At 59.1% G+C, this 98,345-nt stretch carries 90 protein-coding genes and 4 pseudogenes (1 of these 94 only partly in view); 53 read left to right on the top strand and 41 right to left on the bottom strand.

From position 1 onward, the window contains the following. Positions 1 to 73 precede the first annotated feature (73 nt). From M5B96_RS09935 to M5B96_RS09920, 4 genes are all read right to left on the bottom strand, one after another. Complete coding sequence (locus M5B96_RS09935; protein ID WP_248796495.1) at positions 74 to 1,276, bottom strand: CaiB/BaiF CoA transferase family protein; 1,203 nt, start codon at positions 1,274 to 1,276, stop codon at positions 74 to 76. 75 nt (positions 1,277 to 1,351) lie between these two features. Beyond that, positions 1,352 to 2,515: an acyl-CoA dehydrogenase family protein gene (locus tag M5B96_RS09930; protein WP_248796494.1), complete on the bottom strand. Its 1,164-nt coding sequence runs from the start codon at positions 2,513 to 2,515 to the stop codon at positions 1,352 to 1,354. Between the two features lie 66 nt (positions 2,516 to 2,581). Next, positions 2,582 to 3,178: a thiamine pyrophosphate-dependent enzyme gene (locus M5B96_RS09925; RefSeq protein ID WP_248796493.1), complete on the bottom strand. Its 597-nt coding sequence runs from the start codon at positions 3,176 to 3,178 to the stop codon at positions 2,582 to 2,584. Further along, positions 3,166 to 3,705: a thiamine pyrophosphate-binding protein gene (locus M5B96_RS09920; protein ID WP_177104764.1), complete on the bottom strand. Its 540-nt coding sequence runs from the start codon at positions 3,703 to 3,705 to the stop codon at positions 3,166 to 3,168. The genes M5B96_RS09925 and M5B96_RS09920 overlap by 13 nt, the downstream gene beginning before the upstream one ends. Before the next feature lie 565 nt (positions 3,706 to 4,270). Here M5B96_RS09920 and M5B96_RS09915 point away from each other — a divergent pair. Further along, positions 4,271 to 5,575: a dicarboxylate/amino acid:cation symporter gene (locus tag M5B96_RS09915; protein WP_248796492.1), complete on the top strand. Its 1,305-nt coding sequence runs from the start codon at positions 4,271 to 4,273 to the stop codon at positions 5,573 to 5,575. 212 nt (positions 5,576 to 5,787) lie between these two features. Here M5B96_RS09915 and M5B96_RS09910 read toward each other — a convergent pair whose 3' ends face one another. The 7 genes from M5B96_RS09910 to M5B96_RS09880 form a co-directional block, all read right to left on the bottom strand. Further along, complete coding sequence (locus tag M5B96_RS09910) at positions 5,788 to 6,450, bottom strand: RraA family protein (RefSeq protein WP_103495580.1); 663 nt, start codon at positions 6,448 to 6,450, stop codon at positions 5,788 to 5,790. 80 nt (positions 6,451 to 6,530) lie between these two features. Then, positions 6,531 to 7,877, bottom strand: a complete 1,347-nt coding sequence (locus M5B96_RS09905; RefSeq protein ID WP_248796491.1) for an MFS transporter — start codon at positions 7,875 to 7,877, stop codon at positions 6,531 to 6,533. 248 nt (positions 7,878 to 8,125) lie between these two features. Continuing rightward, entirely contained in the window at positions 8,126 to 9,022 is an 897-nt protein-coding gene (locus tag M5B96_RS09900) for a LysR family transcriptional regulator (protein ID WP_248796490.1), read from the bottom strand. Between the two features lie 110 nt (positions 9,023 to 9,132). Further along, entirely contained in the window at positions 9,133 to 10,347 is a 1,215-nt protein-coding gene (locus tag M5B96_RS09895; protein ID WP_248796489.1) for a pyridoxal phosphate-dependent aminotransferase, read from the bottom strand. Beyond that, on the bottom strand, positions 10,344 to 10,988 hold the full coding sequence (locus M5B96_RS09890) for an RraA family protein (protein WP_248796488.1): 645 nt from the start codon (positions 10,986 to 10,988) through the stop codon (positions 10,344 to 10,346). The genes M5B96_RS09895 and M5B96_RS09890 overlap by 4 nt, the downstream gene beginning before the upstream one ends. Further along, complete coding sequence (locus M5B96_RS09885) at positions 10,988 to 11,650, bottom strand: RraA family protein (protein ID WP_248796487.1); 663 nt, start codon at positions 11,648 to 11,650, stop codon at positions 10,988 to 10,990. The genes M5B96_RS09890 and M5B96_RS09885 overlap by 1 nt, the downstream gene beginning before the upstream one ends. Then, entirely contained in the window at positions 11,647 to 12,315 is a 669-nt protein-coding gene (locus M5B96_RS09880; protein WP_248796486.1) for an RraA family protein, read from the bottom strand. Before M5B96_RS09880 ends, M5B96_RS09885 begins: the two co-directional genes overlap by 4 nt. A gap of 105 nt (positions 12,316 to 12,420) precedes the next feature. Between M5B96_RS09880 and M5B96_RS09875 the strand changes: the two genes are divergently transcribed. Beyond that, a complete protein-coding gene (locus M5B96_RS09875; RefSeq protein ID WP_248796485.1) occupies positions 12,421 to 13,314 on the top strand; it encodes a LysR family transcriptional regulator in 894 nt (297 codons plus the stop codon). 157 nt (positions 13,315 to 13,471) lie between these two features. Then, positions 13,472 to 14,290, top strand: a complete 819-nt coding sequence (locus M5B96_RS09870) for an alpha/beta fold hydrolase (RefSeq protein WP_248796484.1) — start codon at positions 13,472 to 13,474, stop codon at positions 14,288 to 14,290. A gap of 35 nt (positions 14,291 to 14,325) precedes the next feature. Here M5B96_RS09870 and M5B96_RS09865 read toward each other — a convergent pair whose 3' ends face one another. After that, complete coding sequence (locus M5B96_RS09865; protein WP_248796483.1) at positions 14,326 to 15,702, bottom strand: MFS family transporter; 1,377 nt, start codon at positions 15,700 to 15,702, stop codon at positions 14,326 to 14,328. Positions 15,703 to 16,218: 516 nt separating this feature from the next. On the opposite strand from M5B96_RS09865, the gene M5B96_RS09860 reads away from it, so the two are divergent. From M5B96_RS09860 to M5B96_RS09845, 4 genes are all read left to right on the top strand, one after another. Continuing rightward, positions 16,219 to 17,142, top strand: a complete 924-nt coding sequence (locus M5B96_RS09860) for a LysR substrate-binding domain-containing protein (protein WP_248796482.1) — start codon at positions 16,219 to 16,221, stop codon at positions 17,140 to 17,142. 86 nt (positions 17,143 to 17,228) lie between these two features. Continuing rightward, positions 17,229 to 17,948 (top strand): alpha/beta fold hydrolase, encoded by a 720-nt coding sequence (locus tag M5B96_RS09855; protein ID WP_248796481.1) that lies wholly within the window; start codon positions 17,229 to 17,231, stop codon positions 17,946 to 17,948. 498 nt (positions 17,949 to 18,446) lie between these two features. Beyond that, a complete protein-coding gene (locus tag M5B96_RS09850; protein ID WP_248796480.1) occupies positions 18,447 to 18,650 on the top strand; it encodes a 4-oxalocrotonate tautomerase in 204 nt (67 codons plus the stop codon). 76 nt (positions 18,651 to 18,726) lie between these two features. Beyond that, positions 18,727 to 20,037, top strand: a complete 1,311-nt coding sequence (locus M5B96_RS09845) for an NAD(P)/FAD-dependent oxidoreductase (protein ID WP_248796479.1) — start codon at positions 18,727 to 18,729, stop codon at positions 20,035 to 20,037. A 12-nt stretch (positions 20,038 to 20,049) separates the two neighbouring features. On the opposite strand, the gene M5B96_RS09840 is transcribed toward M5B96_RS09845, so the two are convergent. Continuing rightward, positions 20,050 to 20,715 (bottom strand): GntR family transcriptional regulator, encoded by a 666-nt coding sequence (locus M5B96_RS09840; protein WP_248796478.1) that lies wholly within the window; start codon positions 20,713 to 20,715, stop codon positions 20,050 to 20,052. A 193-nt stretch (positions 20,716 to 20,908) separates the two neighbouring features. Here M5B96_RS09840 and proC point away from each other — a divergent pair, with 193 nt between their 5' ends. From proC to M5B96_RS09820, 4 genes are all read left to right on the top strand, one after another. Next, positions 20,909 to 21,700 carry a pyrroline-5-carboxylate reductase gene (gene proC, locus M5B96_RS09835; RefSeq protein ID WP_248796477.1) on the top strand — a complete coding sequence of 264 codons (792 nt, stop codon included), beginning with the start codon at positions 20,909 to 20,911 and terminating at the stop codon, positions 21,698 to 21,700. A gap of 117 nt (positions 21,701 to 21,817) precedes the next feature. Further along, positions 21,818 to 23,137 carry a cation:dicarboxylate symporter family transporter gene (locus M5B96_RS09830; protein WP_248796476.1) on the top strand — a complete coding sequence of 440 codons (1,320 nt, stop codon included), beginning with the start codon at positions 21,818 to 21,820 and terminating at the stop codon, positions 23,135 to 23,137. A gap of 80 nt (positions 23,138 to 23,217) precedes the next feature. Continuing rightward, on the top strand, positions 23,218 to 24,066 hold the full coding sequence (locus M5B96_RS09825) for a VOC family protein (protein WP_248796475.1): 849 nt from the start codon (positions 23,218 to 23,220) through the stop codon (positions 24,064 to 24,066). A gap of 263 nt (positions 24,067 to 24,329) precedes the next feature. Then, entirely contained in the window at positions 24,330 to 25,535 is a 1,206-nt protein-coding gene (locus M5B96_RS09820) for a pectate lyase (RefSeq protein ID WP_248796474.1), read from the top strand. A gap of 43 nt (positions 25,536 to 25,578) precedes the next feature. Here the strand turns inward: M5B96_RS09820 and M5B96_RS09815 are convergent, their stop codons facing one another. Further along, positions 25,579 to 26,481: a LysR family transcriptional regulator gene (locus M5B96_RS09815; RefSeq protein WP_248796473.1), complete on the bottom strand. Its 903-nt coding sequence runs from the start codon at positions 26,479 to 26,481 to the stop codon at positions 25,579 to 25,581. A gap of 117 nt (positions 26,482 to 26,598) precedes the next feature. On the opposite strand from M5B96_RS09815, the gene M5B96_RS09810 reads away from it, so the two are divergent. The 6 genes from M5B96_RS09810 (at position 26,599) to M5B96_RS09785 (ending at position 32,079) form a co-directional block, all read left to right on the top strand. Beyond that, positions 26,599 to 27,789, top strand: coding sequence for a CaiB/BaiF CoA transferase family protein (locus M5B96_RS09810; protein WP_248796472.1), 1,191 nt, complete (start codon positions 26,599 to 26,601; stop codon positions 27,787 to 27,789). Positions 27,790 to 27,803: 14 nt separating this feature from the next. Continuing rightward, entirely contained in the window at positions 27,804 to 28,772 is a 969-nt protein-coding gene (locus tag M5B96_RS09805) for a hydroxymethylglutaryl-CoA lyase (RefSeq protein WP_248796471.1), read from the top strand. Then, positions 28,769 to 29,164 (top strand): VOC family protein, encoded by a 396-nt coding sequence (locus M5B96_RS09800; RefSeq protein WP_248796470.1) that lies wholly within the window; start codon positions 28,769 to 28,771, stop codon positions 29,162 to 29,164. The genes M5B96_RS09805 and M5B96_RS09800 overlap by 4 nt, the downstream gene beginning before the upstream one ends. Next, positions 29,161 to 30,102 carry a D-2-hydroxyacid dehydrogenase gene (locus M5B96_RS09795; protein WP_248796469.1) on the top strand — a complete coding sequence of 314 codons (942 nt, stop codon included), beginning with the start codon at positions 29,161 to 29,163 and terminating at the stop codon, positions 30,100 to 30,102. The genes M5B96_RS09800 and M5B96_RS09795 overlap by 4 nt, the downstream gene beginning before the upstream one ends. Before the next feature lie 166 nt (positions 30,103 to 30,268). After that, the gene (locus tag M5B96_RS09790; RefSeq protein ID WP_248796505.1) at positions 30,269 to 30,652 is read left to right on the top strand and encodes a VOC family protein; all 384 of its coding nucleotides are present in this window, start codon (positions 30,269 to 30,271) and stop codon (positions 30,650 to 30,652) included. A 95-nt stretch (positions 30,653 to 30,747) separates the two neighbouring features. Further along, positions 30,748 to 32,079: a dicarboxylate/amino acid:cation symporter gene (locus M5B96_RS09785; protein WP_248796468.1), complete on the top strand. Its 1,332-nt coding sequence runs from the start codon at positions 30,748 to 30,750 to the stop codon at positions 32,077 to 32,079. A gap of 126 nt (positions 32,080 to 32,205) precedes the next feature. On the opposite strand, the gene M5B96_RS09780 is transcribed toward M5B96_RS09785, so the two are convergent. Then, positions 32,206 to 33,129: a LysR family transcriptional regulator gene (locus M5B96_RS09780; RefSeq protein WP_248796467.1), complete on the bottom strand. Its 924-nt coding sequence runs from the start codon at positions 33,127 to 33,129 to the stop codon at positions 32,206 to 32,208. Between the two features lie 169 nt (positions 33,130 to 33,298). On the opposite strand from M5B96_RS09780, the gene M5B96_RS09775 reads away from it, so the two are divergent. The 3 genes from M5B96_RS09775 (at position 33,299) to M5B96_RS09765 (ending at position 37,512) form a co-directional block, all read left to right on the top strand. After that, positions 33,299 to 34,486: an MFS transporter gene (locus M5B96_RS09775; RefSeq protein ID WP_248796466.1), complete on the top strand. Its 1,188-nt coding sequence runs from the start codon at positions 33,299 to 33,301 to the stop codon at positions 34,484 to 34,486. Positions 34,487 to 34,555: 69 nt separating this feature from the next. Then, positions 34,556 to 36,016, top strand: coding sequence for an aldehyde dehydrogenase (locus M5B96_RS09770; RefSeq protein WP_248796465.1), 1,461 nt, complete (start codon positions 34,556 to 34,558; stop codon positions 36,014 to 36,016). 11 nt (positions 36,017 to 36,027) lie between these two features. Continuing rightward, positions 36,028 to 37,512 carry a carotenoid oxygenase family protein gene (locus M5B96_RS09765; RefSeq protein WP_248796464.1) on the top strand — a complete coding sequence of 495 codons (1,485 nt, stop codon included), beginning with the start codon at positions 36,028 to 36,030 and terminating at the stop codon, positions 37,510 to 37,512. Positions 37,513 to 37,604: 92 nt separating this feature from the next. On the opposite strand, the gene M5B96_RS09760 is transcribed toward M5B96_RS09765, so the two are convergent. The 6 genes from M5B96_RS09760 to M5B96_RS09735 all read right to left on the bottom strand — a co-directional run bounded on the left by M5B96_RS09760 (position 37,605) and on the right by M5B96_RS09735 (position 43,443). Further along, positions 37,605 to 39,143 carry a bifunctional 3-(3-hydroxy-phenyl)propionate/3-hydroxycinnamic acid hydroxylase gene (locus M5B96_RS09760; protein ID WP_248796463.1) on the bottom strand — a complete coding sequence of 513 codons (1,539 nt, stop codon included), beginning with the start codon at positions 39,141 to 39,143 and terminating at the stop codon, positions 37,605 to 37,607. Positions 39,144 to 39,145: 2 nt separating this feature from the next. Further along, positions 39,146 to 39,949 (bottom strand): fumarylacetoacetate hydrolase family protein, encoded by an 804-nt coding sequence (locus tag M5B96_RS09755; protein WP_248796462.1) that lies wholly within the window; start codon positions 39,947 to 39,949, stop codon positions 39,146 to 39,148. A 78-nt stretch (positions 39,950 to 40,027) separates the two neighbouring features. Next, the gene (locus tag M5B96_RS09750; protein WP_248796461.1) at positions 40,028 to 40,924 is read right to left on the bottom strand and encodes a VOC family protein; all 897 of its coding nucleotides are present in this window, start codon (positions 40,922 to 40,924) and stop codon (positions 40,028 to 40,030) included. A gap of 16 nt (positions 40,925 to 40,940) precedes the next feature. After that, positions 40,941 to 41,984 (bottom strand): amidohydrolase family protein, encoded by a 1,044-nt coding sequence (locus M5B96_RS09745; RefSeq protein WP_248796460.1) that lies wholly within the window; start codon positions 41,982 to 41,984, stop codon positions 40,941 to 40,943. Next, entirely contained in the window at positions 41,981 to 42,406 is a 426-nt protein-coding gene (locus M5B96_RS09740; protein ID WP_248796459.1) for a GlcG/HbpS family heme-binding protein, read from the bottom strand. Before M5B96_RS09740 ends, M5B96_RS09745 begins: the two co-directional genes overlap by 4 nt. A gap of 113 nt (positions 42,407 to 42,519) precedes the next feature. Continuing rightward, positions 42,520 to 43,443, bottom strand: coding sequence for a LysR family transcriptional regulator (locus tag M5B96_RS09735; RefSeq protein WP_248796458.1), 924 nt, complete (start codon positions 43,441 to 43,443; stop codon positions 42,520 to 42,522). Positions 43,444 to 43,607: 164 nt separating this feature from the next. Between M5B96_RS09735 and M5B96_RS09730 the strand changes: the two genes are divergently transcribed. From M5B96_RS09730 to M5B96_RS09690, 9 genes and pseudogenes are all read left to right on the top strand, one after another. After that, positions 43,608 to 45,008: an outer membrane beta-barrel protein gene (locus tag M5B96_RS09730; protein WP_318654831.1), complete on the top strand. Its 1,401-nt coding sequence runs from the start codon at positions 43,608 to 43,610 to the stop codon at positions 45,006 to 45,008. A gap of 164 nt (positions 45,009 to 45,172) precedes the next feature. After that, a complete protein-coding gene (locus tag M5B96_RS09725) occupies positions 45,173 to 45,838 on the top strand; it encodes a glutathione S-transferase family protein (RefSeq protein WP_248796457.1) in 666 nt (221 codons plus the stop codon). A gap of 263 nt (positions 45,839 to 46,101) precedes the next feature. Then, positions 46,102 to 46,875 (top strand): GntR family transcriptional regulator, encoded by a 774-nt coding sequence (locus M5B96_RS09720; RefSeq protein ID WP_248796456.1) that lies wholly within the window; start codon positions 46,102 to 46,104, stop codon positions 46,873 to 46,875. A 157-nt stretch (positions 46,876 to 47,032) separates the two neighbouring features. Further along, entirely contained in the window at positions 47,033 to 48,244 is a 1,212-nt protein-coding gene (locus tag M5B96_RS09715; protein WP_248796455.1) for a CaiB/BaiF CoA transferase family protein, read from the top strand. A gap of 13 nt (positions 48,245 to 48,257) precedes the next feature. After that, a complete protein-coding gene (locus tag M5B96_RS09710; protein ID WP_248796454.1) occupies positions 48,258 to 49,040 on the top strand; it encodes an enoyl-CoA hydratase/isomerase family protein in 783 nt (260 codons plus the stop codon). Between the two features lie 29 nt (positions 49,041 to 49,069). Next, positions 49,070 to 50,293, top strand: a complete 1,224-nt coding sequence (locus tag M5B96_RS09705) for a CoA transferase (protein ID WP_248796453.1) — start codon at positions 49,070 to 49,072, stop codon at positions 50,291 to 50,293. A 105-nt stretch (positions 50,294 to 50,398) separates the two neighbouring features. Further along, a complete protein-coding gene (locus M5B96_RS09700; RefSeq protein WP_248796452.1) occupies positions 50,399 to 51,670 on the top strand; it encodes an MFS transporter in 1,272 nt (423 codons plus the stop codon). Positions 51,671 to 51,749: 79 nt separating this feature from the next. Next, positions 51,750 to 51,866: pseudogene (locus tag M5B96_RS09695) on the top strand (CoA ester lyase); the annotation flags it as partial. A 222-nt stretch (positions 51,867 to 52,088) separates the two neighbouring features. After that, positions 52,089 to 52,259: pseudogene (locus M5B96_RS09690) on the top strand (LysR substrate-binding domain-containing protein); the annotation flags it as partial. A gap of 258 nt (positions 52,260 to 52,517) precedes the next feature. Here the strand turns inward: M5B96_RS09690 and M5B96_RS09685 are convergent. From M5B96_RS09685 to M5B96_RS09675, 3 genes and pseudogenes are all read right to left on the bottom strand, one after another. Further along, a pseudogene (locus M5B96_RS09685) lies at positions 52,518 to 53,345 on the bottom strand (NAD(P)-dependent oxidoreductase); the annotation flags it as partial. 30 nt (positions 53,346 to 53,375) lie between these two features. Beyond that, positions 53,376 to 54,743: an MFS transporter gene (locus tag M5B96_RS09680; RefSeq protein WP_248796451.1), complete on the bottom strand. Its 1,368-nt coding sequence runs from the start codon at positions 54,741 to 54,743 to the stop codon at positions 53,376 to 53,378. 186 nt (positions 54,744 to 54,929) lie between these two features. Beyond that, complete coding sequence (locus tag M5B96_RS09675) at positions 54,930 to 56,084, bottom strand: alpha-hydroxy acid oxidase (RefSeq protein ID WP_248796450.1); 1,155 nt, start codon at positions 56,082 to 56,084, stop codon at positions 54,930 to 54,932. A gap of 301 nt (positions 56,085 to 56,385) precedes the next feature. On the opposite strand from M5B96_RS09675, the gene M5B96_RS09670 reads away from it, so the two are divergent. The 3 genes from M5B96_RS09670 to M5B96_RS09660 all read left to right on the top strand — a co-directional run bounded on the left by M5B96_RS09670 (position 56,386) and on the right by M5B96_RS09660 (position 59,666). Beyond that, positions 56,386 to 57,048, top strand: a complete 663-nt coding sequence (locus tag M5B96_RS09670) for an RraA family protein (protein ID WP_248796449.1) — start codon at positions 56,386 to 56,388, stop codon at positions 57,046 to 57,048. A gap of 7 nt (positions 57,049 to 57,055) precedes the next feature. Beyond that, positions 57,056 to 58,264 carry a pyridoxal phosphate-dependent aminotransferase gene (locus M5B96_RS09665; RefSeq protein ID WP_248796448.1) on the top strand — a complete coding sequence of 403 codons (1,209 nt, stop codon included), beginning with the start codon at positions 57,056 to 57,058 and terminating at the stop codon, positions 58,262 to 58,264. Between the two features lie 91 nt (positions 58,265 to 58,355). Then, entirely contained in the window at positions 58,356 to 59,666 is a 1,311-nt protein-coding gene (locus tag M5B96_RS09660; protein WP_248796447.1) for a cation:dicarboxylate symporter family transporter, read from the top strand. Positions 59,667 to 59,748: 82 nt separating this feature from the next. On the opposite strand, the pseudogene M5B96_RS09655 reads toward M5B96_RS09660, so the two are convergent. Then, positions 59,749 to 59,850 (bottom strand): annotated as a pseudogene (locus M5B96_RS09655) (DUF159 family protein); the annotation flags it as partial. A gap of 471 nt (positions 59,851 to 60,321) precedes the next feature. Here M5B96_RS09655 and M5B96_RS09650 point away from each other — a divergent pair. Continuing rightward, positions 60,322 to 60,837, top strand: a complete 516-nt coding sequence (locus M5B96_RS09650) for a hypothetical protein (protein ID WP_248796446.1) — start codon at positions 60,322 to 60,324, stop codon at positions 60,835 to 60,837. A 634-nt stretch (positions 60,838 to 61,471) separates the two neighbouring features. Here M5B96_RS09650 and M5B96_RS09640 read toward each other — a convergent pair. The 4 genes from M5B96_RS09640 to M5B96_RS09625 form a co-directional block, all read right to left on the bottom strand. Further along, positions 61,472 to 61,834, bottom strand: coding sequence for an ArsR/SmtB family transcription factor (locus tag M5B96_RS09640; RefSeq protein ID WP_248796445.1), 363 nt, complete (start codon positions 61,832 to 61,834; stop codon positions 61,472 to 61,474). A gap of 52 nt (positions 61,835 to 61,886) precedes the next feature. Beyond that, positions 61,887 to 63,011, bottom strand: coding sequence for an alkene reductase (locus M5B96_RS09635; RefSeq protein ID WP_248796444.1), 1,125 nt, complete (start codon positions 63,009 to 63,011; stop codon positions 61,887 to 61,889). A gap of 91 nt (positions 63,012 to 63,102) precedes the next feature. After that, entirely contained in the window at positions 63,103 to 64,182 is a 1,080-nt protein-coding gene (locus tag M5B96_RS09630; RefSeq protein WP_248796443.1) for an alkene reductase, read from the bottom strand. Positions 64,183 to 64,252: 70 nt separating this feature from the next. Beyond that, a complete protein-coding gene (locus tag M5B96_RS09625; protein ID WP_248796442.1) occupies positions 64,253 to 65,092 on the bottom strand; it encodes a pirin family protein in 840 nt (279 codons plus the stop codon). A gap of 177 nt (positions 65,093 to 65,269) precedes the next feature. Here M5B96_RS09625 and M5B96_RS09620 point away from each other — a divergent pair, with 177 nt between their 5' ends. Further along, complete coding sequence (locus tag M5B96_RS09620) at positions 65,270 to 66,181, top strand: LysR family transcriptional regulator (RefSeq protein ID WP_248796441.1); 912 nt, start codon at positions 65,270 to 65,272, stop codon at positions 66,179 to 66,181. 148 nt (positions 66,182 to 66,329) lie between these two features. On the opposite strand, the gene M5B96_RS09615 is transcribed toward M5B96_RS09620, so the two are convergent. The 4 genes from M5B96_RS09615 to M5B96_RS09600 are packed head-to-tail and all read right to left on the bottom strand — an operon-like array spanning position 66,330 to position 68,904. Beyond that, a complete protein-coding gene (locus tag M5B96_RS09615; protein ID WP_248796440.1) occupies positions 66,330 to 66,731 on the bottom strand; it encodes a DoxX family protein in 402 nt (133 codons plus the stop codon). A 17-nt stretch (positions 66,732 to 66,748) separates the two neighbouring features. Beyond that, positions 66,749 to 67,420 carry an alpha/beta hydrolase gene (locus M5B96_RS09610; RefSeq protein ID WP_248796439.1) on the bottom strand — a complete coding sequence of 224 codons (672 nt, stop codon included), beginning with the start codon at positions 67,418 to 67,420 and terminating at the stop codon, positions 66,749 to 66,751. Further along, the gene (locus M5B96_RS09605) at positions 67,413 to 68,255 is read right to left on the bottom strand and encodes a DODA-type extradiol aromatic ring-opening family dioxygenase (RefSeq protein ID WP_248796438.1); all 843 of its coding nucleotides are present in this window, start codon (positions 68,253 to 68,255) and stop codon (positions 67,413 to 67,415) included. Before M5B96_RS09605 ends, M5B96_RS09610 begins: the two co-directional genes overlap by 8 nt. A gap of 19 nt (positions 68,256 to 68,274) precedes the next feature. Continuing rightward, a complete protein-coding gene (locus M5B96_RS09600) occupies positions 68,275 to 68,904 on the bottom strand; it encodes an NADPH-dependent F420 reductase (RefSeq protein ID WP_248796437.1) in 630 nt (209 codons plus the stop codon). Between the two features lie 109 nt (positions 68,905 to 69,013). On the opposite strand from M5B96_RS09600, the gene M5B96_RS09595 reads away from it, so the two are divergent. Continuing rightward, entirely contained in the window at positions 69,014 to 69,913 is a 900-nt protein-coding gene (locus M5B96_RS09595; protein ID WP_248796436.1) for a LysR family transcriptional regulator, read from the top strand. 215 nt (positions 69,914 to 70,128) lie between these two features. Here the strand turns inward: M5B96_RS09595 and pobA are convergent, their stop codons facing one another. Beyond that, positions 70,129 to 71,313 (bottom strand): 4-hydroxybenzoate 3-monooxygenase, encoded by a 1,185-nt coding sequence (pobA, locus tag M5B96_RS09585; protein WP_248796435.1) that lies wholly within the window; start codon positions 71,311 to 71,313, stop codon positions 70,129 to 70,131. Between the two features lie 154 nt (positions 71,314 to 71,467). Here pobA and M5B96_RS09580 point away from each other — a divergent pair, with 154 nt between their 5' ends. From M5B96_RS09580 to pcaC, 7 genes are all read left to right on the top strand, one after another. Continuing rightward, positions 71,468 to 72,337, top strand: a complete 870-nt coding sequence (locus M5B96_RS09580) for a helix-turn-helix domain-containing protein (RefSeq protein ID WP_248796434.1) — start codon at positions 71,468 to 71,470, stop codon at positions 72,335 to 72,337. Between the two features lie 32 nt (positions 72,338 to 72,369). After that, positions 72,370 to 73,299 (top strand): pca operon transcription factor PcaQ, encoded by a 930-nt coding sequence (pcaQ, locus tag M5B96_RS09575; protein WP_248796433.1) that lies wholly within the window; start codon positions 72,370 to 72,372, stop codon positions 73,297 to 73,299. A 116-nt stretch (positions 73,300 to 73,415) separates the two neighbouring features. Next, a complete protein-coding gene (gene pcaH / locus M5B96_RS09570) occupies positions 73,416 to 74,135 on the top strand; it encodes a protocatechuate 3,4-dioxygenase subunit beta (RefSeq protein ID WP_248796432.1) in 720 nt (239 codons plus the stop codon). A gap of 12 nt (positions 74,136 to 74,147) precedes the next feature. Continuing rightward, the gene (pcaG, locus tag M5B96_RS09565) at positions 74,148 to 74,750 is read left to right on the top strand and encodes a protocatechuate 3,4-dioxygenase subunit alpha (RefSeq protein ID WP_248796431.1); all 603 of its coding nucleotides are present in this window, start codon (positions 74,148 to 74,150) and stop codon (positions 74,748 to 74,750) included. 78 nt (positions 74,751 to 74,828) lie between these two features. Next, positions 74,829 to 76,178 (top strand): MFS transporter, encoded by a 1,350-nt coding sequence (locus tag M5B96_RS09560; RefSeq protein WP_248796430.1) that lies wholly within the window; start codon positions 74,829 to 74,831, stop codon positions 76,176 to 76,178. Between the two features lie 39 nt (positions 76,179 to 76,217). Beyond that, on the top strand, positions 76,218 to 77,579 hold the full coding sequence (locus M5B96_RS09555) for a 3-carboxy-cis,cis-muconate cycloisomerase (protein ID WP_263859502.1): 1,362 nt from the start codon (positions 76,218 to 76,220) through the stop codon (positions 77,577 to 77,579). A gap of 14 nt (positions 77,580 to 77,593) precedes the next feature. Further along, positions 77,594 to 77,980 carry a 4-carboxymuconolactone decarboxylase gene (gene pcaC, locus M5B96_RS09550; protein WP_248796429.1) on the top strand — a complete coding sequence of 129 codons (387 nt, stop codon included), beginning with the start codon at positions 77,594 to 77,596 and terminating at the stop codon, positions 77,978 to 77,980. A gap of 69 nt (positions 77,981 to 78,049) precedes the next feature. Here pcaC and M5B96_RS09545 read toward each other — a convergent pair whose 3' ends face one another. After that, positions 78,050 to 78,538, bottom strand: a complete 489-nt coding sequence (locus M5B96_RS09545; RefSeq protein WP_248796428.1) for a MarR family winged helix-turn-helix transcriptional regulator — start codon at positions 78,536 to 78,538, stop codon at positions 78,050 to 78,052. Positions 78,539 to 78,751: 213 nt separating this feature from the next. Here M5B96_RS09545 and M5B96_RS09540 point away from each other — a divergent pair, with 213 nt between their 5' ends. From M5B96_RS09540 to M5B96_RS09495, 10 genes are all read left to right on the top strand, one after another. Further along, complete coding sequence (locus tag M5B96_RS09540; RefSeq protein ID WP_248796427.1) at positions 78,752 to 79,582, top strand: p-hydroxycinnamoyl CoA hydratase/lyase; 831 nt, start codon at positions 78,752 to 78,754, stop codon at positions 79,580 to 79,582. Positions 79,583 to 79,811: 229 nt separating this feature from the next. Beyond that, on the top strand, positions 79,812 to 81,668 hold the full coding sequence (locus tag M5B96_RS09535) for a feruloyl-CoA synthase (protein ID WP_248796502.1): 1,857 nt from the start codon (positions 79,812 to 79,814) through the stop codon (positions 81,666 to 81,668). After that, entirely contained in the window at positions 81,665 to 82,906 is a 1,242-nt protein-coding gene (locus M5B96_RS09530; protein ID WP_248796426.1) for a thiolase family protein, read from the top strand. Before M5B96_RS09535 ends, M5B96_RS09530 begins: the two co-directional genes overlap by 4 nt. 111 nt (positions 82,907 to 83,017) lie before the next feature. Further along, the gene (locus tag M5B96_RS09525) at positions 83,018 to 83,728 is read left to right on the top strand and encodes a GntR family transcriptional regulator (RefSeq protein ID WP_248796425.1); all 711 of its coding nucleotides are present in this window, start codon (positions 83,018 to 83,020) and stop codon (positions 83,726 to 83,728) included. Between the two features lie 164 nt (positions 83,729 to 83,892). Beyond that, positions 83,893 to 84,912, top strand: a complete 1,020-nt coding sequence (locus tag M5B96_RS09520) for a LacI family DNA-binding transcriptional regulator (RefSeq protein ID WP_248796424.1) — start codon at positions 83,893 to 83,895, stop codon at positions 84,910 to 84,912. After that, positions 84,896 to 85,900 (top strand): ABC transporter substrate-binding protein, encoded by a 1,005-nt coding sequence (locus M5B96_RS09515; RefSeq protein ID WP_248796423.1) that lies wholly within the window; start codon positions 84,896 to 84,898, stop codon positions 85,898 to 85,900. Before M5B96_RS09520 ends, M5B96_RS09515 begins: the two co-directional genes overlap by 17 nt. After that, positions 85,901 to 86,770 (top strand): ABC transporter permease, encoded by an 870-nt coding sequence (locus tag M5B96_RS09510; protein WP_412548596.1) that lies wholly within the window; start codon positions 85,901 to 85,903, stop codon positions 86,768 to 86,770. Then, positions 86,767 to 87,561: an ABC transporter permease gene (locus tag M5B96_RS09505; protein ID WP_248796422.1), complete on the top strand. Its 795-nt coding sequence runs from the start codon at positions 86,767 to 86,769 to the stop codon at positions 87,559 to 87,561. Before M5B96_RS09510 ends, M5B96_RS09505 begins: the two co-directional genes overlap by 4 nt. Then, positions 87,558 to 88,583 carry an ABC transporter ATP-binding protein gene (locus M5B96_RS09500; RefSeq protein ID WP_248796421.1) on the top strand — a complete coding sequence of 342 codons (1,026 nt, stop codon included), beginning with the start codon at positions 87,558 to 87,560 and terminating at the stop codon, positions 88,581 to 88,583. The genes M5B96_RS09505 and M5B96_RS09500 overlap by 4 nt, the downstream gene beginning before the upstream one ends. 31 nt (positions 88,584 to 88,614) lie before the next feature. Then, on the top strand, positions 88,615 to 89,445 hold the full coding sequence (locus tag M5B96_RS09495; protein WP_248796420.1) for a phosphodiesterase: 831 nt from the start codon (positions 88,615 to 88,617) through the stop codon (positions 89,443 to 89,445). Between the two features lie 26 nt (positions 89,446 to 89,471). Here the strand turns inward: M5B96_RS09495 and M5B96_RS09490 are convergent, their stop codons facing one another. From M5B96_RS09490 to M5B96_RS09465, 6 genes are all read right to left on the bottom strand, one after another. Continuing rightward, positions 89,472 to 90,482 carry a nucleoside hydrolase gene (locus M5B96_RS09490; RefSeq protein WP_248796419.1) on the bottom strand — a complete coding sequence of 337 codons (1,011 nt, stop codon included), beginning with the start codon at positions 90,480 to 90,482 and terminating at the stop codon, positions 89,472 to 89,474. Between the two features lie 12 nt (positions 90,483 to 90,494). After that, positions 90,495 to 91,523, bottom strand: coding sequence for a LacI family DNA-binding transcriptional regulator (locus M5B96_RS09485; RefSeq protein ID WP_263859501.1), 1,029 nt, complete (start codon positions 91,521 to 91,523; stop codon positions 90,495 to 90,497). 247 nt (positions 91,524 to 91,770) lie between these two features. Continuing rightward, positions 91,771 to 93,102: an OprD family outer membrane porin gene (locus M5B96_RS09480; RefSeq protein WP_248796417.1), complete on the bottom strand. Its 1,332-nt coding sequence runs from the start codon at positions 93,100 to 93,102 to the stop codon at positions 91,771 to 91,773. 231 nt (positions 93,103 to 93,333) lie between these two features. Beyond that, on the bottom strand, positions 93,334 to 94,728 hold the full coding sequence (locus tag M5B96_RS09475) for an MFS transporter (protein WP_248796416.1): 1,395 nt from the start codon (positions 94,726 to 94,728) through the stop codon (positions 93,334 to 93,336). Positions 94,729 to 95,051: 323 nt separating this feature from the next. Next, positions 95,052 to 96,002 carry a PDR/VanB family oxidoreductase gene (locus M5B96_RS09470; RefSeq protein WP_248796415.1) on the bottom strand — a complete coding sequence of 317 codons (951 nt, stop codon included), beginning with the start codon at positions 96,000 to 96,002 and terminating at the stop codon, positions 95,052 to 95,054. After that, positions 95,999 to 97,042: an aromatic ring-hydroxylating oxygenase subunit alpha gene (locus tag M5B96_RS09465; protein ID WP_248796414.1), complete on the bottom strand. Its 1,044-nt coding sequence runs from the start codon at positions 97,040 to 97,042 to the stop codon at positions 95,999 to 96,001. The genes M5B96_RS09470 and M5B96_RS09465 overlap by 4 nt, the downstream gene beginning before the upstream one ends. A 243-nt stretch (positions 97,043 to 97,285) precedes the next feature. Between M5B96_RS09465 and M5B96_RS09460 the strand changes: the two genes are divergently transcribed. Continuing rightward, positions 97,286 to 98,345: the 5' portion of a serine hydrolase domain-containing protein gene (locus M5B96_RS09460; protein ID WP_248796413.1), read on the top strand. The gene runs 203 nt beyond the window's last position; 1,060 of the gene's 1,263 nt are visible here — the first part of the coding sequence; its start codon is at positions 97,286 to 97,288; the stop codon falls past the right edge of the window.

The raw sequence follows: 98,345 nt of genomic DNA, 5'->3' as shown, positions 1-98,345 counted from the left end.
CAGGATCTTCATTGGGCAGGGTTCTCTCGAAATCTTTGATCGTTGCGGTCAGACTGCTTGTTATCAGCACGTGCTAAATCGCCCCGGCGACGCGCATTTGTTTGATTTGCTCCGTTCCCAGCCCCAGTTCTCTGAGCACCTGCTCGGTGTGCTGGCCAAGACCCGGAACAGCATCCATCCGGGGTTCGAACGCATTGTTGCTGCCAGGTGGAATCAGGCTGGGAATGGGACCGGCAGAGGTTTCAACTTCTCGCCAGCGTCCTCGAGCCTGAAGTTGTGGATGATTCCAGACACCTTGCATGTCGTTCACTCGCGCGTTGGCGATTTGAGCGCGGTCCAGGCGATCGATCACTGCATCGAAGCTGAGGGTAGAGAACGATTTAATGATCAGTTCGCGTAGCGCGTTACGGTTTTCGACACGCTTGAAGTTGGCGGAGAAACGCTCGTCCTTGGCCAGTTCGGGTTGAAGCAGCACCTTCTCGCAGAACAGCTGCCATTCACGCTCGTTTTGCAGTCCCAGCATCACGGTGGTGCCATCACCGATCGGGAACGGGCCATAGGGGTAAATGGTGGCGTGCGCAGCGCCAGCGCGCGGTGGTGGCGGTGCGCCGTTATAGGCGTAATACATCGGGTAGTTCATCCACTCGACCAGGCTTTCCAGCATGGACACATCGAGGTGGCTGCCTTCGCCGGTACGTTCACGCAACAGCAGGGCAGAAAGAATACCGGTGTAGGCGTACATGCCTGCCGCGATGTCGGCGATCGAGCATCCGGCCTTGGCCATTGCTTCATCGCCTGGACCGCCGGTGACCGAGAGGAATCCGCCTTCGCTCTGGATCAACAGGTCATAGGCTTTTTTCTTTTCATAGGGACCACCGACGCCATAGCCTGAAATGTCACAGACAATCAGACGCGGAAAACGCTTATGCAAGGCCTCAAAGGACAACCCCATTCTTGCAGCCGCGCCGGGCGCCAGGTTCTGCACCAGGACGTCGGCGCCGGCCAGTAAGCGGTCCAACACCTCGCTGGCAGAGTCCTGCTTCAGGTCCAGAGTCAGGCTCTCTTTCGAGCGATTGGTCCAGACGAAGTGCGAGGCCAGGCCGTTGACGCGCTGGTCGTAGCCCCTGGCGAAATCGCCTGTGCCTGGGCGCTCGACCTTGATCACGCGCGCACCGAGATCGGCCAGTTGTCGGGTGCAGAAGGGGGCGGCAATAGCATGCTCAAGGCTGACGACGGTGATGCCATCGAGCGGACGCGGACCTTTGGGTTGGCTCATGAATGTTATCTCTCTGGTCATGGCTCCCCAGCGGCGCCTGCCTGGGCTGACGCGCCGGGTTGTTGCGCCGATCACTTAGAAGGAGCGCGGCAGTTCGAGCAGGTGCTCGGCCACGTAGGACAGGATCAGGTTGGTGGAGATCGGCGCCACCTGGTACAGGCGGGTCTCGCGGAACTTGCGCTCGACGTCGTATTCACAGGCGAAACCAAAACCGCCATGGGTCTGCAGGCAGGCATTGGCCGCCTCCCAGGACGCCTTGGCCGCCAGGTACTTGGCCATATTGGCGCTGGCCCCGGCGTTCTGCCCGCTGTCGTACTCCTCGCAGGCGCGCCAGCGCATCAGGTCGGCGGCCTCGATCTCGATATGGGCTTCGGCAATCGGGAACTGCACGCCCTGGTTCTGCCCGATGGGGCGGCCGAACACCACCCGGTCGCGGGCATAGGCACTGGCCTTTTCGATAAACCAGCGACCGTCGCCGATGCACTCGGCGGCGATCAGCGTGCGTTCGGCATTCAGGCCGTCGAGGATGTAGCGAAAGCCCTTGCCCTCTTCGCCGATCAGGCTGTCGGCGGGGATTTCCAAGTTGTCGAAGAACAGCTCGTTGGTCTCGTGGTTGACCATATTGGCGATGGGCTGCACCGTCAGGCCGTTGCCGATCGCCTCGCGCAGGTCGACCAGGAAAATCGACATGCCTTCGGATTTCTTCTGCACCTCGGCCAGCGGCGTGGTCCGGGCCAGCAGGATCATCAGGTCGGAATGCTGGACCCGCGAGATCCAGACCTTCTGCCCATTGATCACGTACTTGTCGCCGTGCCTGATCGCGGTGGTCTTGATCTTGGTGGTGTCGGTGCCGGTGGTGGGTTCGGTGACACCCATCGATTGCAGGCGCAACTCGCCACTGGCCAGCTTGGGCAGGTAGAAGCTTTTCTGCGCCTCGCTGCCGTGGCGCAGCAGGGTAAACATGTTGTACATCTGGCCGTGCACCGTGCCGGAGTTGCCGCCGCAGCGGTTCACTTCTTCAAGGATCACCGAGGCTTCGGCCAAGCCCAAGCCGGAGCCGCCGTACTCTTCGGGAATCATTGCCGACAGCCAGCCGGCGTCGGTCAGGGCTTTGACGAAAGCCTCGGGAAAACCCTTCTCTTCATCTATCTTGCGCCAGTAGGCGGCATCGAATTCAGCGCACAAGGCGCGCACGCCTTCGCGAATGGCATTGAGTTCTTCAGAGTTGCGGTCAGTCATTATTATTCTCCTCAACGCGTCACGCACGGCATTGGCCCTGCGTGAGCGGGTTCGGGCATGGAGCAATCAGATCGGGTTGAAACCCAGCGCGGCACGAAAGCGATTTTTGACGTAGTGACCATCACGCGGCGGCAGCACCCGTGGCGGGTTTTCCGCCTTGATCTTGATCGCCGCGAGCTTGACGCCATCGCGCGTTGCGAAGCGCTCGCGCAGGTTATGTACACCTTCCATGTCGCGGACTTCGTCGGTCCAGCTGAAGCCGCAGGTCTTCGCGACTTGATCGAGCTTGATACCGAAGCCGGCATGGCTGACCTGCATGCCGGTTTCACCGAAGTGGCCGTTGTCGAGCACGGCGATGGTCAGGTTGGCGGGCTTTTGTAGCGCAACGGTGGCCAGGGCGCCAAAGCCCATCAGCAGTTCACCATCACCGGTGACCACGACCACCGACTTGTCCGGCTGGGCGTTGGCCAGGCCCAGGCCGACAGTGATCGCGCTGCCCATGGCGGCCCAGAGGTAGTAATTCAGGTCGTGGTCACCGGCGGCCATGACGTCATAGGACGCTGACCCCAGGCCGGTCACGACCAGCACGTCTTTGCGGTCGGCCAGCAGAGCCTTGACCACTTCGCGACGGCACAGGGTGTGGTTTGCGCTTACTTGACCCATTTCTTTTCTCCAATCAGGCGCTGACCGAGCAGCAGGGCACAGGAAGAGTCACCGTTGAATGCCATGGTCGCCGCGCCGTGCAGCAGTGGGGCGACGTCTTTCGGATCATCAGCACGCCAGGTCATGACCTTCATCAGGTTCAGGGAGGCCTCGGTGGCCTGACCCATGGGGTTTTGCCAAGCGTTGAATTCGGCCCAGTCGCCGCGCATGGTGACCACCATCAGCAGCGGGAAGCCGGCGCAGACCTGAAGCGCCAGGGTGTTGATACAGTTGCCGACACCGCTGGATTGCATCAGCAGCGCACCCCGTTCGCCGCCGAGCCAGGCACCGGCGAGGTAGCCGATCCCTTCTTCTTCGGTGGTCAGGACCACGGCTTTGATGTCCGGGTCGGCATACGACATACGGATAGCGGCCGAGTGACCGGCATCCGGTACGAAGACCACATGTTTGACGTCGTGGGCCTTGAGTACGCGGAATACGTCCTCCTGCCAATCCGTCCCTACGGTTTGTTCAGCTTCTGTTGACATGCCAGTCTCCCAAGCGGTGCTGCTTTTGTGTTTTCACACATTCTGGGAGGGATGGAAGGCAGCGACGACTACCGTTTTTGTCTTTGAGATATGCCCATTTTCTATAGCTCGGCTGTGGAGTCGCTGGGTATTGGGAAATTGCGATAGCCATGCGTTATTGGAAGGATAAAACCTGATTGCTGTGGACTGAGGACCAGGTTCAAGGCTTTAGTGTACGGCGATACAATTTAGGCATATCAGCTAGAGCGTGATCCGCTCTTATTAGGAAGGCAGGACTAGGGTAGTTTTCGGCTACGTCGCAACAGCACTTGGCCGACGCCACTACAACAATAAGATCCGAGGGTTACACCTATGTATAACAGCCTCTTGCAGTTGGCTTGCTCCGTCCTGTCCTCTGTCCATGATCTGTTTCACCCGCATCCACCCTCGGTCTGCCGGTACCGGCATTTCGCACTTGCCTTGTTCATTCCTTAGTTCGTCGGTTACACACCGTCCTTTGATGGCTGTTGCCTGATCAAGGGATGTTGTTCCCGGCTATTTCCAGAAATACAACAACAGGTGCTCTATGAAAAACAGGCTACCGGCTGCGGCAGGCATTTTGATCGCCATGCTGCTGGGGATCTTTATCGGCTATATGATTTTCCTCAACTTCCCGGACAAGGCGATGGCCACCAAGGTGGCCGGTTACATCTCGATCGTCTCGGATATCTTCCTGCGTCTTATCAAAATGCTCATCGGCCCGCTGGTCTTCTCGACTCTGGTGGTGGGCATCGCGCATATGGGCGATGCCAGTGCTGTCGGCCGGGTATTCGGCAAAGCGCTGGGCTGGTTCGTCACGGCTTCATTGCTTTCATTGTCGGTGGGGCTGGTCATGGCCAACCTGCTGCAGCCCGGGCACAACCTGGGGTTGCCATTGCCAGATGTGAGCAGCGTGACCAACCTGCAAACCTCGGTGTTCACCCTCAAGGATTTCGCCACGCACCTGGTGCCCAGATCTTTCGCGGAGGCTATGGCCACCAACGAAATTCTGCAGATCGTGGTGTTCTCGATTTTTTTTGGTGTCGCCTTGGCCTCCCTGGGCAAAAAGGCCGAGCGACTGGTGAATGTCATTGAGGATCTGTCCCATGCGATGTTGAAGGTCACCGGTTATGTGATGAAGCTTGCACCGCTGGCGGTGATGGCGGCCATGGCCGCGAGCGTTGCGGTCAACGGGCTCTACATTCTGGTGAAGTTCGCGGTCTTCATGCGCGACTTCTATTTCGGGCTGATCGTGCTCTGGGCGATGCTGGTGTTTGCCGGCTGGATGTTTCTGGGGCGGCGTGTATTCAAATTGGTGGTGCTGATCAGAGAGGCTTTCCTTCTGTCTTTCGCCACGGCCAGTTCCGAGTCGGCTTACCCGAAGCTTCTCCACGCGCTGGATCGTTTTGGGGTCAAACGCAGGATCTCGAGTTTCGTCATGCCCATGGGCTATTCCTTCAACTTGGATGGCTCGATGATGTACTGCACATTCGCGGTATTGTTCATCGCCCAGGCGTATGGCATCGAGATGTCCATCGGTACCCAGATCAGCATGCTGTTGACGCTGATGCTCACCTCCAAAGGCATGGCTGGCGTGCCGCGTGCTTCGCTGGTGGTTATCGCCGCTACCCTGACCCAGTTCGATATTCCCGAAGCGGGTCTGCTACTGATTCTGGGGGTCGACACCTTCCTCGATATGGGCCGGTCGGCGACCAATGCCGTGGGCAACTCCATTGCAACGGCGGTGGTGGCCAAGTGGGAAGGGCAGTTGGTGAGCGAGGATGAGGCCGAACGCGCCGGTGCTGTGCTGGGGGCGTCGGATCGGGTCGGGGAGAAACCGCTGACGGTCTGATCCGTTCGGGGCACGGGTGCAGGATAAGAGGGTGAGCATTCACAAACGTGGTGGCTCACCCTTTTCGTTTATCCGAGGGAAGGTAGGTGACCACGCCAGCGGGTTATTGGTAAAGACGCAGGAGATGCACCTGCAGATATAAAAAAACCCTCACATTGCGCTGTCGTGGGCAGGCACAGTGAGGGCAAAAGGGAAAGCGGTGCAGGTGACGCTCAGGACTTGCGTTGCAGGGTGTGGTAGCCCAGTGCCGATCTGGCTTCCCTGAGGGATTTTCCTTCAGTGAGCAAGGCCCGGATGTTGGCTTCCACGGCTTCGATCGCGCGGGCAGACGCAGCCACTTCACGGGCGCGATCCCGGGGCACGATGACCACGCCGTTGGCATCCGCGACCACGATGTCCCTGGCGCAGACGCGGGCTTGGCCGATGGAAACCGGCTGATTGACCGACTCGACTTCGACCCGATCCTTGCCGGTGCGCATGAACCGGCCTTTGCTGAACAACGGGTAGCCATCACCCAGAGCCTTGCTGACATCCCGGCAGACACCATCGATCACGGTCGCGGCAATCCGTTTACTCCCGGCATATTGGGTCATGATGTCACCCCAGACGGTGCAGTCGGTGCGTCCGTCGTTGTCGATAACCACCACATCGCCTTCCGCCACGTCGTCGATGAAGTCGCCGACCGTGCCGGGTGGGCAGCTGGCGGTGACGTAGCGCACGGTGAAAGCCGGGCCAACGACCACTTGGCGGTAGTTATCCAGGGGCATCACGCCCAGGCACTGGCCAGGCAGACCCAGTTTGTCCAGGGCATCGGACACTCCAGGCGTATCCAGACCTTCAAACAGTGCAACCAATTCTCTGTCTTGGGGGGACATGTGTAACTCCTCGCAGTGATGACAGCATCGTTCATGAACAAGCCGCTCAAACGAGCGGCCCGGTTTTATTCAAGGGGGCTTCAGCCAGGGGAACTTGATCTCGCCCGTGGCTCGGAAATGGTCAGCAAGAGGACGAAACTGATAAATGATCCGATCGCCAGCCAGGCAAAGACATAGTTCCAGCCATAGTTGTCCAGCAGCAGTCCGGTAATGAAGGGCGTGGCCGCGGCGCCCAATTGACCGATCATGTTCACGATGGCGTTGGAGATGGGGAACGTTTTTTTGGTGGTCAGTCCCATCGGGTAGACCATGTAGGAAGAGAAGCCCAGGCTGAGGACGACACCGGTCAGCATCAACAATAACCCGTAGGGCAAAGGTTCGGCGGGTGAGCTGATCAGCAGGTACATCATCAGCGATGTGCCCAGTGCCGACAGCAACATGCCGGGTTTTCGCCGCCCACCGAGCAGCCGATCCGAGCAGAAGCCGCCGATCAGGTTCCCGAGTACCGCACCCACCCATGGCGCCGCCGATACCAACCCCATGTTCATGATCGAGAATTGTTTGACGGTCATCAGGTAAGTTGGAATCCAGGCCAGCAATACACTGGAGACGCCCAGTTGAAAGCAGTAGCTGGTGGCGCAGCCCCAGATGTTCCAGGAGGCGAACACCTGCTTGTTGGTTTCCAGGGGGGCTTCATGACGAGCCCGTATGAGACGATCCAGTCTATCCAACCATGCCGGGGTCTTCTGGGGGCTGGTTTGCTGGGCCGTCTGGGTACTGTCGGTTTCTTCGGTAATGTAGTTGAGCTCGGCTTCGTTGACGAACCGGCTGCGGGAAGGGTGATTGGTGACCATGAAATACCAGACCACCGCGAGGACGATGCCGGGTACGGCGAAAAAGTAGAAGATTTCTCGCCAGCCCCAGACCGAAATAATCACGGCACAGAGTGGCGGTACGATCACGGGACCGAACTTGACGGCGGACAGGAATATCCCCGAAGCCGTACCTTTTTCTCGCGGGGGAAACCAATTGTTGATAGTCGTGGTCATGCTGATCGGCAGCGGACCTTCAGCGACACCAAGGCCCAGGCGATACAGTTTAAGGGCAAACAGCGAGCTGGCCGTACCCACCAGGCCAGTCAGCAATGAGGTCAGTACCATGGCGCCTGGCAGGATCCTGCTGACCCCGAAACGGCCGAAGGCAAAGCCAGAAGGGATCTGTGCCAAGGCATAAGCCAGTAGAAACATGCTGACCAAGCCGCCAGCCTCAGCATTGCTCATGTCGAACTCTTTGCGAATAAACGGCAGAGCGACACCGAGGTTGGCCCTGTCGGCGGCAGCGATGGTGTAAATCAGAAAGATCAGGGCCGCAACCACCCAGCGGTAATTGCTGCGCACAACAGGTTTCATGACTTCGGGCAGGGACATGGGTAGACCTTATTTTTCTATCAGTGTTGTCCGGCCAAAGTAATGATTGTGAATCTGCAAAAAAAGCGACAAATACTCCTTCCAATAAATCACTTTTGTTGATGGAAGCACGCTGTTGAATGCGCGCTTTATAGAATGCACAGATAAAAACTGGGCTGACGACCCGTCGAGATGACGTGGTGAGGCGCACGGGGAAGATCACCCTGTCGTGCCAAAGTATCGTTGTTCTTTTTACCTCTGGCGCCGAGCTACAGCACCATGTGGCTGAAGTCACAGCACTGCGCCGCCAGTCGCGCCACTTCGACGCTCAGGCCTTGCAGGCGATCGGCACGGTGCACGGCGATGTAGTGGATGGGAGGCAACGCCGGCTCGGTTTCGATGATCTGCAGCCGGCCCTGCGCCACTAGTGGCGAGAGGCATTGGCGGGGCAGGTAGCTGATACCGATGCCGGACAGGGTCAGACCCAGTTGAGCGATCAGGTAGTTGCTTTTGATCGTACGATTGACACGGACGTCGTTCTGGGCGAGCCAGCGTTCATAGATCAAGCCTGTACCAGAGCCGCCTCCCTGAGTCAGTACGGTGTATGAGGAAATGGCCTGCATGTTCATGACCTCATTACCCTGGTGTAATGACGGCGCGCACATCCAGGCGTTCTCTACCGAACTCAGCGGAGTACTGACGAAACGAGCATCGGCAAAAATGTCGGGCACGATGATCAGGTCGAGTTGATCGCTCTCCAGTTTCGTCACCAGTTCAGTGCTGAGCTCGATCGAGGGTTCCAGTACCACTTTGGGATAAGCGCTGCGTATACCCTCGACCAGTGCGGGCAGCCACGTCATGGCAGTCAGTTCGGTGACGCCGATACGAAAGCGCCTGACCAGTACCTCCTTGGAGCTGACGCGTTCAAGCAGGTAATCACGTTGGCGCAGAATCTCCGAGGCCTGTTCGAACAGCTCGGTGCCTTTTTCCGTCAAGCGTGCGCTGCGTTTGGAACGATCAAAAATGGGCATGTCAAAGGCCTCTTCCAGCTCCTGGATACGCTTGGAGATGGCGGACTGGGACATGTTCAGTTTCATGGCTGCGGATTCAAAGCTCCCCAGTTCTACAATCCAGTAGATTGCTTCCAGTTGTTTGAACGTGATCATTGCTCAGGCTCGATTGAAAAAAAGTGATCCATTATTGATGAAATGCATCGATTCCGCCTGATCAAAAAACGAAACCCGGCGATGGCCGGGTTCGTTCAAACACACTGGGGTCAGTGTAAAGCGTTACAAAACCTGCGGATGGCTTCACAAGCCTGGCGCAAGGAGGCGTCATCCAGGGCGTATGCAATGCGAATGTATGGGCCAAGGCCAAAGGCGCTGCCATGCACCACGGCGACATTCGCTTCGTCGAGGAGAGCATGGGCCACATCCTCATCTGTGAGCAGTACTCGTCCCCCCGGCGAGGTACGGCCGATCAGCCCGGCGCAGGAGGCGAACGCGTAAAACGCCCCGGCTGGACTGATGCATTCAAGACCTGGTGTGTCGTTCAGCAGCGCCACCATCAAATCGCGGCGCCCCTGGAAAGCGGAGCGGCTTTCGCGGATGAAATCCTTGGGACCTTCCAGCGCGGCCAGTGCGGCCTGCTGTGAGATCGAGCTGGCGCCTGAGGTTTGTTGACCTTGCAGCTTTTCCATGGCCTCCAGCAGCCAACGTGGTCCCGTGGCAAAGCCGATGCGCCAGCCGGTCATGGCATAGGCTTTGGAGACGCCGTTCATGGTCAGGGTTCGTGGTGCCAATCGTGGTTCAACCTGGGCCAAGGTATGGAATGGCTGATCATCGAAGATCAGGTGTTCATAAATGTCATCGGCCAGAATCAATACGTGAGGGTGGGCCAACAGCACCTCTGCCAATGCCTGGAGTTCCTCCCGGCTGTACACCGCGCCAGTCGGGTTGGAGGGCGAATTGAGGATCAGCCAGCGGGTCTGCGGAGTGATCGCGGCGTGCAGTGCCGAGGCGCTCAACTTGAAACCGGTATCGGCATCACAGGTGACGATTCTGGCTTCACCACCGCACAGTTGAACCATTTCCGGGTAACTGACCCAGTAGGGCGCTGGCACGATGACCTGGTCGCCCTCGTTCAGGGTCGCGGCCAGGGCGTTGTAGATCACCTGTTTGCCGCCGTTGCAGACCAGCGTGTCCTGCCAACTGACGTCCAGGCCGTTCTCGCGGCGGAACTTTGCCGCCACTGCTTCGCGCAATGAACGGACACCGGCAACCTGAGTGTAACGGGTGTGACCGTGTTCGATGGCGGCAATGGCTGCCTCACGTACGTGCTTTGGGGTATCGAAGTCAGGTTCGCCGGCGCACAGGGAAATGATTTTCGCCCCTTGCGCCCGTCGCTCCGCCACGCGATCCATGATGCGATAGGTCGCCGAAGGTTGTGCACTGGCCAGGCGTTGGTTCAGGCGGTGAATGTCGGCACTCATGCGCGGGTTCTCCATTCGGTCAGGTTCATCAGCTCAAGAGTTGAGCGACCCTCGGTCAATGCTTGCATCATCTGGGCTTCCTTGTTCGCTCGTGCTTGGCCTTCGGCCAGGGTGCGTGCCGCATCCGCCTTGGGAATGATGATCACACCGTCATCGTCGGCCACCACCAGATCGCCCAGAGCCACAAAAGCCCCGTTGAAATGGAAGGGCCGGCCCACTGAAGGCGCGCTGGTTTTGACAGTGCCTTTTACCGATATACCGCGGGCAAATACCGGGAACTGGCGTTTCTTCAACGCAGCGATATCGCGTACCCCGCCGTCGATAACCAGGCCGACTACGCCGGCCGCTTCAGCCGCAACGGTGAGCACTTCGCCCCAATAACCGGCGATAAAGCCACCCGTCCCCACAACCAGCACACTGCCTCGAGGCACGCGCTCCATGGCCAGATGCAGGGACAGATTGTCGCCCGGAGAGCACTCCAGAGGGTAGGCGGGGGCCGCGATGAAGGCTCCATCCCAGATCGGACGGATGGCACTGTCAACCGCACAGGGTAGATGGGAGGCCTCATACAGAGTCGAGCTGCCAAGCGCTTTAGCTCGTTCATGATAATCAGAGGGGAAGGGAAGAATGGACGAAGTCATCAGGCTTTCCTCTGCAACATGTGGTAGCCCAGGGTTGTCCGGGCTTCTTTAAGGGTTTTGCCTTGGGCGATCAGGGCGCGAATATCCGCTTCAATGGCTTCGATCTGGCGGGCACAGGCCGCCACTTCGGCCGCTCGTTCACGCGGCACGATGACCACGCCATTGGCGTCGGCCACCACGATGTCACGGGCGCAGACTCGGGCGCTGCCGATGGACACCGGCTGGTTGACTGACTGCACCTGTACGCGGTCCTTGCCGGTGCGCATGAAACGGCCCTTGCTGAAGATCGGATAGCCATCGCCCAGGGCCTTGTTCACGTCCCGGCAAACCCCGTCGATCACCGTGCCAGCAATCCGGCGTGTACCGGCGTACTGGGTCATGATGTCGCCCCAGACCGTGCAGTCGGTACGGCCACTGTTGTCGATGACCACCACGTCGCCGGGCGCCACGTCTTCAATGAAGTCGCCCACGGTGCCGGGTGGCACGCTCGCCGAGACGTACTGCACGGTGAATGCCGGGCCGACGATCACTTGGCGGTAATTGTCCAGTGGGGCGATCCCGAGGCATTGACCGGGCAGCCCGAGCTTGTCCATGGCATCGGAGACGCCCGGGGTGTCCAGGCCTTCAAACAAGGCGACTAGGGCTTGATCTTCAATATTCATCGAGCGTGCTCCACATGGATGGCTTCGAACTGGGTGTCATGCATCACTTCGGCCACCGAGCGACCGCTGCGCACCGCTTCGACCATGCCGTCCTGACGGCGGGCAATACGTTCTCCGAGGTCGAGTACTTTTTCAATTTCGGCCTGGGGCACGAACACCGTGCCGCAGGTATCGGCGATCACATAGTCGTCTTCACTGACGTCGACGCCAGCCACGTTGATCGTCACTGCCGCGTCGATTTGCACCACCCGATTGCGCGCGCTGATCATCGTCACACCTCGGCCGTAGACCGGGTAACCAATCGCCTCGCTGCCGTCGATATCGCGACTGAAACCGTCGATCACCGTGCCGCGCACCTGCTTGGCGGACGCGGCATTGGCCAGGATATCGCCCCAGCAGGAAATGCCTTCGGTACCGCCGGAGATCACCAGCACACGATCATTGCTGACAATCCGTTCAACCACCGGCGTGATCAGGTGCACAGTAGGGACGTTGTCAGACTTTGGGCCCAGCAGCACGGTACTGGCCCGGCCGATGATTTTCGGGCAGTTCCACAGCGGGCGTAGCCCCACCGTGGCGCCGGGCAGGCCGAGGAAGTCGAGCGCATCGGACACGGTGTTGGTGTCCAGCGCCGCCAAGCGTTCGAGCAAACTCTTGTGGGGCATGGGGGAGTCCCTGTGATGACGGAGGTGCCCAGTTTCGATGAGATAATTTAATAGGTATATTACTAATCACAGAAGATTTACATACGCTAAACCTATGGATTACCCATGATTAATTTTCGTCTGATTCGTCATCTCTGGCTGTTCCTGGCGGTTGCCGAAGAGCAGAATTTTGGTCGTGCTGCCAAGCGTCTGGGCATGTCTCAGCCACCGCTGAGCGAGCAGATTCAGGTGCTGGAACAGGCGCTCAAGGTCACGCTCTTCGAACGTTCGCGGCGCGGCGCGAAATTGACCCAGGTCGGGGCCGCGATCCTGCCGGCGGTACGCAAGTTCGCCGAACAGTTGGAGCGTCTGGAACTGGCCGTGGAGGAGGCAGTGGCGGGGCAGTCGGGCGTGTTGACCATTGGGGCGATCTCGACGGCCATGTTTGACGTGTTGCCAGGTTTGATTGAGCAACTGAAGAGCGAGTACCCGCACCTCACCGTGTCCGTGCGGGAAATCGACAGCGTTGAAGCCGTTCCGGCGCTGGAGGCCGGGGATATCGACCTGGCCTTTGCCCGTCTGGATGGTGATCTGGGGGCTTCGGTCAAGTCGCTGCCTTTGACGGAGGATCGTCTGGTGGTGGCGCTACCCAGTGATCACCCTTTGGTCTCGCGTAAGCGAATCAATCTATCGAACCTGGCTACCGAACCCTTGGTGATGTTCTCTCGAAAGGTCAGTCCGGTGTATTTCGACAGCTTGATTGCCACTTGCCGGGCCAGCGGTTTTTCCCCGCGCGTACTGCATGAAGTGCGTTCTGTCGCTTCGCAGATTGCCTTTGTCAGCTGTGGGCAAGGTATCGCGCTGGTACCGGCTTCGCTGAAGAAACTGGCCCCCGACAATGTGGTGTTTCGAGCGCTCAGCCAGAAGCTCAATGTCGTGACCACTGCGATGGCCTGGAATGCGGACCGACTCAATCCGCTGGTGGAGGAGGTCGTTGCCCGGTTCCAGGCCAAGGCGTGAGTTGACCAAAGGGAGTACGAGCATCAGTTGATAGGTTTGGCGTATGGAAGCCTTCCCGAATTAAGAATTTACAGCGGACTCGATTGCCTTGAAATTGCCTGTCTTGTTGCCGGCGAGCCCGGTTCGGCGCGTTTTTTTCGTTCAAGGAGTCAATAACGTGCTTTCATCAGAACCGTTCACTCACGTGCAGCTCCCCCTGGCGGTCGAGGGTGTCCAACTGAACGTCGCCGCCATTCACCGTGAGGGGGCCTTGGCACCCATTGTATTTCTGCATGGTTTTGGCTCGACCAAGGAGGACTACGCCGACATCGTGCAGCAGGCCGCATTTGCTGGTCATCCCTTTGTCGCTTATGACGCGCCGGGGTGTGGCGAGAGCCAGTGCAGCGACCTGTCGAGGATCTCCATTCCCTTTCTGTTGCAGACGGCATTGCAGGTGCTTGAGCATTTCGGCATCGAACGCTTCCATCTGGTCGGTCACTCCATGGGCGGGCTCACCGCGCTGATGTTGGCCCATCAGTTCCCCGGGCGAGTACTCAGCTTCGTCGATATCGAGGGCAATATTGCCCCGGAAGACTGCTTTCTCAGCCGACAGATCGTCGATTATCCGGCGGATGATCCCGAGGTGTTTTTCGCCGCGTTCATCGAGCGTGCCCGGCATGCGCCGGCTTATGCCAGTGCACTTTACTCGGCAAGCTTGCGGCACAAGGTTCGGGTCGGTGCGGTGCGCGGGATTTTCCAGTCGATGGTTGATCTTTCCGATAACGCCGACCTGATGGGCAAGTTCCTCGGACTGAAATGCCCGCGCATGTTCATGTACGGTGAGCAGAACGCTTCACTGTCCTATCTTTCGCACATTCAGGCCGAAGGCGTGCGGTTGGCACCCATCGCGCAGTGTGGACACTTCCCCATGTATTCCAACCCGATCGCGATGTGGCAGCAGATCGCTGATTTCCAGGCGGATAGCCTGGCCAGGTAAGCCCGATTTTCCTGACGGCTCCCTTTCAAGTCTCTTCAGGCTCTTGTCGCGTGCAGCCTCAAACAACCTTTGAGCCCTGCACGCTCTTCAATTTCACCTGAACCGCTGATGTACCCATAGCGCGACAGATTCGGCATCAACATCGAGGCGATGAAGGTAATGGTCACGATTGCCGCGACGTAGATGAAGAAGTACTCCTCTATACCCTGTGATCGAAGCGACAAGGCAACGTATTCGGCAGTGCCGCCGAACGCCGCGTTACCGACGGCGTAGGGAAAGCCCACACCCAATGCACGTACCGCCGGGGGGAAGAGCTCGGCTTTGACGATCCCGGCAATGGGTGTGTAGAACGACGCAATGGCCAAGCCAGCAAAGACCAGTAGGAACGCCGTAAATGGGCTACTCACCGACTGCAGCGAATAGAGCAACGGAATCACCAATAGCATGGCCAGCCCGGAAAACATCAGCATATGAGCCTTGATCCCGATGCGGTCGGCCAATAGGCCGAACAGCGGCTGGCAGAGCATGAAGCAGACCAGGGCGGCTGTCATGATGAAACTGACCGTTTCCGGGCTGAGCCCGGCGGAGATCACCAGGAACTTCTGCATGTAGGTGGTGAAGGTGTAGAAGTACAGCGAACCGCCGATGGTGAACGCTAGCACCAGCGCGACGGCCCGTTTGTGTTTGAACATACCGCGCAAGGAGCCGGCATCTTTGCGGGCCATGTCTTTTTTGCTGGCGGTTTCATGCATCGAGCGTCGCAGATACACCACGACGATTGAACTCAGGGCGCCGACGAAGAACGGAATCCGCCAGCCCCATGTATGCAATTGCTCGGCATTGAGGGTCTGCTGGAGGATGACCACGGTCATCAAGGCCAACAGTTGACCTGCGATGATGGTGAGGTACTGGAAGGAGCCATAGAAGCAGCGCCGGCCGGGTGTCGCGATTTCGCTGATGTAGGTGGCGCCGGTGCCGTATTCTGCGCCGACCGACAAACCCTGAATCAACCTGGCGACCACGAGCAGGATCGGCGCTGCGACCCCGATGGTGTCGTAGGTCGGCATGATGGCAATCAACAGTGAGCCGGCGCACATCATGAACACCGAGATGATCATCGAGGCCTTGCGGCCGCGGGTGTCGGCGAGCCAGCCGAAAATCCAGCCGCCGAGTGGACGCATAAAAAAACCAACAGCAAAAACACCGGCGGTTGCCAGTAGTTGGCTGGTGGTGTCCCCTTTGGGGAAAAACGAAGCGGCAAAGTAGATGGCGGTATAGGCGTAGATGAAAAAGTCGTACCACTCCACCAGATTGCCTGAGCAGGCACCGATGATTGCCTTTATGCGGCTTGGGGTATCCACGGGGCCGGGCCGGGCCGCGTGGTTTTTTGAGCCTGTGATTGATGTCGACATGATGTTCACCCTTTCTTCAAGGCAAGACGATACGAGGCGCACGCTGATGCGTGTCCGACGTGACTGACTCGATGGATTGATCGGCTTAACGAGGAGGCGTGAGTCCGCTCTCTGTCCGGCTTTCTGAAGAGAGGGGGGAGGGAGGATGTACGAGAGAGGCAAACGGCCCGTGGCCCAGAAAACTCGAATAAGCCAGGTCAGAACAAACGGTGGAAATCATGGCGCGAGCCCTCGAATCTTATTCTTGTAGTGAGTCGAACGCTCTTCGGCGCTGACGTTGATTGCACGCTACCGCAGAGTGAGAAGGGCAATAAGCCGTCAAGCAGGCCTAACTGATATACCCAAATTCTATAGCTTGGCGTGCAGCCTTGGCAGGTAGGGGCATACAGCCTGTTCGAAGGCCGCCAAGCCCCGCAGCGCGTGGTGTGCAGGGCACTCCAAGGCTTGTAAATACGGATACACTGATTATCACTTTCGGCGCATTTCGCGCCGAACTCGATTCTGACTGGCCCGGTAATGGATGTTGTTCAACTCAAAACCTTGATTCATGTGGCCGAGCTGGGCAGTCTCAGCAAAGCTTCGGACCGTCTTCATATCGCGCAACCGGCACTCAGCCGGCAAATCAGAATGTTGGAGAAAGAGCTCGGCGCCTACCTGTTCGAGCGACACGGACGCGGGATGGAAATTACCGATGTAGGCCGCGAAGTGCTGGCTCACGCGACTCGCATCATGGAGGAAATGGAGTCTATCCGGAGTTCGGTCGTCGGTGGCAGGTCGTCTTTTCGCGGAACGGTTGTCATCGGCACAACGCCGACGGTTGCCCAGATTGTCACTGTGCCGCTGGTGCGCAAGATCCGAGAGGCGCATCCCAATCTTGCCGTCAGGTTTTCCTCGGCCTTCAGTGGCTACTTGCTCGATTGGGTTCAGCGCGGTGAATTGGAACTGGCCATTTCCTACGACCCTCAACCGCTGCATACGCTTCGAATCGTGCCAGTGATGATGGAGAATCTGCTGCTGGTCGGCCCCGCCAGTGCCAACTTGCGCATCGATACGCCGGTGTCCTTCGAGTCTTTGGCCGAGCAGCAGTTGATATTGCCCAGTGCTCGACATGGCCTTCGCGTGATCATGGATAACTGTGCGCGGGAAGTCGGGATCAAGCTCAAGACCAGTGTTGAGGCTGACTCGTTTGGCGCGATGATCGATCTGGTTCACCATGGCTTCGGTTTGACGGCCTTGCCTCTGGCGTCGATCTATTCACAGGTCGAAGCCGGCGAGCTGTGCGCGGCACCGTTAGTGGATCCCGTGCCCATGCGCAAACTGGTTCAGGTTTTCCCGGCGGACAGGCGCGTCAGTCCCGCGGCTAAATTTGTTGGCGATGCCTTTATCGAAATTGCCGCTGATCTGGTCGATCGAAAAATCTGGGCGGGATACATGCTTTGAGTCATTGGCTGATGTGTCTGCCCTGTGCGCCGGCCCCCTGCAATGACTGACCCTCTTTGACCAACACCTTTTGAGGTAGCTCCCCGTTGGCTTTCAACAATACGCCACTCGTACTCATTCCCGGATTGCTATGTGATGAGCGTCTATGGGCGCATCAAAAGGCTGCACTGGAACACGCCAGGCCCATCTGCATTCCCGATGTCTCTCTCGATGCCAGTATTGCGCAGATGGCGGAGCGAGTACTGGATGAGGCTCCTCCGTGTTTTGCGCTGGCGGCCTTGTCCATGGGCGGTTATGTGGCCATGGAAATCATGCGCCGGGCGCCTGAGCGGGTGATGAGGCTGGCCCTGATAGATACCATGGTGCGGCCGGACGATGAAACCCGAGCCAAGGCGCGGCGTGGCCTGCTGAGTCTTGCCGAACTTGGTCGGTTCAAGGGGGTGACGCCACAACTTCTGCCCAAACTCATGCATCCACGTTGTATCGGTACCGCTGTTGCGGACACCGTCCAGGCGATGGCAAACGCGATAGGCAAGGACGGTTTCGTTCGGCAGCAACAGGCAATTATCGACCGCGCGGACTACCGGCCTGTGCTGGAAACGATTGCAGTACCTACCTTGATCGTGGTGGGGGAAAACGACGAGATCACGCCGCCGGCAGAGTCCGAAGAGATTCATCGAGGTATACAGCGCTCACGTCTGATACTGCTACCTGAGTGCGGGCATCTGCCGCCTCTGGAGCATCCGCAGTTGACGACACAACTGCTGAGTCGATGGCTTGATGCTGAACTGCTCATCGGATGCTGATGTTTGCTGTTTCGGCGTTGGAAGCTGGCATCGTCACTGTTTACGCAGGTCAGGCCTTTTTTACATGGCTCTTGGCGCTTTCGATGATGTCCATGAAAAAAGTGATCCACGCATGCGCCAGGCGCGGCTCACTCACCTCGACCCCGCGCCATTGCGTGTGCTGAGTAGGCTGCGGATAAGCACGGAATGTTGTTCCAGCGCAGATTCCTGGATTTCATTCGGCACCCTGGTTGCCAAAAAGGACAATATCGCGCGCATTTGACGAAGTGCAACCCGGGTAGCCCTTGGGTTGTGATAATTAGCCCGTGAAAATAGTATACGATTGCTAAATTTAGGATACGCTTGCTATGATCGATGCAACCGCAGGGTTACCCCGGCGATTTTTGAGTGGTCAGGTATGCCCTTAAAGATGCTGAACAGAAAAGCGCGTGCCGATAAAGCGGTATACGAAAAACACAATTCAAATACTTCAGTCTTGTGCTGAACGAGGAGATCGCAATGCCCACCGTTCGCGTTGAACTAAGCCCGGGTCGCACCCATGAGCAGAAGCGAGAATACGTCGAGCGGGTTACCCGCCTGACCGCTGAGGTACTGAATTGTCCCGTTGAAAGTATTGACGTCATGTTCGTGGAAATTCCTTCTTACGATTGGGCGCGCGCAGGCAAGTTTTTCGGTCAGCCTCCGGCCGACGTGGCTGAGTAACGTAAGTCGGTTAGGTCGCAGGAAGGTTTCCGCTAGCACAGGACCTCCTGATCCTGAAAATGCTGAGGTTTGAGTCATGAGTAGTCGTCACCATGCTGCTTTATTGGGTGAGCCCCTCGAGATGCCGTCGTCGCTATGGTCTGCTACCGCGATAGACGGGCCAACATTGAAGTCGCTGGATCGCAGCGAAACAGCTGATGTAATCATTGTGGGTGCCGGATTCACCGGCCTTTGCGCGGCGATTCGTCTGGCAGAGGCGGGCCTTACTTGCATCGTGTTCGATGCAGCCGAGCCGGGCTGGGGGGCCTCCGGTCGGAACAATGGGCAGGTCATCGCGGGGCTGAAGCAGGATCCCGACGTTATCGAGCGGATTTATCCTGGTGAGCAAGGACGCAAGCTGGTGCAGTTCGGCAGCGAAGCACCTGCTCAGGTGTGGAACCTGATCAAACAGTACAAAATTAACTGTGCTGCCAACCAGCATGGATGGATTCAGCCTGCCTACACTGGGGTGGGGTTCGCTGCGGTCAGGTCGCGTTATGAAGCGTGGCGGGGTCGAGGCGTGGACACTCGTCTGCTCGAAGGCTTCGGGCTTCATCAATTGCTTGGCACCACCAAATACAGTTTGGGCTGGTTCGACCCCCGCGGAGGATCCGTCCAGCCATTGAGTTACGCACGCGGCCTGGCGAAAGTCGCGGTTGATCTTGGGGTCCGAATTTTCGCACCGTCAAAGGTCGAGGCCTTGACCAAGAAGGGCAACAGCTGGGTTGCGTCGTGCGGGCAGTTCCGCGTACAGGCGCGACACGTACTGGTCGCAACCGGGGCCTACGCTGAAAAGCTGGTTCCCAAGCTCCGAACCTCTTTCGTTCCGGTACGCACCGCTCAGGTCGCCACGCGTCCACTGGCTGACTCGATGCGTAAAGTCATTCTGCCTCAAGGGCATGTCGCCTCAGACACTCGGCAATTGCTGACCTCCTTCCGGCTGTCCCCGGATGGTCGATTGGTCATGGGCGGTTCGGGGGCTACAGCTGGCCTGGATCATTCGGCCATCGTTCCTTACCTGCACAAGGCGGGGCAGGAGCTTTTCGGTCACATTGGGCGCCTGGAGTGGGATTTCCACTGGAGCGGTTTCTTCGCGGTGACGACCGATCACCTACCGCACGTTCATGAGCCCGAACCTAATCTTCATATCTCCGTCGGTTGTAACGGGCGGGGTATCGCGGTCTCCACGTCTCTGGGTATCCAGTTGGCGAACCGGATTCTTGGGATGGCTGCTACCGAATTGTCGGTGCCCGTGTCGTCCATAGGCACAGTCAATTTCCATATGTTTCGAGGTCTTGGCGTCAAGGCGGCAACGCTCTACAAGCGGTTGCAAGATCGAGTGGGTTAGCGATTGGCGGGCTCAGGCTACCGTCTCACGCATCGCGTGTCGAAAGTAGCCCTGAACCTCTCTTTGAGTCTGTTCTATGTGCTTGCGCAACAAGGCGACGGCTGCAGAGCTATCACCTTGCTCGCAAGCATCGAGGATGTGGATATGTTCCTGATGAGAGCGCGCATGGCCGGCAACGCCGGAAACGCGAAGGCGCAACATGCGACCCATGTGGTCCTGGACGGAACGGATCATGGCAACGAGGCGTGGGCGATTGGCCGGGGCGTAGAGGCACGCGTGAAATCTCATGTTCAGGTCGCTCCAATCCTCCTGGGTCATCGCCTGATCATACGCGGCCAACAACTGACGAGCCTTGGCAAGGTCAGAGGAGGCCATGTTCGGGACCGCAAGCTCCAGTGCCCGACACTCAAGGGCCAGGCGCATGTCCAACATCTCGATGTAATCCCCGACGGTCAAGGTCGCGACAGTAGCGCCTGCGTTCGGTGTGAGTATCACCAATCCTTCGGATTCAAGTCGGCTGAGGGCCTCGCGGACTGGAATTTTGGATACCCCGATCACATTGGCGATTTCGTCCTGGCGGATAGGAGCGCCTTCCGCCAGGACGCCTGCAGTGATCCTTCTCTTGATCTCGTCGTAGGCTTTTTGCGCGGCGGTAATGGCTTTTTTCGTGTCAGGCATGACTTCACACATCTCAGTCGAACGCCAGTTGGGGCGTCATTTTTTGCATATCCATAAAAGTATACCAAATCACGAATTCTAATAAAATTTTGAGTTTGTCAGATTGCACTGCGTTCAGCAGTCCATTCGACAGGAAACACCATGCCAGCCTGATGTCCATGGGCTGAGAAGAAATAAGTTTGGGGGGAAAATAATGAATGCGTTGTTCTTGGGTTACGGAAAGATGGGAAGTGCCCTGGGAGAGTCCTGGTACGCCGGTGGCCTAGTCGAGCGTCTGGTGGCGGTTGACCCCGGCCTTCCACGAGGTATGTCGGCAGAGGTTGTCGGTAGCGCCGCTGACCTTGTTGATGAGGCATTTGATGTCATCGTCCTTGCCGTAAAACCGGCCGTGGCGCGCCAGGCCATTGCTTCCTTGCCCACCAGGGCATTGTCCCGTGCCGTATTGATTTCAGTCATGGCGGGCGTTAGCTGCGCGCAACTGTGTGATGCAGCGGGCAAGGATGTGCCGGTTGTGCGCGCGATGCCCAATACGCCTGTCATGGTTAATCAGGGGTGCACCGGCTTGTACAGCGTTACCTTGAACGATGCGGCGAAGCGTAGACAAGTCAAGAGCTTGTTCGACGCCGTTGGCGTTGCTGTATGGCTAGAGCGCGAAGGGCTACTGGATGCGGTGACTGCTATCAGTGGCAGCGGCCCTGCTTACTACCATCTGTTCAGCGAAGCCCTCTGTAACGCAGGCATTGAACTGGGCCTTCCAGCTGAGTTGGCCCGGGTCCTCGCCGCTCACACTGCCCGTGGTGCTGCCGAGTTGCAGTGCAAGTCCGACGTGAGCTTCGTGGCGCTCCGCGAGGCGGTCACCTCTGCCAACGGCACCACCGCTGCAGCGATCGCCCAATTTGAAGCGCAGGATCAGCTACGACGACTTGTCAACGCAGCGGCTCAGGCAGCTCACGACCGGTCGATCGAACTGTCCCGGCAGGGTTGAAGCAGAAGAGCACCTAGGTCGCCAGTTACGAATGGACGGCGCTGATCACAACAAAAAACGGACAACATCAATTCCCGACTGCCCTGACTTTCCTGACGTGGTACATAGGAGCTAACAATGAGAATGACGCAAGATACGGTTCGCTTGCCGAACCAACAAACGGCCGCTCAGCCCGGGAGCGCGCCGTTCTACTCGAATATGGCGTTCCAGATGTTCGCGGCACTGATTGCCGGTGCTCTGCTCGGAGTTTTTGATCCCGGTTTCGCTGTTGAACTGAGTCCGCTGTCGGCGGCGTTCATGAAGATGATCAAGTCCCTCGTGGGACTGGTGATCTTTCTCACCATCGTTAATGGCATTGCCAATATCGGTAAAGGGTCTAATGTTGGCAGGCTGGGCCTGCGCGCATTGATCTACTTCGAAGTCCTGACGACCTTGGCAATGCTCATGGGGTTGATAGTGTCCAAGCTGTTGACTCCTGGCGCCGGGATGAATATTGACTATCACACGCTGAATACGGGCGCCATCGTATCGTTCATTTCAACAGCAGAGCATCGGACAACCGTGGGCTGGTTATTGTCGATCATTCCCGACACCTTTGTTTCAGCTTTCACCAGCGGGAACTTGCTCCCGGTATTGCTCATGGCGGTGATGTTCGGGGTTGCCTTGCTCCGCATGGGGCCGCGCTCTGCTGACGTCGTAGACCTGATGGAAAAGATCTCGGAGGCTGTCTTCGGGATGGTGGGCATGGTGATGAAGTTCGCGCCGTTGGCCGTATTCGGGGCCATCGGGTACACCATCGGCAATTATGGGCTTGGCTCGATGGTACCGCTGGCCAAGTTTCTCTTGCTGTTCTACCTGTGCTGTGTGGCCTTCATCATTCTGGTACTGGGGACGGTATGCCTGTACTCCCGGATCAGTCTCTGGCTTCTCGTCAAATATCTGCGGGTTGAAATACTACTGGCATTCGGGACTGCCTCATCCGAGGCAGTGCTCCCGAACATCATGAAAAAATTGGTGGACGCGGGGGTCAAGAAGCACGTCGTTGGTTTTGTAATTCCCGCCGGCTTTTCATTCAACCTCGACGGATCATCAATGTACTTTGTCATGGCGATCATGTTCATTGCTCAAGCGTGCAACATACCGCTGACGCTGACTCAAGAGCTCTCCATGATCTTGATCTTCATGGTCACCTCCAAGGGCATCGCGGGTGTCGCGGGAGCGGGTTTTGTCACCCTGGCCGCCACGTTGCAAATGTTTCCCGAAATACCACTGGCCGGTATTGTCCTTTTGCTGGGCATTGATCGCTTCATGGATGCCATGCGCACCGTGACGAATATTGTGGGTAACGCCGTGGCAACTCTGACGCTGGCCAGGATGGACGGCGCTCTGGATTACAGCGTACTCAATAATGCGTTGGGCATCTCGAAAAAAAATTGATCAAACGGTCATGAGTTTTCAACGTCGGCGATGTGGAGTCCAATCGCCTCATTCACTTGATAAATCAGAAAGGCAAGACGATGACTGCAAAAGTCGGACGTGTAGATCACCCGGTAGTCGCGGTATACGACCTCAAGGCCACTCGCGCTCAATACCAGAAACTCGGCTTCGTCGTACCCCCCAGCGGCAAGCACCAGGAGTGGGGCACAGAGAACCTTTGCATCATGTTCGCTGGTGACTACCTCGAGATCCGGGGTATAGGCGATCCCAACAAATTCCTTGCTGGCGTGGATAAGTTTCTTGAAAAGGGCCAGGGTCTCTATAGCGTTGCGTTCAATGCCAAGTCGGCTGATGAAAGTTATAAAATGGGCATTGAGTCCGGAATTGGCATCGAGCCCCCAAAGCACCTCAACCGTAAGCTCGTCCTGGAGGACAAGGTGCTCGACCTGCATTTTCGGACTGTGATGCTTGACCATAGCCTTTATCCAGGCCTGACTCACGCAAACCTGTGCGAGCACCTCACCGCAGACACCCTGCGCCAACCAGGTTGGCTGGACCATCCAAATGGTGTGATTTCATTCGGACGCCTGGTGGGTGTCGTCAGCGACTTCGATGGCGCTGAATCGGCCTACAACAAGCTGCTGGGAGCTGAAAGCGTTCGCCGTGAAGCCGGTCGCATCTGGCTCAACTTTGGCGAGGGGGCAGATATTGAGCTGATCACCCCGGCCGAGGCCTTGCAGCGTGGAGATGATCATCCGGTCCGTGGTGACGCCTACCTTGCGTCCGCCACGCTGATGGTCAAGGACATCGCTACCACTGCCCAGGTGTTCTATGCGAACAATATCCGCTTCAGGGCCGAAGTAGATGGTTCTCTGCGTGTCGATCCGCAAGAGGCTTGTGGTGCGCATCTGTACTTCAAGCAAGCTTAATCCTGCTTGACCTCGGCCACGGGCGGCCGGTCCGCCTGGGGCTTTTTTATACGGCGCTTTGGCGCCGTTTCCTGCGTGACCCATTGGTAATGCGCGGGATAATTCTGGTGGACATGTATTTAAAAGTAAGCTGGCATAAGGCCCTGTGAATGCACACATTTTTTCCATATTGACTTCATTTTGACAGATTAATGTCATGATTTTAATCAGTTGATTAGTCAAGATTGGCGTATGCACCTCTTTCAATGCAAGGAACAAGATCCATGCCGGTGACCAGGTATATTCTGTCTTTTTTTATATTATTCAGTTATTTGCCCGCTTATGCAGAGAACACCCCGCAGGGATTTGGAGCGGGGACCATCGGTGGAGCAGGTGGGGCTGTGGTGCGGGTCCATAACCGTAATGAGTTGCAGCATGCGCTGTGCCAGACTTACGGTCCCGGCGGTTTTTGTTCTGACGCCACGCCCCGTATTGTCGAGGTGGACGGTACATTCGATTACACAGGGACCGAGGGACGAGACGCCAAACCGGGATGTCTTTATGGCGATGCCTGTCCAGCTTCCTCGCCATATAAATCAGAAATGCTGGCTTTACTGAATTCCGACGACAAACATTGCGACGGCAAACCCATCATTCAGGTGGCCTTCGACAATGCCCCTAACAATCCGCTGAAGGTTGGCTCCAACAAGACTGTGATTGGCATTGGTGCTTCCGCAACGCTGAAAGGCAAGGGGCTGGCCCTCAAGGGCGTCAGGAATGTCATCATCCGCAATCTGACCTTCAGCGATATCAATCAGGGGGTCATCTTCGCGGGTGATGCGTTAACGCTGGATGATGTAGATCATGTCTGGATTGACCATAACCATTTCAAGAACATCGGGCGTCAGATGATCGTCGGCGGGTTCAAGCCCACCCTGCATGTCAGCATTTCCTGGAACGATTTCGATGGCGAAAATCTGTACTCTCACAACTGCAGTGGCAAGCATTATTGGAACCTGCTGATGGCAGCGAAGGCACAAAGCATCACGATGTCCTATAACTGGTTTCACCATTTCTCGGGGCGCGCGCCAAAAATCGGTGGCGACGATGTGGTCGTCCATATGGTGAACAACTATTTTGAAGATGGTTCTTGGCATGCTCTGGATGCGGTCGATCCGGCCCGAGTGCTGGTCGAGGGCAATGACTTTGAAAATGTCGTCCTACCCATTACCCGGACCGATCATCCCGGCCATATTTTTGGCATGCAAGGCGACTTGGATGTGTCCTCCCAGGCTAAATGTCACGCGGTTCTCGGACGGTCATGCCTGGGTAATATCGCCAATCCACCCCCCAAGGTGAACGGTTTTAACACCGACAGCAGTGTGCTTGACGCTTTCGCCAAAATCCCTGGACCCCAGATCGAATCCCCTATTCCTGCCCAGGACGTTCCTGCGATGGTCAAGGCTGGGGCAGGTACGGGGCATATATGATCAGGCATATCATAGGTGATGACACAGGGGGCTTGCGCCAGTGTCAGTCACGTATGCTACTCAGATAATCGAACAGCTTGGCCGCTTCCGGGGCCAGTTGTGCCGGATCCTTGACCCCGACGAACAAGGTGCGCTGGGCCCAGTCATCGCTCAGATCGACAGCAATCAAGCGGGTGCCGAGCAATTCGGCACGTACGGATGGCAACGGCAAGATCCCGATCCCCAAACCGGCTTCGATCATGCGACAGATACCGTCGAAGCTGCTGACCTGAATACGCACCTTGAGGACTTTGCCTGCATTCACGGCGGCATCGGTGATTCGGCGCAGCAACGAGCTGCCTTGGTTGAGCGCCACATAATCGAAATCGAGCGTATCCGTGAAGGACACGCTGCGCTCTTTGGCCAGCTCATGGCCGACCGGCACCAGTAGCACGAGTCGGTCATTACGATAGGGCAGTTTGTACAAACCCTCAGCCGGTACGTTATCGGCAAAAATGCCGATATCGGCACGCCCGTTTTCCACGGCTTGGATGATCGGTTCACTGAGGGCTTCTTCCAGCCCGATGCGTACGTGCGGGTTGGCCTGCAGGAAATGCGCGAGGTCATCGGGCAGGAACTGGACCACGGCGGAGGTGTTGGCGCACAAGCGCACATGCCCGCGCACGCCAACCGCGTAATCACTGGCGTCTGACGCCATGCGGTTCACCCCTTCAAGAATCGTGCGGGCGTGCTCCGCTATTCCTTGGCCCGCGGCCGTCAGTTCGAGTCCCCTCGGCAGGCGCACGAACAACGGACACTGGGTCGTGCGCTCCAGCTCAGCCAGACGCTTGCTGGCCGCCGAAACCGTCATGTTGGCCTTGTCGGCGGCACGGGTCAGGTTTCCCGTCTCGGCGGCGAAAATCAGCAGGCGCAATGACAGCAGGTCGAAATGCAGGGGATTGATCATCAAAAGGGTCCGAGGTTTTCCAGTTTGGAAAGGGTAGTGGCGAAATATGAAATTTTCATCTGCCCGATTTGTGTCGATTATCCATATCACAAGTACTCGACAAGAACGGTAAACGTCATGGGATTACCTCTGCAAGGTGTCAAGGTCGTGGAGCTCGGTCAACTGATTGCCGGGCCCTTTGCGGCGAAAATGCTCGGTGAGTTTGGCGCCGATGTGATCAAGATCGAGCCGCCGGTCAGCGGCGACCCGTTGCGCAAATGGCGCTTGCTACACGATGGCACCTCCGTCTGGTGGGCCGCGCAGTCGCGCAACAAACGCTCGCTGACCCTGGATTTGCGTCAGGCCGAGGCGCAACAGGTGGTGCGCCAGTTGGTGGCTGATGCCGATGTGCTGATCGAGAATTTCCGCCCGGGCACCCTGGAAAGCTGGGGCCTGGGCTGGGACACGCTGCATGCGCTGAACCCGAAACTCATCATGCTGCGGGTCTCCGGCTACGGTCAGACCGGACCCTATCGTGATCGTCCCGGATTCGGCGTGATCGGCGAAGCCATGGGTGGCCTGCGGCATCTCTCCGGTGAGCCCGGGCGCACGCCGGTCAGGGTCGGCGTTTCCATTGGCGACTCGTTGTCGGCCCTGCACGGGGTGATCGGGATACTCCTCGCCCTGCGTCATCGCGAGCAGAACAGCGGGGAAGGGCAGCAGATCGACGTGGCGCTGTACGAGTCGGTGTTCAACATGATGGAAAGCCTGTTGCCCGAATACTCGGTGTTCAACACCGTGCGTGAGCCCGCCGGCAGCAGTTTGCCGGGGATCGCCCCGACCAATGCCTATCGCTGCCGCGACGGCGGTTTTGCCCTGATCGCCGGCAATGGCGACAGCATCTATCAACGCCTGATGGAAGTAATCGGTCGCCGTGATCTGGGGGCTGATCCCGATCTCGCGCAGAACGACGGCCGCGTGTTGCAGGTCGAGCGCATCGATGCCGCAATCTCGCAATGGACCGCGCGACTCGGCCTCGACGAAGTCCTGTCGATCCTGACCGAGGCACGTATCCCCGCCGGCAAGATCTACAACGCCGCCGACATCGCCCAGGACCCGCATTACCGGGCGCGCGACATGCTGCTCGACAGCCAGTTGGACGACGGCACACCCGTAACCTTGCCTGGCATCGTGCCCAAGCTGGGCACCACGCCCGGTCGCGTGATGCGCTCGGCACCGACCCTGGGCCAGCACACCGCCGAGATTCTCGGCGAGCTGGGTATCGACCCCGCGCAGCAGGCCGACTGGCGCCAACGCGGCATCATCTGAACCCGAGGAATTTTATGAAACGTCTTTTCCTACAGGAAGTCGCCACCCGTGACGGCTTCCAGAACGAAGCACGGTTTATCGAAACCGCCGACAAGATCGCCCTGATCGATGCCCTCAGCCAGTGTGGCTTCGCCAAGATCGAGGTCACCTCGTTCACCTCGCCCAAGGCCATTACCGCGCTGCGGGATGCCGAGGCGGTGATGCACGGCATCCGCCGCAATCCGGCGGTGGAATACACCGTGCTGGTGCCCAACGTGCGCGGTGCCGAGCGGGCCCTGGCGTGCAATATCGATGAAGCCAACCTGGTGATGTCGGTCAGTGAACCGCACAACCGCTCCAACCTGCGCATGAGTCGCGAGCAGTCGTTTGCCCAGCTCAGCGAAGTGTTTCGGGTCATAGGCCAGGGGCCGGTGGCGACCAATGTGTCGTTGTCGACAGTGTTCGGCTGTCCGATGCAGGGCGATGTGCCGGTGGGGGAGGTCCTGCACTGGGTCGAGCGCTTTGCCGAACTGGGCGCCCGTGGCGTGACCCTGTGCGACACCACCGGCATGGCCTACCCGAGCCAGGTCGAGGCGCTCTCCAGGGCGGTGCGTGAGCGTTTTCCGGCGCTGCAACTGACCCTGCATTTCCACAACACCCGGGGTATGGCCCTGGCCAATGCCCTGGCGGCCATTGACGCAGGTATCGATCGCTTCGACGCGTCCCTTGGCGGGCTGGGCGGTTGCCCCTACGCGCCGGGGGCCAGTGGCAATGTCTGCACCGAAGACTTGCTGCACATGCTGCAGTTGATGGGCTTCGACACCGGGGTCGACCTGGACCGCGTGCTGGCGGCTGCCGCACGGTTGCCGGGGCTGGTCGGCCACGAGATTCCCAGCCAGATCCTCAAGGCCGGCAAACGCCTGGACCTGCATCCGATACCCGCCCATGTCGCCAACCTGGAAAAACAGGTGCCGTCGACCCGAACCCAGGAGCTGCAACCATGATCGACCATCTTGACCATCTGGTGCTGACCACCATCGACCCGGTGGCCGCCGAGGATTTCTATGTTCGGGTCATGGGCATGCAGGTGCAGACCTTCGCTGGCGGGCGCAAGGCGTTCGCCTTCGGCCAGCAGAAAATCAATCTGCACGTGCGCGGCCACGAGTTCGAACCCAAGGCGCACCTGCCGGTGCCAGGGGCGCTGGACCTGTGTTTTATCGCCTCGGTCCCCCTGGACCAGGTGATTGCCCATCTGGCCCGTGTCGATTGGCCGATTATTGAAGGCCCGGTGTTGCGCACCGGAGCCACGGGGCCGATCCGTTCGGTGTATGTGCGTGACCCGGACCTGAACCTGATCGAGATTTCCGAGCTCGTGCAGCCGGAGCGTGCAGTATGAGGGTGGTGTTTCTCGACAGTGCTAGCCTGCCCGTGGGCATTGCACGTCCAGCTTGGGTGACGGACTGGCAGGACCGTTCCGACACAGCGCCCGATCAGGTGGTGGAAGCCGCCCGTGCTGCCGATGCCGTGATCACCAACAAGGTACGCATCGGTCGGGCCGAATTGGAGCAACTGCCGAACCTGAAATTCATCTGCGTCGCCGCCACCGGTTACGACTGCATCGACCTGGCGGCCTGCCGTGATTTCGCCGTGGTGGTGTGCAATGTCCCGGCCTACTCGGCGCAAAGCGTCGCCGAGTCGGTGATCGCGTCGATCTTCGCCTTGCGCCGGCAGCTGTTCGCCTACCAGGCCGCCGCCGTGCGCGATTGGCCGGATTCGCGGCACTTCTGCGTCCACCGCTCGCCGATCCGGGATGTGCAGGGCAGTGTGCTGGGTATCGTCGGCAAAGGTGGCATCGGCCAGGCCACGGCACGTCTGGCCAGTGCCCTGGGCATGCAGTTGCTCTATGCCGAACACCGTGGTGTGGTCCCGGTTCGCAAGGGATATCAGGCGTTTGAAACGGTGCTGGCGCAAAGCGACGTGATCTCGCTGCACTGCCCACTGACCGAGCACACCCGCCACCTGATCGGTGCCGCAGAGCTGGCGCGGATGAAACCCGGCGCGGTGCTGATCAATACCGCCCGCGGGCCGTTGGTGGATGAAGCGGCGGTGCTCGCCGCCCTCGACAGCGGCCGTCTTGGCGGTGCCGCCCTCGATGTGTTGGGCCAGGAACCACCGGCGGCCGACCAGCCCTTGCTCACCAGCTGCCACGCCAACCTGATCGTCACGCCCCATGTCGCCTGGGCCAGCCAGAGCAGCCTGCAACGGCTGGCCGACGGCATCCTCGGCAACCTGCATGGCTACTACTCGGGGAATCTGATCAACCTCGTCTCGTAACGGCTTCACCACCCAACAACAAGGTCCACTCATGAAAACAATAACAATCACACCGGTCCGTCAGCTTGTCTCGTTATTCATTGCCGCACTGTCCCTGGGTGTACTGTTGCAGGTGACACCCGCCGCGGCGGCGGCCAGCGTGCCGCCAGGCACCCCGGTGGCGGGGATGGTTGATCACGTCGACCATATCGTCCTGACCGCCACTGACCCGCAAGCAACCATTCATTTCTACACCGAGGTGATGGGCATGCATCTGGAGCAGTTCGGTGAGGGCCGGGTGGCCTTCACGTTCGGCAACCAGAAAATCAACATGCACGTGCGCGGTCATGAAGTCGAACCCAAGGCCCACCTGCCGGTGCCGGGCTCCCTGGATCTGTGCTTTATCGCCAGCGTGCCACTGAATGAGGTCATCGCCCACCTCAAAGCAGTGAACTGGCCTCTGGTCGAAGGCCCGGTGATCCGAACCGGTGCCAGAGGGCCGATTCGTTCGGTGTACCTGCGTGATCCCGATCTCAACCTGATCGAGATTTCCGAGTACATCCAGAAATAATCATCCCCGAAACAATCTTTCCCTGGTGGCTGGTCGCGTATCGGTATGGCGATCAGACGCCAGGGGAAATGCATCACGCCTGCGAGGAAGCCGTCATGACAACAACAATTACACCCTCGATTGCCGAAAAACCACCGAGCCAATCACGACTGCGCCGTGTGTTCCGCCATCTGTATGTGCAGGTGTTGCTCGCAATCCTGCTGGGCATCGCCTTCGGTCATTTCTACCCCAGCCTGGGCGAAGAAATGAAACCGCTGGGCGACACGTTCATCAAGCTGATCAAGATGCTGATTGCGCCGATTATCTTCTGCACCGTGGTCAGCGGCATTGCCAGTATGCAGAGTCTCAAACGCATTGGCCGGGTCGGCTTTAAGTCGTTACTGTATTTTGAGGTGCTGACCACCCTGGCATTGGTGGTCGGACTGATCGGCGTGAATTTGATGCATCCCGGTGCGGGTATGCATATCAACCCGGCGAGCCTGGATGTCCATGCGGTCGATAGCTACAGCAAGTTGGCTCATGAACAGAGCGTGGTGGGCTTTCTCACCCATATTGTGCCGAGCACTGTACTGGGGGCGTTTGCCGAGGGTGATATCCTCCAGGTACTGTTCATTTCAATCCTGTTTGCCTTTGCCTTGCAGATGCTTGGCGCTGCCGGCAAGCCGCTGCTGAACCTGATCGACCTGGTGGCCCAGGCGTTTTTCCGCATGGTCAGGATCGTCATGTATGTCTCGCCGCTGGGCGCCTTTGGCGGCATGGCCTTCACCATCGGCAAGTACGGTGTGGGCTCCCTGGGCGCCTATGGCAACTTGCTGATTTGCTACTACGTGACAGCGCTGTTTTTTGTGTTCGTGATTCTCAACCTGGTCGCGCGGTTGGCGGGTTTCAGCTTGTGGCAGTTTCTCAAGTACATCCGCGATGAGCTGTTTCTCGTGCTGGGCACCTCGTCTTCGGAGTCGGCCTTGCCGCGCTTGATGGGCAAACTGGAGCGCCTGGGCTGCGAGAAGTCGGTGGTCGGGCTGGTGGTGCCGTCGGGGTACTGCTTCAACCTCGATGGCAGTTGCATCAACATGACGGTGCTGGCGATTTTCATTGCCCAGGCGCTGGATATCCACCTGGACCTGTGGCACCAGATCACCTTGTTGTTCATTCTGCTGTTGACCTCCAAAGGCGCGGCCAGTGTCACTGGTGGTGCGTTCATCACCCTGGCGGCCACCCTCGGTAGCCTGGATGTGATCCCGGCGGCCGGACTGGTGCTTGTACTGGGGGTCTATCGATTCATTTCCGAGGGCGGGGCGCTGATCAATGTGATCGGCAACGGTGTGGCCACGCTGTTCATTGCCAAGTGGGAAGGGGTGCTGGACGAGGAGAAGCTGGCGGCCGAGTTGCACAAGGGCAGTGCCCGTGAGCGAGAGGCACAGCCCTGAAAGAGTTGTCGCAAGACGGCCCCAAGACCACTCAGTCCACGAAAGCTGGGTGGTTTTGGGTTTCTTTCTAGGTGTGGTATCCCAGGTTGCTGTCGCTGTGGGTCTCTTTCGTTGTTTAATCCTTATTTACATAGTAATGGGGTTTAGTTGCGAAGCGCATTCCAACAGCATTTGGCGCAACCAACGGTGTGCGGGGTCATCATCCAAGTGTTTGGGCCACGCCAGCGTTTCTACCAAGGGCGGCATATCAAACGGTACCTCGACCAGGCGCAGGGGCAGCAGCTGCGCAAAGTATGTGGCCAGACGCCGGTGCAGGGTGGCGATGCGCTTGGTGCCGATAACGAGCGAGGGCAGGGTGGTAAAATTGTCCACGCTGGATTCGACGCGTCGCTGCACCCCATAACGGGGTAAGAACCATTCCTCGAAAGCCACGCTTCGGCTGTCGCCGATCTTGACCGAAGCGTGGCCCATCTGCAGGTATTGATCAAAGGTCATTGAGGCGCCGACTTCCTCGTTGTGCGTCCAGACTATGCACGCGTGTGTATCGATAAATAGCGCGACTTTAGGGTGTGTCAGTCCATCGGTGTATTGGTTGGGCATGATCATCAGGTCGACGTCATCTCGTTCGAACAGTTCCACCCCGTCACGCGGAGGGTGGCGGATATCCAACGCGACGCCGGGTGCCTCTTGCGCCAATCTCACAACCAAGTCGGGCAGCAGCACAGTCGTCACGTAATCGGAGGCGTAGAGGGAAAAGCGCCGTTGCACGGTGGCGGGGTCAAAGTCCGGTTTTATCGAAATCGCTGCCTTGGCCCTCGACAACGTTTCGCGTACCGGGCCGATCAAGCTCAGACCCATAGGTGTAGGTAACAGCTGGCGACCGACCGGGGTGAGTAGCTCATCGCCAAAATACTCCCGCAACCGGGCCAGTGCCGCACTGGCAGCGGACTGCCCGATGTGCAATCGCTCGCTGGCGCGGGTCACGTTGCGCTCTTCAAGCAACACATCCAGAGCGAGCAGGAGGTTCAGGTCAAAGCCATTCAAACGCATGGTGTGGATCTCGTTGTTATATGAATGAAATCGATGGCGCGCATTGATCGAACTTGTTTTTCAGGCACTCAGGCCGACCTTATCGTACACGTGAGCCTTCTGGCCCGTGAGGATCAGGAGGAAGTCCAACAATAAAAAGTGCTTGAGCACGCTGGCCGGAGATACGTCCATGAACACTCCAGATACCGTCGGTGGTCGGGCCGTCCTGACCTTGGCACACGTTGCCGGAATGGTTGACATGGTGGCGTTGCCACTGTGGATCGGAGCCCTGATGCAGTACTACCAATTTAGCGCACCTCAGGCCGGAGGAACCGTTTCACTGTTTCTGCTGGCAGTGGTGCTGGTCAGCGGTGCGCTGGCACCGCACTTCAGTCGTTTGCCCCATCGTCTGTTGGCTGCCGCAGGCTTTGCCGTTGCCGCGTGTGCATTTTTCCTGGCCTATGACCAACAAGGTACCTCAGAGCACTGGGGCGTCCTGATCGCGCTGCATGGCTTGGCAGGAGTCGGTATTGGCTGCGCCTTGTCGGTGACCCATGGGGCGATCGGGCGCAACGGTAACCCGCATCGCCTGTTTGCCATGGTGAGCATGGCGTTGGGGCTTTCTGCGGTGTTGTTTCTTAGTTTGATGCCGATGTTCATTGCCCGTTTGGGGGCACCGGTCCTGTTTCTCGCTTTCGCACTATTGATGACTTTGGCGGCAGTGGTAGCGGCGTTGTTTTTCCCTTCGATTGAAGTTCGATTGGCGTCCACTCAGTCGGCTACGGGCAAGGTGCGTCTGCCTCGCCCGACGTGGCCGATCATCGGCGTGGTGATCTGCCTGACGATGAATCAGTCGATGGTGTTTGGTTTTCTCGAGCGCCTGGGGCATTCGCGTGGTTTCAGCAGTGGGGAGGTCAATGGCGTCCTCATCTGCCTGGGCCTCGTCAACTTGTTGCCCGGACTGCTCGCGGCGTTATTGCAGAAGCGCTGGTCGGCTATCTGGGTCGGCATAGTGGGCCCGGTCATACAAGCCATTCTCGCTCTGGTCATGGTGCAAACCCCACAGTTTGGCCCCTATGCCTTGGCAGCAAGCCTGTATGTCGCCGTCGTGATCTTCACCCATACCTTTCTCTTCGGCCTGCTGACTCGGCTGGATCCCTCGGGGGCCGCAGCCTCCGCGACACCGGCGATGACCATGATCGGTTCATGCATCGGTCCTCTTCTGGGCGGATTGGTTGTGGCCAGCATCGGTTACCAGGGATTGGGCTGGGCAGCCTGCCTGATTGCACTGGTGGCTGTGCTGTTGATGCGTCTGGTCCAGCGCCGCGAGCAGGCGTGTGTCAGCCCCCGACGTACTGTGGCTCATGAAGCTGCCTGAAACAGCGATCACCTCTAGCCGGTGATATCCGCACACCTTGTTCCCCCTTCTCGAACGATGGCGAATGCTATGAAAGATATCTGCATGATAATCGGCGGACAGTCGGTCCGCGCCCACCCTGATGAATGCTTCGAGCGGCTCGACCCGTTGAGTGGCGAGGTGGCCAGCCGTGCTCCGGCCGCGAGTGTGCAAGACGCGCGTGACGCGGTGGACGCTGGTGCTGCCGCGTTCCCGGCCTGGGCCGCCATGGGGCCAAGCGCACGTCGGACACTGTTGCTGGCGGGTGCCCGCGAACTGGCGGCACGCTGCGATGAGTTCACCGACTTGATGGCCCGGGAAACCGGTGCTTCGAGACTCTGGGCTGAGTTCAATGTTCACCTGGCCGAGAACATGTTAATTGAAGCGGCTTCGCTCACTACTCAAATTGGTGGTGAAGTGATTCCTTCTGATCAAGCGGGCAGTCTGTCACTGGCGCTGCGTGTGCCGGCTGGGGTAGTACTGGCGATTGCTCCCTGGAATGCGCCTGTCATTCTCGGCGTGCGTTCCCTGGCGATTGCCCTGGCCTGCGGAAATACCGTGGTAATGAAGGCCTCGGAGCTTTGCCCGGCTACTCACGGGTTGATCGTCGAGGCACTGAACTGTGCCGGCTTGCCCGCCGGTGTACTCAATTTCATCACCAATGCCCCCCAGGATGCCGAAGCTGTGGTCGAGGCGATGATTGCCCACCCGGCAGTGCGCCGCATTAACTTCACCGGCTCGACCCGAGTGGGCAAGCTGATTGCCGAGACCTGCGCGCGTTATCTCAAACCCTCTGTTCTGGAACTGGGGGGCAAGGCACCGTTGCTGGTGCTCGATGATGCCAATATCGATGCGGCGGTGGACGCGGCGTGTTTTGGCGCATTTATGAATTCAGGTCAAATCTGCATGTCCACCGAGCGGCTGGTGGTCGACCGGCAGGTGGCTGACGAGTTCGTTGCCAAACTGGCGTACAAGACCAGTCGACTGCCCAAAGGTGATCCGCGCATTCACGCCGATAGACCCACGGTGTTGGGCGCAGTCGTCGACAGGGCGACCTTGGCGCGTTGCAATGCCCTGATCGCCGATGCCCTGGCCCAGGGCGCAACCCTGGTCTGTGGCGGGGTTGGCGACTCGTTGATTATGCAGGCCACGTTGCTGGATCACGTGACTGAGCGCATGCGACTTTACAGCGAAGAGAGTTTCGGTCCGGTCAAGGGCATTGTCCGGGTGGCGGGCGTGGAGGCGGCCATCGCTTGCGCCAATGACAACCCCTATGGCCTTTCGGCGGCGGTGTTCGGCAACGATGTCGCCCGTGCTCTCGGAGTGGCCAAGCGTATTGACACAGGTATTTGCCACATCAATGGCCCCACCGTACATGACGAGGCGCAGATGCCTTTTGGCGGAGTGAAAGGTTCCGGCTGGGGTCGCTTTGGCGGCAAGGCGGGCATCGATGCGTTCACCGAGTTGCGCTGGATGACCATTCAAACAACACCCCGTGAGTATCCCTTCTGAAGGACCTTCCCATGAGTTCAAAAAGCGTTGCTATTGGCTTGCAGTTTCCTGATCAATTGCTGTATCGCGGCTACTCGGCACCTGCCCGAATCGAGGCCGATGTGCATGACCTCGAGGTCATTGGCACGCTGCCCGCGGAGCTCAATGGTGCCTATTTCCGTAACAGCGCCGACCCTACTTACCCCGCGCTGTTGGGCGCCGATATTTTTCTCAACGGCGACGGTATGGTCCACAGCATCCGTTTCGAAAATGGTCACGCCGATCTGAAGACCCGTTATGTGCGCACTGAAAAATTCGAGTTGGAGCGTAAGGCGCGTCGTGCGCTGTTTGGGGCCTATCGCAACCCGTTCACCGATTTACCCGAGGTGTCGGGCAAGGACAACAATACAGCCAATACGTCGGTGATGTGGCATCACGGCAAGTTGTACGCACTCAAAGAGTCTGGTCGCCCTTATGAGCTGGATCCGCTTACTCTGGAAACCTTGGGTGAGCGTGATTTCAACGGAGCACTGAAAAGCAAGACCTTCACCGCCCATCCAAAATACGATCCACTGACCGGTGAATGCATAGCCTTTGGTTACAACACCGAAGGCGTGGCCAGCGATGAGATCGAGATCTACACCATCACTGCTGAGGGTGAGTTGACTCGCACCGAACGCTTCAAAGCGCCTTACTGTTCGATGGTGCACGACGTGCTGGTGTCACGGAATTTCATTGCGTTCGTTATCTGCCCGATGGTTTGCGACTGGGAGCGTGTCAAGCGTAGGGAACCTTACTGGCACTGGGATTCAAAGAAACTGACCCATGTGGCGGTGATTCCGCGTGAGCAAGGTGTCAGCGGTATTCGCTGGTTCACCTGCCCTCATGTGGCGATGCAGACGCACAGCTTCAATGCCTGGGAGGAGTCGACGGAGCAAGGTCTACGGTTGCACCTTGACCACTTCGTCACGGCATCGGGTTGGTTGAGCCAGTTTCCGGATATCCATGATGCTCAAGCCGTCGAAAAGCCGCCGTTTGGTGAGCGTTGGTCTTTCGACCTCGACCAGTCGGGCGATCGTTTTGAAGTGCGGCGCCTGATCGACCATATCGGCGAAATGCCGGCTGTCGATCGCCGCTTCGCCATGTCCAGAACCCGGCACTTTTGGTTCGGCACCAATAACCCCTCTCTGGGGCCGATGTTGGAGTGGGGTCCAAAGGGGCCTCCGTTTACCTGCATCGGCCATTACGACGAACACACCGATACCCTGAGTTTTTGGTACGCTGGCCCGGATTCCGCACCCGAAGAACCGTATTTCGTGCCCCGTAGTCAGGACGCTGAAGAGGGCGATGGCTGGTTGCTGACCATGGTTGGTCGCCGTGCACAAAATCGTACTGATCTGGTCATTCTCGATGCTCGCTGTATCGAGCAGGGGCCAGTGGCGGTGGTCAAGATCCCGTGCCGGTTACATGAAGGCTTTCATGGTACGTGGGTGAGTGCGCAGGCTTTGGGCTGGTAAACCAGGGTTGCGAACAGCGAGGAACGTTGCCAATTCTGATACCTAGACAAAAAACTCCCGCCATGAGCGGGAGTTTGTTTTTCCAGCACCGATCACAGACGCAGTGCAGTGCGCCATTGCGAAAGTAAATCGTGCAGTTCGCTGTCAGTTTCAGCGGTACCAAACACATAGTGGTCGGGGCGTACTAGCACCGCGTGGCACTGGTAGTGTTCCATCCATTGGGTCAATACACCTTCGGCATCGGTACATTGATCAGCGTCGGGTTTCACCAGGGTCAGGCCGGCGAGTTCGACTGGGTTCTGGAGCCGCGCGTCCATGACCAATCGCCAGCCATAACCATAAAGCTCATCCATCAGTGAGGTGTCCCGCAGGTTTTGGCCATGCAAGCGTGGCTGTACGAACAGGCAACCCCTTGCCTCGCTGGTGTGGGTCGACAGCAGGCCGCTGCGCAGCGGCGGCAGGATGTCCTGACGCGGAGTGTCCTTGACCACGCCGTCGCATTCGGCCAACAGTTGCAGGTCTCGGGCCATTGCTTTGGCTGTGTCACGCTCGCAGATGGTTGCGCCGATCTGCTTCAAGCGGCCGGTCAACTCGCTGACGTGTGCTTTACGCTCAATGCCATAGCTATCGAGCAGCATTTCTGCGGCCTCACCCTGCACGTCACCGTTGTGTACGGCGATCAACTTCCAGGCCAGATTGCTGGCGTCCCGGATACCCTGGCACATTCCCTGGCCGAGAAACGGCGGTTGCATGTGCGCAGCATCTCCGGCAAGAAATACGCAGCCCTGACGCCAGTCTTCTGCTACCAATGCATGGAAGCGATAACTCGCTTGCCGCCACAGGGTGCCATCTTCCGGCGACAACCAACGTGACAGCAGCGACCAGGTACCAGCCTCGGTGGCGACTTGGGCGGGGTCCTCGCCGGGCTTGAGCGAAATCTCCCAGCGCCGGTGATTGCCAGGGCCTATGACGAGTGTGCAAGGTCGCTCAGGCTCGCAATACTGGACACTGACATCAGGTAACTTGGCCAGACCGCGCTCGTTGACCTTTACGTCCACCACCAGCCAGGGTTCGTCAAAGTCCAAGTCCTGAAGATCAATACCCAAGAGTCCCCGGGTGGTGCTGCCTCCACCATCGCAGGCAATTACCCACCTTGCCTCGATGACCTGTTCTTCGCCTTGGTCCGAAAGCGTCGCGAGGGATGCGCCCTGCGCATCGGCGATTAAATCCTGTACGTCATATCCGAAGGCCGTAGTGACGGTTTTCAACTGAGCCAGGCGTTCGCGCAGCACTTGCTCGACCGGTGGCTGAGTGAAGACCATCGAGGGGGTGTAGCCCATCGGATAGGGTGGCGCAATCATGGTCATGCGGCGAATAAGCTCGCCATTTACCCCATAGAACTCTGAAGGGGTGAAAGGCTCGCAGTAGGGAAGAATTGCCTGGGCTGTTCCCAGTTGTTGAAAGATCCGCATGATTTCGTGGTCCAGGGCTATGGCCCTTGGAATTTCGTACACCTCATGCCGTCGTTCGATCACATGCACGCGTAATCCAGCCATGCCCAATAGGATGGCGGCGACTACCCCAGTGGGGCCGAGTCCGACAATAGCAACGTCGCAACTGATTTCGTTCATTGTCACGCGCCCTCGGCAACGATTGGGTTGCGCAACGTGCCAATGCCCTCGATTTCCACTTCGACTACATCGCCGGCTTTCATCCAGAGTTGCGGCGAACGTGCCTGGCCGACTCCAGCAGGTGTCCCCATGACAATCGTGTCACCGGGTTCCAGGGTCATGCAGGCGGACAGCAGCACCAGTGTTTCACTGACGCTGAAAATCATGTCGCGGGTGTTGGCATCCTGCATCACTTTTCCGTTAAGGCGGGTACGCAGGCGTAGGTTTTCAGCGCCCGTTGGCAGCTCGTCGGCCGTTACCAGCACGGGGCCGAACGCCCCCGTGGCGTCGAAGTTCTTGCCAATCGTCCATTGCGGCGTGCGTTTCTGGAAATCACGCACGGACATGTCGTTGAACACACTATAGCCCGCGACATAGGCTAGTGCCTGCTGCGCGGTGACGTGGCGTGGCACGGTACGGCCTATGATCACAGCCAACTCGCCTTCAAAATCGAATTTTTCCGACACCCTGGGTGCCAGGCCCGCTGCTTCGTGGGCGATCAACGAGCTTTTACCGCGGAAGAAAAACCATGGGTAATCGGGTTTGTCGCGGCCACTTTCCGCGGCGTGATCGTAGTAGTTCAAGCCCAGGCAGATGGTTTTGCCAGGCTCCGGGATCAGCGGTGCCAGGGTCTGCTCAGACAGAGGTAGGCGCTTGGCATCACTGGCCAGTGCAGCGTGGCTTGCGCTGATCAGATCGACACCCGCCGTCAGCGCAGCGCGAAGGTCGGCGGGAATATGAGGTTGGGCTGCGTTCAGGTCGATCATGTTGTCGCCGTCGATGAGCCCGAGACGAGGTACGCCTTGTTGGAAGAATGTAGTGAATTTCATGGCGGGTTTTCCTGTTCAGGAGGGTATGAAAAATACGTTGCGTTGAGCCGCTTTCAGTGCCTCGCCGGGTGGCGCGGACAGGCCCCACTGATCCATACGGCCGGGGGGCCAGGTCCAATCTGCCGGGCTTCCGACCACGTAGTGGCTGTCGATCTGTTCGACTTCGGCGGTGTACTCAATGACTTCGCCAAAGGGACCTACGAAGTAGTTGAAGGTGTTGTTGCCCGGTCCGTGACGGCCTGGCCCCCAGGCGATCTCGAAGCCGGCGTCGCGCAGGCGTCCGCCGCCGCGCATCACGGCGTCGACGTCTTCCATCAAGAAGGCGATATGGTTCAGTGCGTCGTTGTCAGTGTCGCCCAGTGCCAGGGAATGGTGGTCGCGATTGCAGTTCATGAACGCCATCATTCGCGTGCGATCAGTGAGGCTGAAACCGAGGGCCCTTTCAAGAAACTGTTGGGCAGAGGGAACGTCATGGCAATTGAGCACTGCGTGGGCCAATCGAATCGGGCGGTCCGGATGAGGTGTGACTTCATCGTGCAGGCTGTCGCCATGCACGACTTCGAACAATCGCCCGTGGGGGTCGCGAACGACCAGGCTGGCACCGCCCGCCGGACTGTCGCTCGATCCGATGGGTTGCAACACCTGGCCACCTGCTGTGGGCACAGCGTCGGCGATGGCTTGCAACGCCTCTGGGTGGCGAGCACGCAGGGTCACTGCACGAATAGCAAGCCGATCACTGCGGTGCAGGGCCAACAGATGATGGTCGCTGCCGCTGCCGCGCAAGTAGACTGTGTCGCTGTCGCGTGAGGCGACACTCAGGTGCCACACGTCGGTATAGAAGTGCTCGGCGCGCGCCAGGTCGGGCACGTTGAGTGCGACACTGCGTAAGCTTTCGATCCAGGGAGATGTCATGTCCATTTCCTCGATATCAGGGGGAGGGGGTCAGGCCGAGAAAACGCTCGGCGTTGCGGTGCAGCAGCGCAGCACAGGTCGTGCCGTCGAAACCGGCGGCAAACAGTTGAACCACGGGCTCGGGTTCACGGAAGTTGAACGGGTAGTCAGTACCCAGCAGCACCTGCCCAGCGCCCACAGTGGCGACCAGGTGACGCAAGGTGGCTGGGTCGAACACTAAACTGTCGAAGAACAACCGCTGCGCCTGTTCGCGGGGCGAGATCGGTATGTGTTCGTGCAATGCAGGGAATACCGACCAACCTTTTTCCAGGCGCGGCAGCAGGCTTGCCAGCGTGCCGCCACCGTGACTAAAGGCCAGGCGTAGATTTGGGCAGCGCAGCAGCAGGCCACTGGTCAGCACCGAGGCAGCTGCCAAACCGACGTCGCTGGGGTAGGCCAGGACTTGCTGCAAGGGCGGCGGGCCACTCAAGCGATCCAGGGCAGCGGGCTTGTAGGCATGCACAAAAACCGCGGCACCTAGTGCTTCGCAGGCCTGGAAGAAGGGCAGGAGTTGCAGGTCTCCCAGTGGCCGGCCACAGACATTGCTGCCGATTTCAATGCCGGCGAAACCCAAGGTGTGGACGTTGTAGTGCAGCTCGTCGATGGCGGCCTCGATATCCTGCAGCGGCACGGCACCCAGACCGATCAAGGCACCATTGGATTGGGCGATGCAATCAGCCATTTGTTCGTTGACATGGCGCAACAGGCGGCGCGCCGGCTTCAGCTCCATGGGGTAGGAGAGCAACTCCGGCATCGGCGAAATCGCCTGTCGTGCCAGCCCCATGGCCGATAGATCGGCAACCCGTAGTAGGGGGTTCCAGCACTTTTCAGACACGGTTCGGTAGTGCTTTCCATCCACCAGGACATGACATTGGCACACGCCGCCGGAACTCAGGACATGCTCGGCAGAAGGCCACCCAGAGGGAGGGATGTGGGTGGAGCAGGTCGGGAAAGAGGAGGGAACGTAGTGCGCGTGGATGTCGATACCCAGGGCATTTGATGCGTTCGCACCCGCTCTCATGTGTATTGCAGCCGAGCGATCTGTACGGCTGCGATGCAGATCGCTTCATCGGCGTCGCCGGTATCGCCTGATGCGCCGATGGCGCCGAGTGCCGCACCGGCGGCGTCGATAATCAGCACGGCTCCGGTCTGTGGAATGAAGCGCCCATTCGAGGTGCTGCTCAATGCGTTGAAAAATGCCGGGTGATGTTGGGCTCGTTCGAGCAATGTGCGGCTTGATGCGCCCATTGCAACGCTGGCCCAGGCTTTGCCTATAGCAATGTCCTGGCGAAACATGCTGGCGCCATCCTCACGTTGGAAGGCGATAAGGTGGCCTGCGGTATCCAGTACGGCCACAGCCATCGGGCGCAGATTCTGCCCCCGGGCTTGGGCGAGGGCGGTGTCGATCAGATGATTGGCGTGAGCGAGAGTCAAGAATGTCATGGCAGGCTGTCCTGGTTTGAGAGACAGGTCCAGCCTAGGGCGCAGCAAGGTGGGTCGCCATAGCATCGGGTGGATTCACACTATCCATGGCGTGGATAGTGTGAGGTGCGCGGTCAGCGGGTAGGGCGGGTCAGCACGCAGAACTGAGCGTGAATCAGACCGCGCAACCAGACGTTGGCGGCGTCCTTGTGTACGCGTTCGTGCCAGTATTGCCGAATGGTCACGCCGGGGGGGCTCACTGGCAGCTCCAGCAGAAGCACGTCGGCGTAGCGGGCGAACAGTTGGGCAATGTCGGTCGGCACCGTGGCCAGAAGGTTGGTGCTTTCCAGTACGGGCAACAGGCTCATGAAGTGCGATAGCTCAAGCCGCACATGGCGCCGCAGACCCTGCTCCCGCATGAATCGATCGAAGAAATGCTCACGTCCGTCCGGTCGAACCACAGCGTGATCGGCGTCAAGGTAGGCCGGCAGTGACAGGCGTGTGCCATTGGCCAGCGGATGTCGGGCTCGCATCACGCAGACATGGGCGTTGTCGAACAGCTTTTGTTGAAAGTAATGCGCTCGGTCCAAGTCTGGGAAGTAGCCGACGGCCAGCTCTGCCTCACCTGATTCCAACAGCTCTGCGGTGGCGGCTCGAGCGCGCGACATGACTCTTAAAGTGGTGCCGGGTGCCTCGAGCGTCAGGGCACGTAGCAGCGGCGGGACAAAGCGCACTTCACCGATATCGGGGGTCAGGATGCTGAACGCCCGCGTGCTTAGGGCCGGCTCGAACTGGGCAGGCTGAAGCAGCTCCAGGCGCACGGTCTGCAGCACGCTTTCGATGGCCGGGGCCAACGCGATTGCGCGGGGAGTGGGTTTCATTTCGGTGCCGCTACGCACAAACAGCGGATCGTTGAATTGCACACGCAATCTGGCCAGTGCGGCGCTCATGGCCGGCTGGCTGAGGCCGACGCGGTCGGCGGCGCGGCTGACGCTACGGTACTCAAGCATGGCGCCAAAAACCGTAAGCAGGTTCATGTCCAACGATCGTGTATCCATGGATAGCCTCTTGAACAGTTGAGCGGTTTTGTCGTCACAACGGACATGAGCATAACAGTGACCGTGCCCGACACGCGTGTCGAGCAGGCATCGATGGTGTCAATGCCTCGTACCACTAAAATTCATTTTTGCCCACCTGACTCAGTTGCCTATCGTGGCCCGCGATGAACGCTGCACTCAACAATAATAAAATCGATCAGGTGCTCATGATGAAAAACGGCCGCGTGCTTCTGGCTGCTCCGCTGGTGATGTCGATGTTCTCGCCCTTTGTTTATGCCGAGCCTTTAGACGGGCGTGGCGAAGGTGATTTGTCCCGATTTCTGTTTGGCAATGCGTTGCAGCAATACGGTATCGACGCCTCTGTATTGCTGGATGTGGGCTACGGACGTAACAATCGCTCGACCCATGAAGAGCGTAAATACGGTAACAGCAATGCGCCGATTCCCGGACAGGATGATGAAGGATTCGAGTTTCAGTCAGTGAACCTGTTCGTCGACAAACAACTGAATTCCAACATTCTTCCACGTGTGACACCCCTACCCGGGCCGGTTCCCCAGGACGTCTCGTTCGGCTTCAGTGTCGGGGTGATCTATGGGCGTAATGCGCAGTTTCCGCGAACCTTCGGCTGGGACGCGCACTGGAAGATCAACGAACCAGGTGCGTCAGATATAGAGTCGTCGATACGCCACCGGCAAAACTACCTGGCGGTGCAGAATCTATTTGCCACAGCCTACTTACCGTATGGACCGGGCATCACCTTGTGGGCGGGCATTTTCGGGCCGGCGATGGGTTATGAAATCGGGCCGAACCTGCGCGATGGGCGCAACAACTTCTCCACCAGGACCTATGCCTTTATTTCCGAGCCCAATACCTTGTCGGGCGTCATGGCTGGTACCCGGCTGTACTCCGGGGAGGCCGGTTTGCTAGGGGCCGAACTGGGGCTGGTGAGTGGCTGGAACAACTTGCGTGACAACAACGATACGCCGTCGGTCACCGGTGCTCTGCGCTGGCGGACGTCGGACATGCAGACCTGGGTCGACTACGAATTCATTGTCGGCAATGAACAGAACAAGTCCTTCGCCGATGTTCAGGCTCCCACCGCGCTGGTGGTTTCTCCTCGTGGGCAGCTCAAGCAACAGCATTCGATCAACGGCTGGCACGCATTCAATGCGCAGTGGTCGATGGGCGCCGAAGCGGTGTATGGCCGTCAGGACGGTGATGGTCGTCCGGACACGGTGGACATCATCACCGGCCCAGGGTTTTCGGGGGCTGAGTGGTGGGGCGTCAATGCCAACCTGACCTACCAATATCGCAAAAACCTTAGTTTTTCCGGGCGTATTGAGCACTTCGACGACAAGCAGGGCTTCATTCTTTATCCACTATCCGCCGCGCGAGGGGCTATCAACTCAGTGACCACCGGCGTGCGCTATGACGTTACCCGCAACCTGTCTCTGCGCCCGGAGATTCGCTACGACTGGCAATCGGACTCGAACGACAAGGCGTTCGGTAACGGCCGCAATCAATCGCAACTGACCGGTGTGGTTGAAGCACTGGTGTATTTCTAAATCGTCGGGTTGCAGGCCTGGGGATAGGCTCTGTCAATCGCTCAGTGGTCTTGATCCCGTCACTGCATCCCCGCTAGCGAAACGGTTAATGGCCAGGTGGCTTGACTGTAAAAAAGGCTCTCGTTTTATCACCCCATTTAGCGAAACCAATCAGGAGACTATGTATGGCCATCACACTCTATGGCGATCTCAACTCGCGCGCGCATCGTGTTGCATGGATGTTGAAGGAGTTGCAGTTACCCTTCAAACATGTGCCCACTGGCTTCCAGGACGGCAGCACTCATCAACCGGAATTTCTGCAAATCAACCCCAATGCGCGAGTGCCGGCGCTCATAGATGGTGATCTCGTTCTCTTCGAGTCACTTGCCATCAATTTGTACCTGGCTCGATGCTACGGAGGTGGAACGCTTGGGCCTGACGGTATGGTGGAGGAGGCGCAGGCTACACAATGGAGTCTGTGGGTGGCGAATGAGGTCGAGAAGACGCTGCTATTCGCTGCCGCCAATTGCTTTCTGTTTGCACCCGATCAGCGTAATCCTGATGAGGCGCAGATGGCGCTGAGGAAACTGGAGCGCCCCTTTGCTGTTCTCGAATCGCGACTGCGCGGCCAGCGCTGGCTGCTAGGGTCCCGCTTCACGGTTGCCGATCTGAACGTCTGTGCCGTGATGACTTTGCTTCCACTGGCGGGCATTGACGTGTCCAACTGGCCCGCCATGCAGGATTGGTTGCATCACTGTTTGGAACGCCCGGCCGCCGCTGATTGGAAGCCGATTCGGTTCACGATTCCAAGACCCGCGACGCAGCTAGGGCTCTTGCAGATGTTTGTATAGTGGCGGCGACATAGATATGGACGCCAAAGACCGCAGTACAGTCAAACCCGTCCAATATCCTGGGGGGCAGATCAAAGAGCGTTGACGTCGCCCGATTAGAGGCCTGGTGATTTCGCGCTGAAATAAAGGATCAAACCCAATTCCCCGGTTTCGACCGGCACTGACTTCTAGAGACTTTTGACTCGAGCGAGTGTTACAAACCGTCACTCTGACGCTATGTTAATATTTGGCACTCAAGGACCAAAAGCTTAAGGCGCCCACTCATGTTCGCAAACCAGGATCCGGATCGACCAACCCGAGGTGGGGGCCGTCAGCCGCTTTATGCAGCTGTATCCGAGCTGCTGATCAGGGACATCGCCTCCGGAAAATACAAACCTTCCAGCACATTGCCCACTGAGCAGGAAATGACGGAGCTGTACGGCGTCAGCCGGCAGACAGTCCGTCAGGCGCTGCGAGTTCTGCGCGAACGTGGTCTGATTTCCTCGCACCCGGGTATTGGAACCATCGTGCGTTCCTCGGTGAGCGAGAGCGAGACGTTTCGCGCCGTCAATTCCACAAGTGATCTGCTGCATTTTGTGGACACGACTCAGATGCACTCGATCTCTCTGCGTGAGTTGAAGACATCGGTCGAGCTCGCGAAAACCTTGGGCTGCCGCTCCGGGCAGTTGATGTCGGAGGCCGGTTTTCTTCGCTACAGCCCGGGCGCTGAATTGCCCATGAGCTACGTGCTGATCTATGTCCACCCGATGTACGCCCAGGCCCAGGTCACTCCGTCGGTTTCAAACACACCCATCTTCCAGCGCATAGAGCAGCTGTTCAACATCAAGGTTCATGAGATCCAGCAGGATGTTACCGCAACGATACTCGACGACGACATCGCCGAGCTGCTGAAGACGACGCCGGGTGAGGCGGCGCTGAAGATCACGCGTTCCTTCTACGACATCAACCAGGCACTAGTTCAGGTTTCCGTCAGCTATTACCCCAGCAGCCGCTATAGCCAATCCGCACGTTTTCGCGCCACCGATAGCGCGTTTTGATCTGATTTCCCTGACTTTCTGAGCGGTCGGCCCTTTCCTGGGCCGACCGGCGAGCTTCTGTTGCCCGGTTTTTACCTGCCGAACGGGGGATTGCTAACGGCTGTGTTCATTGTTAATGTTCGATTATTGTAATGTACGTACAAAGTCGGAGAAGGCAATGAACAATGACAACACTCCACCGCTCGGCTCGCGCGCCCTTGAAGGCGTCAAGGTGCTGGACATCTCGAACTTTCTGGCCGCGCCCATGAGTTCAATGTTTCTCGCCGATCACGGTGCCGAAGTCATCAAGGTCGAGCGTCCGGATATCGGAGATGAAATTCGCCGTTGGGGTGAAAGCAAGAATGGGGTCGGCCTGTATTACAAGGTCATCAACCGTGGCAAAAAGTCCATCACCCTCGACCTGAAGACGCCCCTGGGTGTCGAGGTGGTCAAGCGGCTGGTCAAGGATGTCGACGTCATCATCGAGAACTATCGCACTGGCACCCTCGAGAAGTGGGGTCTGGGCTATGACGTGTTGAAGGCAATCAACCCCGGCTTAATCATGGTTCGCATCACCGGTTACGGCCAGACCGGACCTTATCGGCATCGGCCGGGCTTCGGTACGCTGGCAGAGGCTTATGCGGGTTACGCCTACATCAGCGGCAACCCTGACCAGCCTCCCCTGTTGCCAGGTTTTGCTCTCGGTGACGCCAGCACCGGCGTCATGGCTGCCTTCCTGACCTTGGTCGCGTTGCAGGAAAAAAACCGTACTGGCCTCGGCCAAGTCGTCGATCTTGCGATCTACGAAACCCTGCTGACATTGATAGGGCCGCACGTTGTGAACTACGACCAACTCGGTCAGGTCCAGGAGCGCAACGGCAGTCGCTTGCCCTTTACCGCACCGCGCAATACCTATTGCACAGCCGATGAACGCTGGATTGCCATCGCCGGCAGTTCCCAGGTTGCGTTCGAACGGATCGCCACTCTGGTCGAGCGGCCTGATCTGCTCACCGACTCGCGCTTCATCAATAACCGGGCCCGGCTCGATAACGACAAAGCGTTGGATATCGAGTTACAGATCGAGATCGGCAAGTTCTCGCTGGAGGACCTGCTGCGTCGTTCCGAAGAGGTTGGGGCCACCATCGCACCGGTCAACGACGTCTCGATGATCTTCGAAGATGAACAGATCCAGGCGCGCAAGAACATCGTGCAAGTCGAGGATGGGGAACTGGGGCAAGTCGGCATGCAGAACGTGGTTGGCAAGCTGTCGCGCACGCCGGGGCGGATCGAACGTGCTGGCCCATCACTAGGCGAGCACAACCGAGAGATTCTGATCGAGCAGTTAGGGTTCACCGAAACCCAGTTGCGCGAATTCGGTATCACGGCGTAATCGAGGAATAGACATGGACCCGCAAGCCTATATCCAGATTGAACTGCATGAGGGTGTTGCAACCCTTTCACTGTCCAACCCGCCCATGAATGTCGTTTGCGGCCCGCTCACGCGTCAGTTGTATGCCGCGCTACGCGCACTGGAAGCTGACCCGAAGGTACGTGTATTGGTGTTGACCGGCGCCGGCGAGCGCGCCTTCTGCGCCGGCTCTGACATCAACGAGATGCAGGACATGCTCCAGCCCGGTGAAGTGTTGGAGAAGAAGCTGATATTCCAGAACAAGGTGTTCGAGTTCCTGCGCACCTTTGCCAAACCGACCATTGCGCTACTCAACGGTTACACCTTTGGCGGGGGGCTGGAAATCGCAGCTTGTTGCGACTTCATCGTCGCGGCCAGCACCACCCGATTGGGACTGCCCGAAGTCAAGCTAGGGGTGTTTCCCAGCAGCGGCGGAACTTTCCGCATCGCCCGACGAATCGGCGTGGCCCGCACCAAGCAACTGGTGTTTCTGGGAGATTCGGTCGGTGCCGAAACAGCACTGGCGTGGGGGTTGGTCGACTACCTGGCGGAGCCTGTGGTCTTGAGGCAAACCGGCCATGACCTGGCGGCTCGGCTGGCGGCTATGCCGCGCGCCAGTGTGAGGAGCTCCAAGGCACTGATCAACGACTGCTACGACAAGTCCGACGCTGAGCTGATCAGTCAATCGCTGCTGGCCAGCGATCAGGTGTTTTGCAGCGCCGACGCCCTGGAAGGGATGAGTGCGTTCATCAGGAAAGAACCGCCTCGTTTTGCCTGAGCCCGTGAATTTGCTTTGAGGTTACCAACATGACTTACCCGCTTTTAAACCATGTGAGTGTCGTCGAAAGCTCGGCATTCATTGCCGCACCCTTGGCCGGTATGACCCTGGCGGAGTTCGGAGCCGATGTTATCCGGATTGACATGATCGGCGGCGGTATTGACTACGCGCGCATGCCACGCATTTCGCCCAAGGGTCGGAGCCTCTACTGGACAGCGCTGAACAAGGGCAAACGTTCGGTTGCGGTAGACATCCGCCATCCCCAGGGCAGGGAACTGATCGCCGACATGGCAGTGGCAGCCGGCAACCTGCTGACCAACATCGCGACCCCCTGGCTGAACTACGAGGTGCTCGCTACCCGGCGTGCCGACCTGATTGCATGTGTGATTCAGGGCAACGCCGATGGCAGTACCGCGGTGGACTACACCGTCAACAGTTCTACGGGTTACCCCAACATGACGGGCGACGCCAGCGCAGACCGCCCCGTCAACCATGTGCTGCCAGCGTGGGACATCGCATGTGCCCACCAGGCCGCATTCGCCATGGTCGCGGCCTTGAGCCGTCGGCAACTGAGTGGAGAGGGCTCGGACATCAAGCTCGCGCTCTCGGACGTGGCATTTTCTACGCTCTCCCATTTGGGCGTGATGGCCGAGGCTGAACTGCTTGAACAGGAGCGTCCGGCTCTGGGCAATTACCTGTATGGCGCTTTCGGCCTGGATTTCGCGACGGCCGATGGCCGGCGGGTGATGATCGTGGCCATTTCTTCCGGGCAATGGAAGGCGCTGGTCCAGTGCTGCGATATCGGACTGGCCATCGCAGGAGCACAACACAGTTTGAAGCTGGATTTTGCGGATGAAGCCCAACGCTTCGAAGGTCGGGAGATTATCGCCGCCCTCTTGCGGCCTTGGTTCGCCAGTCGAACGTTCAAACAGGTCGAATCTGAGTTGAGTCGCGCCAAGGTGTGTTGGGGCCGCTACAACAGCGTCCGGGAACTGTTGGCCACGGATCCACGTGTGGGGCTCGGCAATCCGCTCTACGAGCGCATTGATACGCCGGGGATTGGTGAGCATCTGACTGCTCGCTCGGCGGCGCGTTTCGAGGGGGTGGCGCATCTGCCGACCCGGGCTGCGCCCTTGTTGGGTACTCACACTGATGAGGTTTTGCATCAGTTGTTGGGACTCAGTGGTGCCGAGATTGGCCGCTTGCATGACGCCGGTGTCATTGCTGGTCCGGAGAAAGATCCCACCCTTTGACCGATTCATACGGCGTCTTACCTATCACAATTACAACAATAGGCTAGTGCTCAAATGACTACTTCAAACCCGTACCACGCAGGTGTCGGTGCCAAGCGCTGGCAGATGATCATGCCGGCGGTGCTGATCATGTACACCATCTCTTTTTTTGACCGGGCCAATATTGCGATGGCCTTGCCCTACATGACCAAGGAACTGGCGCTCACCCCGGTGCAGGCTGGGTGGATCGGCGGCGCGTTCGCCTGGGGTTATGTAATCACCCAGTTGCTGGCTGCCGTCCTGGCGCTGCGTTTCGGCTCACGCAAGCTGATCGGTTTCTGTTTATTGCTGTTCGGCGGTGCTGCCCTGGTTACCGGCTTTGCCCGGACCTTTGAAGAAGTGATGGCAATGCGTTTCATTCTCGGCCTGGCAGAGGGGCCTATCTATGCGGCGGTGTCCATGTTGCTGGCGCAGTGGTTCGTCAAGTCCGAGCGAGGGCGCGCCTTTGGTATCTGGAACTTTGCCGTACCCTTGGGCGGTTTCCTCGCCGGGCCTATTTCCGGGGCGATCCTGGCTCATTATGACTGGCGCTGGATGTTGATCATTGAGGGATTACCTGCCTGGTTGTTCTGTCTATTCTGGTTTGTGATGGTGCCCAAGAGCTTGCAAGCGGCCAAGTGGCTGTCTGACGCTGACCGCGAAACGATTGCCCACGAACTGGCGGCCGAACAAAAGAGCCATGGCGAAACGCAATCGGATCCATGGTGGAAAATCTTCAACGAACCCGCGGTATGGTTGATGACTCTGGGTTTCGGTCTGAGCAGCATCTTGTTGTATGGCACCACGCTGTGGCTGCCAACCATTCTCAAGTCTTACAACTCTCTGAGCGAGGTGACCGTCGGTTTGCTGTCGGGTGCACCATTTCTCCTGACCATGCTTGGCGTCTGGTACATCACCCGTCGTTCCGATCGCCATAATCAGGAGCGTCGATTGCATGCGGCGATCCCTACCATCATCACCGGCTTGATAATGATCGCCGCGGCTTATGTGCCTGCCAATCTGTATGGGTTACAGATTGTGCTGTTCATAGCCATGGGCTTCCCGCTGAAGATGTTGACGCCGCTGGTGTTCGCTCGCCTGACCGAGATCTTGCCATTGCGCAAAGCCATTCCAGCTGTGGCCGTGGTCAGCGGGCTGGGGACCTTCGTCGGGCAATCCCTCGGCCCTCTGCTGGTGGGCTACACCCGTGCCATCTCCACGGACTTCCGGACTTCGTTATTGGCACTGGGGGCATGTGCCATCGCTGGTGGGGTGGTGATTCTGATGTCCAAGACGACCGCCGAAAAGCAGAAAAAAACTCAGGCTGACCCTTTGCACGTTTCGCAAAAAGCCAGCTAACAGTGGTCCGTTTCGCGTCCTGCGAGTGGTTGACCACGACTGGCACTCCGGGGCGCTTTTTATCTGCAAAGGAGTCAGTATGGCCGTTATCGACTTTTCAGTTTCTTTGCCCCACAGCTACTTGTTCGTTCCAAGATCCAGACCCGAGCGTTTCGCCAAGGCTCTGGGCAGCGAGGCCGATGCTGTGATCATCGACCCGGGAACCAGCCTTATGCCATTGGGTAAACCGGGTACTTGCGGCCGTCGGTGCCAGTGAGGGGAGAGGTCATCATGATCGACGATGAAATGATCGATGTCCCCGTCATCCTTCGTGCGCGAGGCATTTTGCGCGGTCAGGAAAGACCTCGCGAGGCGGTGCTTTGATGAGGGACGTAGAGCTGTCGAAATGGTTGGGCCGCCCAAGCATCATCGAGGCCACTTGGCCGAGCAGCAACTGATATTGCCAAGCGCCCGACACGGCCTTTGTGTGATCGTGGATAATTGCGCTCATGAAGCCGGGGTCAAGCTCAAGACCAGTGTTGAAGCTGACTCGTTTGGCGCAATGATCGATCTGGTTCGCCATGGTTTCGGTTTGACGGCTTTGTCCATGGGCGGCTACAGATATTCCTCTGACCGGTACCTGCAAATGACCGCCGTCGTAAGGTTTACGAGGCTTTTCGCAGCCGCTCCAGGAAATGCTCCCAGACCGGGGCATTGAGCAAATGAGCGGGCCGTTCGCCACGCAGCAGGGCTTGGATCTGCTGGGCGGATGAGCGTGCGACGTTGCGGCGCCCCCCACGCTGACGCCCGCGGTGTGGTAGGTGGCGATGACGTTCTCCAATGCCAGTAATGGTGAGCTGAGCGGTGGCGGTTCCACTGCCCAGACATCGAGTCCGGCACCCGACAAATGGCCGTTTTTCAAAGCATCGTAAAGTGCCGCCTCATCGTGGATTCCGCCACGTGCGGTGGTGAGAAAGACCGCTCCTTTTTTCATCGCCGCGAACTGCTGTGGGCCCATTAGATGGTGAGTGGAGGCGTTGAGCGGGCAGTGCACGGAGATGTAATCCGATTCGCCCAGCAGTCTCTCAAGCGTCGCCGGTTGCGCACCGCGCTCGAGAAAGGTGTCCTCGTCCAGGTACGGGTCATAAGCCAGCACGTTCATCCCGAAACCACGGGCCAGGTTTGCCGTGCGCTCGCCGATGACGCCGAGACCGATGATGCCCAGGGTCGTGCCATGAACCTCGTCACCCATCAGCTCTTCGCGCGCGAAACTCCGCTCCTGGCGCAATCGCCTGTTGGACGGAATAATCCGCTTGGCCAGGGCCAGGAGCAGTCCGAAGGTGTGCTCGGCTACCGAGTCTGCATTGGCCCCGGCCTGGTTCACAACGGCAATGCCGGCGCGCGTGCAAGCCGCCACGTCGACGGTGTCGTACCCCGCGCCTCCGGAGGACACACACAGCAGGTTCGGGCAACGTTCTATCAGGGCTTCATTGGCGAACCATTGGAGCGGCAGCTCATCCTTGGCCGCCGTGACGTAATACGCGGCCGAGCGGCTCAAGCCATCCCACACGCCATCTTCGTCTGCGCGAAACAGGCGTTGAAGCTGTAACGTCGGTGTCGCTTCGATCAGTTCATCGAAGACCGGGTTGATCCACAGGTCCAGGCGACTGACGATTTTGCTTGGTGAACCAGACATACGCTGTCCTCTATCCAAAGAAACCGTTATTCAAGGGCGCGGCAAGGCCGGCTGACGGGTAGTCACTACGTTGGCGGCATCCACGAAGGCCGAGGGCTTCGGTCGAGGTTCGACCATGGTCAGCAGGATGACGAAGGTCAGGAGGGAGCAGGCGCCCAGGAAGCCGAACACCATGTTCCAGTTGTAGGCATCGAGCAGCACGCCGACGATAAACGGGGCAAAGGCGCCGCCCAGCGAGCCGCCGGTATTGACGATCGAGGCGGCGAACGGAACCTTGTCCTTGACGGCCAACCCCATGGGATAGACCAGGAAAGTCGAATAGCCGATGTTCAGGAGAATCCCGGTCAACAGAAACAGGGCGGCCAGCAGTGTCGGATCGTCCGGCGAGTTCAGTAGTACGATCATCATCACAACGGTGGCGAGGGCGGTGATCAGCATCGCCGGCTTGCGGCGCCGGTCGAAGACCTTGTCCGAAAGCCAGCCGCCGAGAAGATTGCCGATAATCGCACCGACCCATGGGAATGCAGCCACCGCGCCCATCTTCATGACCGAGTAGTGTTTGACCGCGACCAGATAGATGGGGACCCAGGTCATGATGGTGTAGGTAATACCGACCATCAGGAAGTAACCCAGTGCACAGGCCCAGACGTTCCAGGATCTGAGGATGCTGGCGTTATCCTGCAGCAAATCCATCTCCCGCGTACGGATAAAACGGTCAAGCCAGAGGTGTCGAGGCGACAACGTGGCCGTGGACTGGGGTTGAAGCATATCCGTCTCCTGGATATAGCGCTTTTCTTCCTCGGAGCAGTGCGCGCTCTGGGACGGATCATCCTTTACATAGAGCCACCAGAGCGCCGCGATAATCAGGCCCGGGAAGGCAAAGAGGTAGAACACTTCTCGCCAGCCATAAAGGCTCACAATCAGCGCACACAGCGGTGGGACAAACGCGGGGGCAAATTTTATCGACGACATGAAGATGCCGGTTGCCAAGCCCTTTTCCCGTGACGGGAACCAACGATTGATGATCGAGACAATACCAATATTGATCGGGCCTTCAGCGGCACCCAGCAGGGGTCTGGCGAACTTCAGTTGCAGGACGCTGCTGGTCACTCCAATAAACAAAGTGGATAGCGAGGTCAGTACCAGGGAGGTTGTCAGGAGATTGCGAATGCCGAAGCGACTGAACAGGTAGCCCGCCGGGATCTGCACCATGGCATAGGTGAGGTAGAACAGACTGGCCAGGGCACCGATATCGGTATTGCTGAGCCCATATTCCTGCTTGATGAAAGGTATCACGACGCCGATATTGGCCCGGTCTGCACCCGCGATCATGTAGGCGAGGAAAAACAACGCAGCGACGATCCAGCGGAAGCGGCCTTTTTTTGAAGGTTTACTCATGGCCGGGCCCGATATTTTTTATAGTTGGAGCCGGGATACTAGGGTACCTTGAATGATTTTTTTAGCGATCTTTAAGACTCGGATAACATCACTTTTTTCCAGAAGTTGAGCTGTAATGCGCTGTGCTCCACGCGACTACCGAGCAATCGATAGCATGGAAAAATCGCGGCGCTCAAACCACAGCACTCAACGTGCCAGCAGGTTCTCGACACCCAGGTCCTCGGGCCTGGCGACACCGAGTAGACCGAGATCGCGCTTGAGTTCATCGCCGATGAGCCTGAGTGCGTGCCGGACGCCCTCTTCGCCAGCCACGGTCGCGGCGTAGTTGAACGGCCGCCCGATAAAAACTGCCTTGGCCCCTAGCGCGATGGCCTTCATGGCATCGGTGCCCCGACGCACACCGCTGTCGAGCATGATCGTCATATCCGGTACCGCTTCCACGATGCGCGGCAGGACCGTGAGGGGGGCGACGCTACCGTCCAGTTGCCGCCCGCCGTGATTCGATACAATCACCGCGTCGGCGCCGATGTGTTGGGCCTTCACCGCATCCCGTGGGTTCAAGATGCCCTTGATGATCAACTTTCCCTTCCAGCGGCGACGAATGTCGATGACATGCTCCCAGGTGAGATGGCCTCGGTCCGAAAAATCCCGCGTTACATTCTTTGAGAGGATAGGCGCGCCGCGAGTCGCGTAATTGTTCTCGAAATGCGGCATCCCGTGAGCGATCAAGGTCCGCAAAAATGTTCCGAGCAACCACCTGGGGTGCAGAAGCCCCTGAGCAGCCAGTCTCAGGCTCGGACGCAGCGGCGTCGAAAAACCGGCTCTGATGTTGTTTTCCCGGTTGGCGGCTACCGGCGTATCGACTGTCAGCACCAAGGTTTCAACAGGGGCTGCGGCGACCCGATCAATCAGCGCATTGATCTGTTTTCCCTCTCCCGGGAGATAGGCCTGAAACCATGTGCCAGGTGCTTCGTCCATCACCTCTTCCAACCGGATCAATGAAGAACCACTCATGACGCACGGTACCTTCGCCTGAGCCGCTGCGCGGGCCAGCACGATATCGCCACGATAGCTGGTCAGCGCGGCAATGCCCATGGGCGCAATGCCGATCGGGGAGGAGTAGGTTTCGCCCAGCAGTCTCACTGACGTATCGACGTGCGCTACATCCACCAGCACGTTTGGCAGGAAGCTGTAGTCCAGGAATGACGCCCGGTTTGCCATGGCCGATAGTTCGTCTTCAACAGCGCCTGATACATAGGCGAAGAGAGGGGCGGGTAATAAGCGTCGCGCCAGAGGCTCGAAGTCCTGGAGGGAGAGGCAGCGGTGCAAGGGGGTGGCCATAGGGCACACTCCTGATGGTTGTATCGGCGGTGTGCGGGCCAGGATAGGGGTTATGTGAATAGACTTAAAGCGAATAAAAGCACATTTGTTTGTTCGCTTTTATCGACGTGTTGGCCCGGCGCCCTTCTCCATGCTTGTCTCATAATCCTGGAAGCGCGGATTGTGACACGGCTTGGGCATCGCATTAATTAGATTACTAAAAGAGATGGTAATTCATACAAAAATATCGCTAAAAGTATTTTTTTAGGCTCCCTACTATCCGGTTGTCGTGAAAGCACACTTCTAACACCGGGGAAATCTCATGTTACTTCCAGGCATTCGTATCGAACCATCGCCCGCGGCCGCTTCTGATTCCTTGATCAAAGCATTCGCCTCTGTGGTGACCCCTCATATCAGCGACAACATGGGACGCCATATCGGTGCCCGCGGCCTGACGCGCTACAACCGTACAGGCAAGCTCGTCGGTACCGCACTGACGGTCAAGACCCGTCCAGGCGACAACCTCTACATCTACAAAGCGCTGATGATGTTGAAGCCCGGCCATGTGCTGGTGGTTGATGGGCAGGGTGATACCAACAACGCGGTGATCGGCGAGTTGATCAAGTTATATGCCCTGCAACGGGGTTGCGTCGGCTTTGTCATCGACGGTGCCATTCGTGATGTGGCGTGTTTTGAGCATACTCCCTGCTACGCGAAGGCCGTCGTGCATTGTGGCCCATACAAGACGGGACCGGGCGAGATCAACGTACCGGTGTCCATTGGCGGGATGATCATCAACCCCGGGGACATCATTGTCGGTGACGAAGATGGCTTGGTGGCTTTTTCCCAAGATGCTGCCGAGGAAGTGCTGGCCAAAGCCCGTGAACACGAAGCACACGAAGAGCGTGTGAAGGCAGAGATCGCGACCCAGGCGATCGAGCAATCGTGGATCACCAACGCCCTCGTCAAAGCCGGCTTGATGTGAGAAAAGAATGAGTACAGCACTGCTTTCCCAGCGAGTCCTGAGCATTGCCCCTTCGCCCAGCATAGCGGCTAATGCCTTGGTCGCAACGCTACGGGCGCAAGGTCGAGACATCGTGAACTTCACCGTTGGTGAGCCTGATCTCGATACGCCAGCGCATATCATGGAGGCCGCCACAGCAGCGATGTTGGCCGGTGAAACCCACTACACCAACACGCTCGGCACGCCTGCACTACGCAACGCGATCGTGACCAAGCTGCGGCGCGACAACGGCCTTGAATACACCCTCGATCAGGTGGTGGCGGCGGCCGGAGGTAAACAGATCATCTTTGAAGCGCTGGCGGCCACCCTCAACCCCGAAGACCAAGTGATTGTTCATACCCCTTACTGGGTCTCGTATCCGGACATCGCCAAGCTGAACGGCGGGACTCCCGTTGTTATCGTCGGCAATGAAGCCAACGGATTCAAGTTGACACCGGCGGAGCTGGACGCTGCCATTACCCCGCGCACGAAGTGGCTGATTCTCAACTCCCCGAATAACCCAAGCGGCGCCGTCTACACCCTGGAAGAGTTGCAAGCCCTGGCCCAAGTGCTTCGCGATCACCCCCATGTGCTGGTCATGGCCGATGAGATCTACGAACACTTCGTCTACACCGAAGCTGGACATGTCTCCTTTCCAAAGGTGGCTCCCGATCTGAAAGAGCGGATGCTGATCGTGAACGGGGCTTCGAAGGGTTATGCCATGACCGGTTGGCGATTGGGCTTTGGCGCCGGTCCGACCTGGCTGATCGCGGCCATCGGCAAACTGCTCTCGCAGACCACGACGTGCCCCAGTTCGATCAGCCAGGCAGCTGCCGTGGCAGCCTTTGTCGGCGACCAGGCGCCTGTCCGCGCTATGGCGAGCCTCTACCGGAAACGCCGCGACCTGATGCTGGGCTTGTTGTCCGAAACCCCCGGCCTGAAGTGCATGACACCGGATGGTGCGTTCTACGTATTTGCCAATGTGCAAGGGCTGCTCGGTCGCCGGGTTCCGCAAGGCTACGTGCTGCATACGGATGCTGATGTGGTTCGTTACTGGCTTGAAGAGGTCGGCGTGGCCACGGTGGTCGGCGATGCGTACGGCCTCAGCCCCTATGTCCGCCTCTCTTTCGCCAGCGGCGAGGCATTGATCCGGGAAGGTTGCGCACGTATCCGCAACGCCTGCGAAGCGTTGTGCTGATCGGCCGATTAGAGCCGACAGCAGTCGGGGGAGGGAACTACCTCCCCTTTGAAAACAAGATCCTGCCACTGACATCACCTGTGAGACGGACATGCATAAACCTCGTATTCCTCTGGTCGTTCAGATTCTGATCGGCTTGGTCGTCGGCATTGCTGTCGGCGTAGTCCTCAACCATGCGCCCGAGATGCGTCCCTGGCTCACGGAAAATGTGCTGCAACCCGCCGGAGACCTGTTCATCAAACTAATGAAGATGATCGTCATTCCCATCGTGTTCTGTTGCATGGTGGTGGGGATCGCCGGTCATGGTGATCGCAAGGCGCTAGGTCGGATGGGAGTCAAAACCCTCTTGTACTTCTTCGCCGTGACCACCACAGCGATCATTATCGGACTGGTGATCGGGAATCTGCTGCAGCCGGGAGCGGGCACTGATCTGCACAGCCTCAAGGCGGCCAATATCGCATTGCCTGCCGGCAACGGACATCAGAGTATCGTAGCCCTGCTGCTGGGCATCGTCCCGGATAACATTGTCGACGCAATGGCCAAGGGCAATCTGCTGCCGGTACTGTTCTTTGCTGTCATGTTTGGCCTCGGGCTCTCCGGTCTGTCTGATGAGCGTAAAGCACCAGTGCTGGCCGTTTTCAAAGGGCTGAGCGATGCCATGTTCCGGGTGACGTCGATGGTGATGGCTTATTCCCCCATCGGGGTGTTCGGCATGATTGCCGTGACTGTCGCCAACTTCGGTTTCTCCTCCCTGCTGCCGTTGGCAAAGCTGATAGTGGTCGCCTACATCGCGATTGTCCTGTTTGCCGCGCTGGTGCTGGGAAGCATTGCGCGGATGGCGGGCATCTCGATTTCCGGCTTGATCCGGCACATCAAGGATGAACTGGTCCTGGCATTTTCCAGTGCCAGCTCTGCGGCTGTGATGCCGCAGCTCATGGTCAAGCTGGAGAAGTTTGGCGTGCCACGCGAGATAGTGTCTTTCGTCGTACCGGTCGGGTACTCGTTCAACCTCGATGGGGCGTCTTTATTCCTCGGCATAGGGACGCTGTTTGTCGCCCAGCTCTATGGGATAGAACTGAGTCTGTCTCAGCAAGCCGTATTGGTGATCACCATGGTCCTGACCTCCAAGGGCGCGGCAGGCGTGCCGGGATTCATGTTCGTGATTCTCTCCGCGACCCTGGCCAGCGCGGGATTGCCGCTGGAGGGCATTGCGTTCATCGCCGGTGTCTACCGAATCATGGATATGGGGACTACCACCCTGAACGTACTCGGGAACGCGCTGGCCCCCGTGGTGATCGCTCGCTGGGAGAGAGGTCTTGAAAGCAGGAGTGAGTCGGTCGATGCTTCCTCGCAGGCGCTTACCCCAACGGAACATTGTGTCTATAGCAGTGAAGGTCACTGATTGGCTGCCACCTTGAACTGATGGTCATCATGAACTGGTAGCCGGGCATCCCTTGTACTTGCAAGGGATCACCCGTTGTTCACATGTCGCCTTCGAGGTGGAGCAGAGCCACCTGAGTCGACGGCGCGACCTTGTACCGCTCAAGCGGCTGATCACCTATGGCGTTGGCCAGGACATTGGGCATGCTCGGCGCTGCAACGAAGTCGTGAATGCCGCCGTACTGTGAAAGTCGTCCACGCCATAGGCGCCTCTCCGTCTGTCGAAATCCTCTACAAAAAATTGACCGCAAGCTGGGTGCACAACTGACAGTGCATTCTTTGGCTCATGAGGGCTGCGTCCTTGGCTTGTCGGTGTGTGTTCGAAATTATCACCGTAGAGCAAGATCAGTCCTTCTTGATTTTTACTTTAAGTTCAGGTGCTTGGCAATTAAGTGAGAGTTGTTGATGTTCTAGTTATTATAATTTTTGGCGATAAAAATATTGTTATTAATGGCGAATAAAAGTTGGTCGGTGAGTCATTCGGGGTGCTACTTATAGATATTGACAGAGGGGGGTTGTCAATCTTTAATGAAGGGGCGTGTCCAAGGGTTGGATTCGCGAAACAGGGAGAAGTTCTATTTTAGAACTTCAGTACATACGGAAATAAGGAAATTAAAATGTCTGAATTAGCCAGAAAAGAAATCACTAACTTAGAGCAAGGACCAGCTCAAGTCTTCACCCTCTTCGAGCAGAGCGGTATCGTGGTAACCTTGGAACTACCCAATGCATTGTCGCTCAGCAAGAATGAGCGTTCGGACTACCCAGCCAATCTGATGTTGACAAATAATACGGAGTTCACTCTCATTTCGGCGAATTTCGTTGTGACACTCGATGACGTGGTCGATAGCGTTCTTCAGGCCCTGCTCGCGACCGTGCGCTGGAAGGGCCCCAATCTTACGGACCCACTACTAAAGAAAATGGATTTCACTTGTAATGGTCCCATTCCTCCTAATGGAACGGCCAGCTGTATGCCTAATATTACCGGATACTCCAAAATCCAGTGGGTTGCCACGACGAACAACGGGCAGAGCACGGAGACCTTCACGAATAGCCTGGCCCTTGTCTCGCTTACCTTAGGGCCTATCGAGTCGATAGATACGCCTACTGGACCAACTATAATTGTTCTTTCATAGTTGATCTCTCACCGCGGGGTCCAAGAGTCAGGGCCTCGCGGTCGTCCCAGGTTCTACGGTGTGGTACATGGTCAAGTCCTCGAGCTGAGTCTTGTGCTTAGGCAATCGCTTTTGGTTGTGGTCGCAGGTCGGCAAGCCTCTGGCGGAGGCCATCTGCCCCGCTTCGGTGCTGGTTCGATTCCGGCTTCGGCACCATCTATATCAAGGGCTTGTCAGGCTTTTCAGTCGGCAGGCCCTTTTGTTTTTTCCGCAATCAGAAAATCTTGTCCGCAATTCGCTCATTTCGTCGGCGTGACCTTGGCGCCTCGTCGCCTTCGGATGTATTGCTCTGTCATGCCTACAGTCGTATGCCCGAGCTGCTCCCTGGTCTCACGAATACTCCCTGTCGACTCTTCTTTGTCCGTTGCGGCCTTCGCTGCTCGGTCAGGTAGAACAGATCCAGCGCGTCCTGGCGATTCTGGGCGAGCGCCGTGCGCAAAAAACAGATCGTTGATCCCGCCGCCCGCTGGCTTTCGAAGGCTGAAAGATGGCGACGGTGATTTGGTTTCTGTCTGCAGCTGTTGGTGCTGGTGCAATTTTGACCCAAGGGGGGGAGGGCGCTATGGGATCGAGAATTGTCTGGTCGACCTGAAAGCTATGCCACCGTGTCGGAGGTCGGCGAAATCATCTGGAGTAGGCCAGCGTCCACCTCTAGTTCGTGGAGCAGGTCAGTCAGGGTCGCCGCCAATTGCTGTTCCTGGCGCTTGTAATAGGTCCACTTGCCGACCTTGGTGGCTACCACGAGGCCGTGATCGCTGAGGGCCTTCAAGCAAAGCGATGTGGCGGGCTGTGATAGCCCGGCCTTGTCCTGAATGTGACTGGCGCAGACACCGTAGACGGAAAAATCGTAAATCTGGCTGTAGCCCTGGAAAGACGCTTGTGGGTCTTTGAGCCAAGTCAAAACCATCCTTCGCATCGGACTGGAGAGTATTTTGAGCGTCTCGTTCAAATCCATCATCAGGGCGGCGTTCCTCGGCAGGCGGGGCGTACCCCGCCATAAACGAACTATTTTATAGTTTGCTGAACGGATAGTCGACGTAGCCCTGTTCGCCGCCGCCATAAAGCGTTGCGGCGTCGACCGGGTTCAAAGCCAGGCCATTTCTGAGGCGGTGGGGCAGATCCGGGTTGGCGATGAATGTGCGGCCGAATCCGAACAAGTCCCCATAACCTTTTGCCAGGATGTCTTGCGCTTTGGCTTCGGTATAGCGGCCTGAATACATGATGGGAGCAGAGAACGCTTCTCGCAGGGCTTCGCGGAACGACACTGGCAGGTCAGGACTGTTGTCCCAGTCAGCCTCGGCAATCGACAGGTAGCCGATCCCCAACTCATCGAGCATCTTGGCGGCCTGGACATAGGTCTGGTGGGGATCCTGTTCGACCAGGCCCAAATAGACCCGTTCTTCGTCCGTCGACTCGAACAGTGGCGCAAAACGCACGCCTACACGCTCGCCACCGAATACGCGGATGGTGGCTTCGCACACTTCGCGCAGGAACCTCAGGCGGTTATCCAGCGATCCACCGTATTCATCGGTACGTTGGTTGGTGTGTTCGGAAATGAACTGATTCACCAGATAACCATTGGCGCAATGCAGTTCGACGCCATCGAAGCCGGCTTTCTTCGCGTTTATTGCGGCTAGGTGATAGAACTCGACCAGCTCCCTGACCTGTGGAGTGGTTAGCTCGACCGGCTCACTCGGGTCTGCGAGTGCTCCTGTCTCCGGACCCGTTTCGATAAAAACCTTGACTGCACTGGCGCGGATGGCAGAAGGCGCAACGGGTGGCTGGTTGTTCGGTTGCAGGCTGGTGTGGGAGACGCGACCCACATGCCACAGCTGGCAGAAGATGACCCCGCCTTGCGCATGAACCGCCTCCGTGACCTTACGCCAACCTTCTACCTGCGCTTCGCTATGAATGCCTGGTGTCCAGGCATAGCCCTGTCCCCTCGGTTCAATCTGGGTTCCTTCAGTAACCATGAAGCCGGCTGTGGCTCGCTGTGTGTAATAGGTTGCCATCAAATCGTTGGGCACATTGCCTGGCTGAGAGCTTCTGGAGCAGGTAAGAGGCGGCAGCGCAATCAGATTTCTAAGCTTCAGGCCACCCAGTGCCAGCGGTTGAAACAGGCTCAAATCAGTCATTCTTCACTCACGGATTTCAGTAGGAAAAATACACATTAACACATTCGAATGCGTTAATGTGTTTGTTTCCCATAGTCCTCGTCCGCCGATACTATCGGGATTGCGCCAGGGTCGGATAGTCCGTGTAACCGCGCTCTTCACCTTGGTAGAACGTTGCTGGATCGGCTTCGTTCAGGGCTACTCCACGCTGGAATCGCTCTACCAAGTCTGGGTTGGCCAGGAACGCGGTGCCAAACGACACCAGATCCGCATCACCCGAATTGAGCGCCTTTTCAGCGCGCTCCGCGTCGTAGCCACCATTGGCGATGTAGCTGCCGCCGAAGCAACGCTTCAGGTCTTTGAAATCGAACGGTCCAGCGCCAAGCTCCACGACGTGAATGTAGGCCAACCCATAGCGGCTGAGCATCTTCGCCGCACAGTTGAAAGTCGCTTGGGGATCGCTGTCGCTCATGGAGAAGTAATTGAATATCGGCGACAGGCGAACGCCCACGCGGCTGGCCCCGAATACTTCGATGACCGACTCCACGACCTCCTTGAGAAACCGAGTGCGGTTTTCTGCAGAACCGCCATAGGAGTCGGTTCGGGTATTGGTGCCATCGCGCAGAAACTGGTCGATCAAGTAACCGTTTGCACCGTGGATTTCCACGCCGTCGAATCCCGCACGTTTCGCGTTTTCAGCACCTTGACGAAAGTCAGCGACCACACCAGGAATCTCATCCAGATTCAGGGCCCGTGGCAATTCGTAAGGCTTCAGTCCCTCGGGTGTGTAAATCTCGCCATCAGCCTTGATCGCTGAAGGTGCTACCGGTAGCTCGTTATTGAGCTGTACCAGGGGGTGGGACAGGCGTCCGACATGCCAGAGTTGCAGGAAGATCCGTCCACCTTCTGCATGAACCGCGTCGGTCACCTGTTTCCAACCCTCGATTTGCTCGGTGGTAAAAATGCCCGGCGTCCTCATATACCCTTTGCCTTGCGCCGAGACTTGTGAACCCTCGGTGATGATAAGGCCGGCGCCGGCACGTTGCCGGTAATACTCGACCACGGTGGGTGTTGGCGCATCGCCTTCACCGGCCCGGCTTCGCGTCAGCGGCGCCATGACCATGTGGTTTTTCAGGGATAGGGTGCCGATTTGTGCAGGGGACGTAAGCAGGTTTAGATTGCTCGTGGTCATGATGTTTCTCGTAGGTCTGGAATGTGAGTCGTGATGGTCGAAACGTTTCTTGCCCGGGCTGCAGCCGCCGCTAGTTAAGTCGTCCTTGCTGCCGCAGGCGTGCGCCAATCCGCTGTATTCCGGATTCGCCCTGCGCCAAAGCCGCCTCGCTCGTGTGCACCGAGTAGTACCCTGTCACCAGATCGTGCGGATGCTTCACCGCTGAGCCCATGACGAACGAGCAGTCGCCTTGTGCCGAGAAGTCGATGTGTTGCTCGGTTTCTTCGAAAATGGCGAGTTCGCCGGCATTGACCAAGCCTCCTGCATCCAGGCGTCCTGCATTGACCGCGAGCCAGGCAACGGTGTGACCGGAGGGCGGGGAGTACTGCCAGTGCTCGCCGTCCTTCAAATTAACGGCGAGATAGTTCATGTCACTCGGTGCTTCAATCAAGCTTTGCGCGTCACCATATCGCCCCAGCAGCACGCGGGCGGGGCCGGTTTGTGGTACTTGGGAGGGCGCAAGATAGGTGCTCAGTGGAGGGGCGTTTTCCAGCGACGGCGGCAGAGCCACCCAGAGCTGGAAACCCTGCATCGAGGCCTCGCTGAGCATCGTCGCGTCGTGCCAGACACCGTTGCCGGCGCGCATCCACTCGAGACCTCCGGCAAGCAACACACCTGTCGCCCCCGTGGTGTCTTCGTAGGCAACTTCGCCTTCGCTCATGAAGGTAACGGTTGCGATCCCGGAGTGCGGGTGCATGCCGAAACTCGACTTGCCGCGACTGGCGTTCATACTGAAAATATCAAGGAAAATGAAAGGCTTCAGAAGCTCGCCCAAGTCGCCCGGGCTCATAAGCCGCGTTATCGGGCCATGGGTGTTCCCCTTGGTGCGATGGACGATGGCGCGTTGCTGAATAGCGACGGTGGCGTTCATATGTTTTCTCTCGGAATGTTGAGTGCCCACCGTAGCCATGGAGTGCGATGTCCTTTTCTCGGGGGAGCTGTTGAGGGCTAACAGCAGCCATGTCGGAAAGATAAGCGACTACTGATTGCTTGATTAGATGGCATAATTGGGTTGGACCAATCCATTTAACGAAGTGGTGTGGATCAGATGTTTGACCTGAATGACGTCGCTTTGTTTGTACAAGTGGTGCGCCACGGCAGCTTTGCCGAGGCGGCACGGCAGCTTGGCATGCCGTCCAACACCTTGAGCCGGCGGGTTCAACAACTTGAGGCTCAGCTCGGCACACGGCTGCTACAGCGCTCGACGCGAAAACTCACACTTACCCATTCTGGGGCGATGTTTCATGAGCGGTGTTCTGGCGCGGTAGAGGGCCTGCTGGATGCCGGAGAGCACTTGATGACCGATAGCCAGGAACCACGTGGCACTGTGCGCATTGCGGCGATGGCGGATTTTTTCGACTTCTTCCCCATGGAGTGGGTGGCTGATTTTCTAGCCAAGCACCCCCAAGTGCGACTGGATTTTGTGCTGAGTGATGCGAGGGCTGATTTGATCGCTGAACGGATCGACATTGCATTTCGAGGCGGCATTTTGCAGGACTCGGGATATGTCGGTCGTCAACTGCTTGGAGCAGGCAATGAAGGGTTGGTAGCCAGTCCTGGTTACCTCAGTAAACGCGGTGTGCCTGTCACGCTACAGGATTTGGAAAATCACGACTGCGTGAGTTTTGCACATCCCAGCGGAATCACAACGTGGCGTCTTATGGGGCCCGACGGTGTTGAGGAAGATATCCAGATTACCAGCCGGTTCAATGGCAACACTGCTCAAGCTTTGCGTAAGGCCACTTTGGCTGGGTTGGGTATTGCGTTGCTGCCGCCGGCCATAATCAATATCGATCTCCAGGCTGGCCGATTGGTGTCCGTGCTCCCGCAGCACTATCGCACTGGATATGGTCTGCATGTGCTTTACCCCAGTCGGAAACATTTGCCCCTGGCTGTGTCTGCATTCATCGAGTTGGTGTTGGAGAAACTGAAAGAGCAGAAATTCCCGGCGAATGTGTAACGGTTGTACCTCCGGGCCGTCGCTTATCCAGCCAAGCGCTGGCTGGAAAATAGGAAGTGCCTACCTCCCAGCCAGCGTTGAGTTCACAGTGGTATGAGATTGCCCCAGAGTCTTCCGGAGCGTCGTCAGGCTGTGAGTCTGCAGTGATTTACGCCTTGTTGGATGCCTTCACCGCAAAGGCACCGTCACCCAGCAACGCCACGACCAGTGCTGTCACGGACAGGTAGACCGGATATTCCCAACCGCCATGGGCGTTGGTGAAGCTCCAGCCATTGCCGAAGTGGACGGTCGCGGCAACGAACAGCTGAATCACCGCCAGAGCCGCCACCCAGCGCGCATAGACACCCAGCACCAGCATCAAACCGCCGATCACTTCAAAGGCCATGACCGGGTACGCCAGGAAGCCCGGGAAGCCAATCGATTCAAAAAAGCCCGCGGTACCTGCCGGGGTAAACACCAGGACTTTGGTCAGGCCGTGGGCAATGAACATGATGCCGAGGGCCAAGCGCATGACGAAGGCGGCGTATGGAGCGGTACGTGAGTCGATCATGATGCGGTTCCTTGTGTTTATTTGGAGAGTGGCAGTGTGTTGGTCAGCCATTTCGAGAAATCCGCCAGTTCTTCAGCGACGATCTCGTGGGCCATGTCGTAGAGATGTGTTTCGTGGGCGACGCCGATTCGAGTCAGCCAGTCGTCCGCTTCTTTCGCCCAGGCCACTGGTAGTACGTTGTCCTGGTGACCATGGGCGATGAAAGCGTTGATGGACTGGAGTCGATCGGCCGAAGCAATCCGAGGATCAAGTTCGCGCAGCATCCGGCCGCTCAATATTGCAAATCCGGCAACCAGCTCGGGCTCGGTGACCCCGAGGCTCGCGCTCATGATGCCGCCCTGGCTGAAGCCGGCGATCACGGTAGGTAGCGTGGGCAGCGCTTCGATGAAGTGCTGCAATTGTTGCCGGGCGGCCTCTGCCTGTTCTTGATTGAATGAAGGGCCGTTGCTGGTGAAGTTCACCTGGTACCAGGCGAAGCCTTGTGGGCCAACCTGCAGCGGGCCGCGGAGCAGAATGACTTCCAGTTCCTCGGGCAGGGACGCGGCCAATGACGCGAGATTCGCTTCATTTGAACCGACGCCATGCAGCAGGAGCAGGCGCCCCTTGGGTGCAGCACTACCGCACCCTTTGCGGAAAATCAGGCCCGTTTTCGGCTCGCGAACGGCTGCGGTAAAAGAGGTGTCATGCATGATCTGCAACGCCTTGGCTGAGGTGGGTGGAGTCGAATCCAACCGGGTTGTTCGAAGAAAACAGGTAGCTGTCCATCGCCAGTACGCCGTAGCTCACGCCACCTTCCAGGACACGAGTCTCAAAGTGTTCGCCGGCCGCGCCGAGGGCGATGAGCAGCGGTAAGAAATGCTCATCGGTCGGGTGGGCACGTTCGGCTGAAGGTGCGTGCTGCTTATAGTCCAGCAGGACATCGGTGTTGCCCGCTTGCAGGGTTTGGGCTGTCCAGGCTGCAAACGCTTTCACGTAATCGGCACCGTGGGTGGCCGCCCCCCGAAACTCATACAAGTTATGGGTCAGGCTTCCGGAAGCCACGATCAGCACGTTCATATCCCGTAGCGGCTTGAGGGCTTGGCCGAACTTCCAGGCCTGGTGGGTATCGAGACTGGCAGGCATCGATACCTGAACAACTGGAATGTCCGCCTCAGGGGCCAGGTGCAGCAGCGGCACCCACGCGCCATGGTCCAGACCGCGGCGGGCGTCAAGCCGGGACTTCCATCCCGCATTCTGCAGCAGATCCACGATATGCGCGGCCAGGGTCGGAGCGCCCGGTGCGGGATAGCGCAACTGGTACAACGCCTCGGGAAAACCACCGAAGTCGTGCAGGGTTTCAGGGGCGGTGCTCGCCGTGACGCTGACCTCGCCGCGGGTCATCCAGTGCGGCGAGAGGATGACGATGGCATCAGGTCGCGGCAGTTCGCGACCGAGCTCGGCCAGGCGTTGACCCGCCAGGCCGGGCTCGATAGCAAACATCGGAGCACCATGAGACACAAACAACAGCGGGAACGAGGTGTTCATGGTGAATGCTCCCCAACGATTACTTGCCCAGCCAGGCAGGGGCGATGGAAGTGCCCAGGCCGGCGCCGTAGCCGAGGAAGATATTCAAACCTGCCAATGGCTCCAGGTAACGGGCATTGACCAGTGCGCCCGCGTCGACCGTGTTCCAACCCAGGCTCTGCGCCAAGGCAATCGCGGTCTGTTTGGCGCGCTCGCTGTCGCTGGCGACAAATACACTGCCGCGCTGGTCATTGGCGAAAAACGGGCCGTCGGCAAGCACTTGGGCGAACAGGGTATTGAACGCTTTTACGACATGGGCTTGCGGCACCGCTTTGGCAATTTCCTCGCTGGCGCTGGTCACGTGACCGATGGTCAGCGACATGTAATCGGCGCTCAGTGGGTTGGTGATATCGATAACCACCTTGCCCCCCAGATCGCCCAGGCTTTGCAGGGCTTTGACGGCGTCGTCATAGGCGGTTGCAACGACAACGACGTCGCTGTCACCCAGTGCCTCGGCAGCCGGGTAGGCGCTGACATTGTCAAACTGAGCGGCCAGGGCCTTGGCCTTGTCGATGTCGCGTCCGGTGATACGAACGATATGGCCGACACTGGACAGTTGTTTTGCGAACGCCGAACCCATGTTGCCGGTACCCACTACGGTAATTTTCATAGCGACCTCATTTGCCTTGATGTGCGTTTCGATGGGCTCAGTTTATAGGTTGTGAATTCGAGATAAATAAGGTCGAATGTGATAAACCGTTCCACTTATCGAGACAATCATGGACAGAGCATTGGAGATGCAGGTCTTCTGCAGCGTCGTCGATAAAGGCAGCTTCGTAGGCGCGGCCGAACTGTTGGCGATGTCCAAGGCGGCCATCTCGCGCTATGTGAGCGGTCTTGAAGAACGCCTGGGTGTGCGACTTCTGCAGCGCACGACCCGGCGGCTTTCACTGACGGAGGAGGGGCGGCAGTTTTACCACCAGGCGCGTGAGGTACTGGCGCTCATGGATCAGGCCGAGGAGGCCGTATCGTCCACCGCACCGGAGCCCAGTGGTGTTTTGAGAGTGAATGCACCGGTCAGCTTCGGGGTGCTGCATCTGGCGCCGATCTGGGGCGACTTCATGAAGGCCTACCCCAATATCGAGTTGGACATCAGCTTGAATGATCGATTGGTGGATCTGGTGGAGGAGGGATTCGATGCGGCTGTTCGCATTGCCCGCATGGAAAACTCTTCGCTGGTCGGGCGTCGTCTGGCGGGCACGCGGATGTGCTTGTGCGCTTCACCCGAATACCTGGCAAGTCACCCGGAGGTGCGCACTTTGTCTGACCTGACAGAACACGGCGTGATTGCCTACACCCACTTCGCCAGCGGCAACGAATGGCAGTTCCAGGGCCCTGACGGCAGCGAAAGTGTGCGCACCCGTTCCATTGTTCGCTGCAACAATGGCGATACCTGTCGCAGCATTGCCTTGGCAGGGGGCGGTATTGCCTTGCAGCCCAGCTTTATGGTGGCCGAGGATTTGCGGGCGGGGGACCTGGTGGAGATCCTGCCTGAGTACCAGTCGGTCGAACTGGGCATCTACGTGGTCTATCCCACACGCAAACACCTGGCGACCAAGGTCCGGGTGCTGATCAATTTTCTGGCCGAGCGATTTGCCCACCCGCGATGGGAGCAGTAGTCGGCGTTCACCCAAGCGCCGGATACGAGTGTCACCGCGAATCTTTTGCGATCCGAGTCGTTCGCTTCTCGGATATTCGGCTTGAACGAGGGGAGGTCGTCATTGACCTGGACCTGATCATTCGGCCGGATGCCCGTATTGATTTGGCAGCTTCTGGTGGGTTCTTTCGTTTTTGCATTCCGCCGAACGATGCACAAAGAGTGGGGACAATTCAGTTATTCGATAGCCTCATACGGCAGCCCGACATAATTTTCCGCAATCGTCTTGCGTCCGGCGGCCGAGCTTGTGAAGTAATCGAGCTCGCTTTTCTGGATACGCTGGCTGAAGGCGTCAGTCTCGGGAAAGCGGTGGAGGATCGAGGTCATCCACCAGGAGAAACGTTCGGCTTTCCAGACCCGGCGCAGGCAGATTTGCGAGTACTTCTCCAGCAAGTCCGTGCGACCTTCGCGATAAACCTTGAGCAGGATCCGGTACAGCGTGCTGACATCGCTCGCCGCCAGGTTCAGGCCTTTGGCGCCGGTAGGTGGAACGATGTGGGCCGCATCGCCGAGCAGGAACAGGCGACCATATTGCATGGGCTCGACGACAAAGCTGCGCAAGGGCGCGATGCTCTTTTCAATCGAGGGACCGGTGACCACTTGCGCGGCGATAGTGGTCGGCAAGCGGCGTTTGAGCTCCTCCCAGAAACGTTCGTCCGACCAGTCCTCGACCTTTTCCTCGGCACCCACTTGCACGTAATAACGGGTACGCGTCGGCGAGCGCATGCTGCACAGGGCGAAGCCACGCTCATGGTTGGAGTAGATCAGTTCATGGCTGACCGGCGGGGTATCGGCCAGGATACCCAACCAGCCAAAGGGGTAGACCCGTTCAAAAATCTTCAACGTCTCTGCCGGTATCGATTGTCGGGATACACCGTGAAAGCCGTCGCAGCCGGCAATGTAGTCACAGTCCAGGCGGACGCTCTCGCCATTGCGCTCGAAGGTCAGGTAAGGACTGTCGCTCTGCATGCCGTGGGGCTGCACATTCTCGGCATCGTAAACAGTCATTGCGCCCACGGCGGCACGGGCGTCCATCAAGTCACGGGTGACTTCGGTCTGGCCGTAGACCATGACCGTCCTGCCCTCGGTCAGTCCCTTGAGGTCGATGCGTTCACTGCGTCCGTCGAAGGCCAGTTCGAAGCCGTCGTGCACCAGGCCTTCGGCATCCATGCGCGCGCTGACACCGGCTTCGCGCAACAGCTCGACCATGCCTTGTTCCAGCACGCCAGCCCGAATGCGCGAGAGGATGTATGCGGGATTCTTGCGTTCGACGATGATGTTGTCGATGCCTGCGCGGTGCAGCAGTTGACCGAGCAGAAGGCCGGAGGGGCCGCAGCCGATGATAGCGACTTGGGTTTTCATGGAGGGTAGTCCTGTCTGGTACCGCTGAAGGCATGAGGCCTTGTCGGGCACTGTTGTTTTTGTCTCCTGTATTTTTAGTGGCTAAAGCCAGGATATGAAGGCAATATCCGACGTATTCCATGGACTTTTCGTGGGTCGTCGCAAGGGGAGGGACATGTCGAAATCATTCGCTGCATCTGTTCCGGTGTTCAAGCTCTACGGCGAGACCGGTGCCTGGCCGACCCCTGACTTGATCCATTGCGAGTCGATCCCCGAGCGCAGCAAACTGCATGGTTGGGAAATCAAACCGCACCGGCACAGCGACCTGGTGCAGCTTCTCTACGTGCAGGCAGGGCAGGCGACGCTGAAAGTCGAAGACGAGATCCACCACATCGATTCTGCCGCGCTGCAAGTCGTGCCGGCGCTGTGCGTGCACACCTTCAAGTTCTCCGAGGATATTCAAGGCCACGTGCTCAGCCTGGCGCAGCCCCTGGCCGAACAGCTTGGTGCTTCCCTCGGCAGTCCGGTATTGACCACGGCGGCCTGTTACCCGATCGGCTCCGCGCATCCGTATCTGGACACGCTGTTTTCAGCCATCACCCGGGAGTACGGCGAACACCAGCCCGGTCGTGATCCGATGCTGCAATCATTGATCACGGTGCTGTCGATCTGGCTCAGTCGCCGCAGCCTGGAGCGCTCACCGCCGGACGCTTTGCCGCTTGAGCGCGGCCGCGAGCATTTGCAGGCGTTCACCCGGGCACTGGAACTGCGTTTTCGCGAGCATCTGCCGATCGAGCACTATGCGGCGACGCTGGGGATCAGCGCGGCTCACCTCAATGCCCTGTGCCGACGCCTCTGCGGGCAATCGGCATTGCAGATGATCAACCAGCGACTGCTGCTGGAAGCCAAGCGCGATCTGGTCTACACCGCCATGACCATCAACCAGGTGTCGGACAGCCTGGGCTTTTCCGAACCGGCCTACTTCTCGCGCTTTTTCAAGCGCGGTACGGGGCAATCACCGAAACAATTCCGTATCCAGCGTTAGCGGATGCCAGACCTCGAAGGCAGTGAACCGCGGTGAATATCGATACCCGAATCAAATTCCGTCATCTGCTGTGTTTTCTCGAAGTGGCGCGCCAGGGCAGCCTGGCGCGTGCATCGGACAAACTGGCGATCAGCCAGCCGGCGCTGTCCAAGACCCTCAAGGAGCTGGAAACCCTGCTTGCCGCGAGCTTGTTCGTGCGCAGTAAAAGCGGCGCGGCGCTGACCGAGGCCGGGGTGGCCTTTCTGCGTTACGCCGGTCCCAGCGTCCAGGCGCTGCGCGAAGGGGTCAATAGCCTGCGTTCCGGCGAACACGAGCCGGTCACCGCGAGACTCGGCGTGTTGTCGACCGTCGAAAGCGTGCTGGTGCCCGAGGTCGTCTGCCGGTTGCATGCCCGCCATCCCGCACTGGTGGTCAGCGTGGTGACCGGGCCGAGCGCATACCTGTTGTCGCGGCTGCGGGTCGGCGAGCTGGACCTGGTGGTCGGACGCATGACCGACAGCCCGCAGATCCTCGGGCTGGCATTCGAGCATCTGTACAGCGAATCCATGACCCTGGTGGTGCGCAGCGGCCATCCGCTGTTGGCCGATCCGCTGGCGCATAAAAACCTCGAAGACTACCCGTTGGTGTTGCCGTTGGCGGGGACGACGATTCGCCAGTTCGCCGACAGCCTGTTTGTGCAGCACGGCATCAGCCCGCCGCGTCAGCGTCTGGAAACCCTGTCATTGACCCTGAGCCGGCGTTACGTGCAATGCAGCCAGGCGATCTGGGTCGCGCCTTTCGACGCGGTCAGGCAGGACCTGAGCCGGGGTGAGCTGGTAGAGCTGGACCTGGGGATGCGCGAACCGGGTGGTTCGGTGGGGCTGTGCAGCAATCCGGCGTTGCCGATGCCACTGGCGGCGCAATGGTGTGTGGAGGTATTGCGCGAAGTAGGGCTGGAATATCGCGAGGGTCGTTATCCATAACCATTTGGATATGGATAAGGTTGGTTTTTTCAGTTTTGGCGGGGGCACTATCAAGGGAGACTGGGGGACAGACTGCTATCCAAGCAGCTTTTACCTCTAACAATAAGGAGCCCGACATGTCTGATGCGGACAACAGCCGCTTCGTCATTCGTGACCGAAATTGGCACCCCAAAGCCCTGACGCCTGACTACAAGACTTCGATCCTGCGTTCGCCGCGTCAGGCCCTGGTGAGCATTCCCCAGTCGCTGTCGGAAACCAGCGGCCCGGATTTCTCCCATCTGAAGATGAACCAGCACGATAACGATCTGCTGTTGAACTTCAACAATGGCGGCTTGCCGATCGGCGAGCGCATCATCGTCGCCGGGCGGGTCTGTGACCAGTACGGCAAGCCGGTCCCGCATACCCTGGTGGAGATGTGGCAAGCCAATGCCGGTGGCCGCTACCGGCACAAGAAAGACAGCTACCTGGCGCCCATCGACCCGAATTTCGGTGGCGTCGGCCGGGCCCTGACCGACCGTGACGGTCATTACAGTTTCCGTACGGTCAAACCCGGTCCGTACCCCTGGCGCAATGGTCCCAACGACTGGCGTCCGGCGCATATCCACTTCTCCATCAGCGGCCCGTCGATTGCCACGCGCTTGATCACCCAGCTGTATTTCGAAGGCGACCCGCTTATCCCGATGTGCCCGATCGTCAAGTCGATCGCCAATCCGGAAGCGGTGCAGAGCCTGATCGCCCGGCTCGATATGAGCATGGCCAATCCGATGGATTGCCTGGCTTATCGCTTTGATATCGTTCTGCGCGGCCAGCGCAAGACCCACTTCGAAAACCGCTGAGGAGGCACGCGCATGCCCGTTCAACTTCTGCCTGAAACCCCTTCGCAAACCGCTGGTCCCTATGTGCATATCGGCCTGGCGCTGGAGGCTGCCGGCAACCCGCCGCGCGAGCAGGAAATCTGGAGCGAGATGGCCAAACCCGGTGCGCCGGGCGAGCATATCCTGTTGCTGGGTCATGTTTACGACGGTAATGGCCATCTGATTCGTGATTCGTTCCTGGAGTTCTGGCAGGCCAACCACGAAGGTGTCTATGAAAGCGATTACAACCTGGAAAAGCCCTTCAACAGCTTTGGCCGCACCGCGACCACGGATGTCGGCGAGTGGACGCTGAAAACCATCAAGCCCGGCACGCTGAAGAATGCCGCGGGAGTACCCATGGCGGCCCATATCAACGTTTCGCTGTTTGCCCGGGGCATCAATATCCACTTGCAGACCCGCCTGTACTTCGACGACGAGGCCCAGGCCAATGCGCTCGATCCGGTATTGAATCTGATCGAACAGCCGCAACGCCGTGAAACCCTGATTGCCAGACGTTGCACGGTCGACGGCAAGCTGGCCTATCGTTTCGACATTCATGTCCAAGGCGAAGCGGAAACGGTGTTCTTCGACTTCTGAGGTTGTGGCTTGCGTGCAGTTGCAGGGCGCTTGTCGATGCAAGCGACCCGATAATAATAAGAAGAAGGAAATGTCTGTATGTCGTTATTCGCTCCTGTGCCCGTGACGGGCACGCTTGATGTTCAGCTGTTGATCAACACCAAACCACTGTCCAGCTATCAATGGCGGGTGGTGCTGCTGTGTTTCCTGATCGTCTTTCTCGACGGCCTGGACACCGCGGCCATGGGCTTTATCGCCCCGGCCTTGAGTCAGGACTGGGGCATCGACCGCGCCAGCCTGGGACCGGTGATGAGTGCCGCGCTGATCGGCATGGTCTTCGGTGCCCTGGGTTCCGGCCCCTTGGCCGACCGTTTCGGGCGCAAGCTGGTGTTGGTGGTGGCGGTGTTTCTGTTTGGCGTGTTCAGTCTACTGTCGGCCTACAGCAGCAATATCGACCAACTCCTGGCCCTGCGCCTGTTGACCGGCCTGGGCCTGGGGGCGGCGATGCCCAATGCCACCACGCTGCTGTCCGAATACACCCCGGAGCGGCTCAAGTCCTTGCTGGTGACCAGCATGTTCTGCGGTTTCAATCTGGGCATGGCCTGCGGTGGGTTCGTCTCGGCGAAGCTGATTCCGCTGCTGGGTTGGCACAGCCTGCTGATGCTCGGCGGGATCCTGCCCCTGGTGCTGGCCGTGGTGCTGTTGTTCCGGTTGCCGGAGTCGGCACGCTTCCTGGTGGTGCGCAATCGTGGTGTGGAACGGATTCGCCGGGTGCTGGCACCGATTGCACCGCTGGAGGTCGCGGCGGCCACTGGCTTCAGTGTGCCGGAACAGGCGGTGGTGCAGAGCCGCAACGTGTTGAAGGTGATTTTCTCCGCTACCTATAGCGCGGGGACCTTGTTGCTGTGGCTGACCTATTTCATGGGGTTGGTGATTGTCTACCTGCTGACCAGCTGGTTGCCGACCCTGATGCATGACAGTGGCGCGAGCCTGGAGCAATCGGCCTTTATCGGCGCGCTGTTCCAATTCGGCGGTGTGCTCAGCGCCGTGGGCGTGGGCTGGGCGATGGATAAATTCAATCCGCACAAGGTCATTGGCATTGCCTACCTGTTGGCCGGGGTATTCGCCTGGCTGGTGGGTCAGAGCCTGGGCCATGTCGGCGTATTGGCCGCCTTGGTGCTGTTGGCCGGCATGTGCATCAACGGCGCGCAATCGGCGATGCCGTCGCTGGCCGCGCGCTTCTATCCCACCCAGGGCCGCGCCACTGGCGTGTCGTGGATGCTCGGTATCGGTCGTTTTGGTGCGATCCTCGGGGCCTGGGCCGGGGCGACGTTATTGGGCCTGGGCTGGAACTTCGAACAGGTGCTGACCGCGCTGGTGGTACCGGCGACCTTGGCGACCCTCGCGGTAGTGATCAAGGGGCTGGTCAGCCATGCGGACGCGACCTGAGAGCGCCTCACCGTTTTTCATGAATCCTGGAGCTGTGGTTTGAACAGACCGACGAATCAACTTTTCGATGCCTATTTCACCCAGCCGGCGATGCGGGCGATTTTTTCCGATCAGGGCCGCTTGCAAGGCATGCTCGATTTCGAAGCCGCGCTGGCCCGTGCCGAAGCCGCCACCGGGCTGATACCCCAGGCGGTGGTTGGCGATATCGAAGCGGCCTGTCGCGCGCAGTTGTTCGATGTCGACGAGTTGGCCGTGGCCATCGGTAATGCCGGCAATTCGGCGATTCCGCTGGTCAAGGCATTAGGCAAGCAGATTGCCGTGGCCAACCCGACCGCTGAGCGCTATGTGCACATGGGGGCTACCAGTCAGGATGTGATGGACAGTGGCCTGGTGCTGCAGCTGCGTTCCGCCATCGAGCTGTTGGAGGATGATCTGGCGCGTTTGGCCGATGCGCTCGCCGAGCAGGCCATGCGCTACGCGAGCACACCGCTGGCCGGGCGTACCTGGCTGCAACAGGCGACACCGGTGACCCTGGGTATGAAAATCGCCGGTTGGCTGGGCGCTATCACTCGCCATCGCCAGCGCCTCGTTGAAATCAAACCGCGTTTGCTGTGCCTGCAATTCGGCGGAGCTTCCGGCAGCCTGGCGGCCCTGGGTGATCAGGCTTTCGCGGTGGCGGGAGCGCTGGCCGGTGAGTTGAATCTGAACCTGCCCGAGCAGCCCTGGCACACCCAGCGTGATCGTCTGGTGGAGTTCGCCAGTCTGCTGGGGATGATCGCCGGCAGCCTGGGCAAAGTCGGGCGCGATCTCAGTTTGCTGATGCAGACCGAAGCGGGCGAGGTGTTCGAGCCGGCCGCACCCGGCAAGGGCGGCTCCTCGACCATGCCGCACAAGCGCAATCCGGTCGGCGCGGCAGTGATGATCGGCGCGGCGACCCGGGCCCCCGGGCTGGTGGCGACGATGTTCAGCGCAATGCCGCAGGAACATGAGCGCAGCCTCGGTCTCTGGCATGCCGAATGGGAAACCTTGCCTGAGCTCTGCTGCCTGGTGTCCGGCGCGCTGCAACAAGCGTTGCAGGTGGTGCCAGGGTTGGAAGTCGACAGCGGGCGCATGTTGCAGAACCTGGAACTGACCAAAGGGCTGGTGCTGGCGGAAGCCGTGAGCATCGCCTTGTCCCAGCGTATTGGTCGCGATGCGGCGCACCACTTGATTGAACAATGCTGCCGGCGTGCGGTGGCGCGGGGTGAACATCTACGCCAGGTGCTCGCGGCCGAACCGCAAGTGACCGCGCAATTGTCCGTCGGGGAACTGGACCGCCTGCTGGATCCGGCCCACTACCTGGGGCAGTCACAGCACTGGGTCCAGCGCGCGCTGGCCGAACATCACGCTTTCAAACCTTAGAAAAGGATCCTGCAATGGACGAACAACAACGTTACGAAGCCGGCATGAAAGTACGCCGCGAAGTGCTCGGCGATGCCCACGTGGATCGCAGCCTGGAACATCTGACGCCGTTCAATGGTGAGTTCCAGGAAATGATTACCCGGCATGCCTGGGGCGATATCTGGACCCGTCCCGGGTTGCCACGGCACACCCGTAGCCTGATCACCATCGCCATGCTGATCGGCATGAACCGCGAAGGGGAGCTGCGCCTGCATTTGCGTGCGGCAAAAAACAACGGTGTGACCCGCGACGAGATCAAGGAGGTGTTGATGCAGAGCGCGATCTATTGCGGCATTCCCGCGGCCAACGCCACCTTCCATCTGGCCGAGGCGGTTTGGGAGCAGATGGATACCCAGGCGTGAGGTAATGGTTGTGTATCTCCGGCGCGACTGACGCTGGCCCAGTCCCGGCGCCAGCCGCGGCGCCGGTGTTTATGCCTGGTAGACCTTCTTCAGCAGCCTGAGCAGCTCTGCGCGTTCCTGGCTGTCGAGGGCGGAGGTGGAGTCCAGGTCGCTCTCGGCGGCGATCTGTTTCAGCTCCTTGAGCAGGGTCTCGCCGGCCTTGCTGAGAAAAATCCCATAAGAACGCTTGTCCGGCTTGCAGCGCACCCGCACCGCCAGCGCCCGGCTTTCCAGTTTGTTCAGCAGCGGCACCACCTGGGGCGGCTCGATGGCCAGTGCCTTGGCCAGGTCGGCCTGCATCAGCCCGGGCGTCTGGTCGATGATCGCCAGGGCCGAGAACTGCGCCGGCCGCAGATCGTGGGCCGAGAGTCGCTCAATCAGATTCTGGAACAACTTCAACTGCGCCCGCCGCATTGCATAACCGATCAGGTCGTCCAGCGCGGCGTCCAGTGGCGCCTGGGTTTCGGCGTTGTCGGCAGGGGGCTCGGGGGCGGCGGCAATCTGGGAAGACTTGGCCATTGCGGGATGGATCCTCAGGCAGGAGGTTAAGAAGACTATCTAGTTTGCCGTGATTGATCGGGGATAGCCATGTTCTCTTGTGAATTTTCGCGAGCTGAAAAGCATGTGGTGAGATACAGAGGTTAAGTTAATTTTATTAATGGTTAATTGACATAACTATTTTTCAGGTTTAGCTTCTACCCATCTTCAAGCCCAGAACAAGAGAGCCCCGCCATGAGCAATTACGAAGGTCGCTGGACAACCGTCAAGGTCGAAATCGAGGAAGGCATCGCCTGGGTGATTCTCAATCGTCCGGAAAAACGCAACGCCATGAGTCCGACCCTGAACCGGGAAATGATCGATGTGCTGGAAACCCTGGAGCAGGATCCCGCCGCCGGGGTGCTGGTGCTGACCGGTGCCGGTGAAGCCTGGACCGCCGGCATGGATCTCAAGGAATACTTCCGCGAAGTGGACGCCGGCCCGGAGATCCTCCAGGAAAAAATCCGCCGCGAAGCCTCGCAATGGCAATGGAAGCTGCTGCGCATGTACACCAAGCCGACCATCGCGATGGTCAACGGTTGGTGCTTCGGTGGTGGCTTCAGCCCGCTGGTGGCTTGCGACCTGGCGATCTGCGCCGACGAGGCAACCTTCGGGCTCTCGGAAATCAACTGGGGTATCCCGCCGGGCAACCTGGTGAGCAAAGCCATGGCCGATACGGTGGGGCATCGTCAATCGCTGTACTACATCATGACCGGCAAGACCTTCGGCGGGCAGAAAGCCGCCGAGATGGGGCTGGTCAACGAAAGTGTGCCGTTGGCGCAACTGCGTGAAGTCACCGTGGCGCTGGCGCGCAACCTGCTGGAGAAAAACCCGGTGGTGCTGCGCGCCGCCAAGCACGGTTTCAAGCGCTGCCGCGAACTGACCTGGGAGCAGAACGAGGATTACCTGTACGCCAAGCTCGATCAGTCGCGTCTGCTGGACACCGAAGGTGGCCGCGAGCAGGGCATGAAGCAGTTTCTCGACGACAAGAGCATCAAACCCGGCTTGCAGGCGTATAAACGCTGAAACACCCGGCCTACAGCCGGCGCATCCGGCTGTAGGCCGCGCTTTTACCGCTTGAATGTATTCCCGATAAAGACAATAAAGAGGAATCACCATGCTGGACGTGCCCCTGCTGATCGGCGGCCAGTCGTGCCCCGCCGGCGGCGATCAAACCTGCGAGCAAGGTCATCCGGTGACCGCTGAACTCGTGTCGCAGGTGGCCGCCGCCGCCCTGGAAGATGCCGATGGCGCCATGGGCGTGGCCAGTACGCCACGTTACCGCCAAGTGTCCATCGGCCATCCCGCGGTCGAGGTCAGCGAAGAGCAGGGCATCCTGTCGATGCGCTCCCTCGAACCCCTGGCCGAGTTGCCCAAGCGTTTGCTTGACCGTCTGCTGCATTGGGCCGAGGTGCGGCCGCAACAAACCTTTGTTGCCGCGCGCGAGGATCACGGTGGCTGGCGGCACGTCAGTTACGCCGAGATGCTCGGCAGCGTCCGCGCCATTGCCCAAGGCCTGCTGGGTTATGGTCTTTCGGCCGAGCGGCCGCTGGCGATACTTTCGGGTAACGACATCGAGCATCTGCAGATTGCGCTGGGGGCGATGTACGCCGGTATTCCCTATTGCCCGATCTCGCCGGCTTATTCGTTGTTGTCGCAGGATTTCGCCAAGCTGCGGCATGTCTGCGATCTGTTGCAGCCGGGGTTGGTGTTCGTCAGTGATGTCGCCGCCTTCCAGCGTGCGATCGACGCCGTGTTACCGCTCGAGACGCCACTGATCAGCGTCCGTGGCGAGATGCCGGGACGCCAGCAGAGCCGCTTTGCCAGCTTGCTGCAAAAGCCCGGCGGGGCCGAAGCCGAAGCGGCGTTTGCCGCCACCGGGCCCGACAGCATCGCCAAGTTTCTGTTTACCTCGGGTTCCACCAAGCTGCCCAAGGCGGTGGTCACGACCCAGCGCATGCTCTGCGCCAACCAGCAGATGCTGTTGCAGACCTTCCCGGTGTTTGGCGAAGAACCGCCGGTGCTGGTGGACTGGTTGCCGTGGAATCACACCTTCGGCGGCAGCCACAATGTCGGCATCGTGCTGTACAACGGCGGCACCTTTTACCTGGATGACGGCAAGCCCACCGTCCAGGGGTTTGCCGAAACACTGCGCAACCTCAAGGACGTGTCGCCCACCGCCTACCTGACCGTGCCCAAGGGCTGGGAGGAACTGGTCAGCGCCCTGGAGCGGGACGCTGAGTTGCGCGAATGTTTCTTCTCGCGCATGAAGCTGTTCTTTTTCGCCGCCGCCGGTTTGTCCCAGCGGGTCTGGGATCGCCTGGACCGGGTTGCCGAAGCGCATTGTGGTGAGCGCATTCGCATGATGGCCGGGCTCGGCATGACCGAGGCGGCGCCGTCCTGCACCTTCACCACCGGGCCGCTGTCCATGGCCGGCTACATCGGTCTGCCGGCTCCCGGTTGTGAGGTGCGGCTGGTGCCGGTGGATGGCAAGCTGGAGGGGCGTTTTCGCGGGCCGCACATCATGCCGGGTTACTGGCGCGCGCCGCGGCAAACCGCCGAAGTCTTCGATGAACAGGGCTTCTACTGTTCCGGCGATGCGCTCAAGCTCGCGGATCCGCGGGACCCGCAACTGGGCCTGATGTTCGACGGGCGGATTGCCGAGGACTTCAAGCTGTCCTCCGGGGTCTTTGTCAGTGTCGGTCCGTTGCGCAATCGCGCGGTGCTCGAAGGTTCGCCCTATGTTCAGGACCTGGTGGTGGCCGCGCCGGATCGCGAGTGTCTGGGCCTCCTGGTTTTCCCCCGGCTGTACGAATGCCGAGGCCTGGCCGGTTTGGGCGCGGACGCCAGCGATGCCGAGGTCCTGGCCAGTCCGGCTGTGCGTCAGTGGTTCAGTGACTGGCTGCAACGGCTCAACCGCAATGCCACCGGGAATGCCAGTCGTCTGGAGTGGATCGCGCTACTCGACGAGCCCGCTTCCATTGACCGTGGTGAAATCACCGACAAGGGTTCGATCAACCAGCGCGCGGTTCTGCAATGGCGCGCTGCCAAGGTCGAGGCACTGTATCGCGGTGAAGAACCCTCCATCCTGCGTGCCGGACCGTTCCCATGAGCGGCGTGGGGCAGTATTCGAGCTTTGACGATGTCGCCGTTTTCGACGCCTTGCGCACGCCTTGGGTCGATCTCGGCGGGGCCTTGGCCCAGGTCTCGCCGATCGACCTGGGGATCAAGGTCGGACGCGAGGTGCTGGCCCGGGCTGCTATCGATCCATCAGCGGTGGACAGCGTATTGGCTGGCTCGATGGCCCAGGCCAGTTTCGATGCCTATCTGCTGCCCCGCCATATCGGCCTTTACAGTGGCGTGCCGCAAGGGATCCCGGCGCTGGCGGTGCAGCGCATCTGCGCCACCGGCTTCGAGCTCTTGCGGCAGGCCGCCAGGCAGTTGGACGACGGTGTGCAGTTGGCCCTGTGCGTGGCGGCTGAATCCATGTCACGCAATCCGATTGCCGCCTATACCCACCGCGACGGCTTCCGACTCGGTGCCACGGTGGAGTTCAAGGACTTTCTCTGGGAGGCGCTCTACGATCCGGCGCCAGGTCTGGACATGATTGCCACCGCCGATAACCTGGCCCAGCGTTATGGTCTGAGCCGTGAGGTGGTGGATCGCTATGCACTGGATAGTCATCAGCTGGCGCTGCAGGCCCAGGCCGGCGGCTGGTTTGTGCCGGAGCTGGTGGCGCTGGGCAACGAGCGCTTTGAGCTGGCCGGCTATCAAGCGCGGGGTATCCAGCTGCCACGAGGCGTGGACCGGGTGACTCGGGATAGTCACCCGCGGCCTACCGATCTGACGGCTTTGAGCCGGTTGCGCTCGGTGCATGACGGCGGTGTGCAAACGGCCGGTAACAGTTGCGCGTTGGTCGATGGCGCCGCGGCCGCTCTGGTGGGGCGGGCCTCGGCGGCCCGTCGTCCGGTGCTGGCCCATTTGCTGGCCTGTGCCGTGGTGGGCGTGGCACCGGAATTCATGGGCATAGGGCCGGCGCCGGCGATCCAGTTGCTGCTGCGGCGCAGCGGACTGGCTTTGGCCGATATCGACTTGCTGGAAATCAACGAGGCGCAGGCGGCCCAGGTGCTGGCCGTGGCCCAGGCGCTGGGGCTGGATGGCGATCGACTCAACCGACGGGGTGGCTCGATTGCCTTGGGCCACCCCTTGGCCGCCAGCGGTTTGCGTCTGGTGTTGAGCCTGGCCAGGCAGTTGCGCGAGGGCAATCTACGTTATGGCATCGCGGCGGCATGTGTCGGCGGTGGGCAAGGCATGGCTATGCTGATCGAAAATCCCGAGTATCAAGGCTGAAGCAAGGTATCGCCGTGCTTGCAGGTGCGCTGCCTGATCGGTAAACAGCGCCCTGCAGTCAGCCCGGACCTTGCGTTACTATGGCGACCCACCTTTCTGGAAGTTGCCTGGATGAGTAAGCCCGGTCAAACGGTGCTGGTCGCGCTGCGCAAGATGATCGCCTCCGGCGAATTGGCGGCTGGCGAACGGCTGATGGAAAACCCCACGGCGGAGCTTTTCGGGGTCTCACGGATGCCGGTGCGCATGGCGTTCCGCACGCTGGAGCAGGAAGGCCTGCTGGTGCGTTTTGGCGGGCGCGGCTTTCAGGTGCGCTCCGTCAACCCCGATGATATTGCCGGTGCGGTCGAAGTGCGGGGCGTGCTCGAAGGTCTGGCGGCGCGCCAGACTGCCGAACGAGGGCTTTCCGAGGAAGCCCGGGCAGCCCTTGAACAGTGCCTGGCGCAAGGTGATCAACTGTTCGACAAGGGCTATGTGAGCATCGAGGACCTTGAGGTCTATCACGACCTCAACATGCGTTTTCACCAGGTGATTGTCGAAGGCAGCCACAACCCGGCCATCGCCGACGCCCTGGCGCGCAACGATCACTTGCCGTTCGCTTCGGTGACCGCCCTGGCGGTGGATCGTGACGACATGGTCCGCGAGTATCGGCGCTTCAACTATGCGCACCTGCAGCACCATGCGGTGTTCGATGCCCTGGTCAACCGCCAGGGCGCGCGTGCCGAAGCCATCATGCGCGAGCACGCCAACGCCACGCTGCGCTATGCCGAGATGTTCGGCTCGGCGGCGGCCGATGAGCGGATGAAGGTTATTCTCCGCTCTTGATTGCAGCCTTGCCGGCGGCACTGATGGGTAGCTGAGCACTGGCCTCGGACGGAGTCGAGGTGGGCCAGGGGGGGCTGACATCCAATTGTCATTTTTTGGTCGCGGGAACGCCATGTTCCTTGAGTAATGTCGCTCTCAATGAGATCGATCTCAAGCGAGCAAAAATGACCGATTTGAAAGAGGTTGCACAACTGGCCGGTGTTTCGCGGGCGACCGCGGCGCGAGCCTTTGCCTCCCCTGAAGTGGTGCGTCCGGCTACTCGGGAACAAGTATTCGCCGCAGCGCGTGAACTGGGTTTTCGGCCCAATCGTCTCGGCCGCCAACTGCGTCTGCAAACCACCAAACTGATTGGTGTCGTGGTGCCCAATCTGCTCAACCCGGTGTTCGCCGAGCAATTCCAGGCGATGGAGCGCGCTGCGCGCTTACGCGGTTACAACCTGTTGCTGGCAACCACCGACTACAGCAGCGAACGTGAAAGCGCTGTGGTCGAGGAATTGTTGCGTCAGCGCGTCGATGGTCTGGTCCTGACGGTCACGGACGCCGAGCGGAGCCGGGTACTGCAAAGCCTTGCCAGGGAAGACACGCCCTTTGTACTGGCCTACCACCAGCCCGGCAATCCTGACTACAGCAGCGTGTCCGTGGATAACCGCGCGGGCATGGCGCTGGCCACCCGTTATCTGCTGGAAGCGGGGCATTGGCGGATCGGCATGGTCGCCGGTCCCGCCTTGCAGTCCGACCGCGCTCGCCTGCGTTACGCCGGTTATTGCGATGCGATGCACGAGGCCGGTCTCGACCGCTTGCCGGTGATCGAAATGCCCGCCCACACCCAGGCTGACTTTGCCGCTATCGAGCCGTTTTTACACGGCCCGCAAGCGCTCAGTGCGCTGGTCTGTTCCAACGATTTGCTGGCAATCAGCCTGATTGCGCAACTGCGACGTAACGGCTGGAACGTACCTCGACAGCTCTCGGTCATCGGCTTTGACGGCATCGCCTTGGGCACCCAGATACACCCGACCCTGTGCAGCGTCGTGCAACCCATCGCGACGCTGGCTTATACCGTGATCGATCAGTTGCTGGCGCAGATCGCCGGCGCCGCACCGGCTTCCCATCGCCTGCCTTGTCATATCCGGCCAGGCGAAAGTACTCAGCCCTACGAGGAGACATTTGATGATCCGCATCAGTAAAACCCTGGCCGCATTGCTGCTGTGCGGCGTGGTCAACCTGGCGCAGGCCGCGCAAACGGCGATTTGCTACAACTGCCCGCCGGAGTGGGCGGACTGGGGCACGCAACTCAAGGCGATTGCCGATACCACAGGCGTGCAGGTTCCACAGGACAACAAGAACTCCGGCCAGTCACTGGCGCAATTGGTCGCCGAACAGGCCGCTCCGGTGGCTGACGTGGTGTATTACGGCGTCACCTTCGGCTTGCAGGCGCAAAAGGCCGGCGTGGTCGGCATGTATAAACCCAAGGGCTGGGAGCAGATTCCCGCCGGCCTGAAAGACCCGGAAGGGCACTGGTTTGCGATTCATTCCGGCACGTTGGGGATCATGGTCAACGTCGATGCGCTGGGTGGCTTGCCCGTGCCACAAAGCTGGAGCGACCTGCTCAAACCGCAATACAAAGGCATGGTGGGCTACCTCGATCCATCCAGTGCTTTCGTCGGTTACGTGACGGCGGTGGCCATCAACCAAGCCATGGGCGGCAGCCTGGATAACTTCGCTCCAGCCATCGATTACTTCCAGAAACTGGCGAAAAACGCCCCCATCGTGCCCAAGCAGACGGCCTACGCCCGGGTCTTGTCCGGTGAGTTGCCGATCCTGGTCGATTACGACTTCAACGCTTATCGGGCGCGTTACAAGGACAATGCCAACGTGGCGTTTGTGATTCCCAAGGAAGGCAGCATCAGCGTGCCTTACGTCATGAGCATGGTCGGCAATGCGCCGCATCGGGCGAATGCCGAGAAGGTGCTGGATTTCGTCTTGTCCGATCAAGGCCAGGCGTTGTGGGCCAAGGCCTACCTGCGGCCGGTGCGAGCGATAAAGATGCCTGCGGACGTCGCCGCCCAGTTCCTGCCGGACAGCGATTATGCCCGGGCAGGCGTGGTCGATTACCAACATATGGCGGCGGTGCAGGAAGTCTTTTCCGCACGTTATCTGAGTGAGGTCAAGTAAGTGACGGCTTCGCAACTCAACGCCCGGGAAGGCCGCGCAAGCTGGGCCTTCGTCCCACGCTTGCGGCCGACCGCTGCCTGGGCGCTGGCGCCGGCGGCAGCGGTGCTGTTCGCGTTCTGGTTACTGCCCCTGGCGCAACTGATAGTGCTGGGCGGGCAACGTCGCGAGGGCGGCGATAGCGGCTATTGGCAGGTGCTGAGCAGTGCGCAATACCTGGGCAGTCTGGCGCAGACCTGCATGCTGGCCCTGGTGGTGACCCTCGCGGCGCTGCTGGTGGGCGGCGTCAGCGGGGTGTTTCTCGCGCGCCAGCGCTTTTTCGGTCGTTCGGCCCTGGTCGCCTTGTTGACCTTTCCACTGGCGTTTCCCGGTGTGGTGGTCGGCTTTCTGGTCATCCTGCTGGCTGGTCGCCAAGGCTTGTTCGCCAGCCTTGGCCTTGAACTGGCAGGTGAGCGTTGGGTCTTTGCCTACTCGCTGACGGGGTTGTTTGTCGGCTACCTGTACTTCTCGATTCCACGGGTGATCCTCACGGTGATGGCGGCGTGTGAGAGCCTGGATCGCAGCCTGGAGGAAGCCGCTCATTCGCTGGGCGCGGGTCATTGGCGAGTGGTCTGCGATGTCATCGTCCCCGGCCTGGCGCCGGCGCTGGTCTCATGCGGGGCGATCTGCTTTGCCACGTCCATGGGCGCCTTCGGCACGGCGTTTACGCTGGGCACGCGGCTGAACGTAACGCCGGTAGCGATTTACAACGTGTTCACCAACTACGCCAATTTTGCGCTGGCCGCCGCGTTGTCGGTGGTGTTGGGCGTGCTGACCTGGATCGTTCTGTTGCTGGCCCGCACCTTGGTCAAACCCGCGAGGACGGTCTTGTGAGACGCTCAACGCTGTTTGTCGGGCAACTGCTTTTTACCTTGCTGGTTTGCGCTTTCATGCTGGTCCCGGTGCTGATGTCGCTGTTGGCCGGATTGACGCGTAATTATTTCCAGGGGATATCCAGCGGCCTCACGTTCGCCTGGCTGGTGCAAGTCTGGCAGGCGTATTCGCCCACCGTCTGGCTGTCCCTGGAACTGGCCGTGGCGTGTGCGCTGTGTGTCTGTGTGGTTGGCATACCGGCGGCTTATGCGCTGGTACGGCTGAACAATCGCTTCAGTCGCGCGTTCGAGGAACTGATGGTGCTGCCCGTGGCGATGCCCGGTTTGGCCAGCGCTCTGGCACTGCTGCTCACCTATGGTCAGTTTGGCGGGTTTCGCGGCAGTTGGTTATTCATTCTCGTCGGTCATGTGCTGTTCACCCTGCCGTTTCTGGTGCGTCCGGTGATGGCGGTGATGCAGCGCCAGCACCTGCCGGTCCTCGAAGAGGCGGCGGCCAGTCTGGGCGCCGGGCCGATCCGGCGTTTCTTCAGTGTGGTGCTGCCCAACTGCCGGGCTGGGATTCTGGCCGGTGTTTTGATGGTCGTCACCCTGTCGTTGGGTGAGTTCAACCTGACCTGGATGCTCCACACCCCGATGACCAAGACATTGCCGGTGGGCTTGGCCGACAGTTATGCCTCGGCCCGGCTGGAAGTCGCCAGCGCCTACACCCTTATATTTCTGCTGATGATCGTGCCGCTGCTTATTGCGTTGCAGGCCATCGGCAGCCGTCTTTCCCGTGGAGAAAAACGATGACCGGAACCACCATTCGCCTTGAGGGGTGTCGCAAGGCGTTCGCGGATGGCACCGTTGCCGTACATGATCTGAACCTGACCATCGAAGCCGGGGAAACCCTGGCGATCCTCGGTCCTTCCGGTTGCGGTAAAACCACCACGCTGCGCCTGATCGCAGGCCTTGAGCGCCCGGACGTAGGGCGGGTGATGTTTGGCGACAGCGACGTCACGCGCTTGCCCATCGAGCGGCGCGACGTAGGTATGGTGTTCCAGAACTATGCGTTGTTTCCGAACCTGGATGTGTCCGGCAACATCGTTTATGGCCTGAAAGTTCGCGGTCTGTCACCCGCCGAGCGCAACAAGCGCTGTGCGCAGTTGCTGGAACTGGTCGGGCTGGAGGATCACGGCAAGCGCCGTATCCACGAGTTGTCCGGTGGGCAGCGCCAGCGGGTCGCCCTGGCCCGCGCCCTGGCACCGCGGCCCAAGGTGTTGCTGCTCGATGAACCGTTGGCGGCGCTGGACGCACAGTTACGTGAGCGCCTGCGTGGCGAGCTGGATCAGTTGCTACGCGGTCTGGGAATCACCGCGGTGTTCGTCACCCACGATCAGGGCGAAGCCATGGCCCTGGGTGATCGCATACTGGTCATGGAGCACGGTCGCGTCGCGCAACTGGCCAGTCCGCGGGAGATTTACCAGCAGCCGGCCAATGCTTTCGTCGCCAGCTTCGTGGGCAACCTCAATGCCTTTTCGGTGATCGAACGCACGGCCGATGGTTTGAAAGTCAGCGGCGGCGAATTGCCATGGAACGGCGCCGGCCTGCCCACTACGGTGTATTGCCGCCCTGAGCATCTGCGGGTAATGGAATGCCAGGGGCACTTGCGCGGACGTCTTGTCGGTCAGTTTTTCCAGGGCGCGCAAAGCCGTCTGCTGGTGGATGTCGGCGCCGCACAACCCTTGTTGGTGGACAGCGCCGAGGGCGTCATCCATGCCACCGGCGCACTGATTGCCCTGGCTGTGCAACCGCAGGTGCTGTTCACCCTGTAATCCCAATGTCCTGGTTTCCAGAGAGCTTATTTTGAACCGTCCGTTTCTTGTTGCGCAGATCAGCGATCTGCATCTCAAAGCCGCTCAGCGACTGAGTTATGGCGTCGTCGATACCCTGGGCGCGTTGCGGCGTGCGGTCGATCATCTGAATACCCGTCATCCGCGTCCCGACATCGTGCTGGTCAGCGGCGACTTGGTCGACTTCGGTCGTCCTGATGAATATGCCGTGCTGCGCCCTGAACTGGCCCGCCTGCACATGCCTTTCTACCTGGTGCCCGGTAATCACGACAATCGAGAACATTTGTTGGCGGCATTCGCCGATCACACCTACTTGCCGAGAGTGGCCGGTGAACCGCTGGATTGGGTGGTCGAGGAGCATCCGCTGCGCCTTATCGGTCTGGACACGAGCATACCCGGCGCCCATGGCGGCCAGTTGCTGGACCGTCAGTTGCATTGGCTCGATGAACAACTGGCCCGTCGCCCCGAGGCGCCGACGCTATTGGTTCTGCATCATCCGCCGTTTATCAGTGGCATTGGCCATATGGACCGCGAGCCGTTCCTCAACGCGTCGGCGCTGGAGCGCCTTATCGCCCGCCACCGGCAGGTGGAGCGCCTGTTGTGCGGGCACCTGCATCGGCCGATGCAGCGGCGCTTCGGCGGCAGCCTGATTTGTGTGTGCCCCGGTACCTCACATCAAATCGTGCTGGATCTGCAAGCCAGCGCCCCGGCGCATTTCAACCTGGAACCGCCGGGCTATCTGCTGCATCACTGGCATGAGCAGGCGTTGGTGAGCCATAACGGCGTGTTTGGCGAATACCCGGGACCGTATCCGTTCTATGATGCCCATGGATTGATTGAATGATCTCGCCGGGGGGCTTTCAAGGGCGCTTACCGAGGGCGCGCTTGGGCGGCCGAGTCGGGCCTGATCGACAAATGTTTCTCGATGATCCCCAGCAACAATGGGTTGTCCACGCTCTGCAGTATGTTCACCAGGCCACTGCTGGGGGGCGCGATGGCAACCTCAAGTCGTAGCGGCGGTTTGTATCGCCAGCTCTTGCCCCGGGTCCGGCCGGCGTGCAGTTCCACATCGGCATGGTACTGCGCCGATGTTGCGACGCTGGGGTCAAGCAGCCAGGCGATGACCAGGGCATCGTGTATCCAGCAGCCGGCCAGGTTGCGAGTGGATATCGAGTAATCGATCCATGGCCTGAAGGTCTCGCTGACAAAACTCGCCAGGGGCGTATCGAATTGTTCAATGCGGTCCAGATCGTCGTGGGTCATCAAGGTTTGCGTAGTGACATCCAGGGGCACCAGGGTGATATTGGCGCCGCAGTTCAGCACGCAGTGCGCCGCTTCCGGGTCGAACCCGAAGTTGGTGTCCTTGATGTAGTCATCCAGGTTGAATACACCGCCCATGATCACGATCTCCCTGACCGCCGTGATCATCTGCGGGTAGCGTTCAATCGCCAGTGCCACGTTGGTCAATGGGCCGATCGCGACCAGCGTGATCTGCCCCGGGTTGGCACAAATCAATTGGCCGATGGCATCCGCCGCCTCCTGTTCCGGCGCGGCGAATTCAACGGGGCGACGTACGCCGTGCCACAAATGGGATAACTGGCGCTTGTGCACGGTATTGTCCAGTGCCTCGCGCCAGGGGCCGCTCGGCTCCTGTAACGCCTGGGTGCTGCCCCTGACGACGGGCAGGGCGCAACCGACCCTGGTCATCAGGTCCTTGGCGACGTTGTAGCCCACGGCGCTGGGAGTATTGCCGGCAACGGTGGTTACCAATTCAAGGGATATTTCGGGAGCGGCCAGTGCCAGCGCCAATGCCAGGCCATCATCGACATTCGCGCCTGCAATCCCGTTCCCTGGATCGCAATCAATAATTAAACGTTTCATTCCACCTTCTTTCTAGGTCTGTGGTGTTTTAACCGCGTTGCATCCGCAGGACTCACCAATCATCAACCGGTGAGAAAACTCTTGCAGCTTCACCTCGCCATTCCAGGCCAGCAGCATCGCAATGGCCGCCTTGGCCATTTCTTTGACGGGCTGACAGACCGTGGTCAGTGAAGGGGTATAAAAGGCCGATTCTTCAGTGCCGTTGAAGCAGACCAGTGCCACCTGCTCCGGGACCCGCATGCCGTGCTCCGACAGCGCTCGGATGCAGCCTATTGCCTGCGCTTCATTGGCGCAGAACAGCGCGCGGGGAGGGCGACCGTTGGCCAACATGCGCTGTGCCGCGTCATATCCGCCTTGTCGTGTGTAGTCAGCCGGAAATATCCACTCCGGGCGCTCTTCGATCCCGTAGTCGGCCAAGGCGTTACGCCATCCGCCCAGGCGGTCTTGAGCGTTCAGCATTTCCAGCGGCCCACAGATAGTGCCCACCTCGCGGTAGCCATGGCTCAGCAAGTGCGCCGTGACTTGGCGGGCCGCGGCTCGTTCATCGACACGCAGCATATTGACAGGCAGGTCGGGATCGACCCGATCAAGCATTACAAATGGCGTGCCACTGGCCTGAATCAGATCAATGTAGGGATGGCGGTCGACGCTGGTGTAGAACAGGCCATCCACCTGCTGCCGCAGGAGGTTATTGATCAGGTCCAGCTCGCGCTTGCGGCAGTCGCCGGCATCGCCCAGCAGGATCACCAGGCCATTGTCCAGCGCCTCCTGTTGCAGTGCATGGGCAAAGGAGGCGATGAAGGTATTCGAAATGTTGGGGACGATCAGCCCGTAGGTCCGGGTCTTGCCGGAAGCGAGCGCCTGAGCCACCCCATTGGGGCGGTAACCGGTGTTTTTTATCGCGTCCAGCACACGCTGGCGAGTGGCCTTGGCGACGGGCCTGGGGCCGTTGTTGATCACGTAGCTGACCACCGCCACCGAGGTTCCGGCTTCGCGGGCGACATCATCTCGTGTGACTCGGCTTGAGTTTTGTTTTATCAAAACAACCTACCATTTCTTGTGAATAGACAGACATACAGGGGCTGTCGCAGCTTATCTACTCGCGTAGATTCCTGCGCTGGAAAAACCTCGAAAAAGGGCTGAGGTGGGAACCGGAACATGCCGCTTCATCAACTGGCCGGTACAGCTTTGTGGAATGTGGCATTGTCACCTCGGTTTTGTGTCAGTTTGATGACCGGGACCTTGTTCCCTCGAGTCACCCGCAGCCCTTTTTTCAGCCCGTCGCGAATCAGAAGAACGCGTAGGTGTAGCTGAAGATCAGGCGGGCCTGATCGACCGCAGCGACGTTTGGAATGCCACTGCGCAAGCTGCCTTCGCGCAGGGAGGTGCCGAAACCTTTCAGGACGCCACTCTGCACCACGTAGTCGATGCGCATGTCACGTTCCCATTCCGAGTACCTGGCACCGCCGGTCGAACGGATATCGTCGCCATGCAGGTACATGGCCGATGCGGAGAGGCCGGGGACCCCAAGCGCGGCGAAGTCATAAGAATATTGGGCAAAGTTGGTGTTTTCTCCCGCACGGATAAAGGAGTTGGCCATTACGTCGGTGATGAGGTAGACACTGGCACCGCCGTTGCCTTCGTTATTGCCAGCGCCGCTCAGTACGTTGCCTTGGTTCAGATACACCGTGCCTCCCGAGTCGGAAACCTGTTGCCGGCCGAGCATGAACGAACTGCCGCCCAGGGAGTAAGTGAAGGCCGCGCTCCAGGTGGTGTTATCGACTTTTCCCGGGTGACTGGCATAACCGCCGTTGTTGTTGAAGATATAACCAGGGTCGCCATTTTTGCCTTGCGCGGTGCTGTTGAAGTAACGCAGATCGGTTTTGATCCTGGAGTTGTCGCTGAGTGGGGTGGTGTTCAAAAATCCGAGGAAGTGTTGCTGGTAATAATTACTGAGATTGGCATGGTAGTATTGAAGAACGGTATCTTTGTTGAGTTTCCAGTCTCCGCCAGCATAAGTGAATTTGTTACTTGCCTGAGTGCCGCCAGCAACGGCCAATCCTGTGGCATTTGAGGACGCACGTCCCGTCGAGCTATTCAGTTGCCCGGCATTGATTGTCAGGTTATCGATTTCTCTGGACATCAGTGTAACCCCCTCAAAAGTTTGCGGGAGCAGTCGACCATCGTTTGCAATCAGGATGGGAAGGTTGGGGGAGAGCGCACCGCCGGCATGCAATTCTGTTTTCGAGAGGCGAACCTTGGCATTGCCCGCCAGCCGGCTCCAGCTGTCCACGGGGGTGCCGTCGGAGTTCACCGGAACAAATGAGTTCGAGGTGCTGGCGTTCGGGTGTTGGATCCCCCCGGAAAGATTGAAAGCTTGCATGGCCTGGACATCGAGACCAAAACCCACCGTGCCTTGGGTAAACCCTGAGAGATAGTCCAGTTTGAAACCTTGCGCCAGTTCGCTTTGGTCGACCCCCGGGGCATTCGGGTTGTCATTGCGAAGGTAGTAAGTACGTGAGTTGAGCGAGGCGCTACTGTCATCGATAAAACCGGCGGCGAGTGTTTGTTGTGCCAGGATACTTGCTGTAACGGCCAGTGCGAGAGTGGGGCTTTTCATTGCGATACTCCTATAGTTTTGCGGATGGATAGGCGTGCGTCTACTCGACCTGTAAACAGTCAGTCGTACGCGGTCAGGTTTTTCTAAGAGGCGTTAAAAGTTATCAGTGAGGCGGTCTGATATTGGGCTGTTATATTTGGTCGCGCGTGACTATCGTTCAGGTTGATGGCACGCGGTTGCGGAAGTTGAATGTTTCGCCGTGCCAGGCGCGCGCTGGAACTTGGTCACCCTCTAAATAGCGTCTTCCAGGGCGTTCAAATCGCGGCCGCGAGTTTCCGGTGCAACGAAGGTCGTCAGCAGGCCAATCCCCGCCATCGCGACAAAGTAGGTGGCAATCGGCCACCAATGCCCGGTCCATGAGAGGAGTGCGGCGGCGACCAGTGGCGCGGTGCCGCCCGATAGAATCGAACCCAGTTCCTTGGCCATGGCCAACTTGGTATAGCGATTCTTGACCCCGAATAGCTCAACGCTCCAGGCCGCTTGCACGCCAAAGATTCCCAGCGATGCCAGGCCCATGCCCAGCACGATGGTGGCTGTGACGATGCTCGGATCGCGCGAATCGAGCAACATGAATGCCGGGAAGGCATAGAGCATCAGTAGCAGGCAGAACCAGCGGTAGATTACGCGCCGACCAAAGCGATCAGACAGCCAGCCGGCCAATGGGATGATTAAAAAACCCAGTATCGATGCGATCAGGACGGCCTGGGTCGCGACGGATTTATTGACCGCGAGCACTTTCACCACGTAGCCGACGATAAACCCCTGGGCCAGGTAGGAGGGGCCGTTTTCGCCGATGCGCAAACCGACCATGGTGAGAAATGCCCGGCTGCCTTTCCACAAGCCGGCAGGCTGTTCGAGGGGGGAGAGCGCGGCGATGGTGCTGTTGCGCTGAGCCTGCAACTGGGCCTTTCTGAGTTCGAATACCGGGGTTTCTCGCAGGTTGCGCCGGATCCACAGGGCGGCCAGTGCAATCAGCGAACTGCACAGGAACGGGATGCGCCATCCCCATTCCTGCAATGATTGTTGATCCATTTGCACAACCGCCAGCCAGACCCCTGAGGCCAGCAGGGTGCCGCTGTTCGAGCCCAAGGCAATCACCGATGACACCAGACCCCGTCGTCGTGCGGGGGCAAATTCACCGAGCATCACGGTACCCGCCGCCAGTTCGGCACCCGCGCCAAAGCCCTGGGTAAAGCGCAGCACTACCAGGCACACGGGAGCCCAGAGGCCGATCGATGAGTAACTGGGGATCAAGCCGATCAAGGTGGTGGAAGCCCCCATCAATACAACGGTAGAGAGCATGACCACCTTGCGTCCCTTGCGGTCGCCCAGCCAGCCGAAGAACAGTGCACCGATCGGCCGCGCTACAAACCCCACTGACCATGTCGCGAACGTGGAAAGCAAGGCCATGGCCGGTGTGACATTCGGGAAAAACACATCGCCGAAGATAAGGCCCGCGGCCAAGCCATAGAGCGCAAAGTCCGCATACTCCATCGCCGTACCCAGCCAGCAGGCGAGGGTGGCGCGATACAGCTCCCTGCGTCCTTGCGCGGTCATCAAGCTTTCATCCGCGGCCCCCCCTGCTCTGAACGTGGCGTATTGAGCAGCACTTTCAACTGTGGACATCAAGAAAACTCCTGGTCTGAGGATGGCCCGTACAGGCCCATTGAGGGGCTCTGCTTTCGCGTCGATGACATTGCGATTCCTGGCGTTGCAGGTTTATCTACGCGCGTAGATTCCTGTTCTTGAAAATCGGCCTGGAGGTTTGCCTCGCAGGCCGATACTGGAAATCAATGCAGCGACTTTTAATCAACACCCGGTATTTCGCGTCAAACAGGGCTGAAGCGTCATCAGCCCAGGATTGAATTTGACGCTGCGGATATTAGGCCGGGTTGTATTGCATTCGAATGACAGGTCCGCCCGCAGCATGAGCCTCCAGGACTGGACCGCTAGAGATCGAGCACCAGCAGTGGCGTTTTCGAGCGCGAGCAACAAGGGGTGAACTGGTCGTTGGCGGCTTGTTCATCCTCGCTGAGGAACAGGTCGCGATGTTCCGGCAGTCCCTCCAGGACCCGTGTCAGACAGGTGCCACAAATACCCTGTTCGCAGGAAATGGCGATCTCGATACCCTTGTCTTGTAGTACCTGCACCACGCTCTTGTCGGCGGGCACCTCGAAGGTTTGACCGCTACTGGCGATCCTGATCGAGAAGCTGCCGTCGGCGCCGGTATCGACGGGCGCGGCGGCGAAGTACTCGCGATGCAGGCAGGGCTCCCGCCAGCCGGCGGCCTTGGCCGTGTCCAGCACGTGTTGCATAAAACCACCGGGGCCACACACATAGACATGGACGTCGTGTTCAGGCCTGGCCAGGATCTTGGCCGCATCCAGCGCGGTCTCGGGTTCCTGATCGAAATGCAGGAACACCCGCTCGGCAAACGGCGAGTGTTGCAGGCGCTCGACAAAGGCCGCGCGGTCCCGCGCACGGGCGCAGTAGTGCAGTTCAAAATCCGCGCCGCTGTGTGCCAGGCGTTCGGCCATGCAGAGGAGCGGGGTAATGCCGATTCCGCCGGCGAACAGCAGGCTGCGCCTGGCCTCATCGACCAGTGGAAACAGATTGCGCGGCTCACTGATCGACAGGCTCGCGCCAGGCCGGATCTGTTCGTGCAGGGTCCGTGAACCGCCCCGGGACCCCGGGTCCTTGAGTACGCCGATCAGGTAACGGTGGCGCTCTTCGGGGTGGTTGCACAGCGAGTATTGTCGGATCAGGCCGCCAGGCAGGTGCACATCGATATGGGCGCCGGCGCTGAAGGCCGGTAGTGGTTGCTCATCGATACTGGCCAACTCGTAGCTGCAGATGTCCCGGGCTTCGTCGTGGCGCGAAACCACTCGCACTTCGATCATGTCAGTGACTCCTGTGGGGCTCGTTCCCGGGCGATCAGACGCTCCAGGACACGGCGTGACTGCACGCCACCGGCGTCGATATTGAGCTTGAGCAGGTTGCGTTGGGGGTGATCGAGCAGGTTCTGCTGCTGGCGTTCGAGCATCTCCAGGTCCTCGCTGAAAATCTTCCCCTGGCCCTCGCGGATGCTCGCGGTCAGGGCCTGGTCCCGAGGGTTGAAGTTGCGCGCCATGCCCCAGAAGTACCAGATCGAGGTCTCGGTTTGCGGAGTGATGAAGTCGACCACGATGCTCGACGCCTTGAACTGCGGATCGGCGTGATAACCGCCTTTGCCGGCATGCGCCACGCCGACTTCGATCAACACATGACTGGGCGGGCTGAAGCGGCAGATCTGCCAACGGTCAACCGGCACATCGTCGGCCAGGTTGTTGCCGCGCAGGGCCATGCGCCAGAAGGGCGGTGCCATGATGTTTTCCATATGGCGGGCGGTGATCACCTCGTCGCCCTCGACCGTGGTGATCGGGGCGGCCTCATCGATTTCCTTCTGGCCGATGCTGGACGCATGCACGTAGGTTTCGTGGGTCAGGTCCATCAGGTTGTCGATCATCAGGCGATAGTCGCACTGGATATGAAACAGGCCTCCGCCATAGGCCCACTGATCGCTGATCGCCCATTCCAGATGAGGGATCAGCGCCGCGTCGGCCTGCGCCTGATCGCCGGGCCAGACCCAGACAAATCCGTAGCGCTCGACCACGGCAAAGGTCTTGTTGCAGGGGAATCCCCGGACCCGCTGGCCGGGCATTTCCACGGTCTTGCCATCGCAACCCATCACCAGGCCGTGATAGCCGCACACCAGTTGGCCGTTTTCGACGTATCCCAGTGACAGCGGAGCGCCGCGATGGGGGCAGAAGTCCTCGACGGCCGCCACCAGGCCTGCATGGCCACGGTAAAAAACCATCTTTTCACCACAGATCTGACGGCCCAGGGGCTTGTCGAGCTCATCAGGCGTGCAGGCGACGTACCAGGTGTTCTTGAGATACATGGCAATTCTCCGAGCTTTTTTGTATTTAGTGGATCCATTAATGTTGTTTTGCGTCATCAAGTCAAACAAAAAAATCGAGTTTGTGTTTTTAATGGATCCATTGGTGCGTTTATCGAACACATTTTGCATGTGTCGCGGGAGTATTTGTTTTGTTGATTAAATATTTTATTGACTAAACAAATTGTCTTGGTTGATTATTTCCCTGCATCTGCTCCACGCAGAGTCATTTCCAGAGTCAATCCGATGAGTCAGAACCCCGTGCCGTTGCTGGCCAATCTCTATGTCGAGGCCAATGAGTCTTCAGTCGATGAGCGTCTCGCGCCGTCACTCATGCAAGGCTTTCCAACCGAACCAGAACGCCGTGTCACCTGGTCCAACTGGATGCACCCGCCATTCAACCAGTGGGGTTTTCGTAACCTGGCACGCCTGCGTCCGTCCATCGACGTGCAGGCCGGCCCAGGTACGAGCAGCGTCTTGAAGGAGGCTCCGTTGGCGCTGGATGAGCTGCATTTCGCCAGCGAATGCGGTCTGGGCATCAGCGTCATTGATCACCTGGTGGCCAGTCACACCGACGCATTCCTGGTCATGCAGGGCGATACGGTGTTGTTCGAGCGGTACTTCAATGGCCAACAAGCGCAGGACCGGCATGTCATGTTCTCGGTCACCAAGTCGCTGATTGGCGCCCTGGGCGAGCAACTGGTCAGCGACGGTATTCTCGATCCGGCATTACCCGCACTGCATTACGTGCCGCAGATGCGGGGCAGCGCGTTTGCCGATGCCAGCGTGCGGCAACTGTTCGACATGGCCGTGGGCATCGATTACAGAGAGGTCTATGACGACCCCGACTCCGAGAGTTCACAGTATGGCTACGCTTGCGGTTTCCAGCCGGCACCGGCACGGCACGCCCGCTTCGAGTCGCTGTACCAGTACCTGCCGTCCCTGCAAAAGCGCGGTGAACATGGCGGCTTTTTCCACTATGTGACCGCCACCACCGAAGCCCTGGCCTGGGTCATGGAGCGTGCCTCGGGCAAGGCCTGCGATCAGTTGCTGCAAGACATCTGGAGCCAGTTGGGCTGTGACCGCGATGGCTACTTCCTGGCCGACCCCTGGGGCCGCAGTGTTGCCGGTGCCGGTTTCAACGCGACCCTGCGGGACATGGCCCGGTTCGGTCGCCTCCTGGCCAACGATGGTCGCCACGACGGCCGGCAGTTGCTGTCGAGCGAGACCGTTGCACGCATTGTCGCCGGGTCCGATCCCGCGATCTACGCCACGGACCCGGAGTTTGCCCAGTGGACGCCGGGAG

The sequence above is a fragment of the Pseudomonas sp. MWU13-2105 genome (genome assembly GCF_023242315.1).
Lineage (GTDB): Bacteria > Pseudomonadota > Gammaproteobacteria > Pseudomonadales > Pseudomonadaceae > Aquipseudomonas.
The sequence above is the reverse complement of the archived record's forward strand: the minus strand, read 5'-3'. Positions and strand labels throughout refer to the sequence as shown.

Coding starts and splice junctions, on each gene's coding strand:
- M5B96_RS09935 (WP_248796495.1), bottom strand. CDS start 1,276: ATGAGCCAACCCAAAGGTCCGCGTCCGCTCGATGGCATCACCGTCGTC.
- M5B96_RS09930 (WP_248796494.1), bottom strand. CDS start 2,515: ATGACTGACCGCAACTCTGAAGAACTCAATGCCATTCGCGAAGGCGTG.
- M5B96_RS09925 (WP_248796493.1), bottom strand. CDS start 3,178: ATGGGTCAAGTAAGCGCAAACCACACCCTGTGCCGTCGCGAAGTGGTC.
- M5B96_RS09920 (WP_177104764.1), bottom strand. CDS start 3,705: ATGTCAACAGAAGCTGAACAAACCGTAGGGACGGATTGGCAGGAGGAC.
- M5B96_RS09915 (WP_248796492.1), top strand. CDS start 4,271: ATGAAAAACAGGCTACCGGCTGCGGCAGGCATTTTGATCGCCATGCTG.
- M5B96_RS09910 (WP_103495580.1), bottom strand. CDS start 6,450: ATGTCCCCCCAAGACAGAGAATTGGTTGCACTGTTTGAAGGTCTGGAT.
- M5B96_RS09905 (WP_248796491.1), bottom strand. CDS start 7,877: ATGTCCCTGCCCGAAGTCATGAAACCTGTTGTGCGCAGCAATTACCGC.
- M5B96_RS09900 (WP_248796490.1), bottom strand. CDS start 9,022: ATGATCACGTTCAAACAACTGGAAGCAATCTACTGGATTGTAGAACTG.
- M5B96_RS09895 (WP_248796489.1), bottom strand. CDS start 10,347: ATGAGTGCCGACATTCACCGCCTGAACCAACGCCTGGCCAGTGCACAA.
- M5B96_RS09890 (WP_248796488.1), bottom strand. CDS start 10,988: ATGACTTCGTCCATTCTTCCCTTCCCCTCTGATTATCATGAACGAGCT.
- M5B96_RS09885 (WP_248796487.1), bottom strand. CDS start 11,650: ATGAATATTGAAGATCAAGCCCTAGTCGCCTTGTTTGAAGGCCTGGAC.
- M5B96_RS09880 (WP_248796486.1), bottom strand. CDS start 12,315: ATGCCCCACAAGAGTTTGCTCGAACGCTTGGCGGCGCTGGACACCAAC.
- M5B96_RS09875 (WP_248796485.1), top strand. CDS start 12,421: ATGATTAATTTTCGTCTGATTCGTCATCTCTGGCTGTTCCTGGCGGTT.
- M5B96_RS09865 (WP_248796483.1), bottom strand. CDS start 15,702: ATGTCGACATCAATCACAGGCTCAAAAAACCACGCGGCCCGGCCCGGC.
- M5B96_RS09860 (WP_248796482.1), top strand. CDS start 16,219: ATGGATGTTGTTCAACTCAAAACCTTGATTCATGTGGCCGAGCTGGGC.
- M5B96_RS09850 (WP_248796480.1), top strand. CDS start 18,447: ATGCCCACCGTTCGCGTTGAACTAAGCCCGGGTCGCACCCATGAGCAG.
- M5B96_RS09845 (WP_248796479.1), top strand. CDS start 18,727: ATGAGTAGTCGTCACCATGCTGCTTTATTGGGTGAGCCCCTCGAGATG.
- M5B96_RS09840 (WP_248796478.1), bottom strand. CDS start 20,715: ATGCCTGACACGAAAAAAGCCATTACCGCCGCGCAAAAAGCCTACGAC.
- proC (WP_248796477.1), top strand. CDS start 20,909: ATGAATGCGTTGTTCTTGGGTTACGGAAAGATGGGAAGTGCCCTGGGA.
- M5B96_RS09830 (WP_248796476.1), top strand. CDS start 21,818: ATGAGAATGACGCAAGATACGGTTCGCTTGCCGAACCAACAAACGGCC.
- M5B96_RS09825 (WP_248796475.1), top strand. CDS start 23,218: ATGACTGCAAAAGTCGGACGTGTAGATCACCCGGTAGTCGCGGTATAC.
- M5B96_RS09820 (WP_248796474.1), top strand. CDS start 24,330: ATGCCGGTGACCAGGTATATTCTGTCTTTTTTTATATTATTCAGTTAT.
- M5B96_RS09815 (WP_248796473.1), bottom strand. CDS start 26,481: ATGATCAATCCCCTGCATTTCGACCTGCTGTCATTGCGCCTGCTGATT.
- M5B96_RS09810 (WP_248796472.1), top strand. CDS start 26,599: ATGGGATTACCTCTGCAAGGTGTCAAGGTCGTGGAGCTCGGTCAACTG.
- M5B96_RS09805 (WP_248796471.1), top strand. CDS start 27,804: ATGAAACGTCTTTTCCTACAGGAAGTCGCCACCCGTGACGGCTTCCAG.
- M5B96_RS09800 (WP_248796470.1), top strand. CDS start 28,769: ATGATCGACCATCTTGACCATCTGGTGCTGACCACCATCGACCCGGTG.
- M5B96_RS09795 (WP_248796469.1), top strand. CDS start 29,161: ATGAGGGTGGTGTTTCTCGACAGTGCTAGCCTGCCCGTGGGCATTGCA.
- M5B96_RS09790 (WP_248796505.1), top strand. CDS start 30,269: ATGGTTGATCACGTCGACCATATCGTCCTGACCGCCACTGACCCGCAA.
- M5B96_RS09785 (WP_248796468.1), top strand. CDS start 30,748: ATGACAACAACAATTACACCCTCGATTGCCGAAAAACCACCGAGCCAA.
- M5B96_RS09780 (WP_248796467.1), bottom strand. CDS start 33,129: ATGCGTTTGAATGGCTTTGACCTGAACCTCCTGCTCGCTCTGGATGTG.
- M5B96_RS09775 (WP_248796466.1), top strand. CDS start 33,299: ATGAACACTCCAGATACCGTCGGTGGTCGGGCCGTCCTGACCTTGGCA.
- M5B96_RS09770 (WP_248796465.1), top strand. CDS start 34,556: ATGAAAGATATCTGCATGATAATCGGCGGACAGTCGGTCCGCGCCCAC.
- M5B96_RS09765 (WP_248796464.1), top strand. CDS start 36,028: ATGAGTTCAAAAAGCGTTGCTATTGGCTTGCAGTTTCCTGATCAATTG.
- M5B96_RS09760 (WP_248796463.1), bottom strand. CDS start 39,143: ATGAACGAAATCAGTTGCGACGTTGCTATTGTCGGACTCGGCCCCACT.
- M5B96_RS09755 (WP_248796462.1), bottom strand. CDS start 39,949: ATGATCGACCTGAACGCAGCCCAACCTCATATTCCCGCCGACCTTCGC.
- M5B96_RS09750 (WP_248796461.1), bottom strand. CDS start 40,924: ATGACATCTCCCTGGATCGAAAGCTTACGCAGTGTCGCACTCAACGTG.
- M5B96_RS09745 (WP_248796460.1), bottom strand. CDS start 41,984: ATGAGAGCGGGTGCGAACGCATCAAATGCCCTGGGTATCGACATCCAC.
- M5B96_RS09740 (WP_248796459.1), bottom strand. CDS start 42,406: ATGACATTCTTGACTCTCGCTCACGCCAATCATCTGATCGACACCGCC.
- M5B96_RS09735 (WP_248796458.1), bottom strand. CDS start 43,443: ATGGATACACGATCGTTGGACATGAACCTGCTTACGGTTTTTGGCGCC.
- M5B96_RS09730 (WP_318654831.1), top strand. CDS start 43,608: ATGAACGCTGCACTCAACAATAATAAAATCGATCAGGTGCTCATGATG.
- M5B96_RS09725 (WP_248796457.1), top strand. CDS start 45,173: ATGGCCATCACACTCTATGGCGATCTCAACTCGCGCGCGCATCGTGTT.
- M5B96_RS09720 (WP_248796456.1), top strand. CDS start 46,102: ATGTTCGCAAACCAGGATCCGGATCGACCAACCCGAGGTGGGGGCCGT.
- M5B96_RS09715 (WP_248796455.1), top strand. CDS start 47,033: ATGAACAATGACAACACTCCACCGCTCGGCTCGCGCGCCCTTGAAGGC.
- M5B96_RS09710 (WP_248796454.1), top strand. CDS start 48,258: ATGGACCCGCAAGCCTATATCCAGATTGAACTGCATGAGGGTGTTGCA.
- M5B96_RS09705 (WP_248796453.1), top strand. CDS start 49,070: ATGACTTACCCGCTTTTAAACCATGTGAGTGTCGTCGAAAGCTCGGCA.
- M5B96_RS09700 (WP_248796452.1), top strand. CDS start 50,399: ATGATCATGCCGGCGGTGCTGATCATGTACACCATCTCTTTTTTTGAC.
- M5B96_RS09680 (WP_248796451.1), bottom strand. CDS start 54,743: ATGAGTAAACCTTCAAAAAAAGGCCGCTTCCGCTGGATCGTCGCTGCG.
- M5B96_RS09675 (WP_248796450.1), bottom strand. CDS start 56,084: ATGGCCACCCCCTTGCACCGCTGCCTCTCCCTCCAGGACTTCGAGCCT.
- M5B96_RS09670 (WP_248796449.1), top strand. CDS start 56,386: ATGTTACTTCCAGGCATTCGTATCGAACCATCGCCCGCGGCCGCTTCT.
- M5B96_RS09665 (WP_248796448.1), top strand. CDS start 57,056: ATGAGTACAGCACTGCTTTCCCAGCGAGTCCTGAGCATTGCCCCTTCG.
- M5B96_RS09660 (WP_248796447.1), top strand. CDS start 58,356: ATGCATAAACCTCGTATTCCTCTGGTCGTTCAGATTCTGATCGGCTTG.
- M5B96_RS09650 (WP_248796446.1), top strand. CDS start 60,322: ATGTCTGAATTAGCCAGAAAAGAAATCACTAACTTAGAGCAAGGACCA.
- M5B96_RS09640 (WP_248796445.1), bottom strand. CDS start 61,834: ATGATGGATTTGAACGAGACGCTCAAAATACTCTCCAGTCCGATGCGA.
- M5B96_RS09635 (WP_248796444.1), bottom strand. CDS start 63,011: ATGACTGATTTGAGCCTGTTTCAACCGCTGGCACTGGGTGGCCTGAAG.
- M5B96_RS09630 (WP_248796443.1), bottom strand. CDS start 64,182: ATGACCACGAGCAATCTAAACCTGCTTACGTCCCCTGCACAAATCGGC.
- M5B96_RS09625 (WP_248796442.1), bottom strand. CDS start 65,092: ATGAACGCCACCGTCGCTATTCAGCAACGCGCCATCGTCCATCGCACC.
- M5B96_RS09620 (WP_248796441.1), top strand. CDS start 65,270: ATGTTTGACCTGAATGACGTCGCTTTGTTTGTACAAGTGGTGCGCCAC.
- M5B96_RS09615 (WP_248796440.1), bottom strand. CDS start 66,731: ATGATCGACTCACGTACCGCTCCATACGCCGCCTTCGTCATGCGCTTG.
- M5B96_RS09610 (WP_248796439.1), bottom strand. CDS start 67,420: ATGCATGACACCTCTTTTACCGCAGCCGTTCGCGAGCCGAAAACGGGC.
- M5B96_RS09605 (WP_248796438.1), bottom strand. CDS start 68,255: ATGAACACCTCGTTCCCGCTGTTGTTTGTGTCTCATGGTGCTCCGATG.
- M5B96_RS09600 (WP_248796437.1), bottom strand. CDS start 68,904: ATGAAAATTACCGTAGTGGGTACCGGCAACATGGGTTCGGCGTTCGCA.
- M5B96_RS09595 (WP_248796436.1), top strand. CDS start 69,014: ATGGACAGAGCATTGGAGATGCAGGTCTTCTGCAGCGTCGTCGATAAA.
- pobA (WP_248796435.1), bottom strand. CDS start 71,313: ATGAAAACCCAAGTCGCTATCATCGGCTGCGGCCCCTCCGGCCTTCTG.
- M5B96_RS09580 (WP_248796434.1), top strand. CDS start 71,468: ATGTCGAAATCATTCGCTGCATCTGTTCCGGTGTTCAAGCTCTACGGC.
- pcaH (WP_248796432.1), top strand. CDS start 73,416: ATGTCTGATGCGGACAACAGCCGCTTCGTCATTCGTGACCGAAATTGG.
- pcaG (WP_248796431.1), top strand. CDS start 74,148: ATGCCCGTTCAACTTCTGCCTGAAACCCCTTCGCAAACCGCTGGTCCC.
- M5B96_RS09560 (WP_248796430.1), top strand. CDS start 74,829: ATGTCGTTATTCGCTCCTGTGCCCGTGACGGGCACGCTTGATGTTCAG.
- pcaC (WP_248796429.1), top strand. CDS start 77,594: ATGGACGAACAACAACGTTACGAAGCCGGCATGAAAGTACGCCGCGAA.
- M5B96_RS09545 (WP_248796428.1), bottom strand. CDS start 78,538: ATGGCCAAGTCTTCCCAGATTGCCGCCGCCCCCGAGCCCCCTGCCGAC.
- M5B96_RS09540 (WP_248796427.1), top strand. CDS start 78,752: ATGAGCAATTACGAAGGTCGCTGGACAACCGTCAAGGTCGAAATCGAG.
- M5B96_RS09535 (WP_248796502.1), top strand. CDS start 79,812: ATGGGCGTGGCCAGTACGCCACGTTACCGCCAAGTGTCCATCGGCCAT.
- M5B96_RS09530 (WP_248796426.1), top strand. CDS start 81,665: ATGAGCGGCGTGGGGCAGTATTCGAGCTTTGACGATGTCGCCGTTTTC.
- M5B96_RS09525 (WP_248796425.1), top strand. CDS start 83,018: ATGAGTAAGCCCGGTCAAACGGTGCTGGTCGCGCTGCGCAAGATGATC.
- M5B96_RS09520 (WP_248796424.1), top strand. CDS start 83,893: ATGACCGATTTGAAAGAGGTTGCACAACTGGCCGGTGTTTCGCGGGCG.
- M5B96_RS09515 (WP_248796423.1), top strand. CDS start 84,896: ATGATCCGCATCAGTAAAACCCTGGCCGCATTGCTGCTGTGCGGCGTG.
- M5B96_RS09500 (WP_248796421.1), top strand. CDS start 87,558: ATGACCGGAACCACCATTCGCCTTGAGGGGTGTCGCAAGGCGTTCGCG.
- M5B96_RS09490 (WP_248796419.1), bottom strand. CDS start 90,482: ATGAAACGTTTAATTATTGATTGCGATCCAGGGAACGGGATTGCAGGC.
- M5B96_RS09480 (WP_248796417.1), bottom strand. CDS start 93,102: ATGAAAAGCCCCACTCTCGCACTGGCCGTTACAGCAAGTATCCTGGCA.
- M5B96_RS09475 (WP_248796416.1), bottom strand. CDS start 94,728: ATGTCCACAGTTGAAAGTGCTGCTCAATACGCCACGTTCAGAGCAGGG.
- M5B96_RS09470 (WP_248796415.1), bottom strand. CDS start 96,002: ATGATCGAAGTGCGAGTGGTTTCGCGCCACGACGAAGCCCGGGACATC.
- M5B96_RS09465 (WP_248796414.1), bottom strand. CDS start 97,042: ATGTATCTCAAGAACACCTGGTACGTCGCCTGCACGCCTGATGAGCTC.